Annotated in this window: 116 protein-coding genes and 1 tRNA gene (2 of these 117 only partly in view); 52 read left to right on the top strand and 65 right to left on the bottom strand. The window is 65.5% G+C overall.

Going from position 1 to position 114,278, the window contains the following annotated elements:
- From VHK65_05155 to VHK65_05105, 11 genes are all read left to right on the top strand, one after another.
- A protein-coding gene (locus VHK65_05155) for a type IV pilus twitching motility protein PilT (GenBank protein HVS05538.1) crosses the window boundary here: on the top strand, positions 1–1,010 show its 3' portion. Its footprint begins 43 nt before the window's first position; 1,010 of the gene's 1,053 nt are visible here — the last part of the coding sequence; its start codon lies off the left edge, out of view; it ends in the stop codon at positions 1,008–1,010.
- A 63-nt stretch (positions 1,011–1,073) separates the two neighbouring features.
- Positions 1,074–1,265 (top strand): helix-turn-helix domain-containing protein, encoded by a 192-nt coding sequence (locus VHK65_05150; protein ID HVS05537.1) that lies wholly within the window; start codon positions 1,074–1,076, stop codon positions 1,263–1,265.
- Entirely contained in the window at positions 1,262–2,989 is a 1,728-nt protein-coding gene (locus VHK65_05145) for a GspE/PulE family protein (protein ID HVS05536.1), read from the top strand. Before VHK65_05150 ends, VHK65_05145 begins: the two co-directional genes overlap by 4 nt.
- On the top strand, positions 2,982–4,193 hold the full coding sequence (locus VHK65_05140; GenBank protein HVS05535.1) for a type II secretion system F family protein: 1,212 nt from the start codon (positions 2,982–2,984) through the stop codon (positions 4,191–4,193). The genes VHK65_05145 and VHK65_05140 overlap by 8 nt, the downstream gene beginning before the upstream one ends.
- Complete coding sequence (locus tag VHK65_05135; protein ID HVS05534.1) at positions 4,190–4,573, top strand: prepilin-type N-terminal cleavage/methylation domain-containing protein; 384 nt, start codon at positions 4,190–4,192, stop codon at positions 4,571–4,573. The genes VHK65_05140 and VHK65_05135 overlap by 4 nt, the downstream gene beginning before the upstream one ends.
- A complete protein-coding gene (locus VHK65_05130) occupies positions 4,570–5,061 on the top strand; it encodes a prepilin-type N-terminal cleavage/methylation domain-containing protein (GenBank protein ID HVS05533.1) in 492 nt (163 codons plus the stop codon). The genes VHK65_05135 and VHK65_05130 overlap by 4 nt, the downstream gene beginning before the upstream one ends.
- A complete protein-coding gene (locus VHK65_05125; GenBank protein ID HVS05532.1) occupies positions 5,061–5,498 on the top strand; it encodes a hypothetical protein in 438 nt (145 codons plus the stop codon). The genes VHK65_05130 and VHK65_05125 overlap by 1 nt, the downstream gene beginning before the upstream one ends.
- The gene (gene pilM, locus VHK65_05120; GenBank protein HVS05531.1) at positions 5,495–6,406 is read left to right on the top strand and encodes a pilus assembly protein PilM; all 912 of its coding nucleotides are present in this window, start codon (positions 5,495–5,497) and stop codon (positions 6,404–6,406) included. The genes VHK65_05125 and pilM overlap by 4 nt, the downstream gene beginning before the upstream one ends.
- Positions 6,393–6,539: a hypothetical protein gene (locus VHK65_05115; protein HVS05530.1), complete on the top strand. Its 147-nt coding sequence runs from the start codon at positions 6,393–6,395 to the stop codon at positions 6,537–6,539. The genes pilM and VHK65_05115 overlap by 14 nt, the downstream gene beginning before the upstream one ends.
- 69 nt (positions 6,540–6,608) lie before the next feature.
- On the top strand, positions 6,609–7,076 hold the full coding sequence (locus VHK65_05110) for a prepilin-type N-terminal cleavage/methylation domain-containing protein (GenBank protein ID HVS05529.1): 468 nt from the start codon (positions 6,609–6,611) through the stop codon (positions 7,074–7,076).
- Positions 7,077–7,113: 37 nt separating this feature from the next.
- On the top strand, positions 7,114–7,581 hold the full coding sequence (locus VHK65_05105) for a prepilin-type N-terminal cleavage/methylation domain-containing protein (GenBank protein HVS05528.1): 468 nt from the start codon (positions 7,114–7,116) through the stop codon (positions 7,579–7,581).
- 134 nt (positions 7,582–7,715) lie between these two features.
- On the opposite strand, the gene VHK65_05100 is transcribed toward VHK65_05105, so the two are convergent.
- Positions 7,716–8,705 (bottom strand): HD domain-containing phosphohydrolase, encoded by a 990-nt coding sequence (locus VHK65_05100; protein HVS05527.1) that lies wholly within the window; start codon positions 8,703–8,705, stop codon positions 7,716–7,718.
- 71 nt (positions 8,706–8,776) lie between these two features.
- Between VHK65_05100 and VHK65_05095 the strand changes: the two genes are divergently transcribed.
- Positions 8,777–11,194: a diguanylate cyclase gene (locus tag VHK65_05095; GenBank protein HVS05526.1), complete on the top strand. Its 2,418-nt coding sequence runs from the start codon at positions 8,777–8,779 to the stop codon at positions 11,192–11,194.
- A gap of 136 nt (positions 11,195–11,330) precedes the next feature.
- On the opposite strand, the gene VHK65_05090 is transcribed toward VHK65_05095, so the two are convergent.
- The 3 genes from VHK65_05090 to nth are packed head-to-tail and all read right to left on the bottom strand — an operon-like array spanning position 11,331 to position 13,699.
- Entirely contained in the window at positions 11,331–12,374 is a 1,044-nt protein-coding gene (locus VHK65_05090; protein ID HVS05525.1) for an ATP-dependent 6-phosphofructokinase, read from the bottom strand.
- A 19-nt stretch (positions 12,375–12,393) separates the two neighbouring features.
- The gene (locus VHK65_05085; GenBank protein HVS05524.1) at positions 12,394–12,993 is read right to left on the bottom strand and encodes a hypothetical protein; all 600 of its coding nucleotides are present in this window, start codon (positions 12,991–12,993) and stop codon (positions 12,394–12,396) included.
- Positions 12,950–13,699: an endonuclease III gene (nth, locus tag VHK65_05080; protein HVS05523.1), complete on the bottom strand. Its 750-nt coding sequence runs from the start codon at positions 13,697–13,699 to the stop codon at positions 12,950–12,952. Before nth ends, VHK65_05085 begins: the two co-directional genes overlap by 44 nt.
- Positions 13,700–13,778: 79 nt before the next feature.
- Here nth and VHK65_05075 point away from each other — a divergent pair, with 79 nt between their 5' ends.
- The 3 genes from VHK65_05075 to VHK65_05065 all read left to right on the top strand — a co-directional run bounded on the left by VHK65_05075 (position 13,779) and on the right by VHK65_05065 (position 17,655).
- Positions 13,779–16,490, top strand: a complete 2,712-nt coding sequence (locus VHK65_05075) for a response regulator (GenBank protein ID HVS05522.1) — start codon at positions 13,779–13,781, stop codon at positions 16,488–16,490.
- Positions 16,487–16,879: a response regulator gene (locus tag VHK65_05070; protein HVS05521.1), complete on the top strand. Its 393-nt coding sequence runs from the start codon at positions 16,487–16,489 to the stop codon at positions 16,877–16,879. Before VHK65_05075 ends, VHK65_05070 begins: the two co-directional genes overlap by 4 nt.
- Before the next feature lie 86 nt (positions 16,880–16,965).
- Positions 16,966–17,655: a sortase gene (locus VHK65_05065; protein ID HVS05520.1), complete on the top strand. Its 690-nt coding sequence runs from the start codon at positions 16,966–16,968 to the stop codon at positions 17,653–17,655.
- A 9-nt stretch (positions 17,656–17,664) separates the two neighbouring features.
- Here the strand turns inward: VHK65_05065 and VHK65_05060 are convergent, their stop codons facing one another.
- Positions 17,665–17,964 carry a hypothetical protein gene (locus VHK65_05060; GenBank protein HVS05519.1) on the bottom strand — a complete coding sequence of 100 codons (300 nt, stop codon included), beginning with the start codon at positions 17,962–17,964 and terminating at the stop codon, positions 17,665–17,667.
- A complete protein-coding gene (locus VHK65_05055; protein ID HVS05518.1) occupies positions 17,961–19,139 on the bottom strand; it encodes a CpaF family protein in 1,179 nt (392 codons plus the stop codon). The genes VHK65_05060 and VHK65_05055 overlap by 4 nt, the downstream gene beginning before the upstream one ends.
- A 239-nt stretch (positions 19,140–19,378) precedes the next feature.
- Here VHK65_05055 and VHK65_05050 point away from each other — a divergent pair, with 239 nt between their 5' ends.
- Positions 19,379–19,972 (top strand): DUF5666 domain-containing protein, encoded by a 594-nt coding sequence (locus VHK65_05050; GenBank protein HVS05517.1) that lies wholly within the window; start codon positions 19,379–19,381, stop codon positions 19,970–19,972.
- A gap of 50 nt (positions 19,973–20,022) precedes the next feature.
- On the opposite strand, the gene pdxH is transcribed toward VHK65_05050, so the two are convergent.
- Positions 20,023–20,622 carry a pyridoxamine 5'-phosphate oxidase gene (pdxH, locus tag VHK65_05045; protein HVS05516.1) on the bottom strand — a complete coding sequence of 200 codons (600 nt, stop codon included), beginning with the start codon at positions 20,620–20,622 and terminating at the stop codon, positions 20,023–20,025.
- Positions 20,623–20,764: 142 nt separating this feature from the next.
- Here pdxH and VHK65_05040 point away from each other — a divergent pair, with 142 nt between their 5' ends.
- Positions 20,765–21,688: an aldose 1-epimerase family protein gene (locus tag VHK65_05040; GenBank protein ID HVS05515.1), complete on the top strand. Its 924-nt coding sequence runs from the start codon at positions 20,765–20,767 to the stop codon at positions 21,686–21,688.
- Positions 21,689–21,716: 28 nt separating this feature from the next.
- Here VHK65_05040 and VHK65_05035 read toward each other — a convergent pair whose 3' ends face one another.
- From VHK65_05035 to hrcA, 6 genes are read right to left on the bottom strand one after another with little or no spacing between them, the layout of a single operon-like run.
- Positions 21,717–22,901 carry a MarP family serine protease gene (locus VHK65_05035; GenBank protein HVS05514.1) on the bottom strand — a complete coding sequence of 395 codons (1,185 nt, stop codon included), beginning with the start codon at positions 22,899–22,901 and terminating at the stop codon, positions 21,717–21,719.
- Entirely contained in the window at positions 22,901–23,167 is a 267-nt protein-coding gene (locus VHK65_05030) for a 2Fe-2S iron-sulfur cluster-binding protein (protein ID HVS05513.1), read from the bottom strand. Before VHK65_05030 ends, VHK65_05035 begins: the two co-directional genes overlap by 1 nt.
- Complete coding sequence (locus VHK65_05025) at positions 23,167–23,364, bottom strand: hypothetical protein (GenBank protein ID HVS05512.1); 198 nt, start codon at positions 23,362–23,364, stop codon at positions 23,167–23,169. The genes VHK65_05030 and VHK65_05025 overlap by 1 nt, the downstream gene beginning before the upstream one ends.
- A gap of 27 nt (positions 23,365–23,391) precedes the next feature.
- Positions 23,392–24,513, bottom strand: coding sequence for a molecular chaperone DnaJ (dnaJ, locus tag VHK65_05020; protein ID HVS05511.1), 1,122 nt, complete (start codon positions 24,511–24,513; stop codon positions 23,392–23,394).
- Between the two features lie 9 nt (positions 24,514–24,522).
- Complete coding sequence (grpE, locus tag VHK65_05015; protein HVS05510.1) at positions 24,523–25,128, bottom strand: nucleotide exchange factor GrpE; 606 nt, start codon at positions 25,126–25,128, stop codon at positions 24,523–24,525.
- A gap of 16 nt (positions 25,129–25,144) precedes the next feature.
- A complete protein-coding gene (gene hrcA, locus VHK65_05010; protein ID HVS05509.1) occupies positions 25,145–26,185 on the bottom strand; it encodes a heat-inducible transcriptional repressor HrcA in 1,041 nt (346 codons plus the stop codon).
- Between the two features lie 108 nt (positions 26,186–26,293).
- On the opposite strand from hrcA, the gene VHK65_05005 reads away from it, so the two are divergent.
- Positions 26,294–26,872 carry a DsbA family protein gene (locus VHK65_05005; GenBank protein ID HVS05508.1) on the top strand — a complete coding sequence of 193 codons (579 nt, stop codon included), beginning with the start codon at positions 26,294–26,296 and terminating at the stop codon, positions 26,870–26,872.
- Here VHK65_05005 and VHK65_05000 read toward each other — a convergent pair.
- Positions 26,869–27,945: a metalloregulator ArsR/SmtB family transcription factor gene (locus VHK65_05000; protein ID HVS05507.1), complete on the bottom strand. Its 1,077-nt coding sequence runs from the start codon at positions 27,943–27,945 to the stop codon at positions 26,869–26,871. The genes VHK65_05005 and VHK65_05000 overlap by 4 nt on opposite strands.
- A 43-nt stretch (positions 27,946–27,988) precedes the next feature.
- Here VHK65_05000 and VHK65_04995 point away from each other — a divergent pair, with 43 nt between their 5' ends.
- Positions 27,989–29,278 (top strand): MFS transporter, encoded by a 1,290-nt coding sequence (locus tag VHK65_04995; protein HVS05506.1) that lies wholly within the window; start codon positions 27,989–27,991, stop codon positions 29,276–29,278.
- On the opposite strand, the gene hemW is transcribed toward VHK65_04995, so the two are convergent.
- From hemW to VHK65_04970, 5 genes are all read right to left on the bottom strand, one after another.
- On the bottom strand, positions 29,251–30,369 hold the full coding sequence (hemW, locus tag VHK65_04990; GenBank protein HVS05505.1) for a radical SAM family heme chaperone HemW: 1,119 nt from the start codon (positions 30,367–30,369) through the stop codon (positions 29,251–29,253). The genes VHK65_04995 and hemW overlap by 28 nt on opposite strands.
- Positions 30,369–32,171, bottom strand: coding sequence for a translation elongation factor 4 (gene lepA, locus VHK65_04985; protein ID HVS05504.1), 1,803 nt, complete (start codon positions 32,169–32,171; stop codon positions 30,369–30,371). The genes hemW and lepA overlap by 1 nt, the downstream gene beginning before the upstream one ends.
- A 78-nt stretch (positions 32,172–32,249) precedes the next feature.
- A complete protein-coding gene (locus VHK65_04980; protein HVS05503.1) occupies positions 32,250–33,281 on the bottom strand; it encodes an ATP-binding protein in 1,032 nt (343 codons plus the stop codon).
- Positions 33,281–35,371 carry a magnesium chelatase subunit D family protein gene (locus VHK65_04975; GenBank protein ID HVS05502.1) on the bottom strand — a complete coding sequence of 697 codons (2,091 nt, stop codon included), beginning with the start codon at positions 35,369–35,371 and terminating at the stop codon, positions 33,281–33,283. The genes VHK65_04980 and VHK65_04975 overlap by 1 nt, the downstream gene beginning before the upstream one ends.
- A gap of 385 nt (positions 35,372–35,756) precedes the next feature.
- Positions 35,757–35,831 (bottom strand) — tRNA-Thr (locus VHK65_04970).
- 133 nt (positions 35,832–35,964) lie between these two features.
- Here VHK65_04970 and VHK65_04965 point away from each other — a divergent pair.
- Together VHK65_04965 and VHK65_04960 are read left to right on the top strand one after the other, a co-directional pair.
- Complete coding sequence (locus VHK65_04965) at positions 35,965–36,744, top strand: hypothetical protein (GenBank protein ID HVS05501.1); 780 nt, start codon at positions 35,965–35,967, stop codon at positions 36,742–36,744.
- A 26-nt stretch (positions 36,745–36,770) separates the two neighbouring features.
- A complete protein-coding gene (locus tag VHK65_04960; GenBank protein HVS05500.1) occupies positions 36,771–37,817 on the top strand; it encodes a DUF3800 domain-containing protein in 1,047 nt (348 codons plus the stop codon).
- Between the two features lie 322 nt (positions 37,818–38,139).
- Here VHK65_04960 and VHK65_04955 read toward each other — a convergent pair whose 3' ends face one another.
- Together VHK65_04955 and VHK65_04950 are read right to left on the bottom strand one after the other, a co-directional pair.
- A complete protein-coding gene (locus VHK65_04955; GenBank protein ID HVS05499.1) occupies positions 38,140–39,288 on the bottom strand; it encodes an acyl-CoA dehydrogenase family protein in 1,149 nt (382 codons plus the stop codon).
- 2 nt (positions 39,289–39,290) lie between these two features.
- Positions 39,291–39,764, bottom strand: a complete 474-nt coding sequence (locus VHK65_04950) for a PaaI family thioesterase (protein ID HVS05498.1) — start codon at positions 39,762–39,764, stop codon at positions 39,291–39,293.
- Between the two features lie 41 nt (positions 39,765–39,805).
- Between VHK65_04950 and VHK65_04945 the strand changes: the two genes are divergently transcribed.
- The 3 genes from VHK65_04945 to VHK65_04935 are packed head-to-tail and all read left to right on the top strand — an operon-like array spanning position 39,806 to position 42,682.
- A complete protein-coding gene (locus tag VHK65_04945) occupies positions 39,806–40,936 on the top strand; it encodes a HAMP domain-containing sensor histidine kinase (GenBank protein ID HVS05497.1) in 1,131 nt (376 codons plus the stop codon).
- 52 nt (positions 40,937–40,988) lie between these two features.
- The gene (gene plsY, locus VHK65_04940; GenBank protein HVS05496.1) at positions 40,989–41,612 is read left to right on the top strand and encodes a glycerol-3-phosphate 1-O-acyltransferase PlsY; all 624 of its coding nucleotides are present in this window, start codon (positions 40,989–40,991) and stop codon (positions 41,610–41,612) included.
- Positions 41,612–42,682: a ketopantoate reductase family protein gene (locus tag VHK65_04935; protein HVS05495.1), complete on the top strand. Its 1,071-nt coding sequence runs from the start codon at positions 41,612–41,614 to the stop codon at positions 42,680–42,682. Before plsY ends, VHK65_04935 begins: the two co-directional genes overlap by 1 nt.
- A gap of 14 nt (positions 42,683–42,696) precedes the next feature.
- Here VHK65_04935 and VHK65_04930 read toward each other — a convergent pair whose 3' ends face one another.
- On the bottom strand, positions 42,697–44,163 hold the full coding sequence (locus VHK65_04930) for a cytosine permease (protein ID HVS05494.1): 1,467 nt from the start codon (positions 44,161–44,163) through the stop codon (positions 42,697–42,699).
- A gap of 35 nt (positions 44,164–44,198) precedes the next feature.
- On the opposite strand from VHK65_04930, the gene codA reads away from it, so the two are divergent.
- From codA to VHK65_04900, 6 genes are read left to right on the top strand one after another with little or no spacing between them, the layout of a single operon-like run.
- The gene (codA, locus tag VHK65_04925) at positions 44,199–45,512 is read left to right on the top strand and encodes a cytosine deaminase (protein ID HVS05493.1); all 1,314 of its coding nucleotides are present in this window, start codon (positions 44,199–44,201) and stop codon (positions 45,510–45,512) included.
- 45 nt (positions 45,513–45,557) lie between these two features.
- Positions 45,558–46,661, top strand: coding sequence for a BMP family ABC transporter substrate-binding protein (locus VHK65_04920; GenBank protein HVS05492.1), 1,104 nt, complete (start codon positions 45,558–45,560; stop codon positions 46,659–46,661).
- A gap of 57 nt (positions 46,662–46,718) precedes the next feature.
- Positions 46,719–48,218 carry an ABC transporter ATP-binding protein gene (locus tag VHK65_04915; GenBank protein ID HVS05491.1) on the top strand — a complete coding sequence of 500 codons (1,500 nt, stop codon included), beginning with the start codon at positions 46,719–46,721 and terminating at the stop codon, positions 48,216–48,218.
- A 34-nt stretch (positions 48,219–48,252) separates the two neighbouring features.
- Complete coding sequence (locus VHK65_04910; protein ID HVS05490.1) at positions 48,253–49,374, top strand: ABC transporter permease; 1,122 nt, start codon at positions 48,253–48,255, stop codon at positions 49,372–49,374.
- Entirely contained in the window at positions 49,371–50,333 is a 963-nt protein-coding gene (locus tag VHK65_04905; GenBank protein HVS05489.1) for an ABC transporter permease, read from the top strand. The genes VHK65_04910 and VHK65_04905 overlap by 4 nt, the downstream gene beginning before the upstream one ends.
- The gene (locus tag VHK65_04900) at positions 50,254–51,312 is read left to right on the top strand and encodes an amidohydrolase family protein (protein ID HVS05488.1); all 1,059 of its coding nucleotides are present in this window, start codon (positions 50,254–50,256) and stop codon (positions 51,310–51,312) included. Before VHK65_04905 ends, VHK65_04900 begins: the two co-directional genes overlap by 80 nt.
- Here VHK65_04900 and pgsA read toward each other — a convergent pair.
- Together pgsA and VHK65_04890 are read right to left on the bottom strand one after the other, a co-directional pair.
- Positions 51,309–51,953 carry a CDP-diacylglycerol--glycerol-3-phosphate 3-phosphatidyltransferase gene (pgsA, locus tag VHK65_04895; GenBank protein ID HVS05487.1) on the bottom strand — a complete coding sequence of 215 codons (645 nt, stop codon included), beginning with the start codon at positions 51,951–51,953 and terminating at the stop codon, positions 51,309–51,311. The genes VHK65_04900 and pgsA overlap by 4 nt on opposite strands.
- 5 nt (positions 51,954–51,958) lie before the next feature.
- On the bottom strand, positions 51,959–52,660 hold the full coding sequence (locus VHK65_04890; protein ID HVS05486.1) for a ubiquinone/menaquinone biosynthesis methyltransferase: 702 nt from the start codon (positions 52,658–52,660) through the stop codon (positions 51,959–51,961).
- Positions 52,661–52,724: 64 nt separating this feature from the next.
- Here VHK65_04890 and VHK65_04885 point away from each other — a divergent pair, with 64 nt between their 5' ends.
- From VHK65_04885 to hpt, 3 genes are all read left to right on the top strand, one after another.
- A complete protein-coding gene (locus tag VHK65_04885; protein ID HVS05485.1) occupies positions 52,725–54,692 on the top strand; it encodes an LLM class flavin-dependent oxidoreductase in 1,968 nt (655 codons plus the stop codon).
- Positions 54,693–54,775: 83 nt separating this feature from the next.
- Complete coding sequence (locus VHK65_04880) at positions 54,776–55,291, top strand: CPBP family intramembrane glutamic endopeptidase (protein HVS05484.1); 516 nt, start codon at positions 54,776–54,778, stop codon at positions 55,289–55,291.
- 24 nt (positions 55,292–55,315) lie between these two features.
- Complete coding sequence (gene hpt / locus VHK65_04875; protein HVS05483.1) at positions 55,316–55,840, top strand: hypoxanthine phosphoribosyltransferase; 525 nt, start codon at positions 55,316–55,318, stop codon at positions 55,838–55,840.
- A 15-nt stretch (positions 55,841–55,855) separates the two neighbouring features.
- On the opposite strand, the gene VHK65_04870 is transcribed toward hpt, so the two are convergent.
- The 9 genes from VHK65_04870 to VHK65_04830 form a co-directional block, all read right to left on the bottom strand.
- Positions 55,856–56,110 carry a hypothetical protein gene (locus tag VHK65_04870; GenBank protein ID HVS05482.1) on the bottom strand — a complete coding sequence of 85 codons (255 nt, stop codon included), beginning with the start codon at positions 56,108–56,110 and terminating at the stop codon, positions 55,856–55,858.
- A 54-nt stretch (positions 56,111–56,164) separates the two neighbouring features.
- Positions 56,165–57,031 carry a trypsin-like peptidase domain-containing protein gene (locus tag VHK65_04865; GenBank protein ID HVS05481.1) on the bottom strand — a complete coding sequence of 289 codons (867 nt, stop codon included), beginning with the start codon at positions 57,029–57,031 and terminating at the stop codon, positions 56,165–56,167.
- A gap of 73 nt (positions 57,032–57,104) precedes the next feature.
- Positions 57,105–57,536: a response regulator gene (locus VHK65_04860; protein HVS05480.1), complete on the bottom strand. Its 432-nt coding sequence runs from the start codon at positions 57,534–57,536 to the stop codon at positions 57,105–57,107.
- Positions 57,537–57,677: 141 nt separating this feature from the next.
- Positions 57,678–58,070 carry an iron-sulfur cluster insertion protein ErpA gene (erpA, locus tag VHK65_04855; GenBank protein HVS05479.1) on the bottom strand — a complete coding sequence of 131 codons (393 nt, stop codon included), beginning with the start codon at positions 58,068–58,070 and terminating at the stop codon, positions 57,678–57,680.
- A 71-nt stretch (positions 58,071–58,141) separates the two neighbouring features.
- A complete protein-coding gene (locus VHK65_04850; protein ID HVS05478.1) occupies positions 58,142–59,185 on the bottom strand; it encodes a methionyl-tRNA formyltransferase in 1,044 nt (347 codons plus the stop codon).
- A 5-nt stretch (positions 59,186–59,190) separates the two neighbouring features.
- Positions 59,191–60,549, bottom strand: a complete 1,359-nt coding sequence (locus VHK65_04845; protein ID HVS05477.1) for a (Fe-S)-binding protein — start codon at positions 60,547–60,549, stop codon at positions 59,191–59,193.
- Positions 60,550–60,559: 10 nt separating this feature from the next.
- The gene (locus tag VHK65_04840) at positions 60,560–61,822 is read right to left on the bottom strand and encodes an FAD-binding oxidoreductase (GenBank protein HVS05476.1); all 1,263 of its coding nucleotides are present in this window, start codon (positions 61,820–61,822) and stop codon (positions 60,560–60,562) included.
- Between the two features lie 17 nt (positions 61,823–61,839).
- Entirely contained in the window at positions 61,840–63,321 is a 1,482-nt protein-coding gene (locus VHK65_04835; GenBank protein ID HVS05475.1) for an FAD-linked oxidase C-terminal domain-containing protein, read from the bottom strand.
- A gap of 77 nt (positions 63,322–63,398) precedes the next feature.
- Positions 63,399–65,315 (bottom strand): L-lactate permease, encoded by a 1,917-nt coding sequence (locus VHK65_04830; protein HVS05474.1) that lies wholly within the window; start codon positions 65,313–65,315, stop codon positions 63,399–63,401.
- Between the two features lie 98 nt (positions 65,316–65,413).
- Here VHK65_04830 and VHK65_04825 point away from each other — a divergent pair, with 98 nt between their 5' ends.
- A complete protein-coding gene (locus tag VHK65_04825; GenBank protein ID HVS05473.1) occupies positions 65,414–66,520 on the top strand; it encodes an alpha-hydroxy acid oxidase in 1,107 nt (368 codons plus the stop codon).
- Here VHK65_04825 and VHK65_04820 read toward each other — a convergent pair.
- Positions 66,517–67,428, bottom strand: a complete 912-nt coding sequence (locus tag VHK65_04820) for a hypothetical protein (protein HVS05472.1) — start codon at positions 67,426–67,428, stop codon at positions 66,517–66,519. The genes VHK65_04825 and VHK65_04820 overlap by 4 nt on opposite strands.
- 121 nt (positions 67,429–67,549) lie before the next feature.
- Here VHK65_04820 and VHK65_04815 point away from each other — a divergent pair, with 121 nt between their 5' ends.
- Positions 67,550–67,864: a ferredoxin family protein gene (locus VHK65_04815; protein ID HVS05471.1), complete on the top strand. Its 315-nt coding sequence runs from the start codon at positions 67,550–67,552 to the stop codon at positions 67,862–67,864.
- A gap of 3 nt (positions 67,865–67,867) precedes the next feature.
- Here VHK65_04815 and VHK65_04810 read toward each other — a convergent pair whose 3' ends face one another.
- The 5 genes from VHK65_04810 to amrS are packed head-to-tail and all read right to left on the bottom strand — an operon-like array spanning position 67,868 to position 73,403.
- Positions 67,868–68,851 carry a ParB N-terminal domain-containing protein gene (locus tag VHK65_04810; protein HVS05470.1) on the bottom strand — a complete coding sequence of 328 codons (984 nt, stop codon included), beginning with the start codon at positions 68,849–68,851 and terminating at the stop codon, positions 67,868–67,870.
- Positions 68,848–69,447 (bottom strand): metallophosphoesterase family protein, encoded by a 600-nt coding sequence (locus tag VHK65_04805; protein HVS05469.1) that lies wholly within the window; start codon positions 69,445–69,447, stop codon positions 68,848–68,850. The genes VHK65_04810 and VHK65_04805 overlap by 4 nt, the downstream gene beginning before the upstream one ends.
- Positions 69,448–69,470: 23 nt before the next feature.
- Entirely contained in the window at positions 69,471–70,427 is a 957-nt protein-coding gene (locus VHK65_04800; GenBank protein ID HVS05468.1) for a thiamine pyrophosphate-dependent enzyme, read from the bottom strand.
- Positions 70,420–72,291: a 2-oxoacid:acceptor oxidoreductase subunit alpha gene (locus tag VHK65_04795; protein HVS05467.1), complete on the bottom strand. Its 1,872-nt coding sequence runs from the start codon at positions 72,289–72,291 to the stop codon at positions 70,420–70,422. Before VHK65_04795 ends, VHK65_04800 begins: the two co-directional genes overlap by 8 nt.
- A gap of 29 nt (positions 72,292–72,320) precedes the next feature.
- The gene (gene amrS, locus VHK65_04790) at positions 72,321–73,403 is read right to left on the bottom strand and encodes an AmmeMemoRadiSam system radical SAM enzyme (protein HVS05466.1); all 1,083 of its coding nucleotides are present in this window, start codon (positions 73,401–73,403) and stop codon (positions 72,321–72,323) included.
- Between the two features lie 148 nt (positions 73,404–73,551).
- On the opposite strand from amrS, the gene VHK65_04785 reads away from it, so the two are divergent.
- Positions 73,552–74,805: an adenylate/guanylate cyclase domain-containing protein gene (locus VHK65_04785; protein ID HVS05465.1), complete on the top strand. Its 1,254-nt coding sequence runs from the start codon at positions 73,552–73,554 to the stop codon at positions 74,803–74,805.
- A gap of 183 nt (positions 74,806–74,988) precedes the next feature.
- Here the strand turns inward: VHK65_04785 and VHK65_04780 are convergent, their stop codons facing one another.
- Positions 74,989–76,335, bottom strand: coding sequence for a CpaF family protein (locus VHK65_04780; GenBank protein HVS05464.1), 1,347 nt, complete (start codon positions 76,333–76,335; stop codon positions 74,989–74,991).
- A 526-nt stretch (positions 76,336–76,861) separates the two neighbouring features.
- On the opposite strand from VHK65_04780, the gene VHK65_04775 reads away from it, so the two are divergent.
- Positions 76,862–77,002, top strand: a complete 141-nt coding sequence (locus VHK65_04775; protein ID HVS05463.1) for a hypothetical protein — start codon at positions 76,862–76,864, stop codon at positions 77,000–77,002.
- Position 77,003: 1 nt separating this feature from the next.
- On the opposite strand, the gene VHK65_04770 is transcribed toward VHK65_04775, so the two are convergent.
- The 8 genes from VHK65_04770 to VHK65_04735 are packed head-to-tail and all read right to left on the bottom strand — an operon-like array spanning position 77,004 to position 83,235.
- On the bottom strand, positions 77,004–77,342 hold the full coding sequence (locus tag VHK65_04770; GenBank protein ID HVS05462.1) for an iron-sulfur cluster assembly protein: 339 nt from the start codon (positions 77,340–77,342) through the stop codon (positions 77,004–77,006).
- A gap of 10 nt (positions 77,343–77,352) precedes the next feature.
- A complete protein-coding gene (locus tag VHK65_04765; protein ID HVS05461.1) occupies positions 77,353–77,667 on the bottom strand; it encodes a non-heme iron oxygenase ferredoxin subunit in 315 nt (104 codons plus the stop codon).
- Between the two features lies 1 nt (position 77,668).
- Positions 77,669–78,943, bottom strand: coding sequence for a Fe-S cluster assembly protein SufD (gene sufD / locus VHK65_04760; protein ID HVS05460.1), 1,275 nt, complete (start codon positions 78,941–78,943; stop codon positions 77,669–77,671).
- On the bottom strand, positions 78,943–80,355 hold the full coding sequence (sufB, locus tag VHK65_04755) for a Fe-S cluster assembly protein SufB (GenBank protein HVS05459.1): 1,413 nt from the start codon (positions 80,353–80,355) through the stop codon (positions 78,943–78,945). The genes sufD and sufB overlap by 1 nt, the downstream gene beginning before the upstream one ends.
- Complete coding sequence (gene sufC / locus VHK65_04750) at positions 80,355–81,146, bottom strand: Fe-S cluster assembly ATPase SufC (GenBank protein HVS05458.1); 792 nt, start codon at positions 81,144–81,146, stop codon at positions 80,355–80,357. Before sufC ends, sufB begins: the two co-directional genes overlap by 1 nt.
- Positions 81,147–81,189: 43 nt before the next feature.
- Positions 81,190–81,573, bottom strand: a complete 384-nt coding sequence (locus VHK65_04745; GenBank protein HVS05457.1) for an SUF system NifU family Fe-S cluster assembly protein — start codon at positions 81,571–81,573, stop codon at positions 81,190–81,192.
- 4 nt (positions 81,574–81,577) lie between these two features.
- Positions 81,578–82,813, bottom strand: coding sequence for a cysteine desulfurase (locus tag VHK65_04740; GenBank protein HVS05456.1), 1,236 nt, complete (start codon positions 82,811–82,813; stop codon positions 81,578–81,580).
- Positions 82,810–83,235: an Rrf2 family transcriptional regulator gene (locus VHK65_04735; GenBank protein HVS05455.1), complete on the bottom strand. Its 426-nt coding sequence runs from the start codon at positions 83,233–83,235 to the stop codon at positions 82,810–82,812. The genes VHK65_04740 and VHK65_04735 overlap by 4 nt, the downstream gene beginning before the upstream one ends.
- 83 nt (positions 83,236–83,318) lie before the next feature.
- On the opposite strand from VHK65_04735, the gene VHK65_04730 reads away from it, so the two are divergent.
- Complete coding sequence (locus tag VHK65_04730) at positions 83,319–83,807, top strand: flavin reductase family protein (protein HVS05454.1); 489 nt, start codon at positions 83,319–83,321, stop codon at positions 83,805–83,807.
- Here the strand turns inward: VHK65_04730 and VHK65_04725 are convergent.
- A complete protein-coding gene (locus tag VHK65_04725; GenBank protein HVS05453.1) occupies positions 83,804–84,148 on the bottom strand; it encodes a hypothetical protein in 345 nt (114 codons plus the stop codon). The genes VHK65_04730 and VHK65_04725 overlap by 4 nt on opposite strands.
- A gap of 231 nt (positions 84,149–84,379) precedes the next feature.
- Between VHK65_04725 and surE the strand changes: the two genes are divergently transcribed.
- Positions 84,380–85,147 carry a 5'/3'-nucleotidase SurE gene (surE, locus tag VHK65_04720; GenBank protein ID HVS05452.1) on the top strand — a complete coding sequence of 256 codons (768 nt, stop codon included), beginning with the start codon at positions 84,380–84,382 and terminating at the stop codon, positions 85,145–85,147.
- Here surE and VHK65_04715 read toward each other — a convergent pair.
- Positions 85,144–86,061 (bottom strand): fumarylacetoacetate hydrolase family protein, encoded by a 918-nt coding sequence (locus VHK65_04715; protein ID HVS05451.1) that lies wholly within the window; start codon positions 86,059–86,061, stop codon positions 85,144–85,146. The two genes, surE and VHK65_04715, sit on opposite strands and share 4 nt — an antisense overlap.
- A gap of 270 nt (positions 86,062–86,331) precedes the next feature.
- Here VHK65_04715 and VHK65_04710 point away from each other — a divergent pair, with 270 nt between their 5' ends.
- Positions 86,332–88,344, top strand: a complete 2,013-nt coding sequence (locus VHK65_04710; protein ID HVS05450.1) for a hypothetical protein — start codon at positions 86,332–86,334, stop codon at positions 88,342–88,344.
- A gap of 81 nt (positions 88,345–88,425) precedes the next feature.
- A complete protein-coding gene (locus VHK65_04705) occupies positions 88,426–90,504 on the top strand; it encodes a sialidase family protein (GenBank protein ID HVS05449.1) in 2,079 nt (692 codons plus the stop codon).
- 67 nt (positions 90,505–90,571) lie between these two features.
- On the opposite strand, the gene VHK65_04700 is transcribed toward VHK65_04705, so the two are convergent.
- From VHK65_04700 to VHK65_04660, 9 genes are all read right to left on the bottom strand, one after another.
- The gene (locus tag VHK65_04700) at positions 90,572–90,931 is read right to left on the bottom strand and encodes a hypothetical protein (GenBank protein ID HVS05448.1); all 360 of its coding nucleotides are present in this window, start codon (positions 90,929–90,931) and stop codon (positions 90,572–90,574) included.
- 69 nt (positions 90,932–91,000) lie between these two features.
- The gene (locus tag VHK65_04695; protein HVS05447.1) at positions 91,001–92,026 is read right to left on the bottom strand and encodes an FAD binding domain-containing protein; all 1,026 of its coding nucleotides are present in this window, start codon (positions 92,024–92,026) and stop codon (positions 91,001–91,003) included.
- The gene (locus tag VHK65_04690) at positions 92,027–94,381 is read right to left on the bottom strand and encodes a molybdopterin cofactor-binding domain-containing protein (GenBank protein HVS05446.1); all 2,355 of its coding nucleotides are present in this window, start codon (positions 94,379–94,381) and stop codon (positions 92,027–92,029) included.
- A complete protein-coding gene (locus tag VHK65_04685) occupies positions 94,374–94,862 on the bottom strand; it encodes a (2Fe-2S)-binding protein (GenBank protein ID HVS05445.1) in 489 nt (162 codons plus the stop codon). The genes VHK65_04690 and VHK65_04685 overlap by 8 nt, the downstream gene beginning before the upstream one ends.
- A gap of 12 nt (positions 94,863–94,874) precedes the next feature.
- Entirely contained in the window at positions 94,875–95,933 is a 1,059-nt protein-coding gene (locus VHK65_04680) for a hypothetical protein (protein ID HVS05444.1), read from the bottom strand.
- Between the two features lie 24 nt (positions 95,934–95,957).
- Entirely contained in the window at positions 95,958–96,839 is an 882-nt protein-coding gene (locus VHK65_04675) for a Ku protein (GenBank protein HVS05443.1), read from the bottom strand.
- Between the two features lie 33 nt (positions 96,840–96,872).
- Positions 96,873–97,601 (bottom strand): DUF72 domain-containing protein, encoded by a 729-nt coding sequence (locus tag VHK65_04670; protein ID HVS05442.1) that lies wholly within the window; start codon positions 97,599–97,601, stop codon positions 96,873–96,875.
- A gap of 10 nt (positions 97,602–97,611) precedes the next feature.
- Positions 97,612–98,166 carry a GTP cyclohydrolase I FolE gene (gene folE / locus VHK65_04665; protein HVS05441.1) on the bottom strand — a complete coding sequence of 185 codons (555 nt, stop codon included), beginning with the start codon at positions 98,164–98,166 and terminating at the stop codon, positions 97,612–97,614.
- 109 nt (positions 98,167–98,275) lie between these two features.
- Positions 98,276–99,067: a hypothetical protein gene (locus tag VHK65_04660; protein ID HVS05440.1), complete on the bottom strand. Its 792-nt coding sequence runs from the start codon at positions 99,065–99,067 to the stop codon at positions 98,276–98,278.
- A gap of 162 nt (positions 99,068–99,229) precedes the next feature.
- Here VHK65_04660 and VHK65_04655 point away from each other — a divergent pair, with 162 nt between their 5' ends.
- From VHK65_04655 to VHK65_04615, 9 genes are all read left to right on the top strand, one after another.
- The gene (locus VHK65_04655; protein ID HVS05439.1) at positions 99,230–100,651 is read left to right on the top strand and encodes an Nramp family divalent metal transporter; all 1,422 of its coding nucleotides are present in this window, start codon (positions 99,230–99,232) and stop codon (positions 100,649–100,651) included.
- 58 nt (positions 100,652–100,709) lie between these two features.
- Positions 100,710–101,390, top strand: coding sequence for a response regulator transcription factor (locus tag VHK65_04650; protein ID HVS05438.1), 681 nt, complete (start codon positions 100,710–100,712; stop codon positions 101,388–101,390).
- Positions 101,387–102,898 carry a HAMP domain-containing sensor histidine kinase gene (locus VHK65_04645; GenBank protein HVS05437.1) on the top strand — a complete coding sequence of 504 codons (1,512 nt, stop codon included), beginning with the start codon at positions 101,387–101,389 and terminating at the stop codon, positions 102,896–102,898. Before VHK65_04650 ends, VHK65_04645 begins: the two co-directional genes overlap by 4 nt.
- A gap of 68 nt (positions 102,899–102,966) precedes the next feature.
- Positions 102,967–104,208, top strand: coding sequence for a trypsin-like peptidase domain-containing protein (locus VHK65_04640; GenBank protein HVS05436.1), 1,242 nt, complete (start codon positions 102,967–102,969; stop codon positions 104,206–104,208).
- 43 nt (positions 104,209–104,251) lie between these two features.
- On the top strand, positions 104,252–105,736 hold the full coding sequence (locus VHK65_04635) for a biotin/lipoyl-binding protein (protein HVS05435.1): 1,485 nt from the start codon (positions 104,252–104,254) through the stop codon (positions 105,734–105,736).
- On the top strand, positions 105,733–106,428 hold the full coding sequence (locus VHK65_04630) for an ABC transporter ATP-binding protein (GenBank protein HVS05434.1): 696 nt from the start codon (positions 105,733–105,735) through the stop codon (positions 106,426–106,428). The genes VHK65_04635 and VHK65_04630 overlap by 4 nt, the downstream gene beginning before the upstream one ends.
- On the top strand, positions 106,425–107,663 hold the full coding sequence (locus VHK65_04625; protein ID HVS05433.1) for an ABC transporter permease: 1,239 nt from the start codon (positions 106,425–106,427) through the stop codon (positions 107,661–107,663). The genes VHK65_04630 and VHK65_04625 overlap by 4 nt, the downstream gene beginning before the upstream one ends.
- A gap of 19 nt (positions 107,664–107,682) precedes the next feature.
- Positions 107,683–108,180, top strand: coding sequence for a hypothetical protein (locus VHK65_04620; GenBank protein ID HVS05432.1), 498 nt, complete (start codon positions 107,683–107,685; stop codon positions 108,178–108,180).
- 18 nt (positions 108,181–108,198) lie between these two features.
- Positions 108,199–108,372 (top strand): hypothetical protein, encoded by a 174-nt coding sequence (locus VHK65_04615; protein ID HVS05431.1) that lies wholly within the window; start codon positions 108,199–108,201, stop codon positions 108,370–108,372.
- Here the strand turns inward: VHK65_04615 and VHK65_04610 are convergent.
- The gene (locus VHK65_04610; GenBank protein ID HVS05430.1) at positions 108,369–109,508 is read right to left on the bottom strand and encodes a transposase; all 1,140 of its coding nucleotides are present in this window, start codon (positions 109,506–109,508) and stop codon (positions 108,369–108,371) included. The genes VHK65_04615 and VHK65_04610 overlap by 4 nt on opposite strands.
- Before the next feature lie 66 nt (positions 109,509–109,574).
- Between VHK65_04610 and VHK65_04605 the strand changes: the two genes are divergently transcribed.
- Positions 109,575–109,817: a hypothetical protein gene (locus VHK65_04605; GenBank protein HVS05429.1), complete on the top strand. Its 243-nt coding sequence runs from the start codon at positions 109,575–109,577 to the stop codon at positions 109,815–109,817.
- Between the two features lie 226 nt (positions 109,818–110,043).
- The gene (locus VHK65_04600) at positions 110,044–110,625 is read left to right on the top strand and encodes a TIGR00730 family Rossman fold protein (GenBank protein HVS05428.1); all 582 of its coding nucleotides are present in this window, start codon (positions 110,044–110,046) and stop codon (positions 110,623–110,625) included.
- A 4-nt stretch (positions 110,626–110,629) separates the two neighbouring features.
- Here VHK65_04600 and VHK65_04595 read toward each other — a convergent pair whose 3' ends face one another.
- From VHK65_04595 to pstA, 5 genes are all read right to left on the bottom strand, one after another.
- Entirely contained in the window at positions 110,630–111,157 is a 528-nt protein-coding gene (locus tag VHK65_04595) for a plastocyanin/azurin family copper-binding protein (protein ID HVS05427.1), read from the bottom strand.
- A 90-nt stretch (positions 111,158–111,247) separates the two neighbouring features.
- Positions 111,248–111,988 (bottom strand): response regulator transcription factor, encoded by a 741-nt coding sequence (locus VHK65_04590; protein ID HVS05426.1) that lies wholly within the window; start codon positions 111,986–111,988, stop codon positions 111,248–111,250.
- Between the two features lie 2 nt (positions 111,989–111,990).
- Complete coding sequence (gene phoU / locus VHK65_04585) at positions 111,991–112,650, bottom strand: phosphate signaling complex protein PhoU (protein ID HVS05425.1); 660 nt, start codon at positions 112,648–112,650, stop codon at positions 111,991–111,993.
- Between the two features lie 11 nt (positions 112,651–112,661).
- Positions 112,662–113,489: a phosphate ABC transporter ATP-binding protein PstB gene (gene pstB / locus VHK65_04580; GenBank protein HVS05424.1), complete on the bottom strand. Its 828-nt coding sequence runs from the start codon at positions 113,487–113,489 to the stop codon at positions 112,662–112,664.
- 16 nt (positions 113,490–113,505) lie between these two features.
- On the bottom strand, positions 113,506–114,278 hold the 3' portion of the coding sequence (pstA, locus tag VHK65_04575; protein HVS05423.1) for a phosphate ABC transporter permease PstA. 67 nt of this gene lie beyond the right edge of the window; only the last 773 of its 840 coding nucleotides appear in the window; the start codon falls outside the window, past its right edge; its stop codon occupies positions 113,506–113,508.

Genomic DNA, 114,278 nt, shown 5'->3' with positions numbered 1-114,278 from the left:
CCTCGGATCTGATCCTGACGGCCGGCGCGCCACCCACGATGCGCAAGGATGGGGCCCTGGAGCCGATCGCGGCCGACCCGATGCGACCTGACCAGATCGAGCAGATCGCCCGTGAGGTGCTGTCGCCCGAGCGCTGGACCCGCTTCCAGGCGCAGGGTGATCTGGACTTCTCTTTCAACTGGCAAGGCCGGGCGCGATTTCGGATCAACATCTTCATGCAGCGGGGCTCGGTCGGCCTCGCGCTGCGACTGATTCCCTACCAGATTCCGACCTTCGACCAGCTCGGCGTGCCGATGGTCGTGCGGGGTCTGACGCGGCTGGGCCAGGGGTTGATCCTGGTGACGGGTCCGACCGGTTCGGGCAAGTCGTCCACGCTGGCGGCGATGGTGGCCGACATCGTGGCAACGCGACCCTGCCACGTCATCACCATCGAGGACCCGATCGAGTACGTGTACCGGCATCAGCGAGGTATTGTCGAGCAACGGGAGGTCGGCGCGGATGTCCGCTCGTTCGCCGACGGCCTGCGGGCGGCCCTTCGGCAGACGCCCGACGTGCTGCTCATCGGCGAGATGCGCGATCTCGAGACGATCTCAGCCGCGATCACGATTGCCGAAACCGGGCACCTGGTGCTCGCCACCTTGCACACCAACGACACCGCGCAGGCCGTCGACCGGATGGTGGACGTCTTCCCCGGTGACCAGCAGCAACAGGTTCGCGTCCAGCTTTCCAGCACGCTGGCGGCGGTGATCTACCAGCAACTGTTGCCGCGCCGGAGCGGTCCGGGCCGGGTCGCCGCCTTCGAGGTCCTGCTCAACACACTCGCCGTCCAGAACCTGATCAAGGAGGGCAAGACGCGGCAGCTACGCAATGTGCTCGAAACGGGTGCCAAGGATGGCATGTATACGATGGAACGCAGCCTGGGCGAGCTCGTCCGCTCCGGCATGGTCGACTTCGGGGCCGCCGCGGCCCGCTCCCAACACCCCGAAGAGCTGCGCCGCCTGGCGGCCTAGCGCCACCCCTCCAACCCAACGCAGGTTTGCACCGGTTGACGCGTTTGCTCCGGTTGGAAACATATGAAGCCGGCGCTGTCGACGAGCGCGGCGGCTCGCTGGCTGGGGATCAGTAAGTCAACGCTGATCCGCGCCGTGAATCGCGGCGACATCCAGCCGGCATTTCGCACTCCAGGCCGACACCTGCGGTTCACCCTCGAGGATCTTCAGGCGATCCAGCGGCGGCTGCAGGGCTCACCACGGGACGTGACGTGAGCGACGTCGAGCGCCAGCCGGAAGGCCGCTTCGGCGCCCGCCCGGAGAAACGCCTGGGCGAGCTGCTGCTCGAGCATGGCCTGCTGACAGCCGAGCAACTGGAGAGCGCGCTCGCCGCCCAGCGAGTCCAGCGCCTTCCGCTGGGACAGGTGCTGCTCGCCCAGGGTCTCGTCGATGAGAAGGCCCTCGCCGGCGTGCTGAGCTTGCACTTCAACGTGCCCCAGATCGACTTCACCCGCGCGCGCATCGACAAAGACGCGCTCTCACTAATCCCCGAGGCCTACGCGCGCGAGCACACCATCCTTCCCATTCGCCTCGAGAAAGACGTGCTCGACGTTGCCACAGTCGACCCGGGCGACCTGGCGCTCTTCGCGGAGCTCAAGGTGCTCACGCGCAAGCGCATCAAACCGATGCTAGGCGTTCGCTCGGAGATCGAGCGGGCGATCACTCAGTCCTACAAGCTGCGCACCGGCGTTGACCGCAACGTCCGCTCCTTTCAAGAGTCACTGCAGCCCGGCCAGCCCATTCGCCGGCTGGCCGACGTCAAGCAGGATGCCCCGGTCGTCCAGATCGTGGATTTGATCATCGCCCAGGCCGCCGATGAGCGCGCCTCCGATATCCACATCGAGCCGCAGCAGGACCATCTGCGGGTCCGCTTTCGGGTCGACGGCGTGCTGCACGACGCGACCAAGCTCCCCGCCACCCTCGCGGCGCCGATTTCATCGCGCATCAAGTTGCTGGCGAACCTTGATATCGTCGACCGCCGGCACAGTCAGGACGGCCAGATCCAAACGACGGTGGACGGCCGGCCGCTCGATATCCGCGTCGGCACCATAGAAACGATCTGGGGCGAGAAGGTGGTGCTTCGCCTGCTCGAGCGATCCCGTTCCATCCTTCGACTCGACGCGCTCGGTTTTTCGCCGACCTCGCTGAAGGCGTTCCAGGAGTTGATCCAGTCGCCCTACGGCATGGTCCTCGTCACCGGGCCGACCGGGAGCGGCAAGACGACCACCCTCTATGCCGCCGTCAGCGAGCTTGACCGGATGGAGCAAAACATCATGACGATCGAAGATCCGGTTGAGTACACGTTCGAGAACATCAACCAGATCCAGATCAATCGCCTGGCGGGCATCACCTTTGCAACCGGGCTGCGCTCCATCCTCCGTCAGGACCCGGACGCCATCCTGGTCGGAGAGATCCGCGATAAGGAGACAGCCGAGATTTCCGTACAATCGGCACTGACGGGTCACCTGGTTCTCTCGTCGCTGCACGCCACCGATGCCGTCGGCGCGATTTACCGCTTCCTCGAGATGGGCATCGAGCCGTTCATGGTCACCTCGGCGGTGATCGGGGTGGAGGCGCAACGACTGGTGCGCCGCATTTGCGACCAGTGCCGCACGACGTACAAGCCGCCACTCGCGGAGTTCGAGTTCTACAGCGCCATGGGCGGCCGGGGCGCGACCTTCCACCGTGGCACCGGCTGCTCGCATTGCTCGCACACGGGCTTTCACGACCGGATTGCCATCTTCGAAGTGCTGCCCGTCACCGACGCGATCAAGCGCCTGATGATCCGCGACTCCCATCCTGACGCGCTGCGGCGACAGGCGGTCGAGGATGGGATGAAGACGCTTCGAGAGTCCGGCGTGGAAAAGATCGACCAGGGGTTGACCACCATCGGAGAGGTAATGCGCTCGGTCCAGGTGAGCGAGCAGTTCGATGCCTAGCTTCGCGTACCGCGCGTACAACGAATCTGGAAAGCGCCAGGACGGCACGATCGACGCCTCGGGCACGTCTGCCGCCGAGCAGGCCCTCTGGTCGCAGGGCCTCAAGGTCGTGCGCATTGCGCCGGCACGGCCGAGAAGGATGCTGCCGGACTATTTTCCATCCCTGTATCAGATCTCGAAGGCCGACATCATTCTCTTCACGCGACAGCTCGCGACCTTTGTCAGCGCTGGCGTCCCCATGAGCCGCGGCCTTAGTACCATCGCCCAGGAGACGGCCTCGCCACTCTTCCGGCGCGTCATCCTGTCCGTGCTGGACGACCTCGAGCGAGGACAGAACCTTTCCGAGGCGCTGGCGAAGCACCCAAGGGTCTTTTCGACCCTCTATGTCGACCTGGTGCGCGTTGCGGAGCTGACGGGAAACCTTGACGCGACGCTCAGGGACCTGGCGGGCTACCTGCGGCGAGACCTCAACACCTTCCGCCGCGTGCGTGCCGCGATGATCTACCCGGCGGTCATCATGGTGGTAGCCACGGGCGTCGTCATCATCCTCGTCTTCTTTGCGTTGCCGGCGTTCGTCAAGATCTTCGCCGAGTTTCGCGTCGAGCTGCCCCTGTCGACGCGGATCCTGATCGGCTTCGTCAACTTCACGCAGCATTGGGGCCTCGCCATCGGCGGTGCCGTCGCAGCGGTGGCTGTCGCGATCGCCGTCGCCTTGCGCACCGAGCGGGGCGCCATGGCGAAGGACGCGCTGCTCCTCAAGCTTCCGGTCCTTGGGCCCATCGTCCTCTCGGCCATCCTCAACCGCTTCGCGCGCATGCTGTCGATGGTCCTCAAGGCGGGCGTGCCTCTCGGACAGACCTTCGACGCGGTCATCGCCGGCACCGGAAACCGCGTCTTCCAGAAGAAGCTGGCAACCATGAAGGACCAGATGACGGGCGGCGACGGGTTCGCCGGACCCCTGACTCGAACCCGCCTCTTCCCGCCGATGATGACTCAGATGGTCCGCGTCGGCGAAGAGACGGGCACGCTGGACGCCTACCTCGAGCAGGCCGCCGACTTCTATGAGGAAGAACTGGAGTACCGGATCCGCGCCATGACGTCACTGATCGAGCCAATCATGACAGTGGGCGTTGGGCTCGTCGTCGGATTCATCGCCGTGTCGCTGATCTCGGCGATGTATGGGCTCATCGGAGCATTGAAGTGAGCCGCCGCTCGGGCGGCTTCAGCATGGTCGAGACCATGGTGGCGATCGCCCTGTTGGGCGTGATCATCGTCGCGATCCTTGGTGCGTTCTCGTCGGTGAGCCTGGCGACCCGACGCTACGGGGTCACGACCAACCTGGACCGTCTTACACGTTCCGAAGCCGAGTTCATCAAGAGCCAGGCCTACGCCGCGAAGCCGCGCCGATACGCCAACGTGGCCGCGCCCGGCTACGCGTTCGCAGTCCAGATCCTTTATTACAATCCCGCCAACCAAACGTTCACCGCCGCGAACAACGACGTCGGGCTACAGGAGGTCGTCCTGACAGTGACCGCGGCCGCGCGCGGGACAGAAACACTCAGCTTTTTCAAGGTGCGGCCATGAGCCGCCGCGGCAAGCCCCAAGCCGGCTTCAGCCTGGTGGAGATGATGCTCGGCCTGCTCCTCACGACCCTGGTGTCCCTGGCGCTGGCAGGCGCCTCGGTGGTCGGGTACCGGGCCTTCACCACCGAGACGCGTCAGATCGCGGCCGGCAAGGCGGTGAGCGGCGCTACGCTCACGCTGGTGCGCGACCTGAGCAGTGCCACGACCTTTACGACCGGGACGATCACACGAAATACTGGAACCCTGCAGGTGACCTATGGAGTCCCACCGGCCACCGTCGTGGTCTACCGCATCGACGCGGCGAACAACTTGACGCGCACCATCGGGGGTTCGACCTCGGTGGCTGCGCGTGGCATGCAGTCCGTCACCATCGCACGCGCGGTGAATCCTGTCTGCGCGATCACCGTCACGATGCGGCCGTCCGCGGTCGGCGCCGCTGCGGTCACCCTCCGCGTCAGCCAGCGTGTCGGCACGCGGGGATGCTTCTGATGGCATCCAGGCACCGCCGCCAACGGGGCCAGGCGCTGCTGCTGGTCCTCGTCTTCCTGGCCGCCTTCCTCCTGCTCATCTGGGCCGCGCTGCGGCTGGCGAGCGGCGCCTTCCTCCGGCAGGCCTCGGTGCAGACCGATACCCGGGAAACCTACGCGCTGGACGCGGGGCTCGCCTATGGCCTGCAGTACGCGCGAATCGCCGGACCGCTGTGCGGGCCATTCAACCCGCCGGCGTTCACGCTCAATTACCCCACGGGGAACGTCACGGTCACCGTCACCATGACGGCTCCCGCCGCGTGCACCGCCGCCAATCCCGTTTCGGACATCAAGGTGACGGCGACCGGTATCTCACGGATCCTCCGCGCGGAATTCGTTCAAAACCCTCCGGGCGCAGCCGGGAACCCGTGGATGGTCAGCTGGCAGGCCTATCAGTGAGCACGCTGCTGACCCTGGAGATCGGATGGCGCGAGCTCAGAATGCTCGAGGCTGACGGTAGCCGTGTGATCCGGCATGCCGAGGTCACGCTGCCGGAGGGAGCGCTCGAGGACGGGATGCCGACCGCCCTGCTGACGACGGCCATACGGAGCGCCGTCGAGGCGAACTCGTTTCACGCGAAGAGAACCCGCGTCGCCATCGGCGACCAGGGCATCGCGATTCGCGACTTCCGTCTCCCGGCGCTCCCCACGAGCGAGCTGGCCGGTGCCGTCCTCTTCGAGGGCCGGCAACTGGTGCCGATGGACCCGCGCGACGTCTATTACGCCTGGCACGCGGATCGTGCCCCGGAAGGCTATCGCATCTACCTGGTCGCCGCGCGGCGCGACATGATCGACGGCACCACCCGGGCGCTCTCCGCCGCCGGCCTCCAGCCGGAGCGAATCGACCTCAAGCCGCTGGCGCTGGCGCGCGGCGTGGCGGCTACCGATGGCTTGCTGCTGGACTGGTCACAGAGCGAAGCCACGCTCGTCCTCATGGTCGCCGGACGCCCGCGCTTCTTCCGCAGTTTCACACTGGACGCCGCCGCCGACGACGTCGCCGGCCAGCTCGACGAGCTGACGTTCTCATTGAATGCGCTGGTGAAGTTCGTCCGCAGCGCCGAGCCGGATGTCTCGATCGGGCGCGAGACGTCCCTCTACTTGAGTGGGCGGTTCGCCTTCGTCGACGGTGGCATGGAGCAGGCGCGGAGCCGCTTTGCGTTCGCCGTCACGGAACCAACCCCGCGATTTCGCGCCCCGGCCGATTTCCCCTGGCAGGCGCACCTGGCCGGCCTTGGGTTGCTCCAGCCGGTCCACTGGCACGACCGCCTCACACCGTCGCAGGGAGGTGACGTCCGTGTCGCGGCCTGATCACTACATCGGCGTCGACTTTGCCCCGGCACGGCCGCCCAACCGCGTTCGGCGACCGCTGGTGGCGCTTGTCCTCGTCCTCCTGGCCCTGGGCTCCATTACGGTGGCCGTGACGCAACTGCTACTCCGCTGAGGAAGCGTTAACGAATCTCGCAAGATTACGGCCCTAGGCTCGACAGAGAGTTAGGAGGTATAGGACAACATGCTTCTCGCGAGAGTGAATAATGCGCGCCGGCGCTCGCACCGCCACCAGGGAGGCTTCACGCTCGTGGAGCTGCTCGTGGTCATCGCCATCCTCGGCATCCTCGCCGCGATCGTCCTCTTCAACATCTCCGGCGTCAACGCCAACGCGGCCTGCAACGGCATGAAGACCGACGGCGCGACCATTCAGGGCGCGGCCGACCTCTACTGGAACACCTACGGCGTCTACCCGGTCGGCAACGCGGCGCCAGCCGCTCTTCCCGGCGCGGCAGACGCGGCTACCCCGGGCGCCAACACGACCGTGAACCAGGCCGAGCTGCTGATGGCCAGTCTGCTGCACAGCTCGACCGCCAACTGGAACGCGGCGGCTCCGGCGGCCGGCACCGAGCTCTTCACCTACAAGGCATCACCGCCCCAGGGCACCGTCCATGGCGCGATCCAGGGCAACGCTGCCTGCATCTTCAACTAATCGACACGCTCAAATCGACGCGGTAAAGGAAAACAACATGTTCATCGCCACGCTGAACGATGCGCGTCGGCGCTCGCACCGCCACCAGGGAGGCTTCACGCTCGTGGAGCTGCTGGTGGTGATCGCCATCCTCGGCATCCTTGCCGCGATCGTCCTCTTCAACATCTCAGGCGTCAACGCCAACGCGGCCTGCAACGGCATGAAGACGGATGGCGCGACCATTCAGGGCGCGGCCGACCTCTACTGGAACACCTACGGCGTCTACCCGGTCGGCAACGCGGCGCCGGCCGCTCTTCCCGGCGCGGCGGACGTCGCAACGCCGGCCGCCAACGCGACCGTGAACGAGGCCGAGCTGCTGATGGGCAGCCTGCTGCACAGCTCGACCGCCAACTGGAATGCCGCTGTCCCGCCCGCGGGCACCGAGCTGTTCACCTACAAGGCATCGCCGCCCAGGGGCAGCGTCCACGGCACAATCCAGGGCAACGCCGCCTGCATTTTTAACTAGCGAGCCCGCAGGGCGAGCCGCGCTTTCGCGCGTAATAGGGCCGGCGGCGGATGCGGCCTGTACACGCAGACGAGGCCATCGTGATTTCGGCCGAGTGCGCGATGGGCCGCTGGACGACGCCACGGCCCGGTGAGTCAGGCGATTTTGGCTTGGTCGCCCTCAACGGCACCGGCGATCCGTTGGGGCAGCGATGACGTCGCAAAGGCGGCGACGAGACGGGGATCCCACTGGGTCCCGGAGCCCGCGGCGAGGATCTCGAGGGTTTTGGCCACGGTGTGCTTCGGCCGGTAGGGCCGGTCGGTGATCATGGCAAGGAAGGCGTCGGCCACCGAGACGATGCGCGCCATGATAGGGATGGCCGGGCCCTGCAGCTTGTCAGGGTAGCCGGTGCCGTCCCAGCGCTCGTGGTGATGCCGGATGGCCGGCGCCAGCACGGTCGCCGGGCGAAACGGTCCGGCGATCTCGGCGCCCAGGATGGTGTGCTGCTTGATCTGGTCGAACTCGTCCGGTGAAAGCCTGCCCTGCTTGGTGAGGAGCGCCTCGGGGATGCCGATCTGGCCGATGTCATGCAGCAGCCCGGCATGGAAGGCGACCTCCTGATCCTCGGCATCGAGGCCGATCAAACGGGCCAGCGCCTGGGCGGTGAGGGCGACGCGGTCGTCGAAGGGCGCCTTCGATTCGGTTGGGTTCTCGCGCTTTACCAGTTCGCGAAGGCTTTCCTGGGTGCTGGTGAGGTCGCGGCGCAATTCCTTGAGGCGGAGCAACGCCCGAACCCGCACCTGGAGGTCGCGCAGCCCGATCGGCTTGACGATCAGGTCATCGCCGCCCGCCTCTACCATCTTGGCGCGTTCCGGCCGCGGATCGAATCCGGTCATCATCAACACCGGGATCTCAGCGGTCACGGGGTCGGCCTTCAGTCGCTTGGTCGCCTCGTGGCCGTTCATCACGGGCATCTCGATATCCATCAAGATCAGGTCCGGCTTGAGCTTGCGGGCAACGCGGATCGCCTCTTCCCCGTTGTTGGCGGCTTCCGTCCAGAAGCCAAGGTTTGAAAGCTGCCCGGAGAGCAGGTCTCGATTGGCGCTGCTGTCATCCGTGATCAGGATGGTGCGGCGCTCGGGCATCGGCCCGGATGGGGGAGCGTCCACTGGTTGTAAGACGTAGGAAGCGTGACCTTCCTTCGTTGCAGGGAGCAGTGAAGCGTCGCGTCACACAACCGGCGATGCCCCTCGCCATGAAGCTGCCCAACCTCCTCTCGGTCGAGGAGGTCGCGGCAGCGATTCAGCGGCATCCCGAAGTCGTTCGGCGTCAGGCGCGCGATGGCCGGCTACCGGGGGAGAAGATCGGCCGGGTTTGGTTCTTTCGCCCGGAACGCCTAGCTGAGGCGGGCTTCAACCAGTTTCTGGCCCAGATGGCCGGCGATGCGTCTGGGGGAAGAACGGACGCGCCCGCGGCAACGCTGGTGCGAGCGCTTGGCGAGGCTGGAGTCCAGGCCCTCCAGCACCTCGACCGAAATTCGATTTTCGGGGCCGTTGGGAGCCGCCTGGCGGACGCGGGACTGTCGACCTATTTTTTCGATCGAGCCCCCGATGGCAAAGGTCTGACAACCGCCTTCGTCCACGCGCTGCCGCCGGCCGCCGAGCTCGCGAAGCTTACCGGGCGTCAAGGGGTTGGGACGTTCATCCCGTTCGAGCGCATCCCCATCTTGCAGGAGGTCTGCGCCACCCTCAAGCCGAAGTACGTTGGCGACCACGACGAGCTGGTCGGGCGGGTCGCGATGGTCCTTCATCCCTCGGCGGCCGGCAACGCCCGGCGCCTGAGCGAGTTGCTCCAGTTGAACACGGTGATTTCGGCACCCCTCGTCGTCGGTGATGGGGCGATCGGGGCTATCTCCGTCATCGGCCCCGGGCTGCGCGAGTCCGACCTGCCGGCCGTGATGGCGTTCGCCAACCAGACGGCCGCCGCCCTCGAAACGGCGCGGCTCCTCGAGGAATCCCGAGAGACGGAAGACGCCATGGTGCTGACACTGGCGGGCGCCATCGAGCTGCGCGAGGCGCTGCACAGCCGCTCCTACGAGCACGCCGCGCTGGCAGAGCGACTGGCCCAGCGCCTCGGGTTCAATGCAGCTCGCCGGCGGAGGGTGCGTTACGCCGCGCTGCTGCAAGACCTGGGCAAGATCAATCTCCCCGACAGCATCTTGAAGAAGCGTGGCCGGCTGGACGGCGAGGAACGGGCGTTGATGATGACGCACCCGGTCGTCGCGGCGGACGTCCTGCGCCGCTTCAAACCCCTGGCCGACCTGGCACCCCTGGTCCGGGCTCACCATGAGTGGTTCAACGGCGAGGGCTACCCCGACGGTTTGAAGGGTGAGGCCATCCCGGTCGAGACCCGGATCATCTCGGTGGTCAACGCCTTCTTCAATGTCACGTTCGATCTGCCGACCAAGACCGAGACGACCGTGGCCGAGGGCCTGGAGGAGTTGACCCGGTTCGCCGGCATCAACCTTGATCCGAAACTGACGGAGGCCTTCGTGCTCATGTGTCGCGAGGCGGAGTCGGGCCGGACGCCATGGTTTCAGGAGCTGACCTCGGCATTGTTTTCCTCGCATTCGGCGCCGACCGGCGTCAGAGATATCCTCTCGGTCGCCGACTCGCGGGAGCTTCGGATCATCTATCGGATCGCGCAGGAGACGACGGCCGTGCTCGACCTGGACACGCTGTTGACACGCATTGTCACCATCATCCGCGAAGTGATGGGCTACTACATGGTGTCGATCCTGCTGCCCGTCAACGATGCGACCGAGCTGCGCGTCGGTGCGCACAGCGGCTACTCGCTGGACATCACGGGGCTCACCATCCCGGTCGGCGAGGGCATTACTGGCTGGGTCTACGTGCACGGCGTGCCGCACATCGTGGCTGATGTCCAGGCGGATTCGCGCTACATCGGCCTGGACGATCAGGTTCGCTCCGAGCTGGCCTTTCCGCTCATGAGCCGAGGTCGCGTCGTCGGGGTGCTCAACGCCGAGAGCCAGCAGACCGATGCCTTTTCGGAAGCGGACGTCGCGCTGATGTCGGCGGTGGCATCCCAGCTGGCTTCGTGCCTCGAGGTGGCGCAGCTCCACGACACACTCAAACGTGAGGCGAGCCATGATCCCTTGACCCGGCTCAACAACCGCCGGCATTTCCTCGAGCGCATCCAGCAGGAGATCGCCCGCGCCAGCGAGGGCGGCGAGACCTTCTCGATCGTCTTCCTCGACGTCGACGAGCTGAAACGGATCAACGACACCTACGGCCACCTCGCGGGTGACGCGCTTCTTCGTGAAGTGTCCAATGCGCTGATGGACGCAGTCCGCGGCGAAGACGTGGTGGCCCGCTACGGCGGCGATGAGTTTGTCGTCCTGTTGCCCTCGACGCCCGCCGCGGCGGCGGCGAGCGTGGCGCAGCGCATCGCGGATGGCATCGCGCGCCACCGATTCATGGCGGGCCGCGAGTTGCTCCAGATCCCCGGGGTCAGCCTCGGCCTGGCGAACTTTCCGCAAGACGGCGCGACGGCCGAGGACCTGCTCGCGTCCGCCGACGCCACGCTCTACCGGCAGAAACGCCGGACGGGTTAGCGAGGCCGCAGGCCGAGCCGCGCTTTCGCGCGTAATAGGGCCGGCGTCGGATGCGGCCTGTAGGCGCACACGAGGCCATCGTCATTTCGGCCGAGTGCGCGATGGGCCGCTGGACGACGCCACGGCCCGGTTAGTTCTAGCCGAAGACTTGCTGTAAGTCGTAGAGCTCGCGCGGCACCCGGCGGGTTTCCGCGATCACGTCCCGCAACGGCACCACCGCGACCCGTCCATCGCGCCGGATGGGGATCATCCCTGCCTTGCGGTCGACCAGCAGGTCGGTGGCCGCGACTCCCAGGCGGGTCGCCCAGATTCGGTCGACCGGGGAAGGCGAGCCGCCGCGCTGCAGGTGGCCGAGGACGGTGACCCGAGTCTCGAAGCCGGTCGCATCCTCGATCCGGGTGCTGAGGGCATCGCCGACGCCTTGCTTGGCGAGCTGAATGTGGCCGAAGGCATCGCGCTTCTCCGCTCCGCCCGCCAGCGCGGTCGCCGGCTCGAGGGCACGCATCTTCACGCCTTCGGCGACGACGATGATGCTGAAGTCCTTGCCTTCACCGCGACGATGATGCAGGTGCTCGACGACCGACTCGAGCTCGGCCGGAAACTCCGGGATGATGATCATGTCGGCGCCGCCGGCCAGGCCACCCACCATCGCAACCCACCCGGTGTCGCGACCCATCACCTCGACCACCATCACGCGATGATGGGCGGAGGCGGTGGTGTGCAGCCGATCGAGGGCCTCGACGACGACCCCGACCGCGGTGTCGAAGCCGATGCAGAACTCGGTGACCGAGAGGTCGTTGTCGATCGTCTTCGGGACGCCGACGACCGGGTAGCCGGCGTCGCTCATGGCGGCTGCGACCGACAAGGTGTCATCGCCACCGATCGCGACCAGGCCGTCGACGCCGCTGCCACTAAGCAGGCCGATGACCTGTTCGACGCCCCCCTTCTCTTTGAGCGGGTTGGTGCGCGAGGTGCCCAGGATGGTGCCGCCGAGCGGCAGGATGCCGCGCACCGACGCTGGTGTCAGATCCTCGAGATCTCCGGCGCCGAGTAACCCGGCCCAGCCGTTCTTGATGCCGCTGACCTGGAATCCCTGCTGAAACGCGCGGCGCGCGACGCCGCGGATGGCTGCGTTGAGACCGGGAGCATCGCCACCGCCGGTGAGAACGCCGATGCGCACGACGCCTAGTGTAGTTGGCTTACGGCGAGCGGCGACCGCTCGAGCTCAGATTGAGGACGAGCATGACGGCGCCCAACGCGATGATGATCACCCCGAGGACGACGCCGGCATTGTGGTCGAACTGGTAGCCGCCGATGCCGATGACGCCTTCGAAGAAGGCGGCACCCAGGAGGAACAGAACCAGCGCGATACCCATCAGCCGTGTCCCGGCGCGGACGTTCCCAGGGCGGCGAGCGGTCAAGCCATATAGGATCATGCCCAGGCCGATCGCGCCCGGGAAGACCACCGCCCAGGCGTAGGCCCAGCTCTCGTAGTGATCGGTCGCATCCTGGAAGAGAAGGATTAGTCCCGTGACGGTGATGATGCTGCCGAGGATGGCAAGGCCCTCGCTGACGGCTCCGCTCGCGGTCAGGGCGACAAAAAGAATGACAAGACCGGGGACGATGACGAAGAACGGCCAGCCATAGTGTCCGATGTCGACATGCACGAACTGACCTGCTAGCAGGATCGCCCCGATCAGGACGAACAGCCCGCCCACCACCGTCGACTGACGGCGTCCTCGACGCGGCGGCTGGCTAACGACCGCGCCCGGGGCGTTTGCGGGTGGTCCCTCGGCCATGCGCCAACCTTACGCTGGCCGCCGTCGCCGTCAAGGGCCGGCGGCCGCCCTTGGTTCCCACGGTGGATGACGGGCAGAAGTCGTTCAGCACACACTCGGGGCAGCGGGGAGTCCGGGCGAGGCAGATCCGGCGGCCATGCAGGATCAAGCGCAGGCTGAACCCGGTCCACTCCTCCGGTGGCAACATCCTCGTCACCTCGGCTTCGATCTTGACCGGATCGGTGCTTTTGGTCAGGCCGAGGCGCCGCGTCAGCCGCTTGACGTGGGTGTCGACGGCGAACCCGGGGATGCCGAAGGCGACGCCGAGCACAACATTCGCGGTCTTGCGACCGACGCCGGGCAGCGTGACGAGATCCTCGATGCGCGGTGGCACCTCGCCATGGAAGCGCTCGACGAGGGCTGCACTGGCGCCGATGATCGTTTTGGCCTTCACGTGGAAGAACCCGGTGGGCCGGATCATCGCCTCGACCTCCACCGGATTGGCATGGGCCAGCGCGGCGGCGTCCGGGTATCGGGCGAAGAGTGCCGGCGTGACGGAATTGACGGATCGATCGGTGGTCTGCGCCGACAGGATGGTCGCGACCAGCATCTGGAAGGCATTCGTGTGCTCCAGCTCGGAGACCGCCGGGTAGAGCGTCTTGAGTCGCTCCGCCGCCAGGCGTGCGCGATCCTTCGCGGTCATGCGTGCTTTGCGCGGCTCTGGCATAGGTTCAGCGTAACGATCCGGTGACGGCGTACGTGCGAGTGGCGCGCAAAGTTGATCTTGGCAAGCCGTTACTCGCGATGTGGGCGCGCCCTCGGCCGACGCCGGCCGGTCCTCGATGCACAGCCTGCGCTGGTACATCAGCGTGGGCTTCCTCATGGTCGGGGTTGGCCCCCTGGTCTTCTTCGGCGCCCAGCGAATCTCGGCGCTCTTCACTACCCAGAACAGCAGCATCCAGCAGAAGCACGAGCCGATGGCGGAAAGCCTGGCGCAGGCGATTTACGGCTACCTGCTGGATCAGACCTCGGCGCTGCAGAGCACGGCGTCCCAGGTCGAGTCCGACAACGACTCGGACATCCCTCACCTGAATGACTCGACCTTCAACCCGACGCACCTGAACCAGGAGCTGGCCGCCGCCCACTCCGCCCAACCCGCGCTGCTCCAGCTCTACGTGGGGAACCTGGCGGGACGAGCGGTCGCCGCGGCGCCGCCGGCCGGCGTCGGCGTCGACTACGCCGATTGGAACTATGTCAAGGACGTGCTCAACCCCGGCCGAATTGGACCCAAGTACTCAGACGTCGTGCGCTCCAAAGGCGATTCCAGCGTGGCCGCGGTCGTCATTGCCGTTCCCATCCTCGACACGGGCCGCCACCTGGTCGGGTTTCTCGCCGGCACGGTGAACCTCTCGGAGGTTCAGCGCCTGTCGACCTACAGCCGGATCGGCGTGAACGGCCAGGCGGTGGTGGTCGACCGTCGCGGCCGGGTGATTGCGCATCCGCGTGACGACTGGCGGCTCGAGGCCAAGGATCTCTCCTCGTCGGCCATCTTCCAGCAGTCGCTGGGGCAGGAAACGGGCGTGAGCTGGTACACCGACCCCGACGGGAACGTCCCGCGGGCCGCCGGCTTCGCCACGGTGCCGGTCGTCGCCTGGAAGGTTTGGGTGTCTCAGCCGGTCGCCGAGCTTCGCTCCGAGCTGACCCCATTGATCCAGAGCACGGTCGAATGGCTGGTGGTGGCCATCGTGCTGGCGCTGGTGCTCGGCTTCCTCGGCGCCGCCTGGATCACCCGCCCGGTCGATGAGCTCAACCGGGCTGCCAGCCGGATCGCCTCGGGCGACTTCGTAACCCCGCTCAAGGTGCGCGAACAGTTCGCGGCGAAAGAGCTGCGCGCCCTCGCCCACACCTTCAACCAGATGGCCCACCGCCTCAGCGGCGCCTACCAGACGCTCGAGGAGAAGGTCTCGCAGCGGACCTCGGAGCTCCAGGCGGCCAATCAGGAGCTCGAACGCGCCAACAAGCTGAAGTCTGAGTTTCTCGCCAACGTGTCGCACGAGCTGCGTACGCCGCTGTCGGCGATCATCGGCTTCTCCCAGATCCTACTCGACGGGATCGACGGGCCGGTCAACGAGGACCAGCATCAAGACATCCTGCAGGTCAACAAGAGCGGGCAATCATTGCTCGCCCTGATCAACCAGATCCTCGATCTGAGCAAGATCGAGGCCGGCAAGATGGACCTTACGCTGGAGCGGGTCGAGCTGCCCGGCCTGATCACTTCGATGCTGGAGAGCATGAGCCCGCTCGCCCAGGAGAAGGGGCTGCGAATCGACACCCGTTTCGGACCAGGGTTGCCCGCGGTCGAGGCCGATGCCGCGCGGCTCAAACAAATCCTGATCAACCTGCTCTCCAACGCCGTGAAGTTCACCGAGCGCGGCCACATCGAGATCAGTGCGCAGCCGTCCGGCCGCATGGTGCGGATCGCCGTCAAGGACACCGGCATCGGGATTTCAAGCGAGTCGCAGCGAGTCATCTTCGATGAATTCGTCCAGGGTGATGGCAGCAGCACGCGGCGGCACGGTGGCACAGGTCTCGGCCTGAGCATCGTGCGCAAGCTGGTCGAGATGCACGGCGGCGCGATCACGGTCATTAGCGAGCCTGGACTGGGCAGCACATTCACCTTTACCGTGCCGGCCTGGGCGGCGGGAACGGCCGCGGCCGGACCGGCTCAACGACGCCCTCTGCGCCGCCCGAATCAGGGGCTGTCCGGGACTGTCATCCTGGTCGTGGACGACGACGCCAGTGTCCGGCAGCTGATTTGCCGCCACCTCGAGCAGGAAGGCTGGAAGACTGTGCAGGCATCGAACGCCGCGGACGCGCTGCAGCTCGCGCGCGAAAGCCGGCCGATGCTGATCACCCTCGACATCATGATGCCGGACGCGTCCGGCTGGTGGGTGCTCGAGAAACTCAAGGAAGATCCGCAAACGGCTGGCATCCCCGTCCTGGTGGTCACGATCGTCGAGGACCAGCGGCTGGTGTTCGCGTTGGGCGCCTCGGACTATCTGGGCAAACCCTACGATCGCGGCGCGCTGATCGCGAAGATCCACCGCCTGTTGCCGACGCTCGCGGGCCGGCGGGTACTCGTGGTCGACGATGATCCTGAGGCGCGCACGATGCTCACCAAGATCCTCAAGGAGGAGCAAGCTGAGGTGATCGCCGCAGCCAGTGGCGATGAGGGGATGGCGCTGATCGCGCAATCGCCGCCCGATCTCGTCCTCCTGGACCTGATGATGCCCGGCATGAGTGGCTTCGAGATGGTCGCCCGCTTGCGTGCCCAGCCCGCGGCCGCTGGCATCCCCGTCATGATCGTCAGCGCCAAGGAGTTGACGGCCGAAGACGTGCTCACCCTGAATGGACATATCCAGCGATTCGTGGCGAAGGGAACGATCGAACCGGAAGGCCTGACCAACGCGGTTCGCCAGATGTTGGGTCAGAGTAAAACGCAAGGAGCCGCCGCATGAACCAACTGATCCTCGTGGTCGAAGACGACGCGACAATGCAAAAGATGGCGCTCAAGATCCTGCGCTCGCGCGGCTTCCGCAGCGAGCTCGCGCGCAACGGCCGTGAAGCCGTGGCGATGGCGGGGGTGCTCAAGCCTGCGCTGATCCTCATGGACCTCTCCCTCCCGGAGATGAACGGCTGGGAGGCCACCCGGGCGCTCAAGGCGGACCCGACGCTGGCGCACATCCCTGTGGTGGCGATCACCGCCCACGCCATGGTGGGTGACCGGGAGACCGCGATCGCGGCGGGGTGTGCCGAATGCCTCACCAAGCCGTATGAGCTCGACGAGCTGATCGCGCTGGTCGAGCGCTACGTCGGTCCGGCACAGGCCCAGGCGAAGATCGCGTAACTCGCCGTCACTCTCCGTGTCTGACCGGCGCGTGACGATCATGTAAACGGCGCAAACCTAGGCGCCGCGCGCGCGTTGCCCGACCCATGGCCGCTCTTTTGCGCCGCTGGCGCGCCCCCCTGCTCGGCGGCGTCGCTGTCTGGCTCCTGAGCTTTCCGCTCCTCACGTCACACCCCGCTCCGATCACCATGGCGGCGGCCGCCAATCCTGTCCAGCGCGCCTCAAGTGACGCAGCGCACCGTGGGCTGCTCAAGCAGGAGCTCAAGGAGGAGCAAGCCCTGGCCGCGTTGCAAGTGCTGGCCACGGCGGCCGCCAGCCCGATGCCGCTGGTTGCGGCGCCAGTCGCAAGTGCCATCCAGCCCGTCGCGCCGCCTGCGCCTAAGCCCCGGCCGGCGCCGGTCGCCCGGGCCAACACCATCGTCATTCCGCGGCTCGGTCTCAGCCAACCCGTCGGTTGGTACAGCGACTGCCTGGGACGGGCGCCGGTTCCGCGGTGGGGCACCTGGCGCTGGAGTTGCGCCGGAGCCAACAACATCTACGTGATGGCGCACAATCCGGGAGTCTTCACGCCGATCCTGGGGCTGCACGCCGGCGATATCGTTCTCTACGGCGATCCGTCGGGCCGAGTCCACACCTACCGGGTCAGCTCGACGACCATCGTGGCTAATACGCAGATGTGGCCGCTGGGCGCGACCCCAAGCTCGTCCCTGACGCTGCAGACGTGCTGGACCTGGGACGGCACCCGCGACTTCATCGTCCGCGCGGTCGAGATCTAGTCGACTGAGCTAGGCGGCCTTTCTCTCGAGCAAGTCGCGGCAGCGGTCGAGCCAGCGCGTCAGCAGCCGCTCTTCCTCCTGCAGCTCGGCCATCTTTCCAGGGTACTGGTCGATGTTGGCATGCAGGTGGTTGAAGCGATCGCGTGTGAGCGGGTCTGTCCCAAAGATCTGCTTGAGCGCCTGCGCTCGCTGGTGCTCGCGGGTCAGTTCGGCCATCTGCTCCTGGACCCGGTCGAGCTCGCCCCGCATATCGGCCGCGATGTCGCGCACGATCTCCGTGTCGATCGGCTCCGGTTGTACAAGTTTCATCGACGCACCCCCAGTGTGAAGTCCGGCGCTTTGCGATCGGGATAGAGGGCGGCCAGCGCTGGCGTGAGCGCCACCTTCTTGGAATAGATCTTGGCCATGGCGGTCGGACGGATCCCCGTCGGGCTGAGCTTGCCCTGGATCTTTCCGTTTCCATCGACACCCGTTTCCTCGAAGAGGAAGACATCCTGCAGCGTGATCGTGTCGCCCTCGCGACCGACGATCTCGGTGATGTTCATGATGCGGCGTGATCCGTCGCGCAGTCGTGACTGCTGGACGATCAGGTGGATCGCCGAGGCGATCTGCTCGCGGATGGCTCGCTGTGGCAGGTCGACGCCGGACATGAGGACCAGCGTTTCCAGCCGGGCCAGCGTGTCGCGCGGCGAGTTGGCATGGATGGTCGTCAGCGAGCCGTCGTGCCCGGTGTTCATCGCTTGCAGCATGTCGAGCGCCTCGCCGCTGCGGCACTCCCCGATCACGATCCGGTCCGGCCGCATGCGGAGCGCGTTGACGACGAGTTCCCGGATACTGACGCGTCCGGTGCCGTCGGCCCGCGCCGGCCGCGACTCGAGACGGACCTTGTGGGGCTGGCGGAGCTGGAGCTCCGCGGCATCCTCGATGGTGACCACCCGTTCGGTGTCCGGGATGAATGACGACAGGACGTTCAGCGTCGTGGTCTTGCCCGAGCCGGTGCCGCCGGCCACCAGGATGTTGAAGTGAGCCTTCACGCAGGCTTCCAGAAAGCCCGCCGCCTCTGCCGTGAGCGAGCCGAAATTGATCAGGTCCTGGACCGTGTACGGATCCCGCGCGAACTTTCGAATGGTCAGCGACGCGCCGTCGATGGCCAGGGGCGGAATGATGGCGTTGACCCGCGAGCCGTCCGGGAGGCGGCAGTCGACCATCGGTGACTCCTCGTCGATCCGGCGCCCGACGAAGGCGGCGATCTCGCGAATCACCCGGATCAGCTCGGCGTCGCTGGCGAACTGGACGTCCACCGGGCTGAGCTGACCCTTGCGCTCGACGTACACCTGGTTCGGCCCGTTGACCATGATCTCGCTGATGGTGTCGTCGTTCAGCAGCTCGGTAATGGGACCGTAGTCGCGGCCCGCGAGAGCACTCAGCAGGTCTTCAACTGGCAAGTCCGGCTCGGCGAGGTGAAAGGTGACAGCCGAACCCATTACGGTCGACGATACGGTCGCAAGGCTACGGCGGACCTAACAGGAGTTCGACCTTTCGCGGACGTTAACCCGACTGTCAAATCGGGGCCCGGGAATGGTCGCGAGCCGGCTAATAACCGTGAAGATCAGGCTCGAAAGAGGCTCTCAGCGCTGTCTCAGCAGGTGCCGCCGACGGTCTCATCCGGCGGCGCGACACTGGCCCTATCGAAATCGTCGAAAACACAGGAGGCGTTTTAGAAATGATCGGCAAGGTATTCGCAGGAATCGCGACAGCGGGCATTTTGGCGGCCGTGCTGGCCACGGGCGCCATGGCGGCGCCGGCGGCAACAGCGGCGGCGAACCCGGCCAAGGCACAGCGGCCGGCAGCGAAGGACGTGTTCGGCGGGACGGTCACCGCGATCAGTGCGACACAGCTGACCGTGAAGAATGCGAAGGCAGGCAGCAAGACGTTCCTCTCCACGGATAAGACGGTGGTGATCATCGCTGGCCGGACCGCACACTGGTCTGAGATCGAAGTCAACAGCCACGTCGCCGTTCGGTTCGAAGCGCATGATGGCAAGCTTTACGCGAAGCGGATTCGCATCGGCCGCGCGCACCTCGCCGGGAAAGTCGAAAACGTCACCGGCAACGTGATCACGATTCGCACTCGCGACGGCAAGGACGTCAAGCTGACCGTCAACAACAGCACGAAGTATTTCGAAATCCTCGGGAAGCATCAGCGCAAAGCCGGTTCGCTCAACGACATCAAGGCCGGGATGCGGCTGAGCGGAGCGGGCACCTACGACGCGAGCCACAACTTCGACGCCGCGACCATCGCCTACCGCAACAAGTAACCCCCTCCTTCCTCAAGAGCCCCGGTGCACTCACCGGGGCTCCGTCGTTTTTAGGGGGCGAGCCGTTCGATTCGCCAGCTACCTGTCGCTTGCCGCGAGTAGCGAATGCGATCGTGCAGGCGGTTCTCGCGGTGCAGCCAGAACTCGATCGATTGCGGAATGACCCTGTATCCACCCCAGTTCTGCGGCAAAGGCACGGGACCGTCTTTATACCGCTTGCTCAGGGCTGCAACCGAATCGTCCAGGACGATCCGGTTCGGAATCACCTGGCTCTGCGGCGACGCCAGGGCACTCAGCTGGCTCGCCAGCGGGCGGTTGTGGAAGTAGGCCGTCGATTCCTCGGCCGACTGCTTGGCGACGGGGCCCGCGACGCGCACCTGCCGCCCCAGCTTCGGCCAGTAGACGACCAGCGCCGCCCGCGGGTTCTCGGCCAGCTCGCGCCCCTTCTGGCTGTCGTAGTTGGTGAAGAAGCCAAAGCCTCGCTCGTCAACACCTCGGAGGAGCACCATGCGCGCCGAAGGCTCACCCGATCGCGTGCTGGTGGCGAGCGTCATGGCCTCGGGAAGGATCTCGCCGGCCGCGACCGCGTCAGCGAACCACGCGGCGAATTGCTTCAGTGGGTCCGCGTCGACGGTGTCTTCCGCGAGCAGCGCCGGCTCGGCTATGGAAGCAACCCGTGCGACCAGCGGACATTACCGTCACTATCCACGGGCGCGTGCTGGCGGGCGATCACCCAGCCGCCGGCAGAGAGCGAGAGCTTGAGGCGCGCCACCATCCTATTATCCGGTGGCAGTGTCCGCCATTCCACCCTCTGGGCAGCAGTTTATCCTGACTTCCGGCGATCAGCGCGCGGTCGTGACCGAAGTGGGAGCCGGGCTCCGTGCCTACACGGTCGGCGACCGTGATGTCGTGGACGGTTTTCCGGAGAACGAAATGGCCACCATCGGTCGTGGGCAGGTTCTGCTCCCTTGGCCCAGCCGGATCGAGGATGGCCAGTACGAATTTGCCGGCCGGATGCACCAGACGCCGATCTCCGAGCCGGCGCGGCACAACGCCCTGCACGGCCTGACCCGCTGGCTGAACTGGACCGCCGTCGAACAGACCGGGGACCGGGTGCTGATCTCGCTCGTCCTCCATCCGCAGGATGGGTATCCGTTCACGCTCCGCCTCGACGTCGATTACCGCCTTTCGGCCGGCGGCCTTGCCATCCGGACCACCGCGACCAACGTCGGACAGCAGGCCGCCCCCTACGGTGCCGGACACCATCCCTACTTCACGGTCGGGACCCTGATCGACCAGGCGCTACTGAAGATGCCGGCGCTGATGCGGCTCGAATTGAACGACCGGCTCATCCCGACGGGACGCGTGCTCCCGAATGGCGGGACGGCGTACGACTTCCTGGAACTGCGGGCGATCGGGGCCTTGAGGATGGATACGGCTTTCGCCAACCTGGTTGCGGACAGCGATGGACTGATCCGGGTTCACCTCCAGGCTCCGGCGGGCGACCCCCGGATCACGCTCTGGATGGACCCGGCCTACAAGTTTCTGATGGTCTACACGCCGGACGCGATCCCGGACCGGGCTCGGCGGAGGCACAGCATTGCCATCGAACCCATGACGTGTGCTCCGAACGCCTTCCGCAGCGGCGACGGCCTGATCATTCTCCAGCCCGGCGAATCGTGGAGCGGCAGTTGGGGAATTTTTGCGCTAACTTAGGCGCTCGACGTAGCGGGTCGCCGTCCGGCTACATCGCGCAGGGGCCGACCGACGAAACGGGCTCGGTCCGTCCCTGGGCCTGGTCGATATCGGGTTGCACCTCGGCATCGGTCAGGGCGTATGCCGTCCCCTGCTGGCTGGTGGAGGCGGCGAAGATGACACCAACGACGTTGCCATCGATATCGACCAACGGGCCGCCCGAATTGCCTGGGAGCACGTCGGCCTGCACGATCCAGATGTGCCGCACGACGAGATTTTGTCCGTAGATATCGCGGCCCTCCGCCTGCACCTCACCGTTGACCACGGCGGGACTCACCTTCTCGTCGCCGCCACCCGGGTAGCCGATCGCGGCCCCCTGGGTGCCCGGCCGCGCGGCAGCCTCGTTGATGGGCGCCAGCGCCAGCCGCGGCACATAGAGGATCGCCACGTCGCGCTCGGGGTCGAAGACGACGACCCGCGCATCGAGGAGCGTCCCCGTCGTGGGACCCTGCACCTTGGTGTGCTGGGTCCCCGCCACCACGTGGGCGTTCGTCAACACCAAACCGGGACCGACCGGAAAACCACTGCCGTAGACAATGCCGCCGCAGCCGAGGCCCCGGATCCTCAGGGTTTCCGAAGCCGCAGCCTTGATGCCGGCCGTGTTGACGGAGGCGGGCAGCGGCAGGGGGGATGGGGCAATCGGCTCCAGCCCGGCAAATGCGGCCGAAAAGTTGACCCCGGATACGATCGTCTCGACGCGCGCCAGGAAAGCGGGCGGCTTGGGAAACACGGAATCCAGAGTCCGCAGGATGGCGGAACGCTGAATGGCGCTCGCCACCTGGGGGGTGGGACCGCCCTTGAGGCTCAGTCCGAGGAACCAGGACACGGAGAGCAGCGCAACCGCGGAGAAGGCGGCGCCGGCGTAGCTGTCGATCCGGCCACTTTCTGGGTGCGCCAACAGTCGAAGTCGGATCGGCTCGCCGACCCAGTAGCCGACGCTGCTGCCGATAGCGCCGAGCACGATCAGGACCAGCACCGCCCCCACCGACTTCACCGTCGAATCGGTGATGTTCAGCGCGTCCATCAGGAGCGGCGCCAGGGCGGCGCCGATGACGACGCCGATCACGAGGCCGGCATATTGCGCCAGCGAGAGCCAGAAGCCGCGACGATAGCCACTGGCGATGGCGAAGACGAGCGCCACCAGGATGAGGAGATCGATGATGGTGAAGCGCATCAGGCGTGGATGCGAAGGTCGCTTCGAGGCTTAGCGACACAGATGAGCGCGTAGCCCTCGGCAAGCTCCTCGTTGCTGATCAACCACGCCTCGGTCTGGTCGATGATGCCATCGACCTTGACCATGCAGGTCTTGCAGCGGCCTTTCCGGCAGTCGTAGGCGAGCGGGAGACCGGCCCGCAGCCCGGCTCCAAGAATGCCTTCGTTCTCGGCCACGTCGACCGTCGTCCCGCTTCTCACGAAGGTGACGTGGAAGGTGCGCGCCATCAGCGGCTCCTGATGGCCGTGATGACGCGAAAGAGATACTCGCTCGCAGCCACCAGGACGAGCAACACCCCAACCGCCACCAGTCGCGGCCGCAGCCAGCTCCGGTAAAAACTGCCGCGCCAGGCTGGGCCGAGCAGGAGCGCGAGCGCGATGCCGGCCACGGCGATCAACAGGGCAATACGAAACGCGGTCGACACCGGGCTAGTCTAAGGGTCTCGCTTTCGCTACTCGAGACCGATGACGTGCTTGAACTTGTCGAAAAAGCCCTTCTCGATGTGTTGCGGCTTGCCGCTGACACCGCCCAGCTGGCGTAGTGCCTGCTTCTGTTCCTCGGTCAAGTTGGTGGGAATGACCACCCGCACAAAGACCAACTGATCACCGCGACGTCCCGTGCGCACGTGTGGGACGCCGCGGCCATGGATTCGGATCGTCTTCCCGTACTGCGTGCCGGGCGGAATCTCGATGCGCTCCGGCCCGTCTACGGTCGGGATTTCGACCGTGTCGCCCAGCGCGGCCTGCGCCACGCTCAAGGGCAGCTCGTAGACGACATCGGTGCCGTTCCGCTTCAACACCGCATGGGGTTTGACCTGGATGACGATGTACAGGTCACCCGGGCCGCCACCGCGCGGGCCAACCTGGCCTTCACCGGTCAGCCGGATCTGCGAGCCGCTGTCGACGCCCGCTGGAATGTTCACGCGAACCTTCTTTTCCCCGGGCCGGTGTCCGCTGCCTCCGCAGGCCCGGCAGGGCTTCTCGATCACCTTGCCCTCGCCGTTGCAGCGGGGGCAGGCGGCGACGTTGACGATCTGCCCGAAGATCGACTGGGTAGCGCGCCGTACCTGGCCGGCGCCGCGGCATTGCGGGCAGGTCTGTGGCGAGGTGCCCGCCTCGGCGCCACTTCCGTTGCAGGCCTCGCACGGCTCGGCCCGCGGAATGGTCAGCTCGCGCTCGACGCCGAAGACCGCCTCCTCGAAGGTCAGCCGCAGGTCGAGACGAAGATCATCGCCACGGCGCGGTCCACTGCGCGCACGTCCGCCGGCCGCAGCGCCAAAGAACATGTCGAAGATATCGTTGATGCCGCCGAAGCCGGCACCCCCGAAATCGAAGCCCGGCATGCCCTGGGTGCCGGCGTGGCCGAAGCTGTCATAGCGCTGACGCTTGGCCTGGTCGCTGAGGACCTCGTAGGCCTCGTTGACCTCCTTGAAGCGGGCTTCGGACTGCGGGTCGTTGGGATTGCGGTCGGGGTGGAACTGGAGCGCCAGCTTCCGATAGGCGCGCTTCAGCTCTTCGGCGCTGGCAGTCCGAGAAACGCCGAGGACCTCGTAGTAATCCCGCTTGATCGCCATAGACGAGTACTAGGACTTTAACGCGCGAGGGTGAGCAACCTTGACCAGCGTCGGCCGGAGGACCCGCTCGTGGAGCCGGTAACCGGGCTGCATTTCCTCGACGATCGTGCCTTCTTCGTGCTCGTCGGTCTCCTCGCGGGCAATCGCCTCGTGCTTCGACGGATCGAACTTTTCGCCGACGGCCGGTATGGGCGAAACGCCCTGCGCCTGCAAGGTGTCCTCGAACTGGCGCACGACCATGCGGAGGCCGTCGAACCAGTTGCGGTCGCTTCCTTCGGGCGCATGGTCCAACGCGCGACGGAGATTGTCGAGGATGGGCAGCAGCTTGCGCAGCAGTTCCTCGTTGGCATACTGCGTGCGGTCGGCCAGCTCCACCCGGGTGCGGCGCTTGTAGTTCTCGAAGTCGGCGGCGAGCCGCTGATAGCGGGCGAAGTTCGCCTGCGCCTCGTCGCGCGCCGCCTGGAGCTCGGGATCAACGGACTGCGGGACCGCCTGCTCGGCATCGACCGCTGAGCTGGCCCTGGAGTCGACGACGCCAGGGTGGCTATTCTGCCCGCCTGGCTCCGGCTGGTCGGGTGATCGGTGCTGAGGTGGCATGTCTTGCTTTTTACCCATAGGCCTGGCCCGCGAATCAGTTGCCGAGGTGGGCGAGCACGTCGGAAGTAGCGTGACTCACCAGCCGCACCCGGGCCACAACCTGACCGTAATGCATGCGGGTCGGCCCGATCACCCCGATCGTGCCACGGATCCGATCGGTCATCTTGTACGTGGTCAGCACCAGGCTGCACTCGCGCAGGCCGCTGCTGGTGTTCTCGCGCCCGATAACGATCTCGACGTCCTTCTCGAACGCGACCTGCTGCAGAATGCTCGCCAATTGGGCGCCCTGCTCGAGCAATTCCATGAGCTCTTCCAACCGGCCGACCTCGACGAACTCCGGGTGACGAAGGAGATTGCGCACGCCGTCGTGCAGCACCACCGTCTGTCGCTGCGCCTGGTGGGTCGTGATCGACTCGATCAGCCGCTCGATGATGCGGCGCTGCTCAGCCTTGTCGGCGCCGAGCAGGTCCAAGCGCCCCGAGAGCTCGTCGGCAGTCTGGCCCTTGACCTTGAGGTTCAGCATGGCGGCCATCCGGCTCAGGTCCTCCTGGGAGGTGACACGTTCGAGATGCACCACCTGCTGCTTGATGAGGTTGCCCTCCAGCACGAGGATGATCAGGACCGACTGGGGTTCGAGCGAGACCAGGTCGATGTGCTTGATCCGGGATTCGCTAACCTCGGGAGCTGTGACCAGAGACACGTTCTCGGTAACCAGGGACAGCACCATCGCCGCCTTTTCCAGGATCCCGTCGACACTGCGCGGTGCGCTTTCGAACTCCTGCTTCACCGTCCGCCGGACCGTCGCCGAGGCGGCCTCCGGCTCCATCAAGAAGTCGACGAAATAGCGGTAGCCGCGATCGGTCGGGATCCGGCCGGCCGACGTGTGCGGCTGCTGGAGGTACCCGGTGCCGACCAGGTCGGCCAGCTCGTTGCGGATGGTCGCCGACGAGAGCGCGATGAAGTACTTGGCGGCCAGTACCTGAGAGCCGACCGGCATCCCCGTCACGGTGTAGTCGGAAACGACGGCCTTCAGGATCTGCTGCTTGCGCTCGTCGAGCGGGGTAGGCTCCAGCATGGTTGGCAGTCTCGATCAGCGAGTGCTAACTCGAATTGTACCGGCTATCCTCGGTTCATGCCCACCCCCGTGCGGATCTACTCCGACTACGTCTGACCCTTCTGCTATATCGACTCGGTCGGAGTCGCACGGCTGGAGCGGGAATACGACGTCGAGGTCGAGTGGGTGCCCTTCGAGCTGCACCCCGAGATCCCGCCGGAGGGGCGTCCGCGCAACGAGGTCCTGCCCGCGGCTTACATGGCGAGGGCCCAGGAGGGGGTGAATCGAATGGCCGCCGCGGTGGGCCTGCACCTCAGCTTGCACGAGCGACTGATCAACTCCCGTCCCACCCTGCAGGCCGCCGAATTCGCGCGGGAGCAGGGCCGGTTTGCCGCTATGCACCACGAGTTGCTCAAGGCGTACTGGGATGATGGTCGAGACGTCTCCGACATGGCTGTTCTGAAGGACGTCGCGGCGCGCGCCGGCGTCGATTTCGCGGGGATGGAGGCCGCCGTCCAAGAGAATCGATTCGGCGACTACCTCGACGCGCGACGCGCCGAGGCAGAGCAGCTCGGGATCAACGGCATCCCGGCCCATGTCATCGCCGGCCGCTATCTCATCATGGGCGCGCAGCCCTACGAGCTATTCGAGCGAGTGATGGCGAAGGTCGAAGTCCCGCGGCGCGATACAGGCAAAGCTCGCTCCTAACCCGAGTTGGTCCGTCCGATGTAGTCGCCGAGCAGGCGGTTGAGGTCCGGGAGCCCCGGTCGCAGGCCATACCGCTTTTCCGCGCCGATGCTGAGACGAATCAGCCCGGCCGTTCGCAGCACCGCAAGGTGGCCGTGAAGCGTGGATTTGGATAGGCCAAGAGCCTGAACGAGCTCGGCCAGGCGCCGGTCCCCGGCCGCCAGCTCGCGCAGGAGTCGCAGCCGGGTCTCATCGCCCAGCGCCCGGTACATGAGGACCAGATCTCGGTCGGGCTCTCCGGCGGCCGCGGCGCCCGCGCCCGCAGCGCGATAGCAAATCACTTTGGTGCTGTCCCAATCCGAGATCGTGATCCACGGGCGGGTCACGATCGATGGAACCAGGAGTACATGGTCGATGCCGGCTTCGCCTTCGTACGTGATCCCGCCCGTCGCAAAATCCACCAGCTGATTCGGGGACATCCGGCGTGCGACCCTGGTCTTGGCGGTGACGTCGGCGGCGAGCGCGTCGGCGTTGTCACCCATCGGTTTGAAAACCTCCCGGTACCATCTGGTGACCACCTCGATGGCCAGCCGCTTGACCTCCAAGGCGCCCATCCCGAGGAGGGCCCTGATGGTCTTCGCGTCACTCCCGTGGTCGCGAGCGGCCAATGCGACACTGGCCCTGGCCTGACCCGCGAGCGCCGCCTTGACCAGCGTCTGTCCCTCGGTCGTCCGCAGCGCCGGTAGGCGGCCACCGATCAGGGCGATCAGGACTTCGAGCGGGCGTGTGGCGCGGAGATGCATCAGCAGGCGCTCGACGTCATGGGCACCGCCCGCCTCGTGGACCATCCCCAGGAGAAGAAACCATCGTGGTCCGTCGGTGCCCATGAGCTTTTTCAGCGCGGTCCGTAGTTCGGGCGACGCCGCCGCCCGTGCCCGCGCGAACCATGCCTTGCCGACCTCATACGACTCCTGCGGCTCATCGCCGGTAAACATGGAGAGGCCCAGGAGCGCCTCGTAGCCCGTCCCCGATTCGAGAGCGGCCGCGAAAGGAGGCGGCGCGCTGACCGTCTGCCGCAAGCGTGGATTGGCCATCTATTCGGTGGTCATGATACGCTGCGTTCGGTGAAAACCGAACATGGCGAGTAAGCCGAAGCCCCGGGAATCGGGCGGGCGGCGGGGCGCCTTGCGGCACCGCGACTTTCGTCTCTTCTGGGCGGCACGGGCCATCAGCGTCGCGGGCGACCGCATATCGTTACTCGCCCTTCCCACCGTCGCGATCCTGCTCCTCGGTGCGTCATCCGCAGAGGTCGGTCTCCTCAACGCGATCGGGACGCTCGCCTGGCCCGCTCTCGCATTGTTTGCGGGGGTCTGGGTGGATCGGATTCGGCGGCGTCGTATCCTGGTGGTCACGGACCTCGGCCGGGCGGTCCTGGTCGGCTCCATCCCGGTGGCCTTCGCACTGGGTCACCTTACCTTCCCCCAGTTGCTCGTGGTCGCCGGCCTGGTAGGCGGTATGACCGTCTTCTTCGACCTCGCAGCCACCGCCCACGTCCCTTCGCTGGTGCCTCGCGCGGACTGGGCGGACGCGAACGCGAAGCTCGAGGTGGCGCAGCAGGCCGTCGCGACTGGAGCGCCAGGCCTGGCGGGACTGCTCATCACACTGCTGTCGGCGCCATTCGCGATCGCCCTCGATTCGGTTTCCTTCCTCGCCTCCGGTCTGCTGATCAGCGCAACCCATCCCGGCGCGCCCCAACTGCCTGTTGAGCGGCGGCGCAGCCTGGCCGCGGAAGCGGCGGAGGGCGTCCGATTTCTTCTGCGAGATCCGGCCCTGGTCCGGATCACGATCGGCGCGGCCGTCTCGAATGTGGGCCTCATGATGGGTCTCGCGCTGCAGCTCATCTTCTTGTACCGGGTGATGCACCTCTCCGCGGCCGTCGTCGGCGCCTGCTTTGCGATCGGCAGCCTTGCCAGCCTGGTGGGCGCGGTCTACAACCGTCGAATCATGAATCGACTTGGCATCTACCGCACCCTCGTGCTGTCGACGTTCAGCGAGGGCACCGCCTACATCCTCATCCCCGCCGGAACCGTCTTGCCGGTGATCCCTCTCTTGCTTGGCACGCTGATCCTCAGCGGTTTTTTCAACACCACGTGGAACGTCAGCGTCACCACCTTCCGGCAGACCCGGATCGCCCCTCAATTGATGGGACGCGTCGGTGCGGCCGGGCGCGTGATTGGTTACGGGGCGCTACCCGTTGGTTCGCTCCTCGGAGGTCTCCTGGGACAGGCCCTTTCGGCACGGCTCGGCGAGCGAACCGGTTTGGCGATCGCACTGGTGATCGCGGCCATAGTTGCGGGAAGCTCAGCTCTGGCCCTGCTGGGCACCTGTAGCTTCGAGCCTCAGGACAGAAACGCCGCCCCGACCTGATTGGCCAACTCGACACCACGATGGGTCAGGCGAACCTGGCCAGCATCGTCGACAATCAGGCCGGCCGAAACGAGCTCGCGTCGTTGTTCGGGGAAATCATGGGCCGAACCGGTTCCCTCCAGGAGTCGCACCCCGATCATGGCGGCCTCGCCGCGCGCGCGCTCCGGTGACAACGTCTCGTTGCCATGGAGCGCATGGCCGCCGCCTGACGCCTGCTTGATGTACGCGTGCGGCCCTTTCAGGTTCCATCGCCGCTCGGTGCTTCCGTCATCCAGCCGGAACATCGAATGCGCCCCGGCACCGCAGCCGAGGTAGGGCTGATAGTTCCAGGCAGCCAGGTTGTGGCGGCACGCAAATCCAGCTCGTGCCCAGTTCGAGATCTCGTAATGCGCGTAGCCAGCGGCCTCCAGCCGTGACGCCGCAGCCCAGTACTGTTCGAGCTGATCATCCGCACCGGGCATTTGGACGAGACCGGTCCTCACCTCCTGGCCGAGCCGTGTTCCCGACTCAACCGTCAGCTCATACGCCGAGAGATGCTGGATGCCTTCGGCGAGCACCGACTCCAGCGTGTCAAGCCATGCGACGAGGTTCACGCCGGGAACCCCGAAGAGCAGATCCGCACTGACATTCGCGAACCCACCGGCGCGCGCCGTGCCGATCGCCGCGATCGCGTCCAGCCCTGAATGAAGCCGTTCCAGGAAGCGCAGCGCGTCCGGCTGCAGACTCTGCACGCCGAGGCTGAGCCGATTGACACCGGCCGTGAGCCAGCCCTCGACGTGGTCGGCGGTGACATTGCTCGGGTTGGCTTCGAGCGTCACCTCCGCCCCGGGCGCAAGGCCGATCGCCTGAATACGGTCCATCAGCTGTCGCAGCTGGGCACTCGTCAGCAAGCTCGGCGTGCCGCCACCGATGAACACCGTCTCGAGCGGACCGATGGGATGCTCGCCACCGGCCACCTCGATTTCCCGGCTGAGCGCGTCGACATATGGAGGAATGAGGCCCTCGAGGACCGCGTAGGCATTGAAGTCGCAGTACTTGCAGACCCAGGTGCAGAAGGGCACGTGCAGGTAGAGGCTGTGGATGCGTTCCATCAGTCCAGGCTCAGTACGGCCATGAAGGCCTCCTGCGGGATCTCGACGTTGCCCACGCGCTTCAGTCGCTTCTTCCCTTCCTTCTGCTTCTCGAGCAGCTTGCGCTTGCGGGTGACGTCGCCGCCGTAGCACTTGGCCGTGACGTCTTTACGCATCGCCGGCACGGTCTCGCGCGCGACAATTTTGCCGCCAATCGCGGCCTGGATCGGGACTTCGAACAGTTGGCGTGGAATCAGGGTCTTGAGCTTCTCCGCCAGGCGGCGCCCCTGCGCCTGCGCCTTGCTGCGGTCGACGATCATCGAAAGCGCATCGACCGGCGAGCCGGCGACGAGCACGTCGAGCTTGACGAGATTCGCCTCCTCGAAGCCGACCAGCTCGTAGTTGAGCGAGGCGTACCCCTTGCTGCGCGACTTCAGCTGGTCGTAGTAGTCGTGGATGATCTCCGCCAGCGGCATCCGGTAGGTGATGACCACCCGGTCCCCTGGCTCGTACTGCATGTTGAGGAACTGGCCGCGCCGCTCCTGGCTGAGCTCCATCATGTTGCCGACGTAGGTGCTCGGCACGACGATGGTCGCCAGCACCATCGGCTCGCTGATCGCCTCGATCTGGCCAGGATCGGGCAGATGATCCGGATTGTCGACCGGGATTTCTTCGCCGCTGCGAAGCCTCACTCGGTACTCGACGGTGGGGGCGGTGCCGAGTAGCGTGAGGTTGAACTCACGCTCGAGACGCTCCTGCACGATCTCCATGTGCAGCAGCCCGAGAAAGCCACAGCGGAAACCAAAGCCGAGTGCCGCCGATGACTCTGGCTCGTAGACCAGCGCGGCGTCGTTGAGCTGGAGCTTCTCGAGCGCCTCCTTGAGCTGCTCGTACTGTTCCGTATCTGTGGGGAAGAGACCGGCGAAGACCATCGGCGTGACATGTCGGTAACCCGGAAGCGGCGCCGCCGCCGGCCGGGCCTCATCGGTGACCGTGTCACCCACCCGTGAGTCGCGGACATTCCGGATGTTCGCGATCAGGTAGCCGACTTCGCCGGCAGACAGATCGTCGACCGGCTCGCGTTCGGGGCGGAAGATGCCGACCTCGTCGACCTCGAAGGATTTCCCGGTCTGCATCATCTGAATGCGCATGCCAGGGCGCAGCGTCCCCTCCAGGACACGGATGTAGGTGACGACCCCTCGGTAGGCGTCGAACTTCGCGTCGAAAATCAGGGCCTGCAGCGGCGCGTTCGAGTCGCCGGTCGGCGGTGGGACCTCACGCACGACCGCCTCGAGGATTTCCTTGGTTCCGATCCCCTGGCGCGCGCTGGCGAAGATGACCGATTCGGCCGGCAGCCCGATCACCTTCTGGATCTCTTCGCGGACCAGCTCCGGGTTCCCCTGCGGAAGGTCGATCTTGTTGACCACCGGGATGATCTTCAGGTTGTGGTCGAGGGCCTGGTGCACGTTCGCCAGCGTCTGCGCCTCGATCCCTTGCGAGGCATCGACCACCAGGATCGCGCCATCGCAGGCGGCCAGAGCGCGCGAGACCTCGTACGAGAAGTCGACGTGGCCTGGCGTATCGATCAGGTTGATCTGGTAGGTGTTGCCGTCGTCAGCCTTGTAGAGCATGCGGACCGCCTGCGCCTTGATCGTGATCCCGCGCTCGCGCTCTAGATCCAACTGATCGAGGACCTGCTCGACCATGTCGCGGGGCGCGACGGTCCCCGTGTACTCGAGTAGGCGGTCGGACAGCGTCGTCTTGCCGTGATCGACGTGCGCGATCACGGAGATCGCGCGGGTCAGGTGGGTCGGAGTGGACACCCACGGAGTTTATCGGGCACTCGGGATTTATCCCCATCCCCTCGATGTCCGAGAGAAGGGCATGGTGGGGGCCCCCCGCTAGCTGCGGGAGGCCCTGGAGGCGCTGGGAAGGTTCTGGGCGATGCTACCGAGCTCCCGGCGGCCACCGGCTTTCACCCGGTGCGCCAGGACCATCTCCGCCACCTCGTTGACCTCCGGGACACCGACTTCGGGGACCCCGCGGTAGGCGGCCAGCGCCTGGGACGCCTTGCGCCCCACCAGATCGGCACGATGCCCGTCCACCTGCAGGCTGACGTTGAGCTCGGCGAGCGCGCGAAGGATCCCAGGCGGCATGGCGACATGTGGAAAGCGGACGATCGCCTCGGCGATCCGCGTCCCGATGTCGGCATCCTGCTCGGCGAAGCGCTGGCTGAATTCGGCCGGGTGTGATTCCCATTCCTCCCGACGCTCGACGATCTGAACCCGTTGCCCGATGTCCTTGATGCCTTCGACATCGACCGTCAGGCCGAATCGGTCGAGCAACTGCGGGCGAAGGTCGCCTTCTTCGGGGTTCATCGTGCCGACCAGGATGAAGCGCGCCGGATGCCAGATCGAAATCCCTTCGCGCTCCACCACGTTCACACCCATGGCCGCGGCATCGAGCAGCACATCGACCAGATGGTCGTCGAGCAGGTTCACTTCATCGACATACAGAATGTTGCGGTTCGCCTCGGCCAGGACGCCCGGCTCGAAGCGGCGCTCGCCGCTCTTGATCGCCGCCTCGATATCGATCGCCCCAACCACCCGGTCCTCCGAGGCATTGATCGGAAGCTCGACGACGCGCATGCGGCGTCGGGCGCGCGGCAACACCTCGCCGCGGGCCAACCGATCCTGGCAATCCGAGCAGAGTGACTCGGTCGCGTCCGGGTCGCAGCGGTAGAGGCAGTCCGCCACGACGTTGAGTTCGGGGAGCAAGCGGGCGAGCGCCCGCACGGCCGTTGACTTGCCCGTGCCTTTCTCGCCCCGGATCAACACGCCGCCGATCGCAGGATGGATCGCATTCAGGACAAGCGCGAGCTTCATCTTGTCCTGCCCGACGATCGCGCTGAAAGGGTAAACGAATCGTTCCATCAGGCTGAACCCGTCCTAAGCATCTCACGCTGGACACTGTCGACGATCGAACTTTGCGAGAGATCGAACAGGCCGTAGTACCGGCCGCCGAGGCGCTCGGCCAGGTCGCCGCACACATTGAAGGCATAGGCGCCGTAGAGGCTCGTCACCCGGTTTCGCGGATAACCCGGCTGGCTGCCGAAGTCGCGGGTCGAGTCGATCACCATCGCCCGAACACCTTCCTGCTTGATCTGGCCGGCCATGCGCTGCGCTTCGAGCAGCGGCTCTTCGCCGAAGAGACTGATGTTGCCCCGTCCGTCGCTGATGAGCACCAGCAGCGGATAGACGTGGGGATCTCGCAGCCGCTCCGTTTTGATCAATTTCAAGCCGGTCATCAATCCGTGGGTGAGCGGCGTGGTCCCCCCGATGCTGAGCCGTTCCAGCCGGCGCTCGGCAAGGTCCACGCTAGAGGTTGGACGCAAGACGACGCGTGCGTTGCGGCCACTGAAGGCGACGAGCGCCACCTTGTCGCGACGGACGTAAGCATGCCGGAGCAGTGAGAGGATGGCCCCCTTGGTGGCGAGCATCCGTTGCTCGGCATCCATCGATGCAGACGCGTCGACCACGAAGACGATCAGATTTCCGGTTTTGCGCTCGCGAACTTTCTGACGAAGATCCTGGGTCTCCAGCTGGAGCTGGTTGGCGGCATCCGGCGCGGCCTGCCGGCGGCTGAGCTGGTGGGGCGCGGCGGCGCGGACCGTCGCATCGAACGCGACATCCGTGACCTTCTCCGCCTGCGAGCTGCGCACATACCGGCCGCGCTTCGTCTCGCTTTTCGTCGAGGTCCGCTTGCCGGCCGCGCGACGCGCCTGGCGCTCGCGGGGCAGGTCCAACTTCTTGACGGCAAAGGTCCGCAGCTGAATGACCGCGTCTGCGTCGGGATCCATCGACTCGTTGCTGGGAGACTCGCGTGATTCCGAAGTCGTCCAGCCTTCGTTGGACTCGCCGCCGGATGCGCCTTCCTGCTGCGTCACGTCGGAGCGCACGGCCTGGGTTGTCTCGGTAGGGGCAGCGGCCTGGATCTGCACCAGCTGTTCGGCGGCACGCGAGGCGAGTTCCTGCACCTGGAGTTGCTTGTCGGTCAAGGGCTCACGCCGGCGATGGGCAAGCGCGAGCTCGAGCGCTTCGAGCACGTCGGGCAGTTCGACAACCGGTGCGCCGCGCAGCGCACAGATTGCCCGAGCGGTGCGTGCCACGACCAGGTCGGCCCGGTGCCCGGCCACCGAACCGTCGAGGCATAGCCGGGCGATCAGCGTGCGGATCGCATCCGGGAGCGAGACGCCTGCGAGACGGCCGGTTGCCTCCTGAAGCAGGTCGCGCAGCGTGGCCTCCCGTTCCGCCGCCGCTTTGTGAACGGACTGCGGGCTCTGCAGGAAATCGCGCTCGAGCTCCATGACGCGCAGCCGCTGGTCGATGTCGGTCAGGGTGATGACATCGACGCACAACCCGAACCGGTCCAAAAGTTGCGGTCGCAGCTCTCCCTCTTCGGGGTTCATGGTGCCGACCAGGATGAAATGGGAGGGGTGAACCACTGACATCCCCTCGCGCTCAACAACGTTGATGCCCATCGCCGCGGCGTCGAGCAGGACGTCCACGAGGTGGTCGTCGAGGAGGTTGACCTCATCGACATAGAGAAGGTTGCGATTCGCTTCCGCCAGTACGCCGGGCTGGAATCGGCGCATCCCTGCCCTGACCGCCGCCTCGATGTCGATCGACCCGACGAGCCGGTCTTCCGAGGCATTGATGGGGAGGTCGATGATCCGCATCGGCAGCCGCGCGACAGGCAGCGGCCCCGCCTGGGCGCGGCGCCGGCAGTCATCGCAGTAGTGCGACGGAGTTGCCGGGTCACATCGATAAGGACATCCCTCGACCGCGTCGTAGTCGGGCAGCAGGCGGGCCAGCGCTCTTGCCGCGGATGACTTCGCCGTACCCCGGTCGCCGCGAATCAGCACCCCGCCGATCGCCGGATCGACTGCGTTAAGCATCAGGGCACGCTTCATCTGCTCCTGACCGACGATCGCGGAAAACGGCAAAGTCAATTCAAAGGGCACAACGTGAGTCTAGCCAGACGCCGTTCGGTGGAAACACCGGTCAGTGTGGACGACAGCTTTAAGTTCGCCGGTCGAAACCGTTACCTGTGACGCCACGCCTGGGCGCCGTCACCGATTAATTGAACTTCCGCAGGAACATGAGGGCAAGCTGATTCATCAAATTCTCAAGAACAAGATGTCTACGCGAACAGCGAACGTGGCAATCCACGCCACTCCGGGCGCTGCCAGCGTCAGACCCGAGGAGCAGTACTCAGCAAAAGCTGGCAATCCCTCTCAAAACAAAAAGCCCCCCGATGGGGGCTTCTTTGCGCTTTGGCCACCAAAGCAGGGACCAGTGGCCTATTTATACAAATAGCAAGAGTGAACAAGTCAATGTTATACAGCGGGTGAAGTATGGGATTTGAACCCATGATCAAGGATTACTGGTCCCCTGCTTTAGGCCAGGCTAAGCTAACTTCACCACGCTGGAACACGATTATAGACTCCTGGATGCCTTAGGAAATCAGCCCCTCGTGGGTGAGACATTACGAAACCACTAGGCCTAGTGTTAGTACCTTGTTGATAAACCAACATGCAGGGCTTAGAATGCGAACATGGAGAAGATATCCAAGAAAGCCAGCGCGATCCAGTCGGAGCAATCGGCTTTGGCTTCTGCTAACGAGCAGGACTTAATCGGCCGGGCCCGAGCAGACGAGGAGCAGCTCGGTCAAAGAATGCGGGAACTCGAACTCGAGCTCACGGCTGTGGAGGAGCGGCTTTCCAAAATCAGAGCCTTTATCGAGCTGTTCAGTCAGTATGCGCGACCAGCGGACGCGAGCCAGCCTCCGCCTAAAGACCTGGCAAACATGACAATTGCGGATGCTTCAGCAGCGATTCTTAGATCGCTCGGAGGAGAGGCGCGGCTGACCGAGCTCATCAAAACCCTCCGCCGGGCGGGCAAGCTTCCAACAAATAGCCGTGGAGCGTATGCGACGCTTGTTCAGACGCTGAAGCGGTATCCGAAGCGGTTTGAAAGGGAACGCGCCGGTGTTTGGAAATTGGTTGAAGATGTGGAAGTCACAGCCGATAGTTCGCGAGAGGGCCAATACACGCTGCGTTTTCCCGGCGGTGCCTCGGTTGTTGTTGGCGGTGATCCTTCGAGGCTACGTCTGGCAAACATCTGGCAGCAGCTTGCGAACTCAATAGTGCTCAGAGACCCAGACTTCCTGAAGTCTTCCCGACACGGTCCGTCGTTAGTTTGGACTGATCCGTCCACGGTTAGGTTTTCGGACACTCCGCGGGCACCTGAGGCTGCGCCCAACCCAGTTGAGGAGCCGGCCGGTCCTGCGAAGGGACAAGGCTCGGCCGAGAATCCACAAGACGCCGAGGCCTAGGGGAGTCAGGCTGGAACACCACGAGGATGGCGTCAAAGGAATCGAGTCCCGAAGAGCTAGAGCGGACACGGGATGCCCGCGTAAGCAAACGCCGTCTCGACAAACAGGAAAGTTATCTCAGCCTGCTGCAGCTTGCAGCGAGGTTGCGACAAGATAACGAATTCGCCGCAGACCCCGGACTTCGGCAAGCGCTGGACCGTGGTGAAGGCGAGCGCCAAACCCTGGCTCAGCAGGTCGGAGGCCGAATTGTTCCCCGACGAAGGCCTACCGCGCAGCAAACTACCACGACTTGCACCGTCTTTGTCGATGAGTGCGGATCTCATTCGCTTGCGGCGAACGATAGCTTTGGAGCATTCGTTTTAGCAGCCGTCCTCATTCGAGACGCTGACCACCTGACGGTATCAAGAGAGTGGCGCCGGTGGAAGAGGAACACCTTTGGGTCGAGCAAGATCATTGTTCATGAGCCGGATTTCCGACAAGGCCTCGGCCCATTCGGAGGCTCCATTGCCAAACGCCAACAATTGAAGGAGTCACTCGATCGAATCATCGATCAACTGCCATTTGCAGCAGTTGCTTGTGTGATTAACCGAGCCGACTACAGAAAGTGGCTGGGCGACTTCAAGTCTCCTGACATTAGCCTTCCGGCACATCCGTATTTGATGAGCCTCGATTTCTTAATGGAACGTTTACTAATGGTTCTCGAAAACGACTTTGGCGGAGCTCGCGCGTCGGTCGTTGTTGAAGCTCGTGGACCAAAGGAGGATGCGGCCCTTCAGTATGAATTTGCGCGCCTCCACCTCGACGGCACTACATACATCGCGCCTACCTGGTTTCGACAAAGACTGCCGCCGGGAATGCTGTTTCGCACCAAGAAAGACACGCTGACAGGATTGGAGCTTGCCGACTTGCTTGCACGACCCTGCGGGGAAAAGGTCTTGAATCCCACTTCGACACCCGACCGATGGCCTGTATTCAGAACGAAACTTTGCCTGGGGCAGGAAACCAAGCACTCGATTCTTGGTTTGAAAATTCTTCCCTGGGACGACCGTTACAAAGAGATCTGGAAAAGCTGAAGAGGCAGCTTTCGCCACCTCTTCCGCCGACTGGGTAGGTCGACCCAGCCCATTGCTAGGTGAGTATAGGGGCGGTCAGGCGGAATTGTCAAATAGTTGGTATGCTTATTGGTTTGCCTTTGTAGCAGGGTCGTTACGAGAAACCGCTCGCCGGGTCCGTGGCGCATCCTAGCGCAACCGTGACGAAGTTGCAGGGCGACTGTGGATCGTGCGTTCCTGAGGCGCAATTAGTGCGGTGCCGGTCGCAAGAAGGTGGGACCAAACTTCGGCTGGGCCTGATACGGCGCAGAAGCTACTCCGCCCCTGAAACGCATCGCTCACGCTATAGGTCCAGTTCCTTAGCGATGATCTCGCGCATGATCTCGTTCGTGCCTGCGCCGATCGGGCCGAGTCGAGCATCGCGCCAGGCACGCTGGATCGGATACTCCATCATGTAGCCGTATCCACCGTGGATCTGCAGCGCGCGGTCGGCAACCTTCACGTCGGCCTCCGTCGCGGCGATCTTCGCCATTGAGACCTCCTTCACGCAGGGCATTTTCTGCGAATGGAGCCAGAGCGCGTAGTAGGTCAGCTGGCGCGCCTGCTCGATCATCAGCGCCATGTCGGCGATCTCGTGCCGAATCACCTGCATCGAGGTGAGCGTTTTGCCAAACTGCGTCCGGTTCGCCGCGTACTCGACGGCCAGCTCGAGACTTCGCTGGGCAGAAGCCACCGCGCCAATCGCGATCCACAGCCGCTCCCACTGAAAATTCCCGACCGCCTGATAGAACCCGCCGTTCTCCTCCCCGAGCCGGTTCTCGACCGGCACGCGGCAGTCCTGGAAGACGAGCTCCGCCGTGTCCGACGCACGCCAGCCCAGCTTGTTCAGCTTGCGTCCGACGCTGAAGCCGGGCGTCCCGCGCTCGACGACGAGAACCGATAACCCCTGGTGGCCACCCTCCGGCTTCGTCCGGACCAGGATGACGACCAGGTCGGCGCTGACACCGTTGGTGATGAACATCTTGGTGCCGGTGACGATGTAGGCATCAGCGTCACGGCGGGCGATGGTCTGCACATGCGCGATGTCCGAGCCGCCCGATGGCTCCGTCACGCCGAGCGCGACGATCTTCTCGCCTTTGATCGCGGGAGGCAACCAGAGCTGGCGCTGAGCGTCGTTGCCGAATTCATTGATCGGCGGCGTCGCAATCGCCACATGAGCCCCGATCCCAGCCGCCACCCCTCCCGAGCCGCAGCGGGCGAGCTCCTCGAACAGAATCGCTTCGTAGGCGACGCCGGCGTTCGTTCCGCCGTATTGCTCCGGATACTTCAGGCCCAGAAGGTCCAGCGCGCCGAATCGCGTGAACAATTCGCGCGGGAATTGCTGGGCTTCTTCCCATTCATCGACGTGAGGACGGACCTCCTTATCGATGAAGCGGCGGACGGTGCCTCGGAACTCCTCGTGCTCCGGCGCGAAGAGGTGCGAACGCGGCACGCCTAGCTTTGCCAGTAGTGAACGAACTCCGGGTACTGGTCGACGGTCGCGTTCGCCAGCTCGTCTGGCATCCGCACGAACATGCCGCGCGCCTCGGCCAGCACCGTGCCGTCTATCAACTCGACCGCGCCGATGGCGGCAACGGCGCCGGCTCGCTCTCGCGCGATCTCCCCCCAGACTCGCAGCGGCTGGTCGATCGGGGCCGGCCGCCGAAAGCGGATGTCGATCTTGCCTGTCATCAGCCATTCGCGGCGAAGCGCACCGGTGCGACTCATCGTTTCATCGAGCATCGTGGCCAGGATCCCGCCGTGAAGCACGCCCGGGAATCCCTGGTACCGCTCAGACGGCAGGTAGTCCGCGATGATGCGCTCGCCCTCACGCCGAAAGGTCAGTTTGAGCCCCGATTCGTTGCGGCGGCCGCAGGCGAAGCAGCGCTGGTATGTGGTTTCATCATTGAGTTTGTCGGGGTCTTGCACGCCGCGACCAGTTTATCAGCCGATCTGGGAGAAACCTGCGCGTGGACCGACGCACGGAAGCGATTGCACAGCTGCTAGAAACCGCACTCGCGGAACGCTTCGACACGCCGGTTAGCGAATTGCTCCAGGCGATGCCCATCCCGCTCGCCGTCATCGAGGCCGGCGATCTTCGGGCGCTCGCGCTCAATGAGTTGATGGCGCGCGTGTTGCAACGAGCGGATGCGGCCGGTCTCACCATCTCCTCCCTGTTGCCGCCCGCACATCCACTGTCCGACCCTCGTCCCTTTCGCTCCGTCGCCACCAGCGGTCGAGCGTTCGCGGCCGCGGTGATCATCGACGGCCAGACCTGGGAGTGGTTCATCCGTCCCCTCAAGGGCCGGGGCCGTGCCGTCGAATACTTTCTGACGGGTCTGGTCGCGAGCCCGGCCACCTCGCTCGACACCGACGTGGCGCGTCTTCGCGAGACCAACGCCGCCAAGACCGAGTTCCTGAACATGGCCGCGCACGAATTGCGGACCCCGCTGGGCGTGATCCTGGGCTACGGCTCGCTGCTGGCCCAGGGCGGGCTGAGTCCCGAGCACCAGAAGCTGGCCGGCGCGCGCATTTACGAGAAGGCGTGCCAGCTCAGCCGCCTGATCATGGATATGAGCCTGGTCGGCCGCTTCGACGAGCTTGGGCCCTCGATGCCGCGAGAGCCGATCGACCTGGTCGGGCTGCTGGAACCCATCGTCAAAGATCAGCAGCGCCGCTCTGCGGACCTGGCAATCGACTTCAGCTTCGACGTCCCCCTCGCGTTCGTCACCGGCAACCCCTACTGGCTGCACCTGGCCCTGCGCGAGCTGCTGGACAATGCCGTCCGGTTCCGGCCCGGCCCCAGTGGCCGGATCGACGTCGGCCTGACCGAGAGTGACGGCACCTGGCGCGTCAGCGTCCTCGACGACGGCTTTGGGATCGAGCTGGAGACTCAAGGTCAGCTCTTCAAACGCTTTGCCAGGATCGAGACCGACGCCAATCGCCACCTGGTCGGAATGGGGATCGGCCTCTACCTGGTGCGGGAGGTGGCCCTCGCGCACGGTGGGCGGGCGCTAGTGGACAGCCGTCCCGGAGCGGGAAGTGAGTTCACGCTCGAATTGCCTAGGCTGGACCAGAAAGGTGATAGCGGACAGGCGTGACAACCGTAAAGGCCGCGATCTATAGTTGAGGCGTCCGTAAGGACTGCCCCCAATGCTGAAAGTGCTCGCGCTGCTGGCCTTCGGCTATCTCCTCGGCTCCGTTCCTTCTGGCTGGCTGGTGATGAAGGTCTATCGTAACCAGGACCTTCGCAAGCTCGGCAGCGGCAACATCGGGGCCGCCAACGTCTTTCGCGCCGGCGGTCCGGGCGCCTTTACCCTGACCCTCATCGCTGACGGGCTGAAGGGCTTCATCCCGGTCATGATCGGGATCGCGCTTGGCCTGGGGGACAACGAGATCGCGCTGGCGGCGATCGGGCTGGCGGCGGTGATCGGGCACAACTGGCCCCTGTACCTGCGCTTCAAGGGTGGTAAGGGCGTCGCGACGTCCGGCGGTGTGCTGCTGGCGCTCGCCCCGGTGGCGCTCGTGCTCGCGCTTACGACCTGGTTCCTGATCATCCGCCTCACCAAGGTGGCGTCGGTCGCCTCCTTGAGCGCGGTGGCCGTGGGCTTCGTCAGCTTGATCGTGCTTCACCTGATCGGCTGGCAGGCATGGCGGCCAGTCGGCTGGTCGGTGATCATCCTCGGGGTCACCCTCGCTGGCCTGGTGCTGATCCGGCACCGGACCAACATCGAGCGGCTCGCGCATGGCCGAGAGTTGAAGATCACGGCACACTGATGCCCGAGCGTCCGGCGGCGGCGCCGCCACTTCGCTTCCTCTTCTTCGGCGCCGGGGCGGTGGGCTCCCTGCTTGGCGCTCGCCTGGCCCAAGCCGGCAGTGAGGTCACACTGGTGGGGCGGGCCTCGCACGTCGAAGCCGTCACGCGCGACGGGGTGCGCATGGTCTCGGCGGGTAAGGTCAGCAGCCAATCGGTCCGGTCAGCGCGACCGACCATCGCGGAGGCCGTCGGCCCATTCGACTATGTCTTTCTTACCGTCAAGGGCTACGACACGCTGGACGCGATCGACCAACTGCAACTGGTGCTACGCCCGGGCACGATCCTCGGCAGCTTTCAAAATGGCGTGGGCAACGAGGAAGCGATCGCCGCGGCGCTGCCGGAGCAGGCGCTGTTGGCCGGAAGCCTGACGGTGCCGGTCAGCCTGGATGAGCCGGGCACGATCCAGTTGCACTCGCGGCGCGGCGGATTGGCGCTCGCTCCGGTCTCACCTGAAGTCAATGTCGGCCCGCTCGTCCGCAAGCTGCGCGATTCCGGCTTCAAGGCCCGACGCTACACCGACTTTCGCGCGATGAAGTGGTCAAAGCTCCTCTTCAACCTCCTTGGGAATGCCCAGAGCGCCATCCTGGACCTGCCGCCGAGCCACATCTTTTCGGACAGCGAGCTGTTCCGCTACGAGCGCGCGGCGTTCCGCGAGGCTACCGCCGTCATGGACCGCATGCGCGTCGCCGTCGTCGCGCTCCCCGGCTTGCCGGCGCCCACGCTGCGGCGCGCGATGAGCCTGCCGGCACTGCTGGCCCAGATGCTGCTCGAACCCCGGCTCGGCGGCGCCCGGGGTAATAAGATGCCCTCCCTGTGGTGGGACCTGAGCCGCGGCAAGGGCAGGACGGAAGCCGCCTTCCTGAATGGCGCGGTCGTCGACGCGGGCGGCCGCTACGATGTGCCCACGCCGGTCAACTCCGTGCTCTGGGCCATCCTGGAGAAGTCGACGAAGGTGCCGTCCGAATGGGAGCGCTATCGCCGGCAACCCGACCGGCTGAAAGCGCTCCTTCGAACGGCGTTAAAGCTCTAGCGTTCGGATCGCGCCTACGTTCGCGCCGCGACCCGCGCGTTCGATGACGGGCGGCCCACAAGGTACAGCGCCAGGTAAACGACCGTGGCCACTATCGCCCCGGCAAAGAAGCTCAGATCGCCTAACTGCGGGGCGTTGGTCGGAACCCAGCCCAGCGGAACCGGCGCCTGCTGGTCCCAGAATGGGACGGTCGCGATGCTGCCGGCCAGCATCGCGACGACGCCTTTCCAGTATCGACGGCGAGGGTCGTAGAACACCGACTCGGGGTACCGGCCGCGATGGAGGACGTAATCGGTGATCACGACCGCGAGGTACGGCGTGATCCAGTAGGTGACCAGCAGCAGGAAGCTTTCGTACTTGCTGCTGGTTCCGACGTTCGCCTGGTAGAGAAGCCCGATGACAAGCCCGACGGCGCCGAACACGCAGGCGGAAATGGCGCGCCGTTTTTCCACCCCCAGTTTGACGCCAAGGGTCAGGAAAGCCATCGCGCCTGAATAGATGTTGAGGACATTGGAGGCAATTGCCCCGAGCGCGATTCCGAGGAGAACCAGGACTTGCAGGATGAAGGGCAACGGGTCGGTGAACTGTTCCGTCGGGTTGCTGCCCGCCGCCGAAAAAGTCGCGATGGCGGCGCCCGCAATCTCCAGGACCGCACACGAGACGAAGATCCCGAGGCCCGCTGCCAGCGCGACCTTCATCGGATCGGATTTCGTCGGCAGATACCGGCTGTAGTCAGAGGCAAATGGGTTCCAGCCGATGGCGTACCCAAAGGCGATGAATACCGCCAGGATGAACGCGGCAGAGGGGCCCCCGAACGGAACCTGCGCGTTCGGATTGAAACCGACACCCGGGTGCGCTTGCACCAGGACGATCACCGTGGCCAGAGCGAAGACGACTCCCAGGTAAGGGAAGATGACCCGTTCGAATTGGTGGATCATGTTGTGCCCGATGAAGGCCACCAGGACCTGCACGATGACGATGATCGTGAAGGCCACCGGAAAGCTTAATGCGGCTTGGTGGTTGTTCAGAATCGCGCTCAAGATCACCAGCGCAAAGGCACCGCTGACGCTGTTGACGATAAACCAGCCAAAGCTGGCGGTAATCCAGCTGAGACCCGCGGGCAGGAAATTGCCTAGGTACCCGAAAGCGGCCCGGCTCTGCACCATCTGCGGGACGCCGAAGCGCGGTCCCATGGTCGAGAGGAGCGCGTGGGTGATCGCGCCCATCAGGCTGCCGAGCGTCACCCCCAGGACGGTGGGCCAGAATCCCCCACCGAACACGGCCATTGGAATAACGCCGACGTAGACCGTGGCGAATTCCATGTTCGGTGACATCCAGGTCCAGAAGAGTTGCAACGGCCTCCCGTGACGCTCGCGCTCGGGGATGTACTCGATGCCTCCCGGCTCGATGGCAGCCACCCTGGAGCCGTATTCGCCTTCACGAACCGGGACTTGCGCGTCGAGGTCGCTGATGGTGGCCACAAGTCTCTCCGCGTTCCGAACCTTACACTTCGCACGTGCCCGATCTGCTCATCAAAAACGCCCGGTTGCCGCGGTCGAAGTCCCTCACCAGCGTGGCCATCGAAGCCGGGCGCATCGCACCAGCGGGCGCCCCGGGCACCCAGCCATCCGCAAGCCAGGTGATCGATGCCGGGGGCGGCCTGCTCACGCCAGCCCTGGTCGAGCCGCACATCCACCTCGACGCCGTGCTCACCGTCGGACAGCCGCGGCACAACCTCAGCGGCTCGCTCTTCGAGGGCATCGCGATCTGGGGCGAGCGGGTCAAGGACCTGACGGTGGACGACGTGAAGGGCCGCGTCGCCCAGGTCCTCCGCTGGCAGGTCGCCAACGGGGTCCTCTTCGTGCGCAGCCACGTCGACGTCTGCGATCCGAAACTCACCGCCCTGCGGGCGCTGCTCGAAGTAAGGGAGGAGTTTGCCGATCAAATCACGATCCAGCTGGTTGCGTTTCCCCAGCAAGGCATCCAGTCCTTTCCCGACGGCGAAGCGCTGATGCGGAAGGCGGTCGAGATGGGCGCGGACGTGGTCGGCGGCATCCCACACTTCGAGCTGACCCGCGAGTACGGTGAGCAGTCCGTGAAGTTCGCCGTGGCGCTCGCTCACGAATTCAACAAGCTGGTCGACATCCATTGCGACGAAACCGACGATGAACACTCGCGGTTCCTCGAGGTGCTCGCGGCCGAGACCATCCGCCTCAGCATGCAAGGGCGCGTCACGGCCAGCCACACGACCGCGATGCATTCCTACAACAACGCATACGCCGGCCGGCTGATCGTCAACGTTCGCCGGGCCGGCTTGCACATGGTGACCAACCCGCTTGACAACGCCGTCCTCCAGGGTCGCTTCGATCACTACCCCATCCGGCGTGGGCACACCCGCGTCAAGGAGATGCTGGCCGCCGGGGTCAATGTCTGTCTTGGCCACGACTCGGTGATGGACCCCTGGTATCCCCTCGGGAAGGCCGATCCCCTCCAGGCGGCCTTTACCCTCGCCCACTACGGACAGATGTCGGGGTACGAGGAGCTGCGGACGCTGATCGACATGATCACGGTGAATGGCGCGCGAACATTGGGACTCCGGGACTATGGTCTCGAGCCGGGGTGTCGCGCGGACCTCGTGTTGTTCGACGCGCCCGGCGAAAGCGACGCGATTCGGCTCCTGGCGCCGCGCCGGCTTGTTATCCGGGGTGGCCGGGTGGTCGCCCGCACCGACCCCGGCGAACACATCGTTGTCTGGAAGGGCCGGGAGGAGCGAGTCGACTTCATGCCCGACAGGAGGGATGGTGATGTTACGACCGGACCCAAGCTATAGAATTCCAACTGGAATTTGGGGGATTCTGGCAGGGAGAGGAGCCACATGAAGAAATCCGCCGTATTTGCACTGACCCTGGTGGCCGCGCTCGGATTGGGGGCATGCGGAAGCTCGAACACCAGTACCGGCACGTCCAGCACTCCGAGCGTCATCAAGGCAGCGTGGATCTACGTCGGCCCCATAACCGACCATGGCTGGACCCAGGCCCACGACGAGGGACGGAAGTACGTCGAGCAGCAGCTTGGCAGTGGGGTGCAAACGACCTACAAAGAGAACGTGCCCGAGGGACCGCAGGTCGCCCAGGTGGTCGAGGACCTGATCCGCGACGGCAACAAAATCATCTTCGGCACCTCGTTCGGCTTCCAGGACGCGCTCTATTCCGAAGCCGTCAAGCACCCGGACGTCAAGTTCGAGCAGGCGACCGGCACCAAGACCGCCACCAACATGGGCGAGTACTTCGGCGCGGCGGAGGATGCCGATTACCTGACCGGCATGGCACTTGGCGCCGCCAGCAAGAAAGGCAAGATCGGCTTCGTTGCTCCGTTCCCGATCCCCGAAGTCATCCGCGAGATCAACGCCATTACGCTCGGGGCACAAACGTCGCACCCAGGTGCGACGGTTCAGGTCGTCTGGACGAACACCTGGTTTGACCCGACCAAGGAGAAGCAGGCGGCCCAGAGCTTGCTCTCGGTGGGCGTCGACGCGATCGGCCAGGGACAGGATAGCCCCGCCACGGGCGACGCCGCAAAAGCCGTTAGCGTCCCCTGGAGCGGCTACGACTCTGACCAGTCCTCCTACGCCCCGGACATCTGGCTGACTGGCACGGTCTACCACTGGGGTCAGTACTACGCCAACCGGGTGAAAGCGGCGATGGCCGGCACCTGGAAGTCGGACAACTATTACGGCAGCCTGTCCGACGGGTTGGTTGGCCTGGCACCCTTTGGAAAATCCGTTCCGTCCTCGACCCAGTCGCAGATCAGCGCGAAAATGGACGCACTGAAGAACGGCAGCTTCTACGAATTCGCGGGTCCGCTGAAGGACCAGACCGGCGCCACGCATGTGCCGGCCGGCACCAAGCTGAGCGTCACCGACCTTTACGCGATGGACTGGTTCGTGCAAGGGGTGATCGGCAGCCCAAAGGGCTCGTAAGCCCTTAACGTCATCACCACTGACATGGTCGCCGCTGGACAAGTTCCGGCGGTGACCATGCGGGGGATCAGCAAGCGATTTCCCGGCGTCATCGCCAACGACCAGATCGACTTCGAAGTCTCACAGGGCGAGATTCACGCCCTGCTGGGCGAGAACGGCGCAGGAAAGTCCACGCTCTCAAACATCCTCACCGGGCTCTACCGGCCCGACGAGGGCGAGATCCAGCTTCACGGTAAGCCGGTAGCGTTTCACTCGCCGCGCGACGCAATCGAGGCCGGCGTTGGGATGGTCCACCAGCATTTCCGGCTGGCGGCCTCCTTCACCGTCGCCGAGAACCTGGTGCTGGGGCATCGCGACGCCGCGGACCGCGGACTCTTGCTGGAGCCTCGCGTGGTGGAAGGTCGCATTGCGGACCTTTCGCAGCGGTACCGGATGCCGGTCAACCCGCGTGCCCGGATCTGGCAGCTGTCGGTTGGTGAGCAGCAGCGGGTCGAGATCCTCAAGGCACTGTACCGCGGAGCCCGCATCCTAATCCTGGACGAGCCGACCTCGCAACTGACTCCCCAGGAGGCCGACGACCTATTCCAGACCCTTCGGTTGATGGCTGGCGAGCAGCGGGCCGTCATCTTCATCTCGCACAAATTGGAGGAAGTCATGGCGGTCTCGAATCGCGTGACGGTCCTTCGCAAAGGGCGGGCGATCGGTACCGTAATGACGAAGGACACGAACACCCGCGAGCTCGCGAGGATGATGGTCGGCCGGGAGGTCGTCTTCACCCAGAAGAAGAAAGGTCCGGCGCAGGCCGAGCGGCAGGTCGCCCTCGAGCTACGCGGCGTCAGCGCTACCGGTGACCTCGGCACGCCCGCGCTCCGTGAGGTCAACCTGACAGTGCACGCCGGTGAGATCGTCGGCATTGCGGGAGTGGCCGGCAATGGGCAGCGCGAGCTCGCCGAGGTGATCACGGGCATGCGGCGCCGGACCGCCGGGAAGGTCATCGTGACCGGCCGGGTGACGCGGGGCGGCGACCCGCTCGAGCCGATCAAGTGGGGCGTCGCCTATGTACCCGATGATCGCCTGGGAACCGGCGTGGCCCCCTCCCTCTCCATCGCCGACAACCTGGTCCTCAAGGCATATCGGCGACCGCCAATCTCGACGCATGGGGTGCTGCATCCAGGCCGGATCCGGGCAAACGCTACAGATCTCATGCAGCGGTTCAATATCGGCGCGTCCACCCCGCACACGCCGGCGCGTCAGCTCTCCGGCGGCAACATCCAGAAGGTCTTGCTCGCCCGCGAGCTCTCCAGCGGCCCACTGGTCCTGGTGGCCAGCTCGCCAACCAGCGGCCTGGACGTCGGCGCCACCGACACCGTGCGCGGTTTGCTAGTGGAGGCGGCCGGGCGGGGTGTCGGCATCCTTCTCATCAGCGAAGACCTCGACGAGATCCTGGCGCTGGCCGATCGGATCGCAGTGCTCTATGACGGGCGCATCACGGGCATCGTCGATCGTCAACACGCCGACGTGGAGCAGCTCGGCCTCATGATGGCGGGGGCGGCATAGCCGTCATGCGAGTCAGAATTGCGAGATCGCCCGCGTGATCCGGATCGAGCGACGACTGACCGGGGCACGCTGGCTGGTGGTGGCGGTGCCGCTGGGATCACTAATCGGCGCGGCAATTCTGTCCAGCATGATCCTGTTCCTGACCGGGCACGATCCGATCGCAACCTGGGCACGGTTGCTGGATCGCGGGTTCTTTGCCAGCGGCGCGATGAGCGCCACCCTCGTGAGTGCCACCCCGCTATTGTTGACCGGTCTCGCCGCCGCCGCAGCCTTCCGGATGCAGACCTGGAACATCGGCGCCGAGGGCCAGCTCTATCTCGGCGCGATCGGCGCATCCGGGATCGGCATCGCGCTATCCGGCCAGCCTGCGCTGATGATCATTCCAGCTATGGTCGTCGCAGGATTGGCCGCCGGCGCGGCCTGGGCGGCCATCCCGGGCGTGTTGCGAGCGTACACCCGGACCAACGAAATCATCACCTCGCTGATGCTCAACTACGTGGCCGGGCTGCTCATGAGCTACCTGATCTTCGACAGCCATTCCTACTGGCGTGATCTGTCCAGCTTCACGGCTCGGGTGTTTCCGCAGGGTAAGTACCTCTCGGAGGCCGGCAGCTGGCCGAGCTTTGTAATCGGGGGAATCGTCATCCCGCTTGGCTTGCTGCTCGGCATGGTGGCAGCGGCATTCCTATGGCTCGTCTACACCGCGACCCGGTTCGGGTTCGAAGCCCGTGTCATCGGTGACTCACGCGCCGCCGCACACTACGCCGGCATTCGAACCCGGCGGAAGATCGTTGCGGTGATGGCCCTATCCGGCGCGCTCGCCGGGCTTGGTGGCGCCAGCGAGATCGGTGACTTTCGGCATGTTCTCGATCCGCGCGGCCTTCAGCAGGCGAGCTTTGGCTACGGCGGGATCGTTGTTGCCGCGCTGGCGCGCCTCAATCCGTTTGCGGTGATCGTGGTTGCCATCTTGCTCGGCGGGCTGTCCAATGCCGGATTCAGCTTGCAGGGGGCTACCTTTCCGGCGGGGCTGGTCGGCACTCTGCAGGGTTTGATCCTGTTCTGCGCCCTGGGCGGTGAGCTGCTTGTCCACTATCGCATTCGGATCGGTCGTCCAACGAGGAAGGCGCCACAGCTGGGTCCGGCAGGGGTCGCGTGATCAACGACAGCGTGTTGGTGGTGATCGCGGCGTCGGCGATTTCATATGGAACGCCGCTGCTCTTTGCCGCCCTCGGGGAACTGCTGGCGGAACGTTCGGGTGTGCTGAACCTTGGCGTCGAGGGCATGATGCTGATCGGGGCGGTCACCGGCTTTTGGGCGGTGCAGACGGTGGGCGGCCCAGGCTGGGTGAGCCTGCTCACCGCCGTCGTGGTGGCCGCGCTGGCGGCCGCCGCCACCAGCTCGATCCACGCCTTCCTGACGATCACGCTGCGGGCGAGCCAGATCGTGTCCGGCCTGGCCCTCACCATCTTCGCCGGTGCCAGCGGGCTTTCCTCATACATCGGCCACGTGGCGAATCTTGGCGGCAAGCCTGCCCGCCACGAGTTCGACGCCCTCAACGTCCTCGGGCTTCGCGACGCGCCGGTGATCGGACCGATCCTGTTCCATCAGAATGCCCTGACGTACGTGTCTTGGATGCTGGTCGCGCTGACCCTCTTCTACCTCTACCGAACTCGACCCGGCTTACACCTGCGAGCAGTTGGCGAGTCGCCTGGGACCGCGGACGCGATGGGCGTCAACGTGACGGCCTACCGCTACATCCACGTGATGATCGGCGGGGCGCTGGCGGGGATCGGCGGGGCGTTTTTCAGCCTGGCCATCACCCCCAGCTGGCTCGACGGTATGACGTCCGGTGCCGGCTGGATCGCGATCGCGCTGGTGATCTTCGCCTTCTGGCGTCCGGAGCTGGCCCTGGTCGGCGCGTACCTCTTTGGCGCCTTCTCGAGCCTCGCGTTCACCCTGCAGGCGCGTCAGGTGCATCTGCCGCCGGAGGTCTTTGGCTCGCTCCCCTATCTGATGACGATCGTCGTGCTCGTCCTTGTGTCAACCGGCTGGGCCCGGCGTCGGCTCGGCGCTCCGGCGTCGCTCGGCGTTCCCTACGTCCGGGAGGAACGCTAGACATGCAGGGACGCGTGACGGCCAGCCACACGACCGCGATGCATTCATACGACAACGCCTACGCCGGCCGGCTGATCGTCAATGTTGGCCGGGCCGGGTTGCACATAGTGACCAACCCGCTCGACAACGCGGTCTCAAGGGTCGCTCGATCACTACACCATCCGCCGCGGGCACACATGGGTCAAAAGAGCTGCTCGCCGCCGGGGTCAATGTCTGCCTTGGCCACGACTCGGTGATGGATCTCTGGTACCCACTCGGCAAGGCCGACCCGCTCCAGGCGGCCTTCACCCTCGCCCACTCCGGGCAGATGTCAGGCTTCGAGGAGATACGGACGTTGATCGATATGATCACCGTCAACGGCGCGGGCGCGCTTGGGTTAACCGACTACGGGTTGGAGCCCGGCTGTGGGGCAGACCTGGTCCTCTTCGACGCACCGACCGAGAGCGACGCCGTCCGGCTGATGGCGCCCGGAGGAGCCAGTCGACTTCATGCCGTAAGGATCTGCAGCCTCCGTCATTACATCCAGATAACCCCAACGCGCGAACTCCAGTTAGGCACAAGCACCCAGTGGGGGGTGTGGGCCGGCCTGGCCGTCATGCTGGTTTTCGGCGGAGCGTCGATTTGGGCGGCGGTGACAGCGACCGATCCGGCCGTGGCCTGGATCTTCGGGGGCGGAGCAGCCTTTTGCATTGGAGTGGCGTTCCTTGGTGCTTACGTGTTTGGTCGACAATCAACGATGTTTGTTGAGGACGGAAACCTGGTCGCGCGTACCCCTTTCTCCGTTCGCAGAGTGGCGATTGCGGAGGTGTCCCGCCTGGAAGTCAGGCTGAAGCGAACCAGAGGAGGAATTGCCTACCGCGAACTGGTCGTCGTGGATCAGACTGGCATATCTCGCGCGAGCATTCTGGCGGACGATTTTTCTGACTCCAGGATTGCCCATTTCGCCAAAGCGGCGGGCCTCCGCTTCAAAGTGGACTAGACCTCGTCGCCGGACCCGCTCACCGGGTCGGCCAGCGGGCGCCCAAGGGTCAGCAGAGGAATTGCCTCGCGGATGTACTCCAGGCCGGAGCCCACCGTCCAGATCACCGCGATCAGCAGCCCCCACACGCCCACCGTGAATGGTCCCGCCGGGCTCACCAGTACGCTGCCGGGCGGGGTGTGGCTGCTCAGCAAGCCACCCTGGCGGGCGTCGCCCTCGAGCAAAACCAGGAAGAGAGCGACGATCGTAATGATGGTCTTGGCCTTTCCCCAGCCACCGGCGGGGATGACGACGCCGAGCGCTGCCGCGTAGCTACGCAGCCCCGTCACCAAGAATTCGCGGGCTATGATCACCGCGGCCATCCAACCCGGAGCCAGATGGACCGCGGCGAGCGCGACCAGCAGGACCGCGATCAGGATCTTGTCGGCGGTCGTGTCGAGATAGATGCCGAATGGTGACACCTGCTTGCTGCGCCGTGCGATCTCACCGTCGAGCGTGTCGGTGAAAGACGCCAGCACGAAGAGCACCGCCGCCGCCAGGTAGCCGTAACGGCCACCCGAAACGATCAGGACGTAGAGGATGGGAGCCGCGACGATCCGGGAGAAGCTGAGTAGGTTGGGAGCCGACCAGAGGGATGCCACGGCGATCAGCGCCGCCGTACCGCGACATGGAGCGCGACGATGCCGACCGTCATGCGCTCCACCGAAACCGTAAAGCCCAGACCCTCCAGCTGCCACGCCAGCTCCGCCGGCCGGGGGAAGGCTTGCACCGTGTCCGCCAGGTACCGGTACGCGGACGCCTCGTCGCCGCTTCGCAGGCCAACGACGACCGGCATGACACGGCTGAGATAGAAGCGGTAGGCGCGCATCAGCAAGCCACGCGGCGGCGGAGCGAACTCGAGGATGACGAGGCGCCCGCCGGCGCGGAGGACCCGAAACATCTCGCGCAGCGCGGCCTCTCGGTCGACGAGGTTGCGCAAGCCGAATGCGATGGTGACGGCATCGACGCTGCCGTCGGCCTCGTTGAGCCGGGTGACGTCACCCAGGCGATACTCGACGCGTGGTTCACGCTGGCGAGCCAGCTCTAGCATCGCGGGCGAGAAGTCGATCCCGATTACCCGGCCGGATGGACCCACATACGGGAGGAGCTCATGGGCGAGTCTGCCCGTGCCGGTGCACAGGTCGAGCGCCGTCTGGCCCGGGCGAAGCGCCGCGCGGCGGGCGGCCCGGCGGCGCCACGCGCGGTCGCGGTCCGCGCTGAAGAGCCGGTTGCGAGCGTCGTATCGGGCGGCCACCTGGTCGAACATCTGGCGGATTCGATCAGCCCGCGCCTCCTGCCCCACGTTCATGATTATGGCCGCCTCAGGCCGGATCCCGATTGCGACCGGTGCAGCCGTGGAGTACGGTGATCTCATGGCAGAGCTTGGCCGCCCAGTCGGAATCGGGCTAGCGGCCCGGGGCGACGTGCGCGAAGCCGCGGCATGGGCGCGCCGGGCGGAGGACCTCGGCCTCGATTCCATCTGGGTCCACGACAGCTATTTCGAGCGCGATCCCATTACCTACCTGAGCGCGATGGGGATGGAAACGCGCCGCATCGGACTGGGTGCCGGCGCCCTCAACCCGTACACCCGCCATCCGGTCGTGGTGGCGATGACGATGTCGGCCCTCGATGATCTCGCGCCGCGCCGGGTCACGCTGGCCCTGGGAAGCGGCTTGCCGCTGCGGCTTGCGCAGATGGCGATCCCCTACGACGACACGGTCGCCCGCGTTTCGGAATCGATCGACCAGATCCGCCGGCTATGGAACGGCCAGCCGCTGACGCTCAATGACAAAGTCCCTCCGCTCCAACCGATGTTTCAACCGCCGCACCGGATCCCGATCTACATCGCGGCCTACCGCACACCCTTCCTGGACCTCTGCGGCGAGAAAGCCGACGGCTACCTGGCCCGTCCCGCGGAATCGCTGCCGGCCTTCCAGAAGATGCGCGCCCGCGTCCTCGAGAGTGCCTCGGCCCATGGTCGCTCGGCCAGCGACATCGATTTCCGTGGCTACCTCCTCTGCCTCTTCGACAGCAGCCGGCAGGAAGCGCTGAACCGGGCCAAGCGCGAGCCGTTCGTCATTTACATGATCTCAGTTCTCAGCGACATCTCGATGAAGCGCGCGGGATTCGACCCGGCGCTGCGCAGCCAGATCGCGACCGCCTGGCGAGCTGAGGATTATCACCGCGCTGGAGAACTGATCCCCGACGAGCTGCTGGACGCCTTCATCCTCTGTGGCTCCGTGAAAGACGTGGCGGCGCGTGCGGCTGCCTACCATGACGCCGGCATGGATGTTCCGCTGCTGCAGCCGATCCTGCAGGAGACGGCCCAGGTCGACGCGGTCCTCGACGCCGCGGTCGCCTACGCCTCTGAGTCGGTGACGGCCGCCACAGCCCCCTCCCTGCCCTCCCCCAGAGGGGGAGGGAAAGAAAGGCCCGGGATTGGTCGTAGGCTGGGCGGGGCCTGGGAGGTCGTCCGCCCGTTCAGCTTCACCGCATCGGTGTTGCCGGTCTCGGTGGGCGGCGCGATCGCGCTCAGCCAGGGACGGATGCACTGGCCGCTCTTCGTCGCCGCGTTGCTCGGGGCGCTCGGTTTGCATATCGAAACCAACGTGATCAACGAGATCTATGACGTTCGGCACGGAATCGACTCGATCACGTCTCCCCGGATGTCGATGGCGATCCTCAAGGGCCGGATCACCGAGCGCGATGCCTTCGTGGTCGCCTGGTCGGGATTCATCCTTGCCCTCCTGATGGGCATCTTCCTCCTGCTCCAGCGGGGCTGGCCCATCGTGCTGCTCGGATTGATCGGCTTCATCGGCGGCTACTTCTATACCGCCCCACCCTTCCAGTACAAGTACCGGGCGCTCGGTTTGCCTCTTGTCTTCCTCTTGATGGGGCCCCTGATGGTTGTGGGTTCATATTTCGCGGTGACCGGCGCCTTCGACCCGAACCTGCTGATCGTCTCGCTCCCGGTCGGACTGCTGGTGACGGCGATCCTGCACGGGAATGAGTGGCGCGACGTCGCGGAGGACACGCGGCACGGATTTACAACCTTCTCGGCCCAGGTCGGCCGGGAGGCGGCGCACTGGGTTTACGTGATGCTCGTTCTCGGGGCCTACGTCGCCGTCGGCCTGGCGGTGATGGTCGGCGCCCTGCCGAAGCTCGCGCTCCTCACGCTGTTCAGCCTGCCGCTGATGGCGTTGATCCTTCGTGATGCCGAGCGCGGAGCCGAGGGCCACCTGCGCGCGATCGCGATGATCGACCTCATGACGGCCCGCCTGCACAGCGCCTTCGGAGTCCTGCTGCTGGTCGGCCTGGTCGCGGGATCGGCAGTCCGCTGAAGCGCGTTATTGCCGGCCTGGGCCTGGCCGCCGCGGTCTGGACGGCCGCCTTCCGCGGACCGCGGTCGCAGTTCTGGCTCCGGATGACGCTTGGGGTTGGCGGCCTGGGCGCCTACGCACTTGCCGCCGAGCCCGCCCTGCGCCGCGAACGGCCGCGCCTCCGGGATTTCGCCAAGGGGTTGGGTTCGGCGGCTGGACTGTACGCAATCTTCCAGGTCGGCGACCGGATGGCGCGGCGAATCATGCCCGCCGGCGATCGCGAGATCGGCCGGATCTACGAGCTGCGGACGGCGGGCCCACGCCCCGCGATCGCAACGGCGCTCGGTCTTGTCATTGGCCCTGGCGAGGAACTGTTCTGGCGAGGTCTGGTTCAGCGAGGCCTGATGCGACGCTACGGACGCGTCCGCGGCACACTGATCGCGTCGTCGATCTACGGCGGCGTCCACCTCGTGTCCGCAAACCTGACGCTTACCGGTGCCGCGGCCACAGCCGGCCTCTACTGGGGGGCGCTCTATGCGAAAGAACAACGCCTCGCTCCGCTGATCATCAGTCATGTCTCCTGGGATATCTGGATCTTTCTGATCGCGCCGACCGGGTAAAGTGATGCCATCCTCGAGACCAAATTGAAGCTAGGACGGGAGCTGATCAGCGGCGATGCCATCCAGAAATGCGTGCGCGAGATGGCTGAGCAAGTTTCCCGGGACTACCAGGGCCTGGAGCGACCGCTCATCCTGCTCTCGGTTCTCAAGGGCTCAGTCTGTTTCGCGACGGACCTCAGCCGCCATCTGACAGTCCCCGTGAACTTCGATTACGTCGCGGTCAGCAGCTACGGTGCCGAAACCCAATCATCGGGACACGTCCAACTGCTCAAGGACCTCACCATGGACGTCACCGGGCGTGACGTCTTGATGGTGGAGGACATCATCGACACTGGGTTGACGACCTCGTTCTTGTTCGACCATGTCCAGCGCCATCGACCGAAGTCGCTGAAGCTCTGCGTCCTTCTCAACAAAGAGGAACGCCGCATCACGCCGGTCCCGATCTCCTACAAGGGGTTTGACATCCCCAACGAGTTTGTCGTCGGCTACGGGCTCGATTTCGACGAGCTTTACCGGAACCTCACTGCGGTCCACATCCTCGAGCCGTAGCTCAGGAATCCTCGGTTAGCGACGCGGCCGTTGTCCAACGATCCCGACGAAGATGATGACGGCGACGAAAAACAGAAGCAACCCACCCCAGGGGTTAGCGAGCCGCAATAACGCGTTGACCTGAGCGGGAAATAGCGTCGACGCGAGAAACAGCACCGCGATCAGCAGCGTCACGCCCTGCCAGCCAAGGCGAAGCGTGCGGGGCATGTGATCGATGTAGGCGTAGTAAGGAGAAAAGACTCGCCGGCCAATACCGGCAGGATTAATCACCAGGACGGCGATGACCAGGAAGATGACGAACGCGATGATGGGAATTCGCTAACGTTACTGGTTCGCGCCACCCTCGAGCGTGGTCAGGAGCTTCTTGGCGGCGTTGATCGGGATAGCGAATCCGACGCCCACATTGCCGGCAACGGGGCTCTCAATGGAATCGTTGATGCCCACCACCTGACCAAGCGAGTTCAGCAATGCGCCACCCGAGTTCCCGGGGTTGATTGGCGCGTCGGTCTGGATCAGGCCGGTGAGCCCGGTGCTCTGATTACTCCGATTGAGCCCGGAGATGACACCCGACGTCATCGTTTCGGCGAGTCCGAAGGGGGCGCCGATGGCATATGCCGCGTCGCCAACGCGAACCGTGTTCGAGTCCCCGAGCGCGAGCGGGTGCAGGCTCGACGCCGCCACCGAAACGTGAACGACCGCCAGGTCGGCGCTGGTGCTCGACCCGGCCACTGTGGCAGCCACCGTTTTGCCGTCGCTGAACGTCACCTGGATCTGGCTCGCCCCGGATATCACATGCTCATTGGTCAGGATGTTGCCGGCGGTATCGAGCACGATTCCCGATCCGGTGCCCTCGCCGACCCGACCGCGGCGAGCAAGCTCGGTGGTGATGGTCACCACCCCCGGCGCGGCCTTCTGGTAGATCGCGGCGGCGGTCAACGGCTGCGCGGCGACTGTGCTGGTCGTCGATGACGATGTCGTACTCGAGCTCGCTGAAGGGGCGGCTGCCGCAGGCAGGCGGCTGATGACCGCCTCCGCGCCCAGCACGCCGCCGGCGAGTCCGCCGATCACGACCACGGCCGTCAGGAGCACGGTCCGAGAGCCCGGACCACCACCTCGCGGTGCCGCCGACGGTGGCGGCGGCGGTGGCGGGCTTGAAGGCGGCTCTGGCGCGCCGAAAGGCTCCGCGATCACGACCTCATCATGGATGGTGCACCCTTACGAAACGATGATGGCCAGCTAAGAGGGAGCTAAGACTTTGCGCGGGTCAGGACGCTTCCCGGGCACCGGGGCGGCCGGCCTGGATGGTGAACTCGCCCCGTTGGCCCAGCACATCGCCAACGGTCTGGCTGAGGCGACTGGGCAAAAGATTCACTTTCACCAGGTAGGCGACCGCGCCCAGTCGGTGCGCCTCCTGGATCAGCTGCGGGCTGTCATCTTCGCTGCAGACGATGACCGGGACTTCGTCGGTGGCCTTGTCCTCGCGCAGCGCGGCGAGCACCTGCAGCCCGTCGAGCTGCGCCATATGGATATCGAGCAGGATGAGGTCGGGCATCAGGGAGCGGGCCATGCTCAGCCCGACGGCACCGTCCGACGCGACGGCGACGCGATAACCCTCGAGTTGAAGCTTGAGCTGATAGAGATCAGCAATGTCCGGATGATCTTCGACCATCAGGACGCGGGGCTGGGGCGCCATCATCTCCCTCAGGGGCTATCAGCGTAAGGCCGGATGGCGGCGCGGTCAAGCCACGAGGAGAGTGAAAAATGCTCCCGAACAGCACTCATTTTCTGACACGGTTTCACAGTGATGAAAACGCGTCGTCGGTGCGGGGCTCTGGGTCTAGTGGCTGCAGCCGCGAGCGGTGCCGGCGTCGCCGCCGGTGTCGAACGAGCTACCGCATGAGCAGCTCGAGACGGCGTTGGGGTTGTGCACCGTAAAACCGCCGCCCATCAGGCTGTCAACGAAATCGATCTCGGCACCCTTGATGTACTGCGCGCTGACCGAGTCGACAAACAGCCGCACGCCACCGACGTTGCTGATCGCGTCGCCGTCTTCGGGGCGATCCTCGAAGCCCATGCCATAGGACATGCCCGAGCAGCCGCCTGGCTGGACGAAGACGCGCAGGCCCATCTCCGGGCGTCCCTGCTTCTGCAAGAGGTCACGCAACTGTGTGAGGGCGGAGTCCGTAATACTGATCAGTTGGGTGTCTTGTTCGATCATTTCCTGAGCCATATTGAAGTCATTATAAGGCCAACCCCCGCGAATTCGGTCAGATTCGATCTGTAACGGAGCGGTGACGCCGGCTAGGGAAATTGCTGTTTGGCCAGCGGGCGGAGCGCGTGGGTGTGCCCGACCGGCCGCCAGCGGACCGCCACGACGGTGTCTTTTGCCGCCGCCAGCATCTCTCCTGCGGGAAGCGGTGAAATGACGCCAGGGCCTTCGCGGGAGCGGGCTCGCACCCTTCGGATCCCGTAGACATAGCGGCGCCGGCCTCGATAGGTGAAGAAGGGGGGCTGGTCCGGGTCGCCCGCACGCACCAGCCGCTCGATCTGCTCGAACGGCTGGTCCCAGTCGAGCCCGACCTGGCGGACCGGTGGCTCATAGCTCCCGCTGCCCGCCTGGGGAACGATGCCCTCGGCCCGGCCAGCCTCCAGTCGCGCCAGCGTCTCGTCAAGGGCGCCGAGGCCTTCCGTCACCAGCCGTTTGCTGAGCGTGCCCGCGGTGTCCTCGTCGTAAACCTCGACCCGCCGTTGAGCCAGAATCGGCCCGGCGTCGATCCGCGGCACGGTCTGGTGGACGGTGATGCCGGCCTCCCGGTCGCCATTGACGATCGTCCAGTAGATCGGCTCTGGGCCACGGTGGCGGGGAAGCAGCGACGGGTGGACGTTGAGCCAGCCGCGGGTCGGGACGGCCAGCGTCTGCGCCGCGAGGATCTGGTCGAAGCTGGCCATGACGACGATGTCGGGCTCGTAGGCACTGAGGCAGCGGACAAACGCATCCGAGTTAGCGTCGGCCGTCACCTCCACCGGACGGCCGAGATACCCGGCAATTCGCGCGATCAAGTCGGCCTTGGGGTGAGTGCGTTGCCAGCGCGTGCTGCAGACAACGGCCACGAGGTTGACGCGCTTTTCGATCAGGTGCAGCAGAAATGCGGTCCCGTAGTCCGACGGGATGCCGAAGAACACGACCCGAGGTCCCTGGTCGTCGAGGCGACGACCGGCGTACGGCTGTGCCGGCACCTCCTCGAGGTCGATCGGGACCATCGAAAACTCCGGCTTCGACCATAAGCGGGTGGCCAGCTGATCGAGCCAGGGATCGTCGAAGGCGGGCTGATGATCGAGCGTCACCTCCCTCACGCCATCGCCCGGCGGACGATCGGCGGGCGCTGCTGATCGTCGCCGTACGCCCAGCCCAGCAGGTCCATGACATGAACGACGGGAACGTCGTGGCCCGCGCGCTGCAGCCCCATCCCAACCTGAAGGACGCACCCGGGGTTGGCCGATGCGATCACTTGCGCACCGCAATCGATGATGTTCCGCACCTTCCAACCGAGCGCCTCTTCGGAGATCTCCGGGTGGGTCAGGTTGTAGACACCAGCCGAGCCGCAACACCAATCTGACTCCTTCATCTCGACGAGCTCGATGCCGGGAATCATGGCGAGGACCTGTCTCGGCTGCCGGTGCACCTTCTGGCCGTGCAACAGGTGGCACGGGTCCTGGTAGGCGACTTTGAGGCGGATGGCGCGAGTCGGTGGTTGGAGGCCGAGCGCGATCAGGAACTCCGAGGCATCCTTCACCGTCTTGGAGAAAGCCGGCGTGGCCTCCCGGCGCCCGGCGTCATTGCGGAGCTGCACCTCGTACTCCTTCATGTTCGAGCCGCAGCCCGCAGCGTTGACGACCACCGCGTCGAGGCCCGGGCCGCCAAAAGCGTCCATGGTCAGGCCGGCGAGGTGCTCGGCGGTCTGCGCCTCCCCGGCGTGCGAGGCCAGGGCGCCGCAGCACACGCGCGCCGATGGCACGATCACGTCGCAGCCGTTGCGCGCGAGGGCGAGCGCGGTGCGGCGATTCGTGCCCCGGAACATCTCGTCTTGGACACAGCCGGTCAGCAGGCCGACGCGGGCGCGACGGGCGCCCTGCGCCGGAGTCAGCGCAGGCAGTGGCGTCCGATACGGACTCGTATCACCCACGGGCGGGAAGGCCGCAAACTTGCCCAGAGGCAGGACCTTCCAGGCGCCGCTCCGGCGTAAGAGCGCAGACAGCCGCAGCGCGCGCGTGGCGCGGTAGAGCCAGCCGGCGATCTTCAAGCGACGCGGATGCGGCAGCAACCCGTTGAGGAGCACGGCCCGCACCATCCGGTCGCGGCGATTCTGGGGTGGGGTCTTCGCACGAGCCATCTCCATCACGGTTCCGAACTGGACGCCGGACGGGCAGGCGGTTTCGCAAGCACGGCAGTTGAAGCACTGATAGATGTGGGCCTGAAAGCGCGGGTCATCGAAGGCCACCAGGCCGAGCGTCGCCTCTTTGATTTGCCACATCCGCCCGCGCGGGCTGTCGCCCTCGTGGTGCAGGGTGCGGAAGGTCGGGCACTTGGGGAGGCAGAGCCCGCAGTGAATGCAGTCGCGGACCAGGTCCATGTCGATGCCGGTGGCCGGGGTTGGCACGCCATCCCGCTGGAGCTGCGCCTTGAAGTCGAGGGTGGACAGTTCGGTCATCGGCTCACCACTAAATCCCGCCCACGAACCGGCCCGGGTTGAGGATCCCATTCGGATCGAGGGCCTGCTTGAGGGCACGCATGATGGGAAAGCCGGGTGGCGGCGGTCCCCAGACGTCAACGGCCTGTTTGACGGCGACGGGAGCCGCAGCGACCACCACCTGCCCCTCGGCGCCGGCCGCGTCGCGCAACCGTGAGAGGGTCCCGGCGGCCGATGTCGCCGGCACCCGGACGTCGACCACGCCCGACGCGGGCTGGGCCAGCACCCGGGCATCCGCCCGAACGGCCGCGATCAAGTTTTGGCTTGAGTTAAGAGGAACGACGGCGCGAAGCACCACCCCCTCGTCCGCGGGAGCGGACCAGTCCCTGGCGGCGTCCCAGAAAGAGGGCGGGATCCCCGGTTCATCGACAACGCCGCCGGACTCGTGGATGAACCCAATGGCCACGTCCTTGGCCGCATCGACCTCGCGGGCATAGCCTTCCAGCTTCAGAGCGAGGGTCCACTGGGCCGGGCCCCCACCCCGACCCTCCCCTGCATGCGGGGGAGGGAGAAACTCGGAAAAGGTCTCACCGTCGAGGACGATGGCGGCAGCGGGCGCGAGGTACTGGCGGGCCAGCTTGAGCCCCACCGCGAGGGCGGGCCCCGGCGCCTCGAAGTGGGCCAGCAACGTCGCTTCCGCCTCGGGCCGGGCCTGGACTTTGAAGTTCACTTCCGCGACCACGCCCAGCGTGCCGAGCGCGCCGATGTGCAGCTTCATCAGGTCATAGCCCGCGACGTTCTTGACAACCTTGCCGCCCGCTCGCGCGACCTTGCCAGACGGGTACGCCACTGCGATGCCGATCACCCAGTCGCGGACGGTGCCATAGCGCCCGCGGGTAAGGCCGTTGGTGTTGGCTGCGACCATCCCGCCGACCGTCGCGTGTTCGGGATGCGGTGGATCGAGCGGGAGCCTCTGACCCTGGGCCCGCAGCGCCGCCTGCAGGTCGCTGAGCCGCATCCCTGCCTCGACTCGGCAGGTGAGGTCGGCCGGCTCGTACTCGAGCAGACGCGTCATCCGTTCGGTCGAAAACGCAACCTCGTACCGCCTGGGTGGGGCGCCCAGCCGCATCTGCGTCCCTCCGCCCCAGACCACGACGGCGGCCGGCCCCTCGTCACAGGCGTGCAGGTCACGCGCGGCTTCACCGGCATCGTTCGGGCGCATCACGGTCGACGGCAACAGACCATCCACGCTGAAGGTTCGTTGCTCGTCGACGGTGATCTCTTGCCCGGGCAATGCTTGCGGACGCGCCTTCACACCCACACGTCGTCTCCCGCGGGAACGGCGGCGCGCGGCTGTCGTCGAGGGGATCCTTCCGGTATCGGCACACGTGGAGGCTTGGCGCCTTTGCTGGGAAACACTTTTCCGGGGTTCATCAGGCGTTGCGGATCGAAAACACGGCGAACACGATCCATCACCTCGAGGTCGTCGTCGGAAAAGACGTAGCGGATGTTCTCACGCTTTTCCAGCCCGATTCCGTGTTCCCCGGTCACCGATCCGCCGGCATCCGCGCAGAGTTTCAGGATCTCGTCCCCGATCCGCAGCACCGCTTCATACTGGCCGGCTTTGAAGGCGTCGAAAAGGACGAGGGGGTGAAGATTGCCGTCGCCCGCATGGAAGACATTGCAAATCTTGAAGCCGGTTCGCTCGCTGATGGCGTCGATCTTCGCGAGCGTCTCGGGCAACTTGGTTCGCGGCACGACGCCATCCATCACGTAGAAATCGGACGATAGGCGACCCATCGCGGAGAACGCCCCCTTGCGGCCTTTCCAGAGTGCCTGGCGTTCCCCCTCGTTGCGCGCGACACGCACCTCGGTGGCACCGTTCTCGCGACAGACCTTCGCCATCCGCTCGCCGAGCTCCTCGGCGACCTCTGGCGTGCCGTCGACTTCGAGCAGCAAGACCGCGCCGGCATCCAGTGGATAGCCCGCGTGCGATGCCGCTTCGATCGCCTGGATGGAGAGCTTGTCCATCATCTCCATGGCGGCGGGAAGGATCCCGGTACGCACGATGGCGGACACGGCGTTGCTCGCGGAGGCAACATCGGGGTAGACAGCCATCAAGGTCTTTTGCACCGGCGGCAGGGGCTGGATCTTCACCCAGACCCGCGTGACGACCCCCATCGTTCCCTCCGATCCGACCAGGACACCTGTCAGGTCATAGCCGATGGCCTCCGCGACGTTGCGCCCGCCGACTTGCACCAGCTCGCCGCTGGCGAGGGCGACCTCGAGGCCGGTGACGTGGTTGACCGTGACGCCGTAGAGGAGGGTGTGCGGGCCACCGGCGTTGGTGGCGACGTTCCCTCCTATGGTGCAAGCACCCTGGCTCGACGGGTCGGGTGCGTAGTAGTAGCCATGCGGTTTGAGCGCCTGACTCAGCGCCAGGTTGACGACACCGGGCTGGACCACCGCGCGCAGGTTGTCGATATCGATCTCGAGGATGCGGTCCATCCGGGCGAACGTGATGACGACTCCGCCCTCGACCGGGACGGTGCCCCCGGCCAGGCTGCTGGCGCCTGAGCGCGCCGTGATCGGCACGCCGGCGTCGCAGCACATCTTGACAAGCTGCGCGACCTCCTTCGCCGTCCCCGGGATGACGACGATATCCGGCAGCGCCGTCTCGGGACTGGCGTCGTACTGGTAGAGCCGCATCTCGTAGGGATCCGCGAACGCGTAGTGATCGCCAACCACGCCGCGAATCCGGCCCAGTAGCTGATCGCGATCCACCGCTTCCATTTTGCTAAAGCGTACGCCCCACCCCGACCCTCCCCCGTGCGCGGGGGAGGGAGCGGAGGCAGGGAATTGTTTTGCAGCTAACCGAAGGTTGGGATGATCCCGGGGATCAGGTAGACCTCGATCATGGCGACGATGCCGACGGCGGCCGTGAGGATCAGGCTGTAGCCGATGGTACGGCGGAAGATCTCGCCCTCCGAGCCCACTCGGTTGACGCCCGCCGCGCCCACCGACAGGTTTTGCGGGCTGATCATCTTGCCCATGACACCCCCCGACGAGTTGGTGCCCGCCGTCAGGACAGGACTCAGATGGTGCCCGCCGATGACGATTTGCTGGGCGGTATGGGCTTGCATCGGGCCGAAGAGCGTGTTGGATGCGGTGTCGCTGCCGGTCAAGAAGACGCCCAGCGCACCGATGACCGCCGAGAAGAAGGGGAAGAACCCTCCGGCTTTTGCCATGAGGAGGGCAAGCGTAGACGTCATGCCCGAGAAGTTCATGACGGCGGCGATGCCCAGGATGAAGGCGATCGTCATGATGGGCAGGGCTAGCTGGCGTAGCGTACGCCCGTAGGTCGTAAAGAACAGGCGCAGCGGCGCACCCCGGATTGCCATCACGATAAAGGCGATGATCGACGCGAAGAGCACGAGACTGCCGGCTGCCGATAAGAAGTCCCAGGTAAAGGTGATGGGATAGGGCGTGGACTTGGTCACGATCGTCGGTTCCTGGCTGATCAGGGCCTTCGGTTTGGCCGATGTGCCTTCGTAGCTGAAGGGCCACTGGAATCTCCAGAACGGGAACTTGAAGGCGCCGGCATCCTTTACCGGACTGGGCCCAAACCACGGATTGGGGCAGAGCGCGAATCCCGGCTGGCCGCATTTGAGGTCGGCCGTGATATTCGCGGGTGTGTGGAGGGCGTTCTTCACGTTGCCGGGAGGGCTGCCGGAAAAGAACGGCAAGTTGCCCATCTGGCCGATGAGGATGACCACCACCAGGATCACGTACATCATGTAGGCGCGCACGATCCGGGCAGGCGGATCGGCGACCTGCGCCACCGCGGCGCCGACGCTGCGGAACCTCGGGGCGGCGCCCGGCACCGGCGCGCGGTCGGCGGCAAAGCCCCACAACGTCCTCGGCTTCCAAACGCGAAGTAAGAGAGCGACAGCCGCCATCGAGACCAGCGCGGCGAGCACGTCTGTCAACTCTGGACCGATGAAGTTCGAGACCAGGAACTGGACAACCGCAAAGACGACGCCCGCGGTGAGGACGGCCGGCAGCACTTCGACCATGCGCTTCCAACCCGCGAGGACGACGATCAAGAAGGCCGGGATGATGACCGAGAAGATCGGAAGTTGCCGGCCAACCATGGCGGAGAGTGCCAGGGTGACCTGCGTTTGATCGTTCGCGCTGTGGCCGATGATGGGCGCGGTCAGCAGACCGAGCGTGACGATCGGGATGCCGATCGACCCGAAGGCCACGGGCGCCGTGTTGGCGAGCAGGGCGAGCACCGCCGCGCTGATCGGCTCGAATCCGAGGCTGGCGAGGATGGCCGCCGAGATCGCAACCGGGGCACCGAAACCGGCAATGCCTTCCATCAGGGCGCCGAAGCAAAACGCCACCAGCAGGGCCTGGACGCGACGGTCCCCCGTCAATCGGGTGAGCGAACGGCGGATCACGTCGAAGTCGCCGCTGGCGATGGTCAGGTTGTGGAAGAAGACCGCGTTGAGCACGATCCAGCTGATGGGCCACAACCCATTCGCCATGCCCTCGGTGGTCGCCGAAAGGTCAAGGCCGAGTGGCATGCCCCAGACCAGCGCCGCGAGCACGGCCGCGGAGAGCATCGCCGTCAAGGCCGACATCCAGGCAGGCAGCCGTAGCACTGCCAGCATCACGAACAAGATGTATAGAGGAATGCCTGCGACGATCGCCGAGAGAAAAATGTTGTCGCCGAGCGGCTGGTAGACCTGATGAAACGCCAGGATCGCGATGGCCCCACTCATAACGAGGAAACCTCCCTTCCTTGCAGCATCCGACGCTTTCGTACAGGCGCTTCCGTACACGTTACACAGGGCGGCCCCAAAACGCCACAATTGGCGCCATGGCCGATTCGATGGTCGACAAAAAGACCCGGCCGGCACCTCCGCTCAAGCTGGATGACTTCGAGCCGGCGGCTCGGGCGGTCCTTCCGCAAGGCATCTATGACTACATCGCCGGCGGCTCCGAGGACGAAGCGGCGCTTCGGGGTAACCGCGAGGCCTTTGCCCGCTATCGGTTCCGCTTCAAGGTCCTGGCGTCCACGGACCACACCGACCTGAGCAGCGAGTTGTTCGGCCAGCGCTTCCGGATGCCAGTCCACCTGGCGCCCACCGCGATCCAGCGGATGGCCCATCCCGATGGCGAGCTGGCCGCCTACCGGGCGGCATCGGAGGCAGGCATCGCCTATGCCCTCAGCACGCTGGCGAGCGCCGCCATCGAAGAGGTCGCTGCCGCCGCAAGCGGGCCCCGCTGGTTCCAGCTCTACATGCACGCGGAGCGGGCGGTGAGCGCCGGCTTCGTCGAGCGCGCCGTCGATGCCGGCTACTCCGCGATCCTGCTGACCGTCGACCTCCCCAAGACCGGGCGACGCGAGCGGGACATCCGCAACGCCTTCAGCCTGCCGCAGGGGCTTCGCTACGCCAATCTCGACGACCGGCGTCGAGCGGACCCCGACGAAGGCCCGGATCCGTTCGCGCAGAACGTGAATGCCAACACCCATCCCGGCCTTGGCTGGGCCGACCTCGAATGGCTCGTCGCCAGGACCTCGCTTCCGGTGATGGTCAAGGGCATCGTTCGCTCCGACGATGCCCGCCACGCGGTCGAGGCGGGCGCGCGCGGGCTGATCGTGAGCAACCACGGCGGACGTCAGCTCGACTACGCGATTGCCAGCCTCGACGCGCTACCCGAGGTGGTCGACGCGGTCGGCCGCGACATTCCGGTGCTCATGGATGGCGGCATTCGGCGTGGCACCGACGTCCTCAAGGCCCTCTCCTTGGGGGCAAAAGGCGTGCTGATCGGGCGGCCTTTTCTCTATGCGCTGGCGGTCGGCGGCGCGGATGCCGTGAGTCGCATGCTGGCGATGCTGCGTGAGGAGATGGAGGTCTCGATGACCCTGCTCGGGGTTCGGCGACTCAGCGAGCTGAGTAACGACCTGGTAACGCGGGTCTAAGCGCCGCCCGCCGACTTCTCACTGGCGATCGTGTCGAGGAGGGGCTTGACCGTCTTTGCCTGCCATGCGGCGGCGCCATTCTGGGCGTCCGAGAAGCTGCTGGCAAGCTGGCCCCAGGCTGCCGCCAGGCTCCGGCTCGCCTGCTGGGCCTGTTGGGTTTGGCCGCCCGCCGAGGCCAGGCTGAGCTGCTGCACGCTGGTCGCGACCGCGAGCATGGCGTCGACCCACTTGCTCCAGAGCGGGTCGAGCAGCGCCTCCGGGTCGCTGACCGGCGGCTGCTGCGCCCTCAGGTCGGTGGTCAGGGCGGATGCCGTCCGGGCCGCGTCCGTCCACGCCCGAGCGTTCACACTCGTGGTGAGGCCGCCGCTAATGGTCCGGGCGTCCTGGTTGAGGTTCTGCGCCAGGGTCAGTTGAAGGGTGGCGGCGTGGGTCAGCTTGATGGTGGCTTGCAGCGCCTTGTCCAGGTGCTGCAGGCTGGGCCGATCCGCCGCGATGAACGTCGGCGAGTGGAACTGGAATGGGAGACCGTCCGCCTGGGACATGTACGTTTCGGCGGCCTGAACGTGGCTCAGTGCATCATCCGCGGACTTTTCGGTGGCCTGCGCGAGAGCCAGGTCTTTGGTGAGCTGGTCAGCCGAGAGGCTGATGCCGCCTTTGGCCGACATGTCTGTCCAGAGGCTGCTGACCGCGGTACTCACGTCAGTCGTGCCTTTTCGCGCCAGCGCGAGCTCGCCGGCTTCTGATACCGCCAGCTGCGCCACCCGCTGGGGCAGCACCACCATAAGAAAGGCGCCGACGGCGCCGCCCGCCAGCACGAGCACCAGGATGGCGAAGATCCACGTAGCCCATGAGACTCGGCGGGCCGGCCTGAACACGAGACGCGGGGGAGCCGGTCTGGGAAGGGCCACGAAGACGTAACGCTGGGCGCAAGCCTCGTCTTGCCACCTGCGGCAAGCGCCGCCTCACCGATCTGTGACGGTCCTGAAACCCTTTTGGAACCCTGTGCTAGAGTGAATTTCCCCCAAGGAAATGGCCTACATCATTACCGAGACCTGCGTCGACCTGAAGGACAAGTCCTGCGTCGACGTCTGCCCGGTCGACTGCATCATCGACGGCGGGGCCGAGGACCGGATGCTCTACATCAACCCAGATGAGTGCATCGACTGCGGCGCGTGCGTGGATCCCTGTCCGGTGGCGGCGATCTACCCGGAGGACGAGGTCCCACCGGAGCAAAAGAAGTTCATCGCCTGGAATTTTGACTATTTCAAGAGCGATGCCGACAAGGGTCGCGTTCGCGCCGAGATCAACGCCGCCTACCCGGAGAAGCGAAAGACCGAGGCCTGAGCCTCAGACCGGCTCGAGAGGGGGCTGGGGCTCCCCGCTCAGCGTGGTGGCGGCACGGACCAGCCGGACCGGGAGTTGGATCACGCGGCGGGGCGGGCCCAGCCAGCGCCGCAGCACGGCAAGGAGTTGCGGTGGTGGAAGCGGAGCACCCGCGCCCTCTGTCTCGAACAGGATGTCGGCGATGGCCTCAGCCGGACCCGCCGGCTTTTGCGCGCGGCTCAGCTCCAGCCATCGCGCGGTGATCCACAAGTAAAGGTCCGCTTCCGTCCTCCCGGGGAAATGTGCCAGGATGTCGTACTCGCGGATCAGGTCGGCGATCGGCTTGTAGACGTTGTCGTACCAGCTGGCACTGGCCTCGCCGATAGCAACCTCGCGGTACTGCTGAAGACCCAAAAAATAGCGGTGACCGAGAATGTCCTCGAAGATCCGGTCATAGCGCCCCAGCCGGCTGACGGCGATCGACGCCTCGGGGCGCACGCGGTCGAGCTGGCTGCGCTCCAGGAAGTCGACATACTCCTTGGCCTGGAGCAGGGCCGCCGCATCCATGTCACCACTCAGTGGTGCGCGGGTTCGAACCTGGATCACCCGAGCCGGGATCGTCTTCCATCCCAGGTGGCGGGCAACCGAGACACGATGATGCCCGTCCTTCACGAAGTAGACGTCACCGAGCTGATACACCTCGATGGGCGGCACTGCTTCGCCCCTTCGCATGGCAGCGTCGAGCTGTTCCCAGCGCTTTCGCATCTGGGGCCTCACCGGAAGAAAGGAGGCGTCGAAGTCGTTCGGGCGCCCTACCGAGCCGCGAATGTCATCGATCGGGATGTCCTTCAGCCCGCGGTACGACTGCCCTTCGAGCCGGGCGGCACGGCGCACCTCGTCGAAGGAGAGCAGGGGCCTGGGATCACCGCGGATCACTATGCCGGCGTCACGCAGGAAGGCCTGGATGCGGGCCGTCTCGAAATCGGCCCGGGCCCTCATTTGTTTCATCGCGGAGCGAGCTCGATCAGCCGGTGGCCGACGACGTTGATCACGCGCGTCTCGCCCAGCACGGCCTCACGCGGTATCTCGCGACCGTAGGGATGGATGTGCCCGTGGAGGAGGAGGCGTGGGCGCATCCACTCGACCGCTCGGCGCACCGCCTTGAGCCCGCGGTGGGGTGCATCGGTGGCGTCGTTGACCCCAGCAGGCGGGCCATGGGTGATCAGGATATCGAGGCACCGCGGCCCGAGCCGGACGCGGAGCGCCAGCACCTTGGCCATCATCTGCCCCTCGGTGTACTGGTGAGGACCGTCGCTGTAGCGGATCGAGCCCTCGAGCCCGGCGATCAGCAGCCCCTGCTCCCTTACGATTCGCCCGTCGATCTCGGCGGCAAGCGGGTAGTCACCCTGGCGTCCTGGCAGGTCGTGATTGCCGCGCACGAAGAGTAAGGGCGCCGCGTAGACCGTGGACAACACGTCGAGGTAGTCGGCCGGCAGGTCCCCACAGCCGATCACGAGGTCGATGTGACCCTGCGCCGCGACCGTCCGCTCGTCGACCAGCTGCGGCTCGACCTCATCGCTGACGGCGAGAAGACGAAGGTCCACCGGCAGCCCGGGGCCGCGCGCCGCTACGCCAGCTCGGCGAAGAGGGGATCGACGTCCCGCTGGTAGAGCGGGAGGTCGACGAGCGGGTGATCTTTGAGTGCCGGGACCTTCATGGCCAGCTGCTCATCGTAGGTCGGCAGCTGAATGGAGTAGAAGACGCCCGTCGCCAGGCTGTCACCGGTCTCGTAGGAGGCTCGCAGCGCGAGGCCCTTTTTCTCCACGATCTCGTCGATGCTCGCTGGGTCCTTCACAATCGGATCCCATTTTGCGTCGGCGTCCAGCTTCCGAATGCGGGTTCGACCGATATCCTCGCCGGCGTACCACTCCTTGGTGCGCAGGTCGTTGTAGACCGGGCAGGTCTGGAAGACGTCCAGGAACGAGGTCCCTTTGTGGCTGATTGCCTGCACCACCAACGAGACCAGGTTCTTGACATCGAGGGCGTAGCCGCGTCCGATCCAGGTGTATCCAGCACCGAGCGCGAGGGCGATCGGGTTTACCCCTTCCTGGATCGAAGCTTCCGGCATCGATTTCGTCTTCGACCCTTTCGCGAGCGTGGGCGAGGCCTGGCCTTTTGTCAGCCCGTAGACGCCGTTGTTGAACACGATGTAGGTCATGTCGACGTTGCGACGGCCGCTATTGACGAAGTAGCCGGCGCCGATGCCATAGCCATCCCCATCGCCGCCCACGGCGACCACCGTCAGCTGGTTGTTGGCCAGCTTGGCGCCGGTCGCGACCGGCAGCGCCCGCCCGTGGAGCGTATGCAGGCCGTAGGTATCGATGTAATGCGGTGTCTTGCCGGAGCAGCCGATCCCGGAGATCATCGCGACCTTATAGGGCGGGATCTGGAGCTGGAAGAGTGCCTGCTGGATCGAGCTCAGGATGCCGAAGTCGCCACAACCAGGACACCAGTCGACATGGACCTCGGTCTTGTATTCCTGCAGCGCAAACTTCTTGGGAGCGGCGGCCGCGGCCTCAGGCATGGGACACCATGACCTCCTTCTTTTGCTCCGACAGGGCCGACCGCACGCCCTCGACGATCTCGTTGCGCGAAAAGGGCCGGCCGTCGTACTTCAGTACGTGGTGGTCGAGCGCGATACCGGTCTGCTCGGAAATCAGGGCACCGAGCTGCGCCGAATAGTTGTTTTCGATCAGCACCGTTAGCCTGGCGTTGCGAAGGATCGCCGCCACGGCATCCGCCGGGAAGGGCCGCATCAGGCGGATCTGCAGGAAGTTCACCGAGCGGCCGTCGTTCTCGAGCTCGCTCATGGCGTCGACGATGGCACCCTTGGTCGCTCCCCACGCCACCAGTGTCATGTCGGCCTGCCGCGGACCGTGCAGGGTGAACTTTGACGAGGCCGGAATCTCGCGGGCGGCCGTTTCGAGCTTGGCCATCCGTTTGCGCATCATGGCGATGCGGTTTTCGATGCCTTCGGTGATATGGCCCTCGGGGTCGTGCTCGTCGCTGGTGGTCGAGAAGATCCCGCCGGGCATTCCTGGTATGGTGCGCGGACTGATGCCGTCCGCGGTGATGGCGTGGCGGCGGTAGCCATCACCGTCAGCGTCCACCGGTTGATGGATCAGTCCGCGATCGATCTTCAGCTTGCTCATGTCGATGCCATCGTTGCTGAACATTGATGAGGCCAGGAACTTCTCGAGCAGCACGACCACCGGCATTTGATAGCGATCGGCCCAGTTAAAGCTCTCGAAGCTGTCAGTGAAGGATTCGTCGATATCGCCCGGCGCCACGACGATGTGCGGGAAGTCGCCGTGCGCGGGATGCAGCGCGAATTGCAGGTCAGCCTGCTCGGTGCGGGTGGGGAGGCCGGTGCTCGGCCCGCCACGCTGCCAGAGGAAGACGACCGGGCCGGGAGCCTCCGTGATGGCCGCGAAGCCGAACCCTTCCGACATCAAGGCGAAGCCCGGGCCAGCGGTGGACGTTGCGGCCCGCACGCCCATGTGCGCCGCGCCGATCGCCATGTTGATGCTGGCGATCTCGTCCTCGCACTGGACGACCGTGCACTGATACTGGGGACCCTTCTGCTCCAAATAGACACTCTCGTCGGTCGCGGGGCTGATCGGGTAGTAGGTCTGCATGCCGAGGCCCGCCTTGAGCTTGGCGATGCCCACCGCCTGGAAGCCTTTGATCAACATCCGGTCTTTTCGGCTTTCGACCGGGACCGGCAACAGCCGGCGCTCGGGCTTGGTCTTGAACTGGCTGCGCGCGTAGGCGGCCGCAGCCCGGACCGCCGCCACGTTCATCTCGGCCGCTTCCGCCTTCCGGCCTTTGAACTCGTTGCGAATCGCATCGAAGAGCAGTTCCTCGTCGTAACCGGAGATGCCGATCGACGCACCCAGGGCCACCGTGTTGCGCATGACGATGTACTTGCGCGACTGACCGCCCTTCCCCACCTCTTTCAGGGCCTCTTCCAGGACCTCGAAAAAGGGGATCGGATAGAGGTTGATGTCGTCGCGACCGAACCGGCCCGGGTCGATCTTCAGGTCAGCGTCGTAGATGACGCCGCCGCCGCGCGCCACCTGGTGGACGTGACCCGTGTGGCTGGGATAGTGCTTGCGCTCGGGGGCGTCGCCGAAGAGGGACTCCTGGTCCAGCGCCACCAGCATGTGGATCTCGTCGATGTGGGAATGGACCGGTACCGGCGCGGCCGTGACCCGGTAGTAGCTGTGCTTACCCATGATGTTCGAGTGGAACTCGATGTTGGCGAAGACGTGGAGGCCGCCGTGGCTGAGCGCCTTGGCATAGATCTCCGCTGAGGCGTTGATGCCCCCACCCTGGGGGCCGCCGAGGACCCAGGAAAACTCCCGGCGGCTGAGTTCAGTTGGCACGACCAGCGTTGATTGTAGTGCGTGGTGCCTTAAGTCGGTGGCCGCCAAACCCCTGGGATGGGCTGCCCGCAAATGAGGCAGCTTCCCCGGCCGGTGAGCCTGTCTTCCAGGATGCGGTAGCCGGACCGGCGAATCAGGGTGGTCTGGCAGCGGGGGCAGCGGGTGTCTTCGTAGCGGCCCACCCGGCCCGGCAGGTTGCCGGCGTAGATGTACTGCAGTCCGGCCGCCTCGCCGATGCGGGCGGCACGAAGCAGGGTCTCGGCCGTGGTGTTGTCGGGGTCGCGCATCTTGTAGTCCTTGTGGAAGGCGGTGACGTGCCAAGGGATGCTGGGCGACAAGCCGCTGAGGAACCGCGCGATATCGCCCAGCTCTTCGTCGCCGTCGTTGAAGCCCGGGATAATCAGCGTCACGATCTCCAGCCAGAAGCCCATCTCGTGCACCATCTGGATGCCGTTGACGATGTTCTCCAGCTTGCCGCCCAGCGACCGGTAGTTCTTGTCGCGGAATGACTTGAGGTCGATCTTGTAGAGGTCTGTCCACGGCCGGATGTACTCGAGCACCTCCCTGGTCGCGTTGCCGTTCGAGATGTAGGCCGTCATGAAACCGCGCGGCCGCGCCTCCTTGAAGACCTCGACGGCCCACTCCGAGGTGATCAGCGGCTCGTTGTAAGAGGTGGCGACCACCCTGGCGCCATGCCGTTGCGCAATGTCGACCAACTGACCCGGCGTGACATCCATTGGATCGGCAAGCGCCCCGGGATCGCGCAGGGCCTGCGACGTGACCCAGTTCTGGCAGTACCCGCAGTGCAGGTCACATCCGAGCATCCCGAAGGTGAGGGCGTCCGTCCCCGGAAAGGCGTGGAAGAACGGCTTCTTCTCGATCGGGTCACACTGGAGAGCGCCGACGTACCCGCGCGGCACCATCAGCGTTCCGGCGCGGTTGTAGCGGACCTTGCAGATGCCCCGCAGGCCATCCTTGATCAGGCAGCGGTGCGCGCAGGCGTAGCAGCGGACGTGGTCCTCGGGCAGCTTCTCGTAGAGCGTGCCCAGTGCGCCCTCCTCTACCCGCCGGTCGAGCTCCAGCGAGAACGGCGTGGCCTCCCTGGCCGGCATGGTCTGAATATAGTCGCCATCCGACTGAGTCCAGTCTCAGGACTCCGGCATCGTTGACAACGGCCCGAATCGGCGGGATACTCGCCACGCATAGTGGTTCGCGCCACCCGAACCTCGCGCGTCACCGGGTGGCAAACAGGTGGGGGCCGTGTCAACAGAGCGGCGCGCAAGCGGTATAGGGGCGGCCGAGCTCATCCGCCTGATGTTGCCGTCGAGCTCGAGCCGGCTGACGGTTCCGCAGATTCGCTACCTGGGAAAGATCTTTGCCCTCTTCCGCTGGGCTGCGGGCTTTGCCGTGATTGCTCTTGTCGGCCTCCTCCAGCCGCCAAAGAACCCCGCCCTCCTAGCGCTTCTGCTGCTCTGGGTCGCCGCGTATAACGGACCGGCATCGGTCGCGCTTACGCGCCTGAATAACGACGCCATTCCCTGGGTGATGCGGGCGGTCACCCTGATTGATGTCGCGTCCTACTTCGCGCTGCTGCTCGTCTTTTCGGGAGCTCCGCCGGCGGCTCTGTATGCCTTTTACGCGACGATCCTGATCGAAGCGGTGGCGGTGGACGGAGCCCTGGGCGCGATCTATTCAACCGCGCTTTTTGTCGCGGGTTTCCTTGGCCTTCAGGGAGTGGCGGCCGCTTTCTTCAACAAGCCGTTCTCGGCGGTTGACGTCCTGCTGTGGAGTCTCGCGATGGCCACCGTGGCCAACTCCATGACCCTTGTCAACCAGGTCCTACTGCAGACGGGCGACACACGCGTACTTCCGGGACATGCCGACCAGGTGCTTCGAGGCGAGGTGGATCGGCCTGACACCTTCGAGCGACGAAAGGTTTCCGTCTTGTTCGGCGACCTCGTCGGATTCACCGATCTTGCTGATCGGCTCGAACCCGAGGACCTGTCGCCCGCACTCAATCAGTGCCTCACTGAGATGGCCGCTGTCGCTGGTGTTCACGGCGGCGCGGTCAACAGCTTTCTCGGGGACGGCATCCTCGTTATCTTCGGAGCCCCGAAGCCACTTCCGGAACGGGCGCACGCTCGAGCTGCGGTCGACTGCGCCCTGGCGATGCAAGAAGCGATCATCGCCCTCGCCCCATCGTGGCGCGCGCGCGGGATCTCGGTCGAACCACGTCTACGCATCGGCGTAAACACCGGCTACTGCACACTCGGCGTTTTTGGGAGCCAGGGGCTGCGCATCTACACAGCCCTAGGATCCCCAGTAAACGTTGCGTCACGCTTGCAGGTGGAAGCCCCGCCCGGCGGAATCCTGTCGGGGGCAACCACCTATGCGCTGGTCCAGGACCACGTTGAGGCTGTCCCGCGAGGCCTCGTCAAGCTCCGAGGACTGGCGCGGCCCGTCGAGGCGTTTGAAATTCGCGGCCGGAAAGCGGGCGCCGCGATAGCGGGCTAAAGCGAACGCGCAGGGAGTCGAGGCGAAGCGCGTCCAGCAAGTCCGAGAACCCATACCAGCGAAAGAGGATCTCGCCCATCGAAAGCAAATTACCCATGATCCGGTCCTCCAACTAACTCTGACGGAGCCCAGCTTGAGGCGCGCCGCGGATTTCCGCTATGCCGCACGTCACAAGTGGCGGGTTTAGGCCGCGTTGTGGACGACGTGGAGCCGCTTCGGGCGGACGAAGCCGCTGTCGGGGTGCGGATCGAAAAAGCTGAGGGGCACGGCGTTGCCGGTCGACTCGAGCGTTTCCATCATCTTCGGGATGGCCCCGGTGGCGGTCAGCATCCCAGTGACCTTCCCGTTCTCGTATCCGGATTGTTTGTAGACGAAGATGTCCTGGAGGGAGATCTGGTCTCCCTCGATCCCCGTCACCTCCGAAATGTAGGTGATCTTGCGCGAGCCGTCCCGCAATCGGTTCTGCTGAATGATGATGTTGATTGCCGAGGCGATCTGTTCCCGGATGGCGCGGGAGGGGAGTTCCATGCCAGCCATCAATACCAGCGTCTCGAGTCGAGAGATCGTGTCTCGAGGCGTGTTCGAGTGGACTGTAGTCAACGAGCCATCATGGCCGGTGTTCATGGCCTGGAGCATGTCCAGCGCCTCGCCGCTACGAACCTCGCCGACGACGATCCGGTCGGGCCGCATTCGGAGGGTGTTGATGACGAGGTCGCGGATGCTGACCCCACCTTTACCTTCCACGTTGGTCGGCCGCGACTCGAGGTTGATGACGTGAATCTGGCGCAGCTGCAACTCCGCGGCATCCTCGACGGTGATGATGCGTTCGTCGCTTGGGATGAAGCCGGAGAGCACGTTGAGCGTAGTGGTCTTTCCTGAGGAGCCACCGCCGGCCACGATGATGTTCATGCGGGCATTGACGCAAGCCTTGAGGAAGGTCGCCATCTCCTGCGTCAACGTGTTGTTCCGGATCAAATCCTCGATCTGGAGTGGGTCCTTTCGCATCTTGCGGATGGTCATCGACGCGCCCTTCACGGCCAGCGGGGGGATGATGACGTTGACGCGGGAACCGTCGGGAAGGCGAGCATCAACCATCGGCGAGCTTTCGTCGACGCGGCGGCCGACGCCGGTGACGATGCGCGAGATGATCTGCATCAGGTGGGCGTCGCTGTCGAACTTGATGGCCGCGCGCTGCATCTTGTTGCCGCGCTCGATATAGACCTTGAAGGGGCCGTTGACCATGATGTCGGAGATCGTCTCGTCGGCGAGCAAGATGTCGAGCGGACCGAAGCCGAGGATATCGGCCAGTAGCGCTCCCAACAGCTGCGCACGAGTCTGAGTGGTGAGGGTGACCCGGCGGGCGCTCAGGTAGGCGTCGAGGACCTCGGTTGCCCGCTGGCTGATCGCTTCTTTGTCGAGCTCATTGGCGCGCTCGCCCAGCTCGCCGATGATCCGGTCGTGGACGGCGGCCTTGATCCGGTGAAGCCGCTCGGCCTCGGGCAGGTCGTTGAGGTTGGCGTTGGCGGGCATCGCCACCGCCGCCTCGATCGAGCCGGTGGCGGGCTTGGCCGCCGCGACCCGCTGGGCCAGGGTGGGGGCCGGAGCAGGCGTGGGTGTGGCAACGGGACGTGGGGTCGGGGCGACCGGTCGCGGCTGAGCCGGGGGCACCGGCTGGGCCGGGCGCGCGACCGGAGGAGCGGGACGGGCCGGGGGCGCGACCGGTGCGCTCCTCGGAGCGGGCGGGGGCTGGGGAGGCGCGGCGGGGGGCTGGACGGCCCTGGCGGGTGGTTTCGGGGGTGTGGGGGATCCGGGCTCGCCCTGGGACTTTTGAATACGTTCGAGCAGCGACAAGCGGTCCTTACCCCCAGTTCGTTCGAATTCGGCGAACTGCGCCCGATGCTACGGAGCGTGCCTTACGAACCAGACTGCGCGGGGGTAACAGGGCCATGGCACCGCTGCCACAGCTACTGACAGTGACGGTGACTTCGAATACGCAGGAAATACGAGCCGGATTGCGATTTGCAGGAAGGCAACATCTTAATTTAGGAGGTCAGACATGTCGCTATCCAAAATCCTGCTGATCGCCGCCCTGATCTGCTTCATCCTCGATGCGATCGCGGGCCGGATGAAGTTCAAGGCACCGTTCGGCTTGCTGCCGGGCGGCCTCGCCTTCTGGGTCGCGTCGCTGCTTTTCTGAGTTAGAGGAAGCCGAGCTCCATCTTGGCGTCGTCGCTCATCATGTCGGCGCTCCAGGGCGGTGAGTAGACGAGTTCGACCGTACACGCGTTGACACCCGGGACTTCTTCGACCTTCGTTTTGACCTCGTCGAAGAGGTCCTGGGCCCAGGGGCAGCCGATCGCGGTCAGCGTCATCTTGATCAGCACGTTCCCCTCATCGATGCCCACGTCGTAGACCAGCCCCAGCGACATGATGTCGAGCCCGATCTCAGGATCGCGACAAGTGGCGAGTTGGGCGTCGATCTGCTGGCGAAGATCGCCCGACGCCGGCGCCTGGGTCGTTTCCATGGTGTCCGCCATAGCTCTGATCTTAGTCCTCGACCTCGACGTAGACATCCCCGTTCTGGATCGTTACCGGGTAGGTCTTCGCCGGGATGACCGCTGGGAGGCCCGTGACCTGGCCGGTACGGACGTCGAAGCGCGAGCCGTGTCGCGGGCATTCGACCGACATCTCCCAGAGCTCCCCCTCACAGAGCGAATACTCCTCGTGGGTGCAGGTGTCCCCGATCGCATAGAAGTTGTCGTCTTCGGCGTGGATGAGGCAGATCGGTTCGCCCTCGACCTCGACGCGCATCATCGACTCCTTCGGCAGCTCGCCGGTGGAGGCGACCCGCTGCCGGGCCACGCTATTCGATCCGAGCGGCCAGTTCCTGCTCGACCGCCTCGCGAACCTGGGCGACCGGAAGTCGATCGAGGACCTCGCCGAGGAACCCCTGCACCAGCATCCGCTCGGCGATGGGGTGCGGGATGCCCCGACTCTCGAGATAGAAGAGGTGCTCCGGGTCGACCGGCCCCACGGTCGCGCCATGGCTGCAGCGCAGGATGTCGTTGTTCAGGATCTCGAGAATGGGCTCCGAGGTCGCCTTCGCCTTCTCGGAGAGCAGCAGGTTGCGGTTGGCCTGGTTGGAGGAGCTGCCCCGCGCCTCCGGCTCGACGCGAACCACCCCGACATACGTACTCCTCGCCCGATCGCGCAGCGCCCCCTTGAACAGCAGGTCCGAGGTGGTGTGCGGTCCGACGTGATCCTGCAGCGTCCGAAAATCAAACACCTGGTCACCGGTGCCAAAGAAGAGGCCCTTCATATCGGCGCTCGAGCCGGGCCCTTCCAGAATGGCCTCGACCCGCATCCGCGCCATCTGACCGCCGAGCGCGACGTCCACCACTTTCAAATGGGAGTCGCGGCCGAGCTGGAAGCGTTGATTGGCGAACTGCCAGGTCTTGACGCTCCAGTGCTGCAACGCGACATACCCGACATCCGCGCCCTCCTCGAGGAAGATCTCGACGGACCCGCTGGCGAGCGCCGTTTCCTGGCGATCCGCGCTCAGGAACTCGTCGACGTACTGAAAGCGCGAGCCTTTTCCGGCGACGACCAGCGAGTGGGGCAAGACGGCTGCGCCTGAGCCCGCCGACCAGAACTGGCTGACGAGCGGGTCGTCGATCGTCACGCCGTCGGGGACGTAGAGGAAGCTCCCGCCGCTGAACAGCGCGGCATGCAGTGCGGAGAACTTGTCCCGCTCGGGCTTGACCCCGGTGAAGAGGTAGCGCTGCACCAGCTCGGGATGGACGCGTGCGGCCTCGGCGAGCGGCATAAGGATCACACCCTGTCGAGCGAGCTCCGGCGAGAGCGACACGACCGCCGGCGAGGTTCCCCGCTGCCGAAGCGTCGCTCCAACGTTCTCGATCGCGCTAGCCGGCGCCGTCCCGTTGGGCTGCTGGAAGGGCGCGTAGGCGTCCAGGTCGAGACCTTTCAGATCGACCTGCCGCCAATCCTCCTGGCGCTTGGTGTCGGGCACCGCCAGCCCCTCGTAGATCCCGAAGGAATGCAGCCGGCGGGCGCGCAGCCAGTCTGGTTCACGGTGAAGAGCGCTGAGCTCTTCAACCGCAATCTTCGAAAAGGCCACTAACCGACCGAGCCGATCATCTCGAGCTGGATCAGGCGATTCAGCTCGACGGCATACTCGATGGGGAGTTCCTTGGTGAACGGCTCGATGAAGCCGTTGACGATCATCGTCTCCGCCTCGGCCTTGGTGATCCCGCGGCTCTGCAGGTAGAAGAGCTGCTCGTCGGAGACTTTGCTGACGGTCGCCTCGTGGCCGATCCGGACCTGGGGCTCGTCGACCTCGGTCGTCGGATAGGTATCCGACCGCGACTCGTCGTCGAGCAGCAGCGCGTCGCAGCGAACGAAGGACTTCGAATTCTTGGCGCCGGGGTAGACCTTCACGAGCCCGCGGTAGGACGTCCGGCCGCCGTTCTTCGAGATCGACTTCGAGACGATGTTCGAGCTCGTGTTGGGCGCCACGTGGACGGCCTTGCCACCGGCATCCTGGTGCTGGCCCTTGCCGGCGAAGGCGACGCTGAGCACATCGCCCTTCGCGCCCGGCTCCATCAGGTAGATGGAGGGGTACTTCATCGTGATCTGCGAGCCCAGGTTGCCGTCGACCCATTCCATGGTCGCGTCGCCGTAGGCGACCGCGCGCTTGGTGACCAGGTTGTAGACGTTGGTCGACCAGTTCTGGACGGTGGTGTAGCGGCAGCGGGCACCCCGCTTGACGATGATCTCGACCACGGCGGAGTGCAGCGAGTCGGTGGTGTAGATGGGCGCCGTGCATCCTTCGATGTAGTGGACGAAGCTGTCCTCGTCGCAGATGATCAGGGTCCGCTCGAACTGGCCCATGTTTTCGGCGTTGATCCTGAAGTAGGCCTGCAGCGGGATTTCGACCTTGACGCCCTTGGGCACGTAGATGAACGATCCGCCGGACCAGACGGCGCTGTTCAGCGCCGCCATCTTGTTGTCACCAGGCGGGATGATCGTCCCGAAGTACTGCTTGAAGAGGTCGGGATAGTCGCGCAGCGCGCTGTCAGTGTCGGTGAAGATGACGCCCTTCGCCTCGAGCTCCTTGTGGAGCGAGTGATAGACGACTTCCGACTCGTACTGCGCCGCCACGCCGGCGAGAAACTTGCGCTCCGCCTGGGGTACCCCGAGGCGGTCGAAGGTGTTCTTGATGTCGGCCGGCACGTCCTCCCAGGTCTTGCCCTGCTTCTCGGTCGACTTCAGGTAGTAGTAGATGTTCTGGAAGTCGATCATCGATAGGTCGGCGCCCCAGGTGGGCATTTCCTTCTTGTCCCAGATCTTGAGCGCACGCAGCCGGAAGGTCGTCATCCACTCGGGTTCGTTCTTCATCCAGGAGATCTCTTTAACCACCTCGGGGCTCAGGCCCCGCTTGGCCTTGAAGACGAACTTCTCCGGGTCGAAGAAGCCGTACTTTTCCTTGTAGTTGTCACCGACATCGATCCGCGGGATGACGGTTGCCATTACTTTGCCTCCAGGGTCGCAGGCGCCTTTGCCGGCTCCTTGACCCACTCCGAATAGCCTTTAGCCTCCAACCAGTCGGCCAGCTCCGGGCCACCGGAGCGGACGAATTCACCATTCACGAGCACGTGGACGTAGTCCGGCTTGATGAACTTGAGAACGCGAGTGTAGTGGGTGATGATCAGCACGCCCAGCTCGGGACCGCGCATGCGGTTGACGGCGTCGCTCACGAACTTGATGGAGTCGATGTCGAGTCCGGAGTCGGTCTCATCGAGGATCGCGATCTCCGGCTTCAGCACCGCCATCTGCAGGATCTCGGCGCGCTTCTTCTCGCCGCCTGAGAATCCCTCATTAACGTAGCGAGAGAGGAAGGAGTCGTCCATGCGCAGCACAGACATCTCGTCCTTGAGCAGCGCGCGAAACTCCTTGACGTTGATCGCCTTGGATTTGTCCTTGCCGTCGTAACCGCGCTTCGCATTGATCGCCGTCCGCAGGAAGTTCGTCATCGTGATCCCGGGGACGACCACCGGGTACTGCAGGGCGAGGAACATGCCGAGCTTTGCCCGTTCCTCGGGCTGCAGCGTCAGGATGTTCTTGCCTTTGAACAGCACCTCGCCGCTGATGACTTTGTAGTTCGGGTGCCCCATCAGGGTGTGCGATAGCGTGCTCTTGCCCGAGCCGTTCGGGCCCATCACGGCGTGCACCTCGCCCTTGTTGACCGAGAGCGACACGCCTTTGAGGATCTCGCGACCCTCGACGCTGACCCGAAGGTCCTTGATCTCGAAATCAGCCATCCCAATTGTCAGTCTACCCGTGGATTCCGTATTCAAAGCCAATTCAGTCCTCCTCCTCGTGCGAATCGCCGTTGAGCGCAACCCGGAGCGTGTTGACGGAGAGCGTGGCGCACTTCATGCGGGCCGGGCTGATCGGGATGCCCAGCTCGTCGAGGAGATCCCTCGTGGGGAAGGCCTTGAGCTCCTGCACGGGCTTGCCGACGATCATGTCGGTCAGCATCGACGCAGACGCCTGGCTGATCGCGCAACCCCGGCCGCGAAACCGCACATCCCCCACCCGGCCGTCGTCCAGCTTGAGGTAGAGGGTGATGACGTCGCCGCAGAGCGGGTTGTCGCCCTCCTGGGTGATGTCGGCGTCCTTGATCTCCCCGAAGTGATGCGGGTTCTTGTAATGCTCGAGGATCTGCTCCCGGTAGAGATCGTCCATATCTTTACGCGAACACCTTTTGCGCCTTCTGAATTCCGTCGACCAGCTGGTCGACCTCGTCGGCGCGGTTGTAGATGTAGAAGCTCGCGCGCGTGGTGGCGGGCACTCCAAGCCGGTCCATCAGCGGCTGGGTGCAGTGGTGACCGGCCCGAACCGCGATCCCTTCCCGGTCGACCAGCGTCGCCAGGTCGTGGGGGTGGATGTTGGACAGCGTGAAGGAGACGGCGCCTCCATGCAGCTCGGGATCGCGCGGCCCGTAAAGCGTGATCCCAGGGATATCCTGCAGCCGTTCCATCGCGTAGTCGATGAGGGTTCGCTCGTGGGCACGCACGGCGTCCATCCCGAACCCGCTGAGGTAATCGACAGCCGCCCCCAGGCCGATGCCCTCGGCAACACTCGGGGTGCCAGCCTCGAATTTCCACGGCAGGTCGTTCCAGCTGGCCTCTTTGAGGCTGACCCGCTTGATCATGTCCCCACCGCCGAGGAAGGGGGGCATGGCCTCGAGCAGCGCCCGGCGGGCCCAGAGGACGCCGATCCCGGTTGGCCCGCACATCTTGTGGCTGCTGAAGGCATAGAAGTCCACGCCCAGGTCCCGGACATCGACCGGCATGTGCGGCACCGCCTGGGCGCCGTCGATCAGGACCAGCGCGCCGGCCCGGTGGGCCGCCTCGACGATCGCCTTGATCGGATTGATCGTCCCCAGCGTGTTGGACTGGTGCGTGATCGCCAGCAGCCTGATTCCCTCGAGCTTGCGCTCCAGGTCCTCGAGCTGCAGCAACCCCTGATCGTCGATGCACAGGAACTCGAGCGTGGCCCCAACCTCCTTGGCGAGGAGCTGCCAGGGGACGAGGTTGCTGTGGTGCTCCATCTCGGTAAGCAGGATGCGGTCGGCGGCGCGAACATTCGCACGGCCCCAGCTGTAGCGCACGAGGTTGATCGCCTCCGTCGTGTTGCGGGTGAAGATTACTTCCTTTGGCGAGGCGGCGTTGATGAAGGTCGCCACCCGTTGCCGCGCCGACTCGTAGGCCGCGGTCGCCTCCTCACTGATGGTGTAGACGCCCCGATGCGGATTGGCGTTGTAGCGACGGTAGTAGTCATCCATTGCGTCGATTACTGCGGCCGGTTTCTGCGAGGTGGCCGCGCTGTCCAGGTAGACCAGGGGCTTGCCGTGGATTCGGCGGGCCAGAATGGGAAAGTCCTCGCGAACCTTCTCGACGTTGAGCGCCCGGGCCTCGATCATGCCGGCTGGGCCTCCTTCATCAGGTCGGCCACGGTAACGGACTCCAGGGTCGAGGTGATCGTTCCCTGCAGCCGCTCCCAGAAGGCATGCGCCGAGCAGGGCGTATCGGCATGCGTACACTCGCCTGGCCCACCACCTTCCGACAGGCAGCTCACCGGGGCGAGCGATCCCTCGAGATGGCGAACGATATCCGCCATCGAGATGGTGGCGGGACGGCGGGAAAGCGCATAGCCACCCTTGACGCCCATCCGGCTGGTCACGAGTCCGGCGCGGCGAAGCTGGCCGGCGATCTGCTCCAGGTAGGAGGGCGGGAGGCCCTCCAGCTCGGCGAGCTCCGCCAGCGAGATGGGCCCGTGGCCGTAGCCGCGCCCCAGGCGCACCATCACGCGGATTCCGTATTCAGACCGAGTGGAGAATCTCATGGATCTCCGACTGGAGTAGTCGGACATCTCGAAGTATAGACGAGCGGGGCTTGCGCCGGCGAACGTTCCCGTAACGTATCGGCGTGACCCCGCCGCTGGACAAGGCGTCCTTTCGCCACGCGATGGGCCACTTCGCCAGCGGCGTCACGGTCATGACCACCACCGCCGCCGGCCGGATGCACGGCATGACGGTCAGCGCCTTCGCCTCACAGTCGCTGGACCCGCTGCTCATCCTGGTGTCCGTCGAGCGGTCGACCGTCATGCATCAGCTCGTCGCGCAGAGCGGCGCCTTCGCCATCAACATCCTGGACGAGCACGGCGAGGGCACCGCCCGCTTCTTCGCGGACAACGCCCGGCTCGACGGCCCGGAGTTCAGGGAAGGCACCTATCAGATGGGCGAAACCGGTTCACCCATCTTGGACGAGGCGACCGGCTACCTCGAGGCAACCGTGGACCGAACGCTCGACGCAGGCGATCACACGATCATCGTCGGTCGCGTGGTTGCCTTGAAGATCGTGCGCGACACGGCGCCGCTGATCTACTACCGAAGCGGCTACCGCGGGCTCGCCTAATCTTCCAGCAGCTCGGTCAGCTTGCCCTGGAACGCCGCCAGGCGCTGGTGGGCGTCGAGCACTTCGTCGTGGGTCAGCGGGTCGCCGTCGATCTCGTCGGCGTCACGCGGTGAGGGGGCGGCTACGCGGGTAACTTCTTCCACAGCATTGACGATCGACCCGGCGAACTCGACGTGGAGGAAGAACGAGTCACGGCAGCGGCCGCAGGTGACTTGCACGATCAGCTTGTTGTTGTGGTTGCCGATCTTGCGGAGTTGCGAGCCCTTATGGTTGCTGCCGCACACCCGGCAGCGATAATTCCGCGCCTGGGACCGCAGGAACTCCAGGATGGGGTCTTCCATCGTCGCTGCGCCCAGTATAAGCGCGGCTAGCCGGGGTCTTCCGGTCGGGCGATGCAGTTCGGGATGCGGGGCGAGACGAGCGCCAGGCGGCGACGAGCACCGCAGCGAGCGCATCCGTCGATGCGTGAGCGAGGAGCGCAGGAGCCAACGCCGCGATCGGCCGCATCCGCGCCCGAAATGCAAGCCTGAGCCGGGAGACCCCGGCTTAGGCGCATCATTGATGGCGGAATCGTGGCGAAACCGTTGATCCTGCTTACCAATGACGACGGCATCTATGCCGCGGGAATCCTGGCGGCATGGCAGGAGCTGCGCAAGATCGGCGACGTCGAGGTGGTCGCGCCGGACGCCGAGCGCAGCGCTGTCGGGCACGCGATCACACTGCTCCTTCCGCTTCGCGCCAAGGAGGTCGTTCGGCGCAACGTGCGCTTCGGCTACGCGGTCAACGGTATGCCGGCCGATTGCGTGAAGATCGCGGTCAAGGCGATCCTACCGCGGCCACCGGACCTGGTGGTCTCCGGCATCAACCTAGGTGCCAACACGGGAACCAACGTCATCTATTCGGGAACGGTCAGCGCCGCGACCGAGGCGCGCATTCTCGGAATCCCGTCGATCGCGGTGTCGCTGGCCACCTTCACTCACCCCGATTTCGCGTACGCGGCCCGCTTCACCCGCAAGCTCGCGCTCGTCGTGATTGCCAAAGGCCTGCCCGACAAGACCCTGTTGAACGTCAATGTGCCGAACATTCCCGAGGCCAAGATCAAGGGCGTCGCGATCACGCGTCAGGGCGACTCACGCGTCGAGGAGCGGTTCGAGAAACGCACCGATCCCCGAAACCAGACCTACTACTGGCTGGACGGCACCTTCAAGCTCCAGGAACTGGAAGAGCACGCCGACGCCAAGATGGTCAACGAGGGGTACGTGTCGATCACGCCGGTGCAATATGACCTGACCGCTTACCCGGCGATCGACCTACTAGAACACTGGAACCTCCAGCCCTAGCGAACCGGATTCCTCAAGACGCCGACCCGCTCGACCTCAGCCTCCATCACGTCGCCCGGCTTGAGGTATTCAGGTGGTTTGCGGCCGTCGCCAACACCTTGCGGAGTCCCGGTCGAGATGCAGTCTCCGGGTTCGAGCGTCATCCCTGCGGACAGATCCGCGATGATCCGCGCCACCGAGAAGATCATGTCGCTGGTGTTGCTGTCTTGCTTGGCGACCCCATTGACCGACAGTTGCAGGCGCAAACGTTGCGGGTCAGGAATCTCGTCGGCGGTGACGATCACCGGACCCATTGGGCAGGTGCCGTCGAGGGACTTGCCCTTGAACCACTGGGATGTCCGGTACTGGAGGTCGCGCGCCGAGACGTCGTTGAAAACGGTGTAGCCAAAGACGTGATCGAGGGCACGCGCCTCAGGGATGTCCAAACCCCCCAGTCCGATGACGACGCCGAGCTCGACCTCCCAGTCCAGCCGTGTGGTCAGCCCCTGCGGGAATGGAATCGGCTCGCCTGGGCCGATGACCGTCGTTGGCGGCTTGGTGAAGTAGATCGGCGCGGTCGGAGCCGGGTTCCCCGACTCGGCGGCGTGGGCCGCATAGTTTTGGCCAAGACAGAAGACATCCTTTATCGGCCGCAGGATCGGCGCGTGGCGCTGGACGCGGTCGGCGAGATAGGCCAGCCCGGCCTCGGCATCCTGCGCCAGGTCGTGGGTGGGGAGCTCGGCCGTAAAGCGCATGCACAGCTCGCGGGCATGCACCCAGGCGTCCGGACCGGCGTCGATCAGGCCCAGCATATCGGCCGGCAGCCGGAGCCCAGTGTGGAGGTGCGAGTAGCGGGCGAGATCGAGCACCGCGCCGCCGCACTCGGCTCCCATCCGCGGCACCCCCGGCTCGACCGAGTACGTACAGAGCCTCACGACGCACCCCCAGCGTAGGCGACCAGCACGGCGTCCAGCTTAATCGAGCGCTAAACGTGACATCCGCCGAGACTTGACACCCCGTGGCCAGACGTTCACTATGAACGCGTTCGGTTTTACAGGGGTTAACCGTTCTTTCGTTTTCCTTGGGAGGGAAATCGCCCAGCGCCCTGGCACGGCAGTCTAATGCTGTCGGCTTATGTCGACGTCCATGGCGCCGCCCCCGCGCGGGCGCCGTACATACCAGTTTTTTCATTATGGGAGGGAGAATTGCGAGCACACAGAACCATCACCTTGGTTGGTGTCCTCTCGCTTGCGGCCGGCGCGCTCTCGGCAACCACGGGCGCGGTACCGGTGGCCGCCCAGGAAAGCCTGGTCGCCCAGGCGGCCCACGGCACGCTCAGGATCCACATGATTCCCACGAGTGATGGCAAGACGAAGGCCTTGCCGACCATCTCGGGGGCGATGGCTCAAGGGATCCGCGACGCATATCTCGAGCAACAGCAGGCAAAGGCTGCGCAGCGCCAGTCATCGCAACCAAGTCAGCAGGAACAGTCGGCCAATCTTGGCATCTCGGCGCAAACCCTTGGCTGCAGCGAGCGCACCTCGAACCGGAACGTCCGCGTCAACCAGGATTGCACCTTCCGCCGGCAAGCCGAAGAGATCATCAAGTACAACCCTGCCGATCCGACCAACCTGATCGCTGGTCAAAACGACAGCCGGATCGGTTACAACCATTGCGGCTTCGACTACTCGCTCAACAGCGGCAAGACCTGGGGCGACGGCTTGCCCCCGTTCTGGCAGAAGGAGAACCATCCCGAACAGCAGGCAGCTGGCCTGGGCGACCCGAATATGCACACCATCCTGGGCGGCCCCGGCAGTGATGCGACGTATGACTTCGCGAGTGACCCGGTCGTCGCGGTGGACTCGCAGGGACGTGCGTTCTTCGGCTGCGTCGTAATCAGCCTGGCGGCTAACGAAGGCGACGGCACCCCGCCCGGGGTTAACGCGACGGGCCTGCTCGTGAGCGCCGCCCCGGCGAACGCCAAGGGGTCCTTCTACAACAACGTACCTGCAGAGACTCGGAAATACGTTGTGGCCGAAGACAACAACGCGGCAATCTTCCATGACAAGCCGTTCATCGCGGCCGACTTCTACAAGAACAGCCCGAACCGGGACAACGTCTACGCGACCTGGACGGTCTTCAAGTCGGATCCCGCGCAGTGCGGCGCGCCACCCGAAGCCAGCCCGTTTGGATGCTCGCCGATTTTCGGCTCAATGTCGACCGACCACGGGCGTACCTGGTCAACTCCGCAGGAGATCAGCGGGGCGGGCGTCGGCTGCGTCGGCTTTACCGGCACGACCTTCATTCCATCACCGTGCAACCAGGACCAGGGATCGGACCCAGTTGTGGTACCGGATGGGACTGGCGCTCTGGTTGTGACCTTCAACAACACAAATACCAGCAGTTTCACGAACCGGCAGTTGGCCGTGCGCTGCCAGCCAAGCGGGAGCTCACCCGCCGGCACCGCGCACCTGAACTGCGGCGCGCCGACGGTGGTCGGTCTCGACTATCAGGCTGGTGAGCCGCTCTGCAACTTTGGACGCGGTCCGGAAGAGTGCATCCCCGGCCCGTTCATTCGTACCAACGACTTCCCGCGTATCGCGGTGAATCGGGACAATGGCCATTTGTTCGTCACGTGGCAGGACTACCGCACGGGCGAGTTCGACATCCACCTCTCGGAGTCGACGGACGGCGGCACAACCTGGACCGAGGCGGGGCCACCCGTGAACCCGGACAGCGGCAAGGACCATTACTTCCCGGCGATCGACACGGCGTCGAGCCCAACCGGCTCGGGCGGCGAGGCGAACGGCGAAGGCAACCATGGCGACGGCGCCGATCGGGTCGGCGTCAGCTACTACCGCACCGACCGAATCCCCAACGAGAACAGCCCGACGGTCTTCGCACCCGGACAGCCGGGGGTCCAGCAGGAGAATTCGGATTACGCGCTGGCCGGGGGCCAGGGCCTCAACACGCCGTACGCGTTTACCGTGGTTTCTCCCAGGTTCCCACCGCCGGATGGGAATCAGGCCGGTTTCAATGGCGACTACAGCGGCCTGACGATCGTTAACACGACGGCGCATCCGATCTGGTCTGACACACGAAACACTTCACCGTACCCGCTGAGCAGTCAGGACTACCAGGGAGTCGTCCATGACGAAGATGTCTTCACAATCGCCGTGCCCGTCCCGGACGGCCACGGTCAACAGACCGGCGACTAGTCCGCGATAGAGGAGAGGGCGCCCACCGCCCTCTCCTTTGCGACCACCGGGAGATAGGCAACCAATGCTGCGGAGGAATAAATGAAGCATCGATACTTGCGACTTCTCAGCGCTCTTCCACTTGCCGGCGTGTTGCTGTGGCAACCGGCGGCGACCAGCCTTCCCGTGCAGGCTGGTATGTACGCCAAGATGACGGCTCTGCAAAAACGGGTTCTCTCCAGCATTGGAACGCTGGCACTGGCAGGAACGCTGAACCCGAATGTCCAGCCTGGGGGCAACGATGCCGGAGCCTCGGAAGAAAGCCCCACGGTGGGCCCCAGCAGTTACTCCGCCGCCAACGGCGCCGGAGGGCGACCAGCCAACTACTTCCCATCGAGCAGCCCGGGCTGCCCGTCAGGCTCCTCCGGTGAGGGAGACAACGGCAAGGGCAACATCAAGGTCAACCCCGATTGTCAAAACCTGACCGACGCCGATCTGCAGGGACGTGGCCAGGCCCAGAACGAGACAACAATCGCGGCGGACCCCAATAACCCGAACCATCTCGTCGCCTTCTACAACAACTACCTGCGCGGTGACGGCGGCTGCATCGGCGCGTTCAGCCTCGATGGAGGGCGCACCTGGGGGTACTCGATCATTCCCAGCTCCTTCACTCGTGGCGGGGCGTTTGGCGCTGCGCGCCAGTACTGGGAGGCCGGCGGCGACCCATCGGTCGCGTGGGATACCCAGGGCAACGCCTACATGACCTGCCAGGTATTTCAGCGCGGGCCCTCGACGACGGCGGTCACCGATGCGTCGAGCGCCATCTACGTGTATCGGTCCACGAAGAATGCCGGCGCCTCGTGGAACTTCCCGGGCCATCCCGTCATCGAAACCGCCGACCTGGCCGGAACGAACCCGGTCACGGGTACGGGCGCCCCCAATGGCAAGCCGTTCCAGGACAAGCCGTACATGACCGTTGACAACCATGTCGGGAGCCCCTTCCAGGACCGCGTATACGTCGCCTACACCGAGTTCACCTCGGCGGGGACCGCGATCATTTACTCGTCGTTCTCCAACGACTACGGTCAGAACTTCAGCAACCGGGTGGCGGCCGTCACGACATCGAGCCTCTGCCCTATCTCCGTTGGAAACCCGGGGACGTGCGACGTCCAAAGCTTCGCTAATCCGTTCACAGGACCAGACGGTGCATACTACATCGCGTTCTCCAACTTCAACAACGCTGTGAGCGGCGGCGACAACCGCAACCAGGTGTTGCTGGTCAAGTCCACCGATGGCGGACAGACCTTCGGTCCCCCGGTCAAGGTGTCCGACTACTACGATCTCCCGGATTGCTTCGCCTACCAGCACAAAGATGCCGGGCGGGCGTGTGTTCCGGAAAAGGGCGCCACGACCAACTCGTACTTCCGCGCGGGGAGCTACCCGACGGGTAGCGTCAACCCCAACAAGCCAAATGAGATTGCGGTGACGTTCGGTTCGTACATCAACCGCAATTCCAATGAGAGCAATGGCTGCATTCCCGCCGGATTCAGTCCGTTCGGCAACAACCTCTACATCGGAGTCAAGACGCCGGGCGCCTGCAACAATGACATCCTGCTCAGCGTGTCGGAGAATGGCGGCGCGACCTTCACCGGCACCACGACAGATCCGCGGGCATTGCCGAGCGTGACCAACAAGCCGAAGCAGCGCGCGACCGACCAGTGGTTTCAGTGGCAGGAGTTCACGAAGACCGGCAAGCTGGCTGTTTCCTACTACGACCGGCAGTATGGGAATGACGAGATGACCGGCTATTCGGACGTGAGCCTGTCCGGGACGTCCAACATCGCGTGCGCCGCCGACGTTTCGAACACCGACCAGCAGTGCTTCGGAACGATCCGCGCCACGTCCGCGTCGATGCCTCCGCCGACGCAATTCAGCGGGGTATTCTTCGGCGACTACGCCGGGCTCGCCGCCTTCCAGGAGACGGCCCTGCCGCTGTGGAGCGACACCCGCAACCCGGAGTTGTTCCTCTGCCCAGGTACCGCAACGCCGGGCAACCCGCCGCAGATCTGCACCGGGAGCGCGACGAATGCCCCGCGCGCCAACGATCAGGACATCTACACCGCGATCCTCCGAATCCCGAACGGGCCGGGGGAGGACCAGGGTGGTGGAGGTGGCGACTAGGCACAACTGACCCGCGATAAACAAAGAGGGCGCCCGACGGCGCCCTCTTTCGTTTGTTCAGCGGGATCTACTGGACGGCGCACGCCGGCAGTGGCAGGCGCTTGCCTCCGGCACTGTTCCTTGTGCCGGCTCCGGTGCTCGCCGGGAATCCGTCGGAGCAACGGTCGTGCCCTATCGCGGACGGCGTCGTGGCGTTCGTCGTCGGCGACTGCCCCTGGGTCACCGGAACCGTTCCGCCCCTGTGAACGGGCGGATTCGGACGGCTCAGGTCGTCTCCGGCAACGGTGGTGCCGGCATTCGCCCCGGTGTCGACCCGAACGGTACCCGAGCTCGAAATCGATTTGACCTGCGAACCGGAAATGGTCGCCGTGCCGCAGGCCGCGGTGACAAGTGCGACCGCGACCAGGAGTACTCGTAGCTTGTTCATCGCAACAGGTATAACGCAACGCGCCACTCTGACTGACGGTTTGGACGCAGCGTAACCGTGGCCGATCTGCTACCGACTGGCGACTTGTGCTGTAAGAAGCCCGCCGAGCGGGTCGAGCCCGCAGGCATCGCGCAAGGCGCGCTCGATATAGACCTTGCTCATGCGCTTCCGCCAGTAGTGGCTCAGGTCGGTATTGTCGAGCGGTCGCGACGGCTTGTCGGCGGCATTGGCCACATCCGCGATCAGGTCGTCGGCCGGACGCTTTCCGTGAAGCGGTTTGAGGAAGGCCGTGATGTCAACCGGATGCGAGCCGACCGCGCCCAGCGCCCCGCGGGCCTCGCGTACCACGCCCTCATCCCACGCGATCGCGACCGCGACGCCGAGGATGGGAAAGTCAAAGGCGGGCCGCCGGCGCAGCTTCCAGTAGGCGCTGGTCATCCGACCCTCCACGGCGGGCAGCTCGACCGCGGTGATGATTTCATCGGCCGTCTTCGTCGTGTAATCGATGCCGTCGTCCTTATACAAGTCGGCGGACGGGATGCGCCGAGTCCCCTTGACGCCGCGCAGCGTGATATGCGCGTTCAGCGCCAGCGCAGCCGGTGCGCTGTCAGACGACGACACGGCCCAGCAGCGCGGCGAGCTGCGCGCGACCAGGCAGATGTCGCCGTCCTTCTTCATGCAAAAACCGACTGCCTTCCGCCAGGAGTAGGTCTGGTTGTAGTAGTTGCAGCGAGGATCGACCAGCAGGTTGCCCCCCAGCGTGCCCATGTAGCGCACCTGGGGCGTCGAGACCGACCCGCAGGCCTGGGCCAGCGCGCGAAACGGGCCGGCGAGCAGATCATGCTGGGCCAGCGCATCGAGCGTCGCGCCGCCACCGATCGTGACGCCGTGTTTGACATCGCCCTCGACCCGACGGCCGTCTGGCAGCGCATTGAGGCTGATCAGCGTGGTGACGTCGAACTGGCGCCGCTTCAGGTTGGGCACCAGGTCGGTCCCGCCGGCGATGAACATCGCGCCCGGGTTCTGCGCCGCGAGCTCCGTCGCCTCCGCGATCGATCGCGGACGGAGGTACTGCAGTCGGGGCAGGCGCAGCATCTACTTTCCCTTCCACTCCTCAGGGACGTCGGACTTGATCAGTGCCGGGAACTCGAAGTCGGGCGTCGACTTGGGCCCGACGCGCTTGCTCTTGTCGCTCATGGCCTTGAGGACCTTGTCCGGCGTGATCGGCACCTCGTCGATGCGGACGCCGAGCGCGTTGTAGACGGCGTTGGCCACCGCTGGGATGACCGGGAGCAGCGGCCCCTGTCCCGCCTCCTTGGCACCGAACGGTCCCTCGCGATCGATGGTCTCGACCAGGTAGGTGTGCATCACCGGCGCCTCCAGCGCGGTCGGGCTCTTGTACTCGAGCAACGAGGGGAACTTGTGCAGGCCAAGCCGAAAGGTCTGCTCTTCCATCAGCGCCTCACCTAACGCCATGTACACGCTGCCCTCGACCTGGCCTACCACCAGCACCGGATTGATGGCGCGACCGATATCGTGGGCGACCCAGACCTCGGGCACGCGGACCTCGCCGGTCTTGACGTCGCAGTCGACCTCGACGACGGCCGCGGAGAAGGAGTAGGCGGGGCTGGGCCCGACCCCGGATCCCTTGTAGGGACCGGCCAGCTTGGGCGGCGTATAGCTGCCGGTCGCCGTGACCACGCCACCCTGCGCCTCCGCGAGCTGGACCGCCTGCGCGAACGGCACGCCTTCCTCCGGCCGGTTTCGCCGAAAGACACGGTGATCGCGCGCCACCAGCTCGTCCACATCGCACTGCAGGGCTTTGGCCGCCGCCTCGAACAACTGGGCTCGCACCTTCTCAGCCGCGGCTTTCGCCGCGTTCCCCGCCATGAAGGTGACGCGCGAGGAGTAGCTGCCCAGGTCGATCGGCGTCAGATCGGTATCGGCGGTCATGAGCTGGATGTCCTCCAGCCCGACACCGAGAACCTCGGCCACGATCGCGGCCAGGATGTGGTCCGATCCCTGGCCGATGTCGATCGCGCCACAGAGCAGGGCCACGCCGCCGTTGCGGTCGAGCTTGAGCTGCACCTCGGAGTGCGGCATATCGTTCCAGTAGATGGCGGTCCCGGCGCCGCTGAGGTAGGAGCTGACCGCAAAGCCGAGACCGCGGCCGTGCGGCATGGACCCGCGACGCTCCAGGAATCCCGAGCCCTCGACAACCTTATTAATGCATGCCTCCAAGCCGATGCTCGTGATCCGCAGCCAGTTGACCGTGCGCGAGTCCGCTGAGGGCAGGTTGCGGCGCCGGAGTTCGACCGGATCGAGACCAAGCTCTTCCGCCACTTTGTCGAAATGGGTCTCGAGGGCGAATCGCGGTTGCGGTGTGCCGTGCCCTCGCTTGGGGCCACACGGAGGCTTGTTCGTGAACAGTCGGACACCCTCGAATCGATATCGCGGAATGGCATAGGTGGTCGCCTGGAGGGCGCCGGTGTAATAGGTGCTGGCCACGCCATAGCTGCCGTAGCCGCCGCCGTCGAGGAAGCTGCGGAATTGCATGGCCGTGATGCGTCCATCGTTCGTGAGGCCGGTCTTGACCTTCATCAGGACGGGATGGCGCCCCCGGTGCGCGTAGAAGACTTCCTCGCGGGTGAGCGTGATCTTGACCGGCCGCCCGGTGACGATCGCCAGCTTGGCGGCCACCAGCTCGTGAGAAAAGATGTCGCTTTTGCCACCGAATCCGCCCCCATTGGGGGTGGCGATGACGCGGATGCGGCTCATCGGCAGCTCCAGCACTTTGCCCAGGGCGCGGTGCACGTAATGCGGCGTCTGCGACGACGTCCAGAGCGTGAGCCTGCCGTCCGCCGCACACTGGGCGACGGCCGCATGCTGCTCCATGGGCAGATGGGTGTTGCCCTCGAAGAAGACCACGTCCTCCCGGACATGTGCCGCGCTGCGCATCGCTTCGTCGGTGTCGCCAAACTCGAGCGCCACGGCCTTGTGCACATTCGAGGTGCCGTGGATCGGCTCGCCAGCGCCGCTAATGGCCTCGTCGATCGACATGAACTGCGGCAGCTTCTGAAACTGCACCTCGATCAGCTCGAGCGCCTCGTCGGCGATCCACTCGTCGGTGGCCGCGACGGCCGCGATGGGATCGCCGACGTAGCGGACCTTCTCGCGGGCGAGCGCTTCCTCATCCTGGCTCACCGGCAGGATGCCGAACTTGATCGGCAGGTCGTCACCGGTGAGCACCGCCAGCACGCCGGGAAGCGCCCGAGCCCGGGCGGTGTCGACGCGCAGGATTCGCGCGTGCGGGTGCGGGCTGCGAAGGATCCGGCCGAAGAGCATCCGTGGCAGCGCCAGGTCGTCGGCGAACTTGGTTTGCCCGCTCACCTTGGCGAAGGCGTCAGGCTTCGTCAGCGACTTGCCGACGATGGTGAGTTCCTCAGCCACGGCGCTTCTGTCTCGATGCGGCCAGTTCGACGGCCTCGAAGATCTTCAGGTAACCGGTGCAGCGGCAGAGCACACCGGAGAGGGCTTCCTTGATGGCGTCGCGTGTCGGCTGCGGGTTTCGATCGAGCAGGGCCCTGGCCGTGAGCAGCATCGCCGGCGTGCAGTACCCGCACTGCGCGGCGCCCAGCTCGGCAAAGGCGACCTGGAGCGGATGCGGCTCACTCCCGTTCGCCATGCCCTCCACAGTGATGATCTCGCGACCCTCGAGGTCGAGCGGCATCGCCAGGCAGGAGAGGAACGGCCGGCCGTCGACGAGGACGCCACAGGTGGAGCATTCGCCCAGTTCGCAGCCGTGCTTGGTGCCGGTCAGTCCCAGGTCTTCGCGCAGGACTTCGAGCAGTGTCTTGTAGGGCGGCACCATGACCGCCACATCCTCGCCGTTGACGCGCAGGCGCACGGCGACCCGGTCGGCGATCGTCACGTCCCTACTGTCTCAAATGAGCAGGCGCGGCAGCTGGATGTCGACCCGGCGCGGCGGGGCCGGCTCCGGAGGTTCGACCATGGCCGTGCGGACGCACTCCTGCGGCGACACCTCCGGCTGCAAGCCGCTGAAGATCGGGAAACGCAGCTGGCCGTTGCCATCCCACTCGCTGAACTTGACGGCGACGACGAGACGCGGCTCGATCCAGCAGATCCGATCATCCCACCAGCGGGCGTCCTCCGGCGGCGACGCGCTGGGCAGGGCATCGAGTGCCTTGCGCATCCGCCTGGAAGCGGCCGCGTCGAAGCCACCCACGACCCGTCCGGCCGGGTGAAATTGCCGGCCGTCGTAGGTGGCGACGATGAGGGCCTCGAGCAGGTGGTCGCCGGCCTGCGGAGTGAAGCCGATGACGGCAAAATCCTGGCGGCGCACCGCCTCGATCAGCAGCCAGTCCGGGTGGCGCTGGCCCGCGCGGTAGGGGCTGTCGAACCGCTTCGCGACCACGCCGCCAAGTCCGTTCTCTTTGGCCGCCTCGAAAAAGGCGAGGCCGTCCTCGGCAACCGGTTCGACGACGTAGATGCGTCCCTTCGAGGGGATCGACTGGTACACCTTCGGTCGCCGTCTGACCAGCGGCTCCTTCATCAACGACTTGCCGCGCATGTAGAGCAGGTCGTACACGACATACGTGGCCGGGTGCGCGGCGGCCGCTCGGGCGATGGCCTCCGGACGCACCGCCTGCTGACGCGCCTCGAGTGCCACGCTGTCGGGCCGGCCGTCCTCATCGGTCACGATCAACTCACCGTCGACGATCGTTTCCGGAGGGCCCAACGCCGCGAGCGCTTGGACCTCCGGGTAGCGAGCGGTGAGGTCGCGAAGGTCGCGGCCCCAGAGCCGAACCTGTCCGCCATCAATAGAGGCCAGCGCTCGGACGCCGTCCCAGGCGACCTCGAACGCATACTCCCGCGAATCGAACGGGCCGGCGGCGGGCATCGGGAGCATCGGACGCAGCCGATCCGGCAACGCGCGCTGGAAGGGCAGGTCGAGCTCTACCGTTTGGGACCGCGCCGGCACTTTAGCGGACTGTACTACGCCGGGTCAGGCCGTGCGACGTTTGGCAGCCGGGCGGGCCGCCGACGTTTTTGCGGCCACCTTGACCTTGGCCGCGCGACTCGCGGCGGGCTTCTCCGCCGCCTTCTTCTTCCCCTGCTTGGTCGCCTCCACCGAGGCCTTCAGCGCGGCCATCAGGTCCATCACGCGCGGCTCCTGCGCGGCGACCGGGGCCGTCACTTTGAGACCCTTCATCTTTTGATCGACGATCTGCTGGAAGGCGGCCTTGTAGTCATCGGTGTAGCGCTCCGGCTGGAATGTGTCCGTCAGGTTGTCGATCAGGGAGGTCGCCATCTTGACCTCCTTGTCGCTGATCTTGACGTTCTGCGGGAGGTTCAGCTCTTCCGTTGATCGAATCTCGTCGGGCCAGTTCAGCGTGTTGCAGAGCAGCGTGTTGCCCTCGACCTGGATCAACGACAGATGCTCGCGGTCGCGAAGCGCGATTTTCGCGACGGCGACCTTGTTCGTATCCTCGAGGGCGCGCTTGAGGAGGTAGAAGGGCTTGACCCCGACGTCCTCGGGCTCGAGGTAGTACGCGGATTTGATATACAGCCCGAGCGGCACCTCGTTGCGCTCGACGAACTCGACGATGTCGATCGTCCTGGTGGTTTTGAGCGGCAGCTTGTCGAGATCTTCCTCGTCGATCAGGACAAACTGGCTCTTTCCGACCTCGTAACCCTTGAGCACCTCGTTGAAGGCGACCACGTGGTCATCGGTCGGACAATGCCGTTGCTGCTTGATGGGGAGCTGGCAGTGCGGGCACAACTGTCGGAACGAGACGGCGCTGTGCGCCTCGGTGGCGAGGTACATGCGGACCGGGATCGCCACCATCCCGAAGCTGATCGCGCCCCGCCACATGGACCGGGCCATAGATGAGGTCTCCTTTTCCTTGGGTTGCCCGGATTATACCGCCGCGTGGCCGGGAGATCGAAAAGATGTTCGGACGGCCGCGTCCAGCCGCTGCGCGTACAGCGGACCCAGCGCCTCGTGCTTGAAGTAGGCATACACGTCGCGACCGCCCTCCAGATACCCGGCAATCCGGCCCACCCAGGCCGTGATCCGCTGCGTCGAGTAGGTTTCCCGCCGCAACCGAAGGTAGACGAAGGCGCCCCGGCCCAGCGGCCCCGGCTGCTCCTCGCCATCGCCGTGGACGAGCGAGGCCCCCAACCCTTCGAGCAGGGCGGCGACCTCCTCCGTGTGCCAGGAGGGGTGGCGGAACTGAAAGGCGACCCGCCATTGAGGTGGAAGGAGGGCGAAGATGCGCTGGATACGGCCCTCATCGAAGGGCGCCGTCGGCGGCAGCTGAAAGAGGACCGGGCCCAACCGATCGCCAAAGGCGCCTGCCTCCTCCGCCAGAAGCGCAACCGCCTGCTCGAGGTTCGGCATGCGCCGGTTGTGGGTGATGCGGCGGTGTGCCTTGACCGCGAAGCGGAAGGGCGGCGCAACGCTCGAGACCCAGGCGGCGATGACGTCCGCCGGCTGGGTCCGGTAGAAGGTCGTGTTGACCTCGACCGTCCCGAGCTGCTGGGCGTAGTAGCCGAGCATGTCGGCCGACTTGATGCGCCGGGGATAGAACCGTCCCCGCCATCCCGAGTAGGAAAACCCCGACGTGCCGACGAAGAACTGGGCCACGCCCGGGGGACTAAGTATTGGGGACGCCTTTGATCAGGCCCATGAACTCGGCGCGCGTCTTTGAGTCCGTCTGGAAGATGCCCAGCACGCAGCTGGTGAAGACCCGGCTGTTCTGCTTCTCGACGCCGCGCATCTTCATGCACAGGTGATCGGCTTCGACGACCACGCCCACCCCGACCGGCTCCAGGTATTTCTGCAGGCACTCCGCGATCTGACGCGTCATTCGCTCCTGGACCTGCAGGCGCCGGCCGTACAGCTCGACCAGCCGGGGCAGCTTGCTGAGTCCGACCAGGCGGCCCTTGGGGATGTATCCGATGTGTACCCGCCCGAAGAAGGGCAGCAGGTGATGCTCGCAGAGCGAGTACATTTCGATGTCCTTCACGACGATCATGTCCTTGTAGGCCTCGGTGAAGGTGGCGCCGCCGAAGACGTCCTCCAGGGTCATGCGATAGCCGCGGGTCAAGAACTCGAGGCTTTCCTTCACCCGCTCGGGCGTATCGCGAAGTCCCTCGCGGGAGGGGTCCTCGCCGAGCAGGAGGAGCTGGTGGCGGATGAGCGCCTCCATCGACACTACGTCATTCGGTTGATCAGCCGCCTGTGCCATGGCTCCATTATGCGGAGCGAGTGGGGCGCCCAAATTGTCTCCCCGCTTTTCCACGCTGGAGCGGGGCCCCTTAGCTGATGACGTTCATCGGGTCCTGCGGAAACTCGCGCAGGTACGCCTGCATCGCCACCCAGAGGGCTTTGACGGAGATCGTCTGGAAGTCGGGACCGCGGTACCCGGCCAGCGGCGAGGGCGTCTCGGCGTAGGTCACACTGTCCAGCGCCGGATCGTCGTGACTGAAGTCGAAGGCGAAGATCGTGATCATATGGGTGGCGTTCCAGTGATTCCACCCCGGCATCGTCTTGGTCATGGTCTGCACCATCACCGGCACACCATGGCCGAAGGTCATGATGGCCTGCTGATCGACGATGTCGCGCTGGATCCTGGCCTTGACCTCGTCGAGGATGCTCACGTGCTCGGCCTTGTAGCGGGGTTGGCCAAGGGCGGGGACCACGACCGGGTTGAGGAAGGCATCGATGGCCGTCGTGGCGTTGGCGCCGAACTCGCCGCTGTTCGGATTCAGTTTGGACGCCTTGGCGACGGTCTCGATGTCGGGGACCTCGGTCATCCAGGCGGAGAGGAGGACCTGGGTGGCCCCGGCGCCGCAGTAGTTGCGGTGGGCCCAGTCCGGCGGCTCGTGAAAGCCGCGAACCTGGACGGAACCCTGGGTCTGGGCGACCTGGCCGACGGTCACGGAGGCCTGTGGAGACGGGCTCTCCGTCGGCACCGCCGATGGCTTGGTGAAGTTGTAGGCGAGGGCAACCGGCCCGACGGGCCGGGTATTCACCTGGGCGCCGAAACAGGACGGCAGGAGCGCGGCGAATGCCATCGCCAGCGCAATTTTGATCACTCCCTGTGACATTCTTGTCTCATCCTATCAGTGACGGTATCAGCTGGCCAGACCCTGCGGCCGGTTGTTACAACGGTCGCGCCTCCCGCCAGGTTATGGCCCTCCCAGTATGCCGCGCCCCAATCCCGAACCCCGAACATGATATCGTTGCTGTCAGTTAATATGCCCACGCCCGTGTCGCCGGAACCGATCCCAGACCCGATCGTCTCGATCGTCAACCCGGGGGCCCAGCCGGCCGAAGATGTCGCCGAGGGCGCAAAGCGCTCGGATCTTGCCGCCAGTGGCGGTCCGAGTGTCGGCCGGACGACCCTCGACGAGGCGAAGCGAAAAGGGCCCGTCGGCTTCTTGCAGCTGCTCGGACCGGGCTTGATCACCGGTGCGAGCGACGACGACCCCAGTGGCATCGGGACCTACTCCCAGGTCGGGAGCCAGTTCGGCTACGGTCTCCTGTGGACGGCACTCTTCACCTTCCCGCTGATGAGCGCGATTCAGGAGCTGTGCGCGCGGATCGCGCTGCAAACCGGAGTCGGGTTGGGCGCCAGCCTCCGTCGCAAATTCCCACGCTGGCTGGTCGGCATCGCGATCCTTGGGCTGCTCGCCGCCAACACCTTCAACGTCGGCGCCGACCTCGGGGCGGTGGCGGCCGGCGGGTCGCTGCTCTCCCGCGGCGCCCTGCAGGCGCTCTGGCTGGTCGTTCCAGTGGCACTGCTGATCATCGCCCTGCAGGTCTTCGCCACCTACGCCACGATTTTCAAGATCTTCAAGTGGTTGACGCTCGCACTATTCGCCTACGTGATCACCGCGTTCTTCGCCCATCCCCCCCTGCTCGAGGTGTTCAAGGCGACCGTCATTCCGCACGTCGAGCTCTCGAAGGATTTCGTCATGGCCCTGGTTGCCGTGCTCGGCACGACCATCTCGCCATACCTGTTCTTCTGGCAGGCATCCTCGGAGGTCGACGAGCTGGCGGCCGCCGGAGCCACCGACCCGCATCGCGGCCGGCGCGGGCTGAAGCGCGCCGAGCTCCACGCCGCCAGAGCCGACGTCCTGATTGGCATGGCCTTTTCCAACCTGGTGATGTACTTCATCATTCTCACCTCGGCCGCCGTGCTGCACGCGCACGGCAAGACGGACGTCCAGACGGCTGACCAGGCGGCCGCGGCGCTGGCGCCGCTTGCGGGACCGTTTGCCTTCATCGTCTTCTCGGTTGGGCTCATCGGCGCCGGCCTGCTCGCCATTCCGATTCTGACCGGCTCCGCCACCTACGCGATCAAGGAGTTCCTCCGGCTACCCGGAAGCCTGGCCAGCAAGCCGCAGCATCGACCGACCTTCTACCTCATACTGACGCTCGCCACCGTCGGCGGAGTGCTGATGAACTTCGCGCACCTCGACCCGATCCGCGCCCTCTTCATCTCGGCCGTCATCAATGGCGTCGTCGCTCCTCCGCTCCTGCTTCTGATCGTGCTGCTGGGGGCGGACGCCGCCGTGATGAAGCGCCATGTGAGCGGCAAGCTCAGCCTGGCGCTGACTGGGATTGCCGCCGTCTTTATGGCAGTGGCGGCGATCACCATGTTTGTGACGATGTTCGCCGGCCACTGACGATATCTTTAGGCCTCTCTTATATCGTTCTCATGTGAGCCTGCTTAGATGGTCGGGCATGGCCGAGCAGCCGCATGTCCTGGTGGTCGATGATGACGCGAAGATTGCGGCGGCGTTGCGCCGAGCCCTGATTTACGAGGGCTACCAGGTGGAGGTTGCTCCGGATGGCCAGATCGCTCTCAACCGCGCCCGCGAACGCATGCCCGACCTCGCCATCTTGGACATCATGATGCCTGGCATCGACGGGCTCGAGGTCACGCGTCGCCTTCGGGCAGAGGGTGATGTCCCTATCCTCTTGCTGACCGCGAAGGACGGGACCGCCGACAGGGTCAAGGGACTCGACAGTGGGGCGGATGACTACCTCGTCAAGCCCTTCGCCTACGAGGAGTTGCTGGCGCGGGTTCGGGCGCTGCTCCGGCGCCGCGCGCCGCGCGCGCGGCGGACGTTGCGGTACGCCGATGTCACCATGGACATGGCGACCCGCGAGGTTCGCCGCGCGGACCAGCTCATCTCGACCACGGCCAAGGAATTCGACCTCCTGCAGCACTTCATGCGCAATCCCGGGCAGGTGCTGCGCCGGGAGCAGCTCCTCGATGCCGTCTGGGGCTTCGATTTTGGGGCGAGTAGTAACGTGGTCGACGTGTACGTCGGCTACCTCCGACAGAAGCTCGAGCAGGGGAGCCGGCCACGTCTGCTGCAGACCGTTCGTGGCGTTGGGTACATATTGAAGGAGGAATGAACCCCTCTCTCGGCGATCGCGCGCCGATCACCGAACGCTGGATCGTCGGAGAAAAGGCGCCTGGCGGGTTCATGAGCTGGCTCCACGAGCGAACTCGCGCCCGCCGGAAAATCCCCATTCGCGGGCGCATCGCGCTCTTCGGCGCGGGCGTTGTCGCGCTGGCGGTGGTGACCTTCAGCTCAATCGTCTACTTGCTCGTTGAGCGCAGCCTCGTATCCGCGCAAGACACTGCCCTCAAGAGTCGCGGCGATGAGGTCTTTCGGCAATTGGAGTCGCCGCGGGGCTTCCGGCCAAGCCCGTTTTCGCTGACGATCGACATCGCGACGAGCTCGGAAATCTTCGAGGACATCATTCTTACCGACCCGGGACAGGTCTACTCACGCGGCAAGGTCCAGGGTGCGGATCCCGTTTGGCCGGCCAGCCTGCTGCAGTCAGCACCGTTCGACCACGGGAATATCACCAACGCCCGCGCCGACAACGGCCCGTTGACGCGGGTCTATGTCCGCCAGCTCGCGTCTCAGACGGGAGCGGCCGGGTACCTTGTTGTCGGGAAATCACTATCTGGGATTGAGAGCGAGCTCAGCGGGCTACGCCTCTTCCTGGTTGGCGGTGGATTGCTGACCCTGCTCGCCGCCGGCGCCGCGAGCTGGTGGTTGGCCGGGCGCGCGCTGCGCCCCCTCGATGCGATGGCGAGTACCGCGGAGGACATCGGGCGGACCCAGGACCTCAGCCGGCGCTTGCCCGAAAGTGAGCCCGACGACGAAGTCGGCCGGCTCCAGCGCAGCTTCAACCAGATGTTGCGTCAGCTCGACGATGCTTATCACCGGCTCCAATCCGCACTCGTCGCCCAGCGTCGCTTCGTGGCGGACGCATCGCATGAGCTGCGGACGCCCTTGACCACCATCCGCGGAAATGTCGGCCTGCTGCTGAAACGTGAGGACATTACCGCGGATGACCGCCTCGCGGCCCTGAACGACATCGCCGGCGAGAGCGAGCGCATGAGCCGCATGGTGCAGGACCTGCTGACCCTGGCCCGGGCCGATGCCGGTTATCACCTCGACAAGGCGCAGATCGATCTCCTCCCCATCATCCAGGAAGTCACAAGGCAGGCCCAGACGCTTCAGCCTGCACGGCGCATCGAGCTGCTCGACGGCGTGCCGGTGCCGATCCAGGGCAACGCCGACGCGATCAAACAGCTGCTGTGGATCCTGATTGACAACGCCTTCAAGCACACGCATGACTCGGGAAGGATTCAGCTTCGGTTGGATAACGGCCAGCACGCGGCACGCCTCATGGTGCTCGATGACGGCGCGGGTATCCCAACGGAAGATCTGGAGCGTGTCTTCGAGCGCTTTTACCAGTCGGACGCTTCGCGGGTGGGCGAGGGAACCGGGCTCGGGCTGGCGATCGCGCGCTGGATCGCGCAGGAGCACGGCGGCCGCATCTCGGCGTCCAACAACCCTCAAGGCGGCGCCGCCTTTACGGTCGTGCTCCCGAGCGCGGCTTGAAGTCTTAATAAACTCTTAGGCGACTTTCACGGGCGGCTCATCGCTCGCGCGCAGCATGGGTCTCGCACATGCGGGATCCGTTTGCGCCGGAGTTTATCGAGGGCCCAGCCGCGCCCGAGCCGCCGACGCCCGTCGCGCCGGTGGAGCCCGCTCAACCCGTTCCCTCCTTTCCCCACCGTCCGGCGCGCAGCATGGCAGCCGCCATGCTCGCCGCCGGGCTGGTCGTCGGTAGCATCGCTGGTGGGGCTATCGGCGCGATTCTCACCGCCCACCGCACCCCCACGAGTAACCCGGTGAGCACTGGCGGAACGGTCGCCGCCGGAGTGGCGGCCCCGGCCCCAGCGCCCGGCTCCTTCGCCGCCATCTACCAACAAACCAAGGACGGCGTCGTCACCATCACGACGTCCATCTCCGCTGGGGGTCCCCGCTCGTTCTCTCAGGCGGAGGGCTCGGGCATCGTGGTCGACAAGCAGGGTGACATTCTGACCAACGCTCACGTCGTTGCCGGCGCAACGCAGGTTCGGGTGACCTTCAGCAATGGACAGACGAGCAGTGGCCAGGTGAAGGGGGTCGACCAGAGCGCCGACCTGGCGGTCGTCCTGGTCTCGACCTCGCAGGATCAGCTCCATCCGCTGACCAATGGCAACTCGGACACGCTGCAGGTCGGCGACACCGCCCTCGCAATCGGCGCGCCATTTGGCCTGCAGGGTTCGTTCACGGCCGGCATCATCTCAGGACTGAATCGCGGCACCACGGCGCCGAACGGACGGGCGCTCACGGGCATGATCCAGACCGATGCGCCGATCAACCCAGGGAATTCTGGCGGCGCGCTGCTCGACGGCAAGGGCCAGTTGATCGGCATCAACGATTCGATCCAGAGCCCGGTGGAAGGCAACGTCGGCGTCGGCTTCGCCATCCCGATCAACCGGGCCTCGAGCCTCCTGCCATCGCTCGAAAAGGGCGTGGCCATCCAGCATCCGTGGCTGGGCATCAGCGGTCAGACGCTGACGGCGAGCACTGCCGGTCAGCTTGGTCTGAGCGAGACGTCAGGTGTACTGGTCATCCAGGTCGTGCCGGGTGGGCCTTCCGCAGCGGCCGGGCTGCAGGCGGATGGGCAGCCCTCGGCCAATGACGATGTGATCACCGCCATCGATGGTCATCCGATCACGACGATCGAGCAACTCACCCAGTACCTCGATACCAAGAAAGTCGGCGATCACGTCACCCTCTCGGTGACTCGCAATGGGCAACATATTTCCGTAGGAGTCACGCTGGGGAATTTCCAGGCGCAGCCGTCAGCGACTCCGTAAGGGGCATCCAAATGATCCAGACTACGTCGGCAGGGGCAGTCTGATGCGGCAGGCGCCGACGCTCAAGCCACTGCCGCAGCTGCGGCGGGGCTTCTGGCTGTCCGGCACGCGCGCCTGGCTGGCCGGCCTCGGCCTGGTCGCGGTCCTCCTCGTCGGCCTGATCGCCCGCGACACCGTGTTCGCGCAGCCGGCTGCCGCGACGATCCGGACCGCAACCGCTGACCGCGGCACCGTGACGTCTGTCGTCAGCGGTACCGGCTCGCTTCTGCCGGCCGGCCGGATGAACGTGAGCTTCAAACAAACCGGGATCTTGACGGAAGTCGACGTCAAGGTCGGCGATAAAGTGACGACCGGCCAGGTGCTTGCGCGGATCGACTCGACGACGCAGCAGGCCTTGCTGGCTCAGGCGCAGGCATCGCTCGCGTCGGCCCAGGCCAATCTCCAGACGACGCAATCGCCGCTCACCTATGTCCAGGTCGCACAGCTCCAGCATCAAGTCACCAACGCACAGCAGAACTACAACGACACCGTGGCGTCAGTGAACGCCACCAACCAGGCTGACGCCGCCACGGTCGCCAGCGACCAGGCCAAGGTGAACGCGGAGTGCCCGAGCGGCGCGCAATGCAGCCAGGCGCAAGTCCAGCTGGCCAGCGACAAGACCAAGCAAAACATGGACGCCATCAGCGGCCAGTCCCGCATCAACTCGGCGGCGCAGCAGATCACCTCGGCGCGCGACAACCTGGCGGTACAGACCCAGGTCAAACCCAATGCGCTGGCGTCCGGCCAGGCGCAGGTCGCCTCGGCCCAGGCGCAGGTACAGGCTGCCCAGGTCGCCGTGAACCAGACCACCCTGACAGCCCCGACCTCGGGCGTGGTGATCAGTATCAACGGCGTGCCAGGAGAAACAGCGGGAGGTGGGACGGCGCAGTCACCTGGATCCCTCGCGCCGCAGCCGTCCTCGGGGGCGTCGGGTGGGTCATCCGGCTTCATGGTCATCGACGACAACAGCAGTTTCGTCGCCGTGATGCCATTCGCTGAGACCGATGCCGCCCGGCTGGCCGCCAATCAAACTGTCGCCTTCACGTTCGACGCCATCCCCAACCTGACCATCTCGGGCCATGTGCTGACCATCAGCCCGAGTGCGACGGTGGTCTCGAACGTCGTCGACTACTACGTCAGCTTCGTCCTCAACCGCACCGATCCGCGGCTGCGCGAGGGCATGACCGCGAACGCGTCGGTCACGGTCGCCCAGGCCGACAATGCCGTGCGCGTGCCCAATGCCGCTGTGCGAACCACCGGTGGAACGACGATGGTCACCGTCCTCTCGAAAGGCCAGCAGGTCGCGACCGAGGTCATCACCGGCGTCGTCGGCGACACCTACACCGAGATCAAGGCCGGCCTCAACGAGGGGGATACCGTGGTGCTGCCAGCCATCCGCACGACGACCGGGACCACCAGCAATGGCGGCAACCTGATCCGAGGCGGCGGCGGCTTTGGCGGCGGAGGCGTCCGGGGCGGCGGAGGGTGATCACCCTCGAGGGGATCACGAAGCTCTACCTGACCGGCGAGGTGGAGGTCGCCGCTCTCAAGGGCGTTTCCCTTCATATCCCGGAGGGCGAGTTCATCGCCATCATGGGGCCGTCGGGTTCGGGCAAGAGCACCCTGATGAACGTCATCGGCTGCCTCGACCAGCCATCCTCCGGCCGCTACATCCTCGATGGCTACGACGTCTCGGCCTTGACCGACGATCAGTTGGCCTGGATTCGTAATCGAAAGATCGGCTTCGTTTTCCAGTCCTACAACCTGATTCCGCGGGCGAGCGCCGCGCACAACGTCGAAATGCCGCTCATCTACGCCGGCGACAGCCAGCAGCGCCGCGAACGGGCCATGGCGGCGCTCGAATCGGTCGGGCTGCTGCAACGCGCCGGCCACCTGCCAAGCGAGCTCTCGGGAGGGCAGCAGCAGCGGGTTGCCATCGCTCGCGCGCTCGTCACCGACCCGGCGATCCTGCTTGCCGACGAACCGACCGGGAACCTCGACAGCGAATCGAGTCTGGAGATCATGAAGTTGCTCCGCGACCTGAACCAGCAGGGCCGCACCATCGTGCTGATCACGCACGAGCCCGACATCGCGGCGTTTGCGCAGCGCGTGGTACGGCTGCGCGACGGCGTGATCGTCAGCGATGAACGCCCGGCCGTCGTTACGGAGATGGCGCGATGAGCATCCTCGAGGGCCTGCGGCTGGCGGTGAATGGGTTGTTGTCGAACCGCCTGCGGTCCGCGCTCACGATGCTCGGCATCCTGATCGGCGTGTCGGCCGTCATCCTGCTGGTCGGTGTCGGCAACGGCGCCTCGGTCGCCGTCCAACAGCAAATCCAATCGCTCGGCTCCAACTTGCTGACCGTCTTTCCGTCGAACGCGAGAGGCGCGGGAGGCGTCCAGCAGGGCTTCGGCACCGGGTCGAGCCTGACGCTGGACGATGTCAAGGCGATCGCGAACCGGCAAACATCGCCGGACGTGGTGACGGCGATCCCGAGCGCAGGCGGCCGGGCGCAGCTGACCTACGGCAATCAGAACTGGAACAGCAGCCTGACCGGCACGACGCAGGACTTCCCCTCCGTGCGGAACTACGAGGTGGCGAGCGGCACGTTCTTCAGCTCGGGTGAGGTTGACGCCGCCAGCAAGGTGGCGGTCATCGGACCAACGGTCGCGATCAATCTCTTCGGCGGCGCCGATCCGGTCGGCCAGGTGATGAAGATCAACCGTCAGAACTTCCGCATCATCGGCGTGTTCGCCTCCAAAGGCTCTTCGGGCGGCTCCAACAACCAGGACGACGTGGTCGTCGTGCCGATCACGTCCGCGTGGAGCTACCTGCTGGGCGGGCGCGGCAAGAATGTTCAGCAGATCTACGTCGAGGCGACCAGCGCGCAGGCGACGACGGCGGCCAACACCGAGGTCACGCAGGTCTTGCTGGACCGGCATCACATTTCGGACCCGACCCTCGCCGACTTCCAAATTCTGAGCCAGCAGGACGTGCTCAACAGCGCCTCGCAGACGACCGGCGTGCTCACCCTCATGCTGGGCGCCATCGCCGGCATCTCGCTCGTCGTCGGCGGCATCGGAATCATGAACATCATGCTCGTCACCGTCACGGAGCGGACGCGCGAGATCGGCATCCGAAAGGCGATCGGCGCACGGCGTCAGGACATTCTGTTGCAGTTCCTGATCGAGTCGATGTTCCTCTCCGGCCTGGGCGGCGCACTCGGGATCTTGATCGGCTTCGGCCTCGCACGAGTCCTACCGCTGGCGGTCTCGACGCTGCCCACACCCGTCATCTCCACACCGTCGGTCTTCATGGCGTTCGGCATCTCCGTCGGTATCGGTCTCTTCTTCGGTCTCTATCCCGCAAACCGAGCGGCAAGGCTGCGTCCGATCGAAGCCTTGCGCTACGAGTGAATCCCCAGGAGGTCATCCAATGATCAAGCTTCCGATCGCCGCGCTCGTCGTCATCGTCGGCTTACTCGGCGGTTTCTACGGCGGCTACAAAGTCGGGGGTGGCGGCACCCCGGCCAACGCCGCCGCGGCCACCACTGGCACGCGGACCGGCGGCAGCGGTTTCGGCGGCGGCCGTGGGGTGGCGGCTGCCTGCCCCAGCCCGGGAGCGACCCCAGCCACCAGCGCCTCCGGAGCGGCGGCTCGGCGAGGTGCAACCGGCACGATCGCCAACCTCACGGCGAATAGCCTCACGATCCATGACACCCGGTGCAACACCGACGTCAAGGTCACTTTCGACCCGAGCGTGATCGTGCGCAAGACGGTGGTTGGTCAGGCCTCCGACCTTCAGGAGACTGAGACGATCACCGTGACCGGTACGCGCCAGGCGGACGGCAGCATCAAGGCCAACAGCATCAACATCGTCCCAGCCGGCTCGGGGGTTGGCGGGTTCGGCGGCGGCGCGGCCAACGGTGGCTGACGCGGGCTGACGCGCGGGATGGATCGGCTGACCTGGCTGCTGCTCGCGCTGGTCCTGCTGCTGGGCGGGTTGTACCTGCACGTGCACCTCGCAGGTGACTGGCTGGCTTTCCTGGTGGCCGGCGTGGGCGCGGGCATCGGCATCGCGCTCGCCGGCAGCGTCATCCACGACGCCTTCGCGGGCCGCGGCTAGGCGGCCGCCGCCCAGATCGAGCCACTCCTGGTCCGCCTCCGCATCACGTTCGGCCGCGCCGCCCACTCCTCGGAGACCTCCTGAAGAATCGTGCCAGTCAGTCGGAGCAACGCGCGCCGGTTGGGGAAGATCCCGACCAACTCGCACGATTGCCGGAGCTCGCGCTGGACAGAAGCCAGCCCGTTGAGGGAAGAGACCAGTCGACGATGGGCTGCCGGCACCTCATAGTGGGCGACCAGGGCAGCAACCGGACCGCGGAGCGCGGCGGCGAACTCTGGGTAGGCCGGCTCGAAACGGGTCCGTACCGTGTCCAGGCTGAGCAGCGCTGTCTCGGCGTCGGGTTCGGCAAAGATCGTACGCAGGCTCGCCTCAACCGCCGGACGCGTCGCGCGCGGAACCAGGCGGAGTGCCTCACTGAGGAAATGTTCCCGACAGCGTTGCCAGCGCGCCTCCGGGAAGGCCGCGGCCAGAGCTGGTAGCAGCCCGTCCGACTGGTCGGACGTCACTAACTGCAGTCCGCGTAAGCCGCGGTCACCCAGGTCGCCGAGAAACGAGCCCCAGAAGCCGGCCATCTCGTCGGCGGCTGCAACCGCGAGGCCAACCACGTGGCGCGCGCCGGATTCTGCCGTGGCGACCGCGATCGCGAGACGGACCGCCTGGGCTTCCCCATCGCGGCGCACGAGCGCCGGCGTGACGGCAAGCATCAGGTAGGGTAACGGCTCGTGCAGCCTCCGGTGGCGGAATGCTTCGACCCGCTGGTCCCATTGCCGAGCCTGCGTTTCGACCACCGCCGGGTCGCTGCCGGGCACGCCCACGGTCTCGGCGAGGACGTCCACGGTCCGGGTGCTGTTGCCCGAGAGATAGGCTTCCTGGATCACGGAGAGCAACGCCCGCTCAACGGGGCGACGTGGCGCGAGAAGGCGGCGCAGGTAGCTCCCCCGGTACGCCACCGGCAGGAGCGGCATCAGCGCGCTCCGGCGTCGCGATGGCTGGAGCCTCACCGCCTGGGCCGAATCATCGCCATCGGTTCGCGTCAACAACCGAAGCGTCGGCGGTGACGAGGGATGCCGCTGGGGTCGGAGCACGGCCGTAAGCGGCCCCGGTGTGGAAAGGCCGCGCGATGGTACCGCTGTCATCGCCGCTCCGCCCGCGACTGGGCGATGATCGGACGGGCGCCCCGACGGGGATCGCTCGCAAGGATCATGGGGCGTCCGGCAGAGGTCTTTCGGCTCTGGGGTGGGGGAATCGTGGCGCATGTAACCATGAACAACAGCCTATGGAACCGGCGCCTGCCTGTCGCCGTGCCGCCGCACGTGGTGGGCGGCCTGCTTCTGCAGGATGACAGCAGGCCCGGCGATCTGGGCCTCTTAGGTGGAAAAAACGCACCGGCGGTGGTGACGGCGGCGCGCGAGGTTGTGGAGGGGGGACTTTGCTTCCTCGACTAATCGCCACGACCATCACCAACCGCCGGCGTACGTGGGTGCTCCGGGCTGGTGATTCCCCTGCTTGGATTCGACACTGCCCGCGGGAACGTCCGCGCAGCTGTCGGCGGAGAGTCAACCCGAGCGTTTTGCATGGACGAGGATATCGCCGGCGCGGCTCGGCGTCATCCGGCACTCGAAGGGGGGCCAAATCCATCAGTTGTAGGGCGCGGGCTCCGAGAATAGCGTGGTGACCCGCATCGGCGTGTTCTGCGGATCCAGCGTGGGCAACCGCCCGGCGTTCCGCCAGGCTGCCGTGGAGTTGGCTGAAGCGCTCGCGCGCCGCGGATTCGGTCTGGTCTATGGCGGCGCGCGGGTCGGACTGATGGGCGTGCTCGCCGATGCGATGCGGCAGCACGGTGGCGAGGTCATCGGCGTGATCCCGCAGGCGCTCGTCGACCGCGAGATCGCCGATGCCAGCCTCGCCGACCTGCGCGTGGTGGGCTCAATGCACGAACGCAAGGCGCTCATGGTCGAGCTGGCGGACGGGTTCATCGCCCTGCCGGGTGGCTACGGAACGCTCGACGAATTCTGCGAAGTCCTCACCTGGGCACAGCTTGGGCTGCACCGCAAGCCCTGTGGATTGCTCGACGTGGACGCCTACTTCGATCCGCTGCTGACGCTCTTCGACGACGCGGTATCGGCGGGATTCCTTCGGCCGGAAAGCCGCGCGCTGGTGATGACGGCCAGCGACCCCGAGGTTCTCCTCGACCAGTTCGCCTCCTACACACCGGTCGTCGTGCCCAAGTGGATCACGCCCGCGGAAGCCTGAGCCACTACTGGCTTCGCCGCAGTCGTCCGGCCCGATAGCCGAGGCCGGCGCCGAGCACCGCGGCCGCGAGCGCGAGCAGCGGCCAGGGATCGGTCCCTGGGTGAGATGGCGCGGTGGTGATCGCCGCCGCCGGCTGGACGCGTGCCAGCGGGACCGGCGACTTGCCGTCGCCGACGATCACGACGGCGTTCATGCCGTAGTGGAGCGGGCAGCTGTACGCATAGATCCCCGCTGTCGGGAACTGATGGGTTGTCGTCTCTCCGGCCGCGAGGTTGGTCGGACTTCCCCAGCTGCCGGCCGAGCCGGCGACGACGTGGGTCATGCCGTCCTGGTTGCGCCAGGTGACCGTGTCGCCGGGTTGGATGTACAGGATGCTCGGGCTGAAGCACATGGCGGTGAGCTCGACGGCTGTGCCGGCGCCCTGGGTATCCGGCCCGTGGCAGCCACCGCCGGCGAGCGCGGGCCTGGCGCCAGCAACCAGCAACGCTCCCGTGATGATCGGTAAAGCGAGGACGATCATTTGACGTCGCATGGGGTGCCTCCTTTGACGGCGGCCATGCCTGGAGCCGTCTGTGCACTCTCCATACCTCGCCGGTCGCGGCTCGGTTCCCTCCCGGGTGGTTCAGGCGGGGCTGCCGGCTCCTGTCGCGCGTTCCGGCTCGCCGGCGGGCTCGCGCACGGGATCGAGCCGGTAGCCCGCGCCGCGCACCGTGACGATCTCGAAACCCAGCTTCCCGAAACGCCCTAGCTTCTCCCGCAGCCAGCGGATGTGGACGTCGACCGTCTTGCGGTCGCCCAGGTAGTTGTAGCCCCACACCTGCTCGAGCAGGATTTCACGCGTAAAGACCCGGCCCGGGCGGCGCACCAGGTAGGCGAGCAATTCCCACTCCTTGGGCGTCAGCTTCAGCTCGCTGTCGTCGACCATTGCCCGCCGTCCCGCCCGGTCGATGCGCAGGCGGCCGAGCCGGTCCTCCTCGACCTCGGGACGAACGTCGCGCTGCTCGCTCCGCCGAAGCACCGCGGTCATCCGGGCAAACAGCTCGCGCAGCGAGAACGGCTTCGTGATGTAGTCGTCGGCGCCCAGCTGCAACCCGATCACCTTGTCGACCTCGCTCTCCTTGGCGGTCAGCATGATGATCGGAACATTGCCCTCCTGGCGGAGGATGCGGCACACTTCGAGCCCGTTCAGCTCGGGCAGCATCAGGTCCAACAGGATGAGGTCCGGGCGCGAGCTGCGGGCCTTGGCCACCCCGTCCGCGCCGTCCTGCGCGACCGTCACCGCGTATCCCTCTTTCTTGAGGTTGAAGGTCAGCGTGTCCCGGATGGTCGCGTCATCCTCGACGACAAGGATGCGCTTGGGCATGCTCAGCTGAGCTCCACGATCCGTCCCGTGTGCAGGAAGACGACGTCTTCGGCGATGTTGGTCACCCGGTCGGCGATCCGCTCCAGGTCCTTCGCGAGGAAGAGCAAGATAGCGGCGCGCTGCACGTTGGCCGGATCCTGGACCATGAACCCGACGAGCTCGTCCCAGATCTTGTGATAGAGCGCGTCGACCTCGTCGTCGCGCTCGGCAATGCGGCGCGCCCGATCCTGGTCGGCCTCGATCACGGCGCCGAGGATGTCGTGGACCTGCGATTCCGTGATCTCGGCCATCTTCGGCAGGTCGATGTAGGGCTTGAGCTGCGGCATGTCGTTGAGGCGGAGCGCCGCCCGTGCGATGCTGACGGCATGATCACCCATCCGCTCCAGCTCGAGCACCATGTGCTGAAAGCTGACGATCAGGCGCAGGTCGCGGGCCACCGGCTGCTGGGTGGCCATGATCATGAAGGCCCGCTCCCGCAGTTGCCGATGGAGCTCGTTGACCTCCTGGTCGCGGGCGATCACCTCCCGGGCGAGCGCGTTGTTGCGATCGACCAGGGCGCGCATCGACTCGGCGATCGCCTGCTCGACCATGCTGCCCATGCGGACAACGCCCGACTTCAGCTCGGCAAGCTCGTGATCGAAAAGGGTCCGGGTAGTGGCCACGATGCTGGTCCTTACCCGAACCGGCCGGTAATGTAATCCTCGGTGCGGCCGTCCTTGGGGCGGTTGAAGATATCGTCCGTGGGTCCGAACTCGATCACCTCTCCCGCCCGTTTCGGGTTCATCAGCATGAACGCCGTGAAATCGGACACGCGAGAGGCCTGCTGCATGTTGTGCGTCACGATCACGATCGTATACCGCTTCTTGAGTTCTTGCATGAGTTCTTCGATGCGAAGTGTGGCGATCGGATCCAGCGCCGACGCCGGCTCGTCCATCAGGATCACCTCGGGCTTGACCGCCAGGGCGCGCGCCAGGCAGAGCCGCTGCTGCTGGCCGCCCGAGAGGTTGAGGGCCGAGCGGCGCAGCCGGTCCTTGACCTCGTCCCACAAGCCGGTGTCCTTCAGGCTCTCCTCGACGATCTGGTTGATCTGCTGTTTCGACCAGCCGAGGATGTGAGGGCCGTAGGCGACGTTGTCGTAGATCGACTTCGGGAATGGGTTCGCCCGCTGGAAGAGCATGCCCACCTGGCGACGGAGGTTGATCACGTCGGTATCCGGCGAGAGCACGTTGTGGCCGTCCAGCAGCACCTCGCCGCTGGCCCGCGTGCCTGGGACCAGATCATGCATCCGGTTGAAGACGCGCAGGAAGGTCGTCTTGCCGCAACCCGAGGGGCCGATCAGCGCCGTGATCTTGCGCGCCTGGACCGCCAACGACGCGTCGTGGAGCGCCTGGAAATCGCCGTACCAGAAGTTGACATGGCGGGCGTCGAGCTTGGTCTCGGCGTCGACGTCCCTCACGGGGGGTGGCGCGACCTCAGTCTGCATAGTTGCGGTTGTGATCATTCTCCCACTGGCCGGCCTAGCGCTGAATCCGCCGGACGTAGATCCGGGCCAGGATGTTGGTGGCGGCGACGAGGGCGACGAGAAGCAGCGCGGAGCCCCAGGCCTGCTGCTGCAGGTTGGGGTATGGGACGAGCGCATTCTTGAAGATGGTGAGCGACAGCGCGCCCATCGGCTGCAGGGGGTTCGTCTGGATGATGTCGTTGCCGAACGCCGTGAAGAGGAGTGGCGCGGTCTCTCCGGCGGCGCGCGCCATTGCCAGTAGGGCTCCGGTGACGATGCCACCTAGCGCCGCCGGCACGACGATCTCCAGGGTCACCCGCCAGCGGGGCGCGCCCAGAGCCAGGCCTGCCTCGCGGAGGGAATTAGGGACCAGCAGGAGGGCGGTTTCCGTGGCCCGTAGGATCACCGGCAACATGAGCACCGCCAGCGCGATTGACGCCGACAACGCCGAAAAGTGATGGGTGGTCAGCACCACGACCGTGTAGCCGAAGATGCCGAAGGCAATCGACGGCAGCCCGGTGAAGACGTCGCTGATAAAACGGACGGTGTTCCCGACCTGGTTGCGCCCGTACTCGGAGAGGAAGATGCCGATCAGGGCGCCGACGGGAACCGCCAGCAGCGAGCCTATGCCGACGATCTCGAGCGTGCCGATGATCGCGTTGACGACCCCACCACCACGAACGCCCTGCGGGTAGGGCGGATCGGTGAAGAAGCCGGGTGTCAGCAATCCCGGTAGGCCGTTGATCAGGACGAAAAGAAACAGGACCAAGACCGGGATGGCGGCTACGC

The sequence above is a fragment of the Candidatus Dormiibacterota bacterium genome (assembly GCA_035544955.1).
GTDB lineage: Bacteria > Chloroflexota > Dormibacteria > CF-121 > CF-121 > CF-13.
The sequence above is the reverse complement of the archived record's forward strand: the minus strand, read 5'-3'. Positions and strand labels throughout refer to the sequence as shown.

What these genes read in the sequence shown, in the direction of transcription:
- VHK65_05055 (HVS05518.1), bottom strand. Translation starts at nt 19,139, where the DNA reads ATGGGTTCGGCTGTCACCTTTCACCTCGCCGAGCCGGACTTGCCAGTT.
- VHK65_05070 (HVS05521.1), top strand. Translation starts at nt 16,487, where the DNA reads ATGAACCAACTGATCCTCGTGGTCGAAGACGACGCGACAATGCAAAAG.
- VHK65_05030 (HVS05513.1), bottom strand. Translation starts at nt 23,167, where the DNA reads ATGGCGCGCACCTTCCACGTCACCTTCGTGAGAAGCGGGACGACGGTC.
- VHK65_04935 (HVS05495.1), top strand. Translation starts at nt 41,612, where the DNA reads ATGCCCGAGCGTCCGGCGGCGGCGCCGCCACTTCGCTTCCTCTTCTTC.
- VHK65_04880 (HVS05484.1), top strand. Translation starts at nt 54,776, where the DNA reads ATGACGCTTGGGGTTGGCGGCCTGGGCGCCTACGCACTTGCCGCCGAG.
- VHK65_04725 (HVS05453.1), bottom strand. Translation starts at nt 84,148, where the DNA reads ATGGAAGACCCCATCCTGGAGTTCCTGCGGTCCCAGGCGCGGAATTAT.
- VHK65_04735 (HVS05455.1), bottom strand. Translation starts at nt 83,235, where the DNA reads ATGAGATTCTCCACTCGGTCTGAATACGGAATCCGCGTGATGGTGCGC.
- VHK65_04890 (HVS05486.1), bottom strand. Translation starts at nt 52,660, where the DNA reads ATGAACGTGGGGCAGGAGGCGCGGGCTGATCGAATCCGCCAGATGTTC.
- VHK65_04595 (HVS05427.1), bottom strand. Translation starts at nt 111,157, where the DNA reads ATGCGACGTCAAATGATCGTCCTCGCTTTACCGATCATCACGGGAGCG.
- nth (HVS05523.1), bottom strand. Translation starts at nt 13,699, where the DNA reads ATGCCAGAGCCGCGCAAAGCACGCATGACCGCGAAGGATCGCGCACGC.
- VHK65_05065 (HVS05520.1), top strand. Translation starts at nt 16,966, where the DNA reads ATGGCCGCTCTTTTGCGCCGCTGGCGCGCCCCCCTGCTCGGCGGCGTC.
- VHK65_04615 (HVS05431.1), top strand. Translation starts at nt 108,199, where the DNA reads ATGGATCGGCTGACCTGGCTGCTGCTCGCGCTGGTCCTGCTGCTGGGC.
- VHK65_04860 (HVS05480.1), bottom strand. Translation starts at nt 57,536, where the DNA reads ATGATGGCGCCCCAGCCCCGCGTCCTGATGGTCGAAGATCATCCGGAC.
- VHK65_05060 (HVS05519.1), bottom strand. Translation starts at nt 17,964, where the DNA reads ATGAAACTTGTACAACCGGAGCCGATCGACACGGAGATCGTGCGCGAC.
- VHK65_04800 (HVS05468.1), bottom strand. Translation starts at nt 70,427, where the DNA reads ATGCCTGAGGCCGCGGCCGCCGCTCCCAAGAAGTTTGCGCTGCAGGAA.
- VHK65_05100 (HVS05527.1), bottom strand. Translation starts at nt 8,705, where the DNA reads ATGCCCGAGCGCCGCACCATCCTGATCACGGATGACAGCAGCGCCAAT.
- pstB (HVS05424.1), bottom strand. Translation starts at nt 113,489, where the DNA reads ATGATCACAACCGCAACTATGCAGACTGAGGTCGCGCCACCCCCCGTG.
- VHK65_05130 (HVS05533.1), top strand. Translation starts at nt 4,570, where the DNA reads ATGAGCCGCCGCGGCAAGCCCCAAGCCGGCTTCAGCCTGGTGGAGATG.
- folE (HVS05441.1), bottom strand. Translation starts at nt 98,166, where the DNA reads ATGGAGGCGCTCATCCGCCACCAGCTCCTCCTGCTCGGCGAGGACCCC.
- VHK65_04605 (HVS05429.1), top strand. Translation starts at nt 109,575, where the DNA reads ATGGGGCGTCCGGCAGAGGTCTTTCGGCTCTGGGGTGGGGGAATCGTG.
- dnaJ (HVS05511.1), bottom strand. Translation starts at nt 24,513, where the DNA reads ATGGCGATCAAGCGGGATTACTACGAGGTCCTCGGCGTTTCTCGGACT.
- VHK65_04915 (HVS05491.1), top strand. Translation starts at nt 46,719, where the DNA reads ATGCGGGGGATCAGCAAGCGATTTCCCGGCGTCATCGCCAACGACCAG.
- VHK65_04815 (HVS05471.1), top strand. Translation starts at nt 67,550, where the DNA reads ATGGCCTACATCATTACCGAGACCTGCGTCGACCTGAAGGACAAGTCC.
- VHK65_04885 (HVS05485.1), top strand. Translation starts at nt 52,725, where the DNA reads ATGGCAGAGCTTGGCCGCCCAGTCGGAATCGGGCTAGCGGCCCGGGGC.
- VHK65_04780 (HVS05464.1), bottom strand. Translation starts at nt 76,335, where the DNA reads ATGCCCGCCAACGCCAACCTCAACGACCTGCCCGAGGCCGAGCGGCTT.
- sufC (HVS05458.1), bottom strand. Translation starts at nt 81,146, where the DNA reads ATGGCTGATTTCGAGATCAAGGACCTTCGGGTCAGCGTCGAGGGTCGC.
- VHK65_04920 (HVS05492.1), top strand. Translation starts at nt 45,558, where the DNA reads ATGAAGAAATCCGCCGTATTTGCACTGACCCTGGTGGCCGCGCTCGGA.
- VHK65_05000 (HVS05507.1), bottom strand. Translation starts at nt 27,945, where the DNA reads ATGGCCAATCCACGCTTGCGGCAGACGGTCAGCGCGCCGCCTCCTTTC.
- VHK65_04775 (HVS05463.1), top strand. Translation starts at nt 76,862, where the DNA reads ATGTCGCTATCCAAAATCCTGCTGATCGCCGCCCTGATCTGCTTCATC.
- grpE (HVS05510.1), bottom strand. Translation starts at nt 25,128, where the DNA reads ATGGGTAAAAAGCAAGACATGCCACCTCAGCACCGATCACCCGACCAG.
- VHK65_05085 (HVS05524.1), bottom strand. Translation starts at nt 12,993, where the DNA reads ATGGCCGAGGGACCACCCGCAAACGCCCCGGGCGCGGTCGTTAGCCAG.
- plsY (HVS05496.1), top strand. Translation starts at nt 40,989, where the DNA reads ATGCTGAAAGTGCTCGCGCTGCTGGCCTTCGGCTATCTCCTCGGCTCC.
- sufB (HVS05459.1), bottom strand. Translation starts at nt 80,355, where the DNA reads ATGGCAACCGTCATCCCGCGGATCGATGTCGGTGACAACTACAAGGAA.
- VHK65_04980 (HVS05503.1), bottom strand. Translation starts at nt 33,281, where the DNA reads ATGGAACGATTCGTTTACCCTTTCAGCGCGATCGTCGGGCAGGACAAG.
- VHK65_05050 (HVS05517.1), top strand. Translation starts at nt 19,379, where the DNA reads ATGATCGGCAAGGTATTCGCAGGAATCGCGACAGCGGGCATTTTGGCG.
- VHK65_04825 (HVS05473.1), top strand. Translation starts at nt 65,414, where the DNA reads ATGGCCGATTCGATGGTCGACAAAAAGACCCGGCCGGCACCTCCGCTC.
- VHK65_04770 (HVS05462.1), bottom strand. Translation starts at nt 77,342, where the DNA reads ATGGCGGACACCATGGAAACGACCCAGGCGCCGGCGTCGGGCGATCTT.
- VHK65_04635 (HVS05435.1), top strand. Translation starts at nt 104,252, where the DNA reads ATGCGGCAGGCGCCGACGCTCAAGCCACTGCCGCAGCTGCGGCGGGGC.
- VHK65_04640 (HVS05436.1), top strand. Translation starts at nt 102,967, where the DNA reads ATGCGGGATCCGTTTGCGCCGGAGTTTATCGAGGGCCCAGCCGCGCCC.
- VHK65_05105 (HVS05528.1), top strand. Translation starts at nt 7,114, where the DNA reads ATGTTCATCGCCACGCTGAACGATGCGCGTCGGCGCTCGCACCGCCAC.
- VHK65_04700 (HVS05448.1), bottom strand. Translation starts at nt 90,931, where the DNA reads ATGAACAAGCTACGAGTACTCCTGGTCGCGGTCGCACTTGTCACCGCG.
- VHK65_04810 (HVS05470.1), bottom strand. Translation starts at nt 68,851, where the DNA reads ATGAAACAAATGAGGGCCCGGGCCGATTTCGAGACGGCCCGCATCCAG.
- VHK65_04830 (HVS05474.1), bottom strand. Translation starts at nt 65,315, where the DNA reads ATGAGTGGGGCCATCGCGATCCTGGCGTTTCATCAGGTCTACCAGCCG.
- hrcA (HVS05509.1), bottom strand. Translation starts at nt 26,185, where the DNA reads ATGCTGGAGCCTACCCCGCTCGACGAGCGCAAGCAGCAGATCCTGAAG.
- VHK65_04675 (HVS05443.1), bottom strand. Translation starts at nt 96,839, where the DNA reads ATGGCCCGGTCCATGTGGCGGGGCGCGATCAGCTTCGGGATGGTGGCG.
- VHK65_04705 (HVS05449.1), top strand. Translation starts at nt 88,426, where the DNA reads ATGAAGCATCGATACTTGCGACTTCTCAGCGCTCTTCCACTTGCCGGC.
- VHK65_04965 (HVS05501.1), top strand. Translation starts at nt 35,965, where the DNA reads ATGGAGAAGATATCCAAGAAAGCCAGCGCGATCCAGTCGGAGCAATCG.
- VHK65_04620 (HVS05432.1), top strand. Translation starts at nt 107,683, where the DNA reads ATGATCAAGCTTCCGATCGCCGCGCTCGTCGTCATCGTCGGCTTACTC.
- VHK65_04625 (HVS05433.1), top strand. Translation starts at nt 106,425, where the DNA reads ATGAGCATCCTCGAGGGCCTGCGGCTGGCGGTGAATGGGTTGTTGTCG.
- hemW (HVS05505.1), bottom strand. Translation starts at nt 30,369, where the DNA reads ATGGAACGCATCCACAGCCTCTACCTGCACGTGCCCTTCTGCACCTGG.
- VHK65_04650 (HVS05438.1), top strand. Translation starts at nt 100,710, where the DNA reads ATGGCCGAGCAGCCGCATGTCCTGGTGGTCGATGATGACGCGAAGATT.
- VHK65_05150 (HVS05537.1), top strand. Translation starts at nt 1,074, where the DNA reads ATGAAGCCGGCGCTGTCGACGAGCGCGGCGGCTCGCTGGCTGGGGATC.
- VHK65_05125 (HVS05532.1), top strand. Translation starts at nt 5,061, where the DNA reads ATGGCATCCAGGCACCGCCGCCAACGGGGCCAGGCGCTGCTGCTGGTC.
- amrS (HVS05466.1), bottom strand. Translation starts at nt 73,403, where the DNA reads ATGCCGGCCAGGGAGGCCACGCCGTTCTCGCTGGAGCTCGACCGGCGG.
- VHK65_04660 (HVS05440.1), bottom strand. Translation starts at nt 99,067, where the DNA reads ATGTCACAGGGAGTGATCAAAATTGCGCTGGCGATGGCATTCGCCGCG.
- erpA (HVS05479.1), bottom strand. Translation starts at nt 58,070, where the DNA reads ATGGCTCAGGAAATGATCGAACAAGACACCCAACTGATCAGTATTACG.
- VHK65_04645 (HVS05437.1), top strand. Translation starts at nt 101,387, where the DNA reads ATGAACCCCTCTCTCGGCGATCGCGCGCCGATCACCGAACGCTGGATC.
- VHK65_04590 (HVS05426.1), bottom strand. Translation starts at nt 111,988, where the DNA reads ATGCCCAAGCGCATCCTTGTCGTCGAGGATGACGCGACCATCCGGGAC.
- VHK65_04740 (HVS05456.1), bottom strand. Translation starts at nt 82,813, where the DNA reads ATGATCGAGGCCCGGGCGCTCAACGTCGAGAAGGTTCGCGAGGACTTT.
- VHK65_04835 (HVS05475.1), bottom strand. Translation starts at nt 63,321, where the DNA reads ATGGAAGCGGTGGATCGCGATCAGCTACTGGGCCGGATTCGCGGCGTG.
- VHK65_05035 (HVS05514.1), bottom strand. Translation starts at nt 22,901, where the DNA reads ATGCGCTTCACCATCATCGATCTCCTCATCCTGGTGGCGCTCGTCTTC.
- VHK65_04995 (HVS05506.1), top strand. Translation starts at nt 27,989, where the DNA reads ATGGCGAGTAAGCCGAAGCCCCGGGAATCGGGCGGGCGGCGGGGCGCC.
- VHK65_04695 (HVS05447.1), bottom strand. Translation starts at nt 92,026, where the DNA reads ATGCTGCGCCTGCCCCGACTGCAGTACCTCCGTCCGCGATCGATCGCG.
- VHK65_05140 (HVS05535.1), top strand. Translation starts at nt 2,982, where the DNA reads ATGCCTAGCTTCGCGTACCGCGCGTACAACGAATCTGGAAAGCGCCAG.
- VHK65_04960 (HVS05500.1), top strand. Translation starts at nt 36,771, where the DNA reads ATGGCGTCAAAGGAATCGAGTCCCGAAGAGCTAGAGCGGACACGGGAT.
- VHK65_04745 (HVS05457.1), bottom strand. Translation starts at nt 81,573, where the DNA reads ATGGACGATCTCTACCGGGAGCAGATCCTCGAGCATTACAAGAACCCG.
- VHK65_04610 (HVS05430.1), bottom strand. Translation starts at nt 109,508, where the DNA reads ATGACAGCGGTACCATCGCGCGGCCTTTCCACACCGGGGCCGCTTACG.
- VHK65_04845 (HVS05477.1), bottom strand. Translation starts at nt 60,549, where the DNA reads ATGACCGAACTGTCCACCCTCGACTTCAAGGCGCAGCTCCAGCGGGAT.
- VHK65_05110 (HVS05529.1), top strand. Translation starts at nt 6,609, where the DNA reads ATGCTTCTCGCGAGAGTGAATAATGCGCGCCGGCGCTCGCACCGCCAC.